Source organism: Pseudomonas pichavaramensis (genome assembly GCF_050473265.1).
Classification (GTDB): Bacteria; Pseudomonadota; Gammaproteobacteria; order Pseudomonadales; family Pseudomonadaceae; genus Aquipseudomonas.
In genome coordinates, this window is sequence record NZ_JBJKFJ010000009.1 from 114,242 (window position 1) to 224,318 (window position 110,077).

Genomic DNA, 110,077 nt, shown 5'->3' on the forward strand with positions numbered 1-110,077 from the left:
CGGTGGTGTAACTGCCCGTGCCCTCGGTGGTGGCGCCCAGCTGGCCGCCGGTGACCGTCGTCGCGCTCAGCTCCAGCGCCGCGTCGGCTTGCCCACGCACCAGCACATAGCGCTTGTCGCCGGCCCTCTGCACGCTCAGGCCGCTGCCCTGCAGCAGCCGGGCAAAGCCTTCTTCCACCTCGTATTCGCCGTGCAGGCCGGCGCTTTCCAGGTTGGCGGTTTCGCCGCTGCCGAAGCTCAGGGTGACGCCACTGGCGGCGGCGAACTGGCTCAGCGCGGCGGCCAGGCTGCCAGCGGGAATGCTGTAACTGAGCGGCGCGGCCCAGGCACTGGCAGTCACCAGCAGCGAGCCGGAAAGGCTCAGCGTCAGTGCGGCCTGGCGGATGCTGCGGGCGAGCGGGGAAGGGCAAGCGGACATCGGGTGGCTCCTGAACAATTGGCAATGGCGGCGTCTGCGCGCGCGTGCAGAGGGAGCCGAACAGGCAATGAGAATCTGTTACCGATGGATAAAAAAACTTTCTGCGCCGACAGGCAGGTAGCCCGGATGAAATCCGGGACGGATGGGGCGGCATAACAGACCGCCCCGGATTTCATCCGGGCTACAGAGCGGGTGAGCCCTGCTGAAGCGAACCGCCGCGACTACGCGCCGCGCTGTTCGATACGCACCCAGTAGCGCGTCAGGCGCTGCACCCTGACCGGCAGGGCGTCCTCCAGGCTGGCCAGAATGGCCTCCTCGTCATCCAGCTGGAAGGCGCCGGACAGGCGCATGGCGGCCACCTGCGGGGCGCAGCCGAGGTAGCCGTGGCGATAGCGCGACAGCTCTCCGAGCAGGCGATCCAGCCGCCAGTCGACTGCCACCAGCATGCCCTGGGTCCAGGCCGAAGCATTGCCGGCCGCCGCCTGCACGACGCCGGCGCGCTGCGCACTAAATTCCACCCCCTGCCCGGCCTCCACCCGCGTCGGCGCGGCCGTGGCCAGGCGCGGCTGCACCTCCACGGCATGCTCCTCGACCACGACCTCGCTGCGGCCATCGCGCTGGCGCACCACGAAGCGCGTGCCCAGCGCACGGATGCTGCCCTCGGCGCTCTGCACCCGCAGCGGGCGCACATCCGCCGCGCTCTGCACGAGGATTTCCCCCTGCTGCAGACGGATCAGGCGCTGCGCCGCATCGAAGCGGATATCCACCCGGGTGTCGGTATTCAGCTCAAGGCGGCTGCCATCGGCCAGCATCACGCGGCGACGCTCACCGATCCGGGTGGCGTAATCGGCACTCAGCGGCGAGACGCGATAGCCCTGCCAGCCGACCACGCCGGCGCCGAGCAGCACAGCCAGCGTCTTCAGCGCCGTGCGCCGGCCCTGACGCGCGCCCTGCAGGGCGGCAGCGGCCAGCTGCGGCGCGGCCACGGCCAGGCGCTGCTGCAACTGCTGCAGGCGCTGCCAGGCCTCGGCATGCCGTGGGTCGGCGTGCAGCCAGCGCTGCCAGGCCTGCTCGGTGGCGGCATCGGCCTGGCTGTCGTTGAGCCGCACATACCAGTCCACCGCCTCGGCGAGAATCGCCTTCATCCCTCCTCCAGCAGCAGGCAGTGCAGCAGCGCCTTGGCCAGGTGCTTGCGTACCGTGGTCACGGAAACGCCCATGCGCAGCGCGGCCTTCTCGTAGCTCAGGCCGTCGAGCTGCACGGCCAGGAAGATGCCCCGCGTGCGCTCGCCCATGCCGTCGAGCATGCGGTCGATGGCCTCCAGGCTGTCGAGAATCAGCACCCGCTCCTCGGCCGCCGGCGCGTACTGCTCCGGGCGCAGCGCCAGCGCCTCCAGATAGGCCTGCTCCAGCGAACGGCGACGATACAGATCGATCACCAGCCCCCGGGCCACCGTCACCAGATAATGCCGCGGCTCACGCAGCGTGCCGGCACTGCGCGCCTGCAACACCCGGACAAAGGTGTCCTGCGCCAGATCGGCGGCATCGGCCGAATTGTTCAGGCGCTGGCGCAGCCAGCCATTCAGCCAGCCGTGGTGGTCGCGGTAGAGCGCATCCAGCTGAGCGTGCGTGGACATCCCGTCTCCTGCCGAAAGTTGCGAATAAGAATTTGTCGCAATTCTAGCGAGGAGAGCAGGGGTTGGGAATGGGGGATCGATTCTGCCGGCCGATGGTGCCCACACTCGGCGTGGACAGCGCCGCCATGATGCTCCGCATCATGCTCTGGTAGCTGAGTCACAGAGACGGGCGCGGAGCGCCCTGAGAGGCGTTCCCACGCAGAGCGTGGGAACGATCATCCATCATCGGCGACGGAGCGGTCCGTGCGCCAAGCGCTCGGCCGAGTGGCTGCGGCAACTAGAACTGATACTTGGTAGTGAGCATCACGTTGCGCGGTTCGCCGTAGTAGCCACTGTAGAAGGTGGTGTCCAGCGCGCTGATGTACTTCTTGTCGAAGACGTTGTTGACGTTGAGGGTGGTCGAAAGCTGGTCGGTCAGCTGGTAGCGCGCCATCAGGTTGACCACGGTGAACTGCTCCTGCTTGGCCTTGACGGTGCCCATGGCCGTGCTCGGGGTGACGGTGATGTGGGTACCGCTCTGCCAATTGGCGCCGCCACCGACCGTCAGGCGATTGAAGTCGCCCGGCAGGCGGTAGGTGGTCCACAGCTTGACCATGTTGGCCGGGGCTTCGGTGTTGATGCGTTCGTCGTCGGAGTCCTTGGTGATGCTGTGGTTGTAGCTGGCGGCGACGTTCCAGCCGGGTATCAGCTCACCGTTCGCTTCCACTTCGAAACCACGCGTGGTGGCGCCACTGACGGCCTTGTAGGCGGACGTGGTGGTACCTGGAACGACTTGGCCGGGGTCGACCACGGCCAGGTTGTCCTGCTTGACTTCGTAGGCCGCGATGCTGGTGTTCAGGCGCCCACCGAAGAACTCGCTCTTCAGGCCGATCTCGTAGTTGTCGCCTTCGCGTGGGTCCAAGGTCGCGCCGCTGGCGTCGCGTACGCTTTGCGGCTTGAAGATGCTGGTGTAGCTGGCGTAGACCGAGTGGATGTCGTTGAGGTCGTAGACCACACCCGCGTAAGGCGTGACCACGCCGCTTTCGCGGTACTGGGTGTTACGGTTACTGGCCGGGGTCAGCACGTACTCCACGTCGTAGTTGTACTTGTAGTTGCTGGCGCGTGCGCCAAGGATGATCGACAGGTCATCGGTCGGGCGCAGGCGCGTGGCAATGTAGGTGCCGCTCTGGTAGATGGTGGTGTCGCCGTCATAGAGCTTGCCGTTGCTGGTGTTCGGCTCGTTGGTGTAGTTGTCCCAGTCGTAGAAGTTGACGTAGGTACCCTCGATGGCCGTGCCGCGAAGGGGCGAGTGACGGTTTTCGTAGCGCGAGAAGTTGTAGCCGACGATCAGCTCATGCTGGCGACCGAACAACTGGAACGGGCCCTGGGCCTGGACGTCCAGGCCGCTCTGCTTCTGCCAAGTGCTGCCCGCGCCGCCGTACAGGCGCACGCCGGCGCCGGTGTTGATGTCGGGAAAGCCCCAGCTGGCGGTGGCCAGCTTGTAGTTGTCGCGCTTGATGTACATCTGGTTGACGGCAACCTTCAGGCTCCAGTCGTAGGCCAGCTTCTGCTCGATGCTGGCAAAGGTGTTCAGCGCGTCCTGCGGGTTGTGGCTCCAGCGTGCGGCGCTGTTGGTAGAGCGCGAGAAGTTGGTTTGCTTGCCGTTGCTGTAGAACAGTGGAAAAGCCACCGAAGACGAACCCTGCGGGTCGTTCTTCTGGTAGTCGGCGCCTACCGTGAACAGGGTGGTGTCGGTGAGGTCGGCTTCCAGAATTCCGTAGAAAATCTGTTTTTCCTGGGAGTAATGATCGACGTAGCTGTTGTTCTGCTGGTAAGCCGCTACCATGCGGCCGCGTACGTTCCCGGTCGGGGTCAGTGGGCCGGACAGGTCGACTTCGGTGCGGTACTTGTCCCACGAGCCGACGCCCGCGCTGACATGCCCCTTGAACTCGGCGGTGGGGCGCTTGCGCACCATGTTGATGGTGGCCGAAGGGTCACCTGCGCCAGTCATCAGGCCAGTGGCGCCGCGCAGTACTTCGACACGGTCGAAGATGGCCATATCGGCCAGGCTCTGTGCCGACACCTGGCTGACGATGTCCAGGGTGGTGGGAATGCCGTCGAACTGATAGCTGTCGACTGAGTAGCCGCGCGAGTAGATGTTGAAACGTTCGCTGCCCAGGCTCTGTACCGACAGGCCAGGGGTTTGCTGGAGCACTTCGGTGAGGTCGTTCAGGCCCTGGTCGTCCATGCGCTGGCGCGTGACCACGCTGATCGACTGCGGCGTCTCGCGCAGACTCATGGGCAGCTTGGTCGCGGTGCTGGTCACGCCCGTGGTGTAGCTGCCGCTGCCTTCGGTGGTGGCGCCCAGCCGCGCGCCCGTCACCGTGGTCGGCCCCAGCTCCAGTGCATCGCCATCCTGCTGCGCCACGGCCAGCGCATAGTTGCCGCCCTGGTTGAGGGCGCGCAGCCCGGTACCGGCCAGCAGCAGAGAGAAGCCCTCTTCCACCGAATAACTGCCATTGAGCCCCGGGCTTTGCTTGCCGGCCGTGAGCTGGGCGTCGACCGACAGCAGGATGCCGGCTTCGCTGGCGAAGCGGTTCAGCGCCTGGTCGAGATTGCCGGCGGGGATGGCGTAGCTGCGCGACTGCTCGCTGGCGAAAGCCTGGGTCACTGGTATGGCCAGCAGCAGCGGGCCACCTGTGAGCAGGCCGGCAAACAGGGCATGGCGAACCGCGAGGCTCAGCCGGGAACGGGTGGAAGCGGGCAGATGCGGCATTCTGGACAATCCTCTTGAGAATGCTTCTTGGTTGAATTCAAGAGGTATCCCGAACGAGTCGGCAAAACCGACAAGGGCTGCAGAAAAAATTTAACGAGACATTCCTGGCCGGCATAGCGCCTGCCTGAGCGCTATTCGTAGGGCGCGCCATGCGCACCGCCCGGACGCCTCAATACAAGGCCGGTGCGCATGGCGCACCCTACGCCGGGCCGACCGTCACCCAGTAACGCGTCAGGCTGTGCACCTTGACCGGCAGTGACTGCTGCAACGCTGCCAGCACACGGTCGGTGTCGGCCAGCGGGAACACGCCGGTCAGCTCCAGCCCGGCAACGGCCGGGTCGCAGCGCAGCACGCCGCGGCGATGGCGCGACAGTTCGGCGAGGAACCGGCCCAGCGGCATACGCTCGGCGATCAATCGGCCCTGCTGCCAGGCAATGCTGTCGGCATTGGCCGGAGCCACCGCGCCCAGACGGTTGGCCGAGAACCAGCGCCCCTGGCCGGCCTGCAGGCGCACCGGCGGCATCGCCCGCGGGCGCAGTTCCAGCTCACCCTCGAACAGTTCGACCTGGCTGCCCTCAGCCATCTGATGCACCGAGAAGCGCGTGCCCAGCGCCTGGATTTCTCCGGCAGCCGTCTCGACGATCAGCGGGCGCCCGGCCGGGTCCTGGCCACTGTCGAGCAGCAGTTCGCCGTCGAGCAGGCGGATGCGCCGCTCGCTGGCACTGAACAGGATGTCCACCGCGCTGCCGCTGTTCAGGCTCAGCCGGCTGCCGTCGGCCAGGGTGCGCTGCAGGCGCTCGCCGGTGCCGCTGCGCAGGTCGGCCATGGCCTCGCGCCAGGACAGTTGCGACTGGGCGAGGTAGCCGCTGCCTCCTGCCAGCAACAGCACGCCGAGCAGCTTGAGGGTCTGTCGCCGGCGCGCGTCGGGCAGCTCGCGCAGCACCGCACAGGCGGTGTCGGCGGGCACCCCGGCCAGGGTGCCCTGCAGTCGCTGCAGACGCGCCCAGGCCCGCCCGTGTTCCGGGTCGGCGCTGCGCCATTCGGTGAAGCGACGCTGCTGCTCGGCATCCAGTTCGCCGCCCCAGTGCAGCATCAGCCAATGGCTGGCCTGCTCGACGATGGCCGGGGCGATGGGCGCGTCGCTGCCGGTCTTCATTCGGCGTAGAGCACCTGATAGCAGGCGGCAATGGCGCGCTGCATGTACTTCTGCACCGAGCTGACACTGACCTGCAGGCGCTCGGCGATCTGTGGATAAGTCTGCCCCTCGAACTGCGACAGCAGGAAAGCCTCGCGCACCCGGGCCGGCATGGCATCGAGCATGTTGTCGATCTGCAGCAGGGTTTCGATCACCATGGCGCGCGTCTCCAGCGAAGGGGTTTGCGGCTCCGGCAAGGCCGCGAGGCTGTCGAGATAGGCCTGCTCGATGCGCTGCCGGCGCCACTGGTCGATCACCAGATTGCGCGCGATCTGCGCCAGAAAACGCCGCCCCTCGCCCTGCTCCGGCAGACGCCGGCTGACCAGCAGACGCAAGAAGGTGTCCTGGGCAATATCGGCAGCGCGCTCACGGTCGCCCAGGCGCCGGCGCAACCAGCCCTGCAGCCAGCCATGATGGCTGTGGTAGAGCCGGTGCACGTCATCGTGCAGCGATGAGGGCGGCAAAACGCTGGACACCTGAGACTCCCTGGCAGGTCAATGCGGATAAGAATTGATCGCGATTGTAGGAGAGTGGTGGCTATTTGGGAACCGCTGCCGCGGTGATCAGCGCTCGGGCCGCGCAGGCCGTTGCCTGGGCTGAGCGCAGCGATACCCGGAGCAGATGCGCCTGCGCAGACGGACTAGGGAGAAGTCCGACCGCAGGCGCTCTGCGCTCCCGGAGAGGGTATGCGGGAGATGGCCCCGAGCCGGCTCAATAGGTGTAGCTGAGGGAGGTCATCACGTTGCGCGGTGCGCCGAAGGCGACGTTGTCTCCGGCGATAGCGAGGTAGTACTCCTTGTTGAACAGGTTGTTGATGTTGACCGAGGCAGACAGATTTTCGCTGATGTCATAGCGCCCCAGCAGGTTGACCAGCATGTAGCTGCCCTGCTCGGCCCGGGCATTGTCATGGGTGCGGCTTTCCCAGTTGAAACCGCCACCGATGGTGAATTTGTCCAGTGCGCCCGGCAGTCGGTAGGTGGTGAAGGTCTTCACGCTATGCAGCGGCGCGCGGGTGAGAATGCGCTCATCGTCGTCGTTGCGGCTTTCGCTGTAGGCGTAACCGCTGCTGAACTGCCAGCCCTCGGCCAGCTCTCCGGCCAGCTCCAGTTCGACCCCTTCGGTGGTCGCGGAAGTGCCGATGTAGCTGAACGGAATGGCCTCCCAGACCGCCAGGTTCTCCTGTTCGGTTCTGAACAGGGAAAAGCTGGCGTTGAGGGCTCCGTCATTGAAGCTGGCCTTGATACCGGCCTCGTAGCTGGTGCCCTCGGTCGGATCGATGGGCGAATTCGAGTACAGGTTGGTCAGGTAGTCATGCGGCTGGAAGATCTTGGTGTAACTGGCATAGACCGCCCAGGTCTCGTCGAGATCGTGAACGATACCTGCGTAGGGGATGAAGATCCCACTGCGTTTGTCTGTGGTCTTGGTGCGAGCGCCGCTGCTGTAGGTGACCGCCTCGCGGCTGTTCTTCCAGTCGACTACCCGACTGCCAAGTAGCAGCTTGGTGTCGTCGCTCAGGTGCAGGCGTGTGCTGATAAAAGCGCTGCGCTGGTTTTCCCGGGTATCGGATTTTCCCGTCTTGGTGAAGGACGGCTTGGGTACGTCGTCGGTCCAGGCACTCAGGTTGGGGTTGTTGAACGCAGGCGAGAGCCGGGTAGTGCTGGGCGCATAGGTATCGAGTTGCGAAAGGGTGAAGCCACCGATCAACTCATGCTCGCGACCGAACAGCGAGAATGGCCCGGTGACGTAGGTGTCCAGGCTGTCCTGCTCGCTGTGCCCGATATAGCGCTGGAAAATCAAGCCCGGCGTGGTGTTGGTCGCCTGATTGGCTGCTCCGCTCAGGCCAGCACCGGTTGCATCATGCTTGTAGTCTGCGTAGCTGAGTTCGCTTTTGATGCTCCAGCCGGAGTCGAACTGGTGCTCGATGGAGGCGAAGACATTCTGCAACTCGTGGTCGTAGTAAGCCCAACCCGGGGTGTCGTTATCACCGGCGTCGGCACCGGTGCCCTGACCGTTGCTGTAGAACAGCGGGAAGGTGTTGGTCTGTGAAGTGGTATTGCGCTTTATCTGGCTGGCACCGAGCGTAAGGATGGTCGACTCGCTCAGGTCTGCTTCAAGGATGCCGTAGTACGTCTGGTACTCCTGCTCGAAGTTGTCGGTCCAGCCGTGCTGATGTTTGTAGTCGGCGACAAACCGACCGCGCAAACCACCGTTCTCGGTCAGTGGGCCGGACACATCGGCAGTGCTGCCGTAGCGATCCCAGGTGCCTGCTTCCGCATTCAGCTTGAGCTGTGGCTGGAAGGTCGGACGCTTGCGAATCATGTTGACGGTGGCGGACGGGTTGCCCAGACCGCTCATCATGCCCGTGGCACCTTTGACGAGCTCGATCCGGTCATACAGCGCAGTGCTCTGCACGTAGTTGGACATGGACGCCGAACTGGGCACGCCATCCACCTGGTAGTTACGGATAGCCGAACCTCGTGCCCAGATCTGCGGACCGTCGCCGCCACCGGAAAATGGTTTGACGATCACGCCAGTGGCCGCATTGAGTGCGTCGGGCAGATTGTCCAGGCCCTGATCTTCCATGCGCTGCTGGGTCAGTACCGTGATCGACTGCGGCGTCTCCTTCGGCGACAGATTGAGCCGCGTGGAGCTGCTGGTGGAGCCGGTGGTATAGCTGCCGGTACCTTCGGTAATCGACCCCGGCGCCTTGCCGGAGATGCTCATTGTCGACAGCTCCAGTACATCGCCGGCGACGCTCCCCGGCTTGATACCGAAGCTGTCTGCCCCCGTGCTGACCGCCTGTAGCCCGCTGCCTGCGAGCAACTGCGCGAAGCCCTGCTCGACGCTGTAGCGGCCTTGCAGGCCCGGGCTGTGCTTGCCGTTGGTCAATGCCGCATCGAACGACAGCAGCACGCCGGCCTCGTTGGCGAAACGGCCGAGCACTGCGCCCAGCGGGCCGGCGTCGATGGCGTAGGTGTTCACCTGTTCCTCGGCCCGGGCCTTGCCGGCATCGCTCAGCAACGGCTGCACGAAGCCGGTGTGCAGGGCCAGGGTGGCGGCGAAGATGGCGATGGCCAGGGGCTTTCTGGCGTGCGGCTGGGTATGCGACATGACGGCTCCTTCAAATGCCGGTGATTCGGTTTGCAGGAGAGGTCGAGCGAGATTGGAAAACCGACAATCGCGAATGAAAAATATTTTCAACTGTTGGCGGTGACCCTGACCCAGTAGCGCGTACGGCTATCGATCCGCACCGGTAGCGCCTGGGCGATGGCCGCCAGGGCACGGTCGGTGTCATCCAGCGGGAAGGCACCGGACAGACGCAGGCCGGCGACGTCCTGCGCGCAGGTGATGACACCGGGGCGATAGCGCTGCAACTCGGCCAGGGTACGGTCCAGGCGCCAGTCGTCGATCACCAGGCGGCCCTGGCTCCAGGTCGACAGATTCGGGTCGGCGGGCTGCGGGACGCCCAGCTTGCGCTCGTCGAAGCTCAGGCGCAGGCCAGCGTCGACGCGCACTTCTGCGGCATTCGGCGCGTTACGCACGGCCACCGCATGCTGCAGAACCTCGAGCTCGGTGTGGTCATCGAACTGACGCACGTTGAAGCGGGTGCCCAAGGCGCGCATTTCACCGTGGGCGCTGCGCACGATGAACGGGCGCGAATCCCTGGCCGTTTCGATCAGGATTTCCCCCGCCCGCAGGATGATCAGCCGTTGCTGGGCATCGAAGCGGATATCCACCGCACTGGCGGTATTGAGGGTCAGGCGGCTGCCGTCCGCCAGGGTCAGCTGGCGGCGCTCGCCTGTGGCGGTGCGCTGGTCGGCGAGCCAGATCGGGGTTTGCCGGTAGCCGCTCCAGGCCAGGCCGGAAACGCCAAGGCCTAGTACCAGCCCCTTGAGCAACGTGCGGCGGCTGGCCTGCACGTCACTGCCCAGAGCCCGCCGCGCCAGTGGCCCGGGCAGCCCGGCCAGCCCGCTCTGCAGGTTTTCCAGACGCCGCCAGGCCCATTGATGCAGGCTGTGCTGCCGATGCCAGGCCTGCCATTGCTGGCGGGTCTCGGCACAATCCGGCGCGGCGCCGAGACGGGCGTGCCATTGAGCGGCATCGCGCAGGGCCAGGCGCTGCTCGGCGGCGTTCATCCCTCGGCATCCAGGGCGAACAGCAGGCACTGCTCGGTGGCCCTGCCCACGTACTTGGTCACCGAGCTGACCGACACGCCGAGGCGCTGGGCGATCTCCGCATAACTCAGGCCCTCCAGCTGCGCATAGAGGAACGCCTGGCGCACACGAGGCGGCAGGCCGTCGAGCATGGCATCGATCTGCAGCAGGGTTTCCAGCATCAGCAGGCGCTGTTCCGGGGAAGCGGCCTGCAGCTCGGGCTCCAGGCTCAGGGCTTCCAGGTAACTCTGCTCCAGGCTGCGTCGGCGCAGATGGTCGACCATCACCCGCTTGGCCACCGTGGCCAGAAAGCTGCGCGGCTGGCGCAGCGGATGGGCGACGGTGGATGCGATCAGGCGCACGAAGGTGTCGTGAGAAATATCCTCGGCCCGCTCGCGATCACCCAGACGCCTGCGCAACCAGCCTTGCAGCCAGCCGGCGTGATCGCGGTAGAGACAGTGCATTTCATCGTGCAGCGACGCGCGGGACACTCTGATCTTCCTTGCCCAGAACAATGCAGATAAGAATCGATTGCGATTGTATGTGGCAGGTCGGAGGATGGCAATTGCATAAGCGGCGCTATGGACGCGGAGCGTCCGAGGCAGTGTTCCACGCGCAGAGCGCAGGAATGATAGGGCAGGGACGAATCGGCAGAACACTGTGGGAGGCGCTTCAGCGGCGAGTCTTTGTCGCGGCTAAAGCCCCTCCCACCGACATCGGGCTTACCAGTTGTAGGTAACGTCAGCTGTCACGGTTCGCTCCGCACCGACAAGGCACGCCGAGCTCAGGAAGCAGCCAGCCACGTAGTACTTGTCGGTGAGGTTCTTCACGTTGGCTGCAGCGGACAGCCCTTCGAGCGAGGCATCTGCCTTGCCGAAGTCATAGCGGATCATGGCATCGACCACGGTGTAGCTCGGTACCTTGAAGGTGTTCTGCGCATCACCGAAGGTGTCGCCGGTATAGCGCGCCCCTACCCCGAAACCAAGGCCTGCCAGTGGGCCGGATTGCAGGGTGTAATCAGTCCACAGCGAGGCCAGATGTTCCGGTACGCGCACTGGGGTCTTGCCTTTGTTGCTGACACCAGCTGTATTCGGGTTGTCCTTGGTTACCTCAACGTCGTTGACCGTGTAGGAGGCAATCACGTTGAGCCCTGCCATGGGTTTGAGCACGCTTTCTATCTCTATCCCGCGCGAGGTGACCTCGCCCTCCTGCACGCTAAAGCCAGGGTTGGCGGTATCGGTCGTCAGCACGTTCTGCCGACGCAAGTCGAAGGCCGCCAGGGTGACGTAGCTCTCCGAGCCGGTGGGCTGATACTTCACACCAACTTCATGCTGCTTGGCGGTTTCAGGCTTGAACTGTGAGCCGCTGACGTCATTACCACTGGTCGGGGTGAAGGATTCGGCGTAGCTGATATAGGGGAACAGACCGATATCGAAGAGGTAGCCGAGCCCTACACGGCCGGTGAAGTCTTCGGCATCGGTACTCTGATGGGTATCGAGCAAGCGATTCTTGGTGTCAAGGCTGGCCCAGTCATAACGTCCGCCGAACGAGGCCACCCAGTTATCCAGTTTGATCTGATCCTGCAGGTAAACTCCCAGTTGGCGATTCTTTTGCGAGGTGCTTAGCCTGCTTGTGTACTGCGATGTATCGATGACTACGTTGTGGTCGGGGTTGTAGATATTGATCGACGGTGCATCACCCGTCTGGGTAAAGGCGTTCCGTATGCCCCGTTGGTAGTCGACGCCCATCAGCAGGGTGTGGTCGAGTGGGCCGGTTTCGAACTTACCGAGCAACTTGTTATCCAGCGCATAGTTGTCGCTGTCGTAATCGCGCATCTGGTAGTAGCGGGCAATGGTATTGCCGTTGATCACTCCACTGTTGCGGTGAAGTGCGTCCTGATCGCCGACATAGTGGCTGTAGCGGAAGCTCTGTTGGAACGTCCAGTGCTCGCTCAGATTGTGGTTCAGCTCGTAACCGGCATTGGTTCGCTCTGCTGTCTCGACATCGAAACCTGACTCGTTTAATGAGCGGCTGCGAGATAGGCGTCCATTAGGGTTGGAGCCGTCATAGACTGAGTACGGCAAGTTGCTGGTGAACAGGTTCTCGTTGCGCTGGTAGGACGTCAGCAAGGTGAGCGAGGTATCGTCGCCGATGTTCCAGGTCAGGCTGGGCGCGATGTAGGCACGATCGTCCTTGATGTTGTCGATACTGCTGTTGGCATCGCGGCCCAACGCTACCAGTCGATAGCTCAGGGTGCCCTGCTCATCAAGGGTGTCGCCGATGTCGAGGCTGATCTGTTGGCGATCATTGCTGCCGGTGGAATAGCCGATTTCACGATGTGCTATGAAGGTCGGCCGCTTGGAGACGAAGTTGACCGTGCCGCCTGGCGAGCCCTGCCCGTAGAGTACGGAGGATGGGCCCTTGAGCACCTCAATACGCTCCATGCCGAAGGGTTCGGGCGCGTAGTAACCAACCTCGCCGTTACGCAACCCATCGGTGTACGCATTGGTATTGATCTGCTGAAAGCCTCGTACGGTAATGGTGTTGTCGGTTGGGTTGTTGCCAGCCACGTCAGAGCGTACGCCACCGGTATAGGCCAGACCGTCGCTGACCGTCTGCACGCCCTGGGCTTTCATGCGGTCACGGGTGATGACCGATACCGACTGGGTGGTTTCCATCAACGGCGTATCGGTCTTGGTCGCCGTGATGGCGCGGGTGGCCAGATAACCACTGACTGGTCCCTGCGGGTTTTCCTGGGCAATACCGGTGATATTGCTGGGACTCAGCTCCAGCGCATCCGCACTATCACCCGCCGCAACCACGCTGAAACTCCCGCCTTCGGTCACCACCAGGCGCAAGCCGCTGCCCGTCAGCGCCTGGCGCATCGCCTCGGGCGCCGACATCGTGCCGCGAATCGCCGCTGCCTGTTTGCCGCTGACCAGCGCCGGGTCGAGCGAGACTACCTGGCCGCTCTGCCGGGCGATGGCGTTGAGGGTGGCGCCCAGGCTGGCGGCCGGGAGGTCGAAGGTCAGTGCCTGCTGCTGTTCGCTGCTGTCCGCCAGAGCGGTGGTGAGTGGCAGGCCGGCAGCGAGCGCGACGGCCAGGGCGAGGGGCCAGGGTTTGAGCACGGGGTTCTCCTGAATGTGTGTGTCGTCAGGAGAGAGGTGCGACGAAAGATGAAAACCGGACACGCCTGCGAAGAATTTTCATTAAATATTTCTCTGGCGTCTTCTGCGGCTGAAGGCGCTACTGCTTTTCACGGCCACGCCGGACTGTGCGAGGCGGCAGTGCTAAACGGCCACCCGTTGACTGCGTTAACCCCGCGGCCCGATCAGGGTCAGCCAGGGGCCGTAGCTCTCGACCTTGAGCGGCAGCGTCTCGGCCAGCGCCTTGAGCGTGCGTTCGCTATCATCCAGCGGGAACACGCCCTGCACGCGCAGGCCGCGCACTTCCGGGGCCAGGCGCAGCAGGCCGCGGTGGTAGGGGCGCAGGGCGTCGATCACGCTCTGCAGCGGTTCGTCGAGCACGCTGAGCTGGCCCTGCTGCCAGTCGGCGCGATAGCGCTGGTCGCCATCGAGGCGCTGGATACGCACCTGACGCAGCTCGGCGGCCTGGCCGGCCTGCAGATCCAGTTGTTCACCGCTGGGCAGAGACACGCGCACGGCATGCTCCAGTACCACCACACGGGTCGAATCGGCCTGCTGCTCGACCAGAAAGCGCGTGCCCAGCGCCCGTGCGTCGCCCTGTGCGGTACGCACGACAAAGGGCCGCGTGGCATCGGCCGCCACCTGTACCACCAGCGAACCCTGGCGCAGATGCAGCAGGCGTTGGCCGGGCGAGAAGTCGAGGTCCACGGCGCTGCCGGCGTTCAGGCTCAGGCGGCTGCCGTCGGCGAGGGTCAGCTCGCGGCGCTGGCCGGTGCCGGTACGCAGGTCGGCGAGCAGGGCCTGGCCGTGATCGCTGCGCGCCGCCAGCCACGAACCGCCGCCGAACAGGCCAAGGCCGAGCAGCCCGCGCAGCACATCGCGGCGGCCGTGGCTGGGCTGCAGCAGCGGTTCACGCAGGCTGGCTGGCGCGCTGCGCACCCGCTCATAGGGCTCGCCCAGGCGGCGCTGCAGTTCCTGCCAGGTGTGCGCATGCGCGGGGGCCGCAGCCAGCCAGTCGTGGAAGGCCGCCTCGGTTGCCGCATCGCTGCGCCCGGAGCGCAGGCGCACCATCCACTCGATAGCCTGCTCGACCACCGGCTGCAGCGCTTCGTCCGTCATGGCTGCAGCTCGCTCAGCCAGCACTGGCGCAGGGCCTGGGTCATGTAGCGGCTCACGGTGCGCTCGGAAACGCCCAGGCGGCGGGCAATCTCGACATAGCTGAGGCCGTCGAGCTGGCTGTAGAGAAAGGCCTGCCTCACCACCTGCGGCAGGTCGCAGAGCATGCGGTCGATGCGGGTGAGTGCTTCGAGCAGCAGCAGTTTGTCTTCCGGCGACGGCGCGACCGCTTCCGGCAACAGCGCCAGGCGTTCGAGATAGGCCTGTTCCAGGCGCTGGCGACGGTAGCGGTCGTAGATCAGGCGGCGCGCCACGGTGGAGAGAAACGCGCGCGGGCGCTCGAGATTGGTCGGGTCGATGCGTGCCGTGAGCAACTGGCAGAAGGTCTCCGCCGCGGTGTCTTCGGCATCGGCACGGTTACGCAGCTGGCGCTGGATATGCTGCAGCAGCCAGCGGTGATGGTCGCTGAAGAAGAAACCGAGCTTGGAGGGGGTCGACACGGTGGCGTCTCATGGTGAATGAGAATTCGTCGCATCTTAGCGATGTGCCACCTTGCCTGTAAATGAAACCTCTGCACGGGGGGCTAGTCTTGAAGATGAACCCCTCAATTTCAGGAGCTGAACATGTCCAACCATCACACTTACAAGAAGATCGAAATCGTCGGTTCATCGCCGACCAGCATCGAGGAGGCCATTGAGAACGCGTTGGCCGAATGCGCCAAGAGCGTGCGCAACATGGATTGGTTCGAGGTGGTGGACACCCGCGGCCATATCGAGAATGGCAAGGTGGCCCATTATCAGGTCACGCTCAAGGTTGGCTTTCGCCTGAGCGGTAGCTGATGCCTTGAGCGTTGAGGAAGGCGATCAAGGCTTCGCGGCTGTTGTAACGCGGCTGATAGCCGAATTCTTCTTTCAGGCGCTGGTTGGCCAGCACGGGCCGGTAACGCAGGAAGTCCAGCTGTTCCGGGCCGTACTGGCTCAGCCCCAGTGGTTTGAGCAGATGCAGGGCGCCGGCGAGTAACGTCGCCGGTAGCGGGCGGTAGGGTTTGCCGAGAATGGCGGCGATTTCCGCCAGGCTCAGGGCGCCATCGCCGGCCAGGTTGTAGATGCCTTCCCGAGCGTCCTCCAGGCCCTGGCGGATGATGCCGACGACGTCCTGTTCCCAGATGAACACGAAGCGGCTGGCGTGGCCGCGTACGCCCAGCACCGCGCGTTTCCTGAACAGATCGCTGATCGGGTTGTTCAGTCGTTTGCCAAGAATGGTGCCGGGGCGCAGGACCAGCTGGCGAAGTTGCGGGTGGTCGTTGCGAGCGCGGGCCAGCAGTTGTTCGATTTCGAGTTTGTGCCGGGCGTAGGCGAAGCGCGGATGCCCGCGCAACGGGTGGCTTTCGTCGATCCACTCGGCGTTATCGGGGGTATAGCCGTAGGCTGCGCCGGAGCTGGTCACGATGAGCTGGCGCACGCCATTGGCGACGGCACTGTCCACCAGGCATTGGGTACCACCAACCTCGATGGCATGCAGATGCGCTTCGCTCATGTCGCGTGGCGGGCGAATCACGGTGGCCAGATGGACGATGGCATCCGGTTGCCAGCCGCTGATGCAGGCGCGCACTTGCGCCGGGCGCCCCATATCCAGCAACACGGGCTCGATATTGGCTTTCAGCCCGCGGCTGTCGAGGGGACGGATGTCGGCGGCGATCAGCGACCACTCGGGATGCTGGATGGCCAGTTCCTCGAGTAGTTGGTGGCCGATGAAACCGGCGGCGCCGGTGATCAGAACGCGCATGGGGGGCTCCTGGCGGTGCGGAGGCGAGGCCTTGGCGGGGAAAGTTGTTTCCTGATTGGCAACGATGCTCAGCCAAGCGGGTCGCCCGGATGAAATCCGGGAACGATCGGCGGCATAGCAAACCGCCCCGGATTTCATCCGGGCTACAGGACAGCGCCAGCGGCGCTCGATTAGTCCGGCTGAAGCTCATAACTAATCAGGAGTTGTTTTACCCTCTGTGCAGACTAGTCCCGTGGGCTGCAACGGTCAGTGGCACAGGCGGTCAGCGGTCATGGCGATTCACGTCAGGCCGACCAACGGTGTGTCGCTGCTCACAGCGGCGGCGGGCCTGGGTAGCGAGGTGTGGCTGGATCGGGCAAGCTGCCCGCGAGAATTCAGGGAGGAATGTCATGTTCAGACTCATCTTGCTGCTGAGCCTGTTGTCACTCGCAGGTTGTGTCGACAACGAACCGCCGCTCGCCGAGGAACGGCAGTTGCTGCTCAGCGGCGAAGACTTTGCCGCGTATGAGGCGCCGGTCGATGGCCGGTACCAGAAGCTGGTGAGCTATGCCTCGCGGACCATCGATCTCAGCTTCGAGAGCGATGACAGCGACTGGTTCTATCTCTACAGCGGAGTCTCGCTCTACCCGAACGCAGGCGATGCGTTTATGACCAGTTACGCCGAGACCTTTGGCGCCTCCCTGGGCCTGCGTAACAGTGGGTTGGAGCAGCAGGAAATAGCCTTCGAGACCGAACTGGCCAGCCGCGCCAGTCTGCAGTTGCTGACTCAGGATGGAGAGCCGGTGGGCAACCTGTTCTATGCCACGGTGGGCAAGAAATCCATATTCACCATCTTCACCGGCATCTACTTCGACCAGAGCGAAGACTTCGCGGCGTTCATCGCGCCCAAGCTACTGACCTTGAGTGAATATCAGCATGCCGATCCGCTGCTGACCTGGGCGGGCCGGACGCTCGGCGTCAATGACTAGCAGTCCTCAGCCGAAGAACCAATAGCACACGGCGATAGCGGCGATGATGCCGGCGGCATCAGCGACCAGGGCACAGCCGACCGCATGGCGGGCGCGCTGCAGGCCGACGGCACCGAAGTACACGGCAAGCACGTAGAAGGTGGTTTCCGTACTGCCCTGTACCGTGGCGGCGAGCAGAGCCGGGAAGCTGTCGACACCGAAGTTCTCCATGGTCTCGATCAGCATGGCGCGTGCGGCGCCGCCGGAGAACGGTTTGATCAGCGCGGTAGGCAGGGCATCGACGAAACGGGTGTCCCAGCCCAGCGTTTCGATCAACCAGCGAATGCCATCCAGGCCATAGTCCAGGGCGCCGGAAGCCCGCAGTACCCCGATGGCGCAGAGCATGGCGACCAGATAGGGCAGCAGGTTCTTGGCAACGTCGAAGCCTTCCTTGGCGCCCTCGATGAAGCTCTCGTAAACGGCGACGCGGCGTAGCGCGCCGACGATCAGAAACAACAGAATCAGACCAAACAGGGTGAGGTTGCCGAGCAGCGATGACAGCGCGGCCAGTGCCGTTGCGCTCATGCCGGCGAGCAGTGTCATGAAGCCACCGAGCAACAGTGCGCTGGGAATCAGGTAGGCCAGCACCACCGGGTCCCACAGACGCAGGCGCTGCATCAGCGCCACGGCCAGCAGGCCAGCCAGGGTCGAGGCGCTGGTAGCCAGCAGGATGGGCAGGAACACCAGCGTTGGGTCTTCGGCACCTTGCTGCACGCGGTACATGAAGATCGACACCGGCAGCAGGGTCAGCGACGAGGTGTTGAGGACCAGGAACAGGATCTGCGCGTTGCTCGCCGTGGTGGCGCTCGGGTTGAGATCCTGCAGGGCACGCATGGCCTTGAGACCGATGGGCGTGGCGGCGTTGTCCAGGCCCAGGCCGTTGGCGGCGAAGTTCATGCTGATCAGGCCCAGGGCCGGATGGCCGCGCGGCACCTCGGGCATCAGGCGGGCGAATAGTGGCCCCAGCAGTCGTGCGAGCAAGTCGACCAGACCGGCCTTCTCGGCGATGCGCAGCAGGCCGAGCCAAAGGGTCAGGGTGCCGAACAGCACCACCATCAGCTCGACCGAGAGCTTGGCCATGGCGAACAGACTTTCGACCATGGCGCCGAACACACTGGCGTCTCCGCCAACCAGCCAGCGCACCAGGGCCGCGATAGCGCCCAGTACGAAGAAGCTCAGCCACAGGCCGTTGAGCATTGCGATCCCCCTTAGCTCGAAGTCGCGAGCGACGCCTTCCTTGGTGCTCTTCTCCCTGGGGGAGAAGGTGGCGCGAAGCGCCGGATGAGGGAGGGCATGCCGTTATGGCAGGGGATGATAACGCGCTGGCCGCTTTCGTGGTGCGGCCGGCGGCGCTGCTTACTCAATACCAGTTCGGGTCGCTGCGCAGTTGCTCTTCCAGCAGTGCGCGGACTTCGTCGTCCGGTTCGCCCAACCAGCGCAGGCTGGCGTGCTCACTAGGGGCACGGTCTTCCGGCAGGCCCTCAGGGACCTGTACGTAGAGTGCATAGGCGTCGTCGTCTTCCCACTCGAAGGCAACATAGACGCGCTGGTTGAAGCAGTTCTGTGCTTCGCACACCTGGCCTACGAGGAAGCGGTCGCTGTCGGCCTCTACCGCCTGCATCGGCGTGGAGAGACCAGTGAGGTTCATCAACCAGTCCGGCAGACGTTGTTCGTCTTCGACCAGATCCTGCCAGGCTTCGCGGTACTCGGCATTGCTGGTCAAAAGCTCGCCGGGGTGAAAGCTGGCATCGCGATCGGCGGCCTGAGCCGCCAGGGCGCCGCCCATCAGCAGGGCGGCGGCAATGGCGTGAATCGTTTGCATCCAAACCTCCTTACAAGCGCGGACGACGGCCCATGAAGAACGAGATGATGAACAGCACCAGGAACACCACGAATAGAATCTTGGCGATACCTGCAGCGGTGCCGGCGATACCACCGAAACCCAGTACGGCGGCGATGATGGCGATGATCAGGAAAGTAATTGCCCAGCTCAGCATGGCGTTTCTCCTCGGTGACTCAGTGGGTAATGGCCCAGGTAGGCCAGGGGTCTTGCGCGTCGCTCTGGACCACCGGCTGAGGTGTGTTGCCCGTAGGCAGTTCCAGCTCGGCGGTGTTGCGGCTCGCACACAGGGTCTGGCCGATCAGCAGGACGCTGGCGAGCGTCAGGCTGAGCAGAAGCAGCAAGCTGGCAAGTACCAGAGCGACTATCCACATGGCGGTTCTCCTGTTGCGTGAGAGGCGGATGGCTCGAGTTCGTGTCATCTGCGTCTCTTCCTTTCAGCATTGCGACTGGCGCCTGACCGGTCGCTCACTGGGGATATTGCAGCGCCCGTGCCAGGCCTGGCGGTCATGGAAAATTCTTTAAAATCATTGGCTTGGAGAAGTGGTGTTTTCACGGCAGCGGGCATCCTGCCCGAAACGCATTGTCGCGGTCGTGCGTTTTGCCCGACGGCCCTGGCGTGCGCATGCCTGCTTGCGTGCCAGAGTGGTCGCCCGCCGACTACACAGTCGGTATACTCGCAGCGCCCGCTTGCCATGCGGGTTCCGCGCCCCAGAACAACAACCGCGCCGCGAGTCCGAGCCGATGAACGACTACGAACAGGAAGATCCGATTCCCCAGGGCGACCTCGCTCTGCAGATCACTGCGTTGCCGCGTGAGACCAATGGTTTCGGGGATATTTATGGTGGCTGGCTGGTGTCCCAGATGGATCTCGCCGGCACCGCCATGGCCAGCAAGGTTGCCGGTGGCCGCGTGGCGACCGTGGCCATCGACCGCATGGCGTTTCTGGTGCCGGTGGCGGTCGGCGCGCAATTGTCTTTCTACACCCAGGCGCTGGAAATTGGCCGTAGCTCGATCCAGATGATGGTCGAGGTGTGGAGCGACGATCCGTTGTCCAACGAGTGGCGCAAGGTCACCGAAGCGGTGTTCGTCTTCGTCGCTATCGACGGCAGTGGCCGTACCCGTCCGGTGCCGCCCCGTCGCGGTTGAGGCTGCCAATGGCAGTAACGAAAACGCCGGCTGATAGCCGGCGTTTTGTTAGGTGCTGAGCGATCAGCCGCGGATGTTGTAGATGTCCTTGTCGGCCACTTCCGCGTAGTCGTACAGGCGCTTGAGGTAGGCCTTCTGGTGTTCCCAGACCTTGGCGGCTGCCGGATCGGCTGCTGCGCTGGCCTCGACCACTTCACCGGCCACGTCCTTCAGGCGGGCCAGCACTTCGTCAGGCAGGCGGCGGACTTCGACGCCGTCGGCCTTGAGTTGCTCCAGGGCTTCCATGTTCTTGGCGTTGTAGTCGTCGAGCATGTCGCCGTTGACGTCACGGGCAGCGGCGCGAACGATGGCCTTGAGATCAGCCGGCAGGGTTTCCCAGGCCTTGATGTTGATGTCCAGCTCGAACAGTACGCTCGGCTCTTGCCAGCCCGGGGTGTAGTAGTACTTGGCTGCCTTGTGCAGACCCAGGGCCAGGTCGTTGTATGGGCCGATCCACTCGGTGGCGTCGATGGCGCCGGTCTGCATGGCGGTGAAGATCTCACCGGCCGGCATGTTGACCACGGTACCGCCCATCTTGGTCAGCACTTCGCCGCCCAGGCCAGGAGTACGCATCTTCAGACCTTTGAAGTCGTCGACCGAGTTCATTTCCTTGTTGAACCAGCCGGCGGTCTGTACGCCGGTGTTGCCGCAGGCCATCGGCAGTACGCCGAACGGCTTGTAGACTTCTTCCCACAGCGCTTGGCCGCCACCGTAGTGCAGCCAGGCGTTCATTTCCTGGGCATTCGGGCCGAACGGCAGGGCGCAGAAGAACTGTGCGGCCGGCACCTTGCCCTTCCAGTAGTACGGTGCGCCATGACCCATTTCGGCGGTACCGCGAGAGACTGCATCGAATACTTCCAGTGCCGGCACCAGTTCGCCGGCTGCGTAGACCTTGACCTTCAGGCGGCCGTTACTCATCTCATCGACCAGCTTGGCGAAGCGCTCGGCCCCCACGCCGACGCCTGGGAAGTTCTTTGGCCAGGAGGTGACCATCTTCCAGTTGAAGGTCTGGGCACTCGAACCCTCTTGGGGTGCTGCGCTGCTCTTGGCCTCTTCTTTACAGCCAGCCAGTGCGGTTGCTGCAAGGCCTACGCCCGCTGCGGCGAGTATGTCGCGACGTTTCATGCAATGCTCCTTCTTGTTGTATTGGTCTGACCACGGGATCGCCGAAGGTAGACCGGGCGTGAATAACATAGGGTGTCGTGACCCACAAGCCTAGTTGCTACGACTAAAGTTGTACGGGCATTGCTGCATCACCGGTAGCCTGCCTAGAATCGCCGGCCTGCGACCCACAAGGATGCGGGCGGCGCGACATGCGACCAACCGGTTTGCTGTCCTGTCTCCTACTCATAACGATAAAGGACTCACTATGTCCGACAAGCCTTCACTTCCCCTCGCGCTTGCGTCCCTGATCGATGCTCTCAATGCCTGGCTGGGCAAAGCCTGCGCCTGGCTAACCGTGTTTCTGGTGATTGGCACCGCCATCGTCGTGGTGCTGCGTTACGGTTTCGGTATCGGCGCCACTGCTTTGCAGGAGGCCGTGCTCTACGCTCACGCGCTGGTGTTCATGGGCGCCGCAGCCTGGGTGCTGCAACGCAACGGCCACGTGCGCGTGGATATCTTCTATCAAAAATTCAGCGGCCGCCGTCAGGCGCTGGTCGAGGTCCTTGGCACCCTGCTGTTTCTCTTGCCGGTTGCGTTGTTCCTCGGCTGGGCCAGCTGGGACTACGTCAGCAACTCCTGGTCGACGCTCGAAGCGTCCAGCGAGTCGGGCGGGCTGAAATTCGTCTATCTGCAGAAGAGCATCATCCTGGTGCTGGTCGCCAGCCTGGTGCTGCAGGGTATTTCCAACCTGATCAAGGCGCTCTACGTCATCAGCGGTCGCCTGCCGGCTCCGGAGGTGAAACATGGCTGAGTTGATGGCGATTCTGCTGTTCGTCAGTATTTGCGTGGCCTTGATGGCCGGCTTTCCGGTGGCCTTCACCCTGGCCGGCGTTTCCCTGCTGTTCGCCGGTATCGGTGTGCTTACCGGGACCTTCGACCCGGGCTATCTGAGCGCCCTGCCGAACCGTCTGTTCGGCATCATGAACAACCAGACCATGCTGGCTGTGCCGTTGTTCGTGTTCATGGGCGTGATGCTGGAACGTTCACGCGTGGCCGAGGACCTGCTCGAGTCCATGTCGCGTCTGTTCGGTACCCTGCGTGGCGGCCTGGCGATCTCCGTATGCGTGGTTGGCGCCCTGCTCGCAGCCAGTACCGGCATCGTCGGCGCTACCGTGGTGACCATGGGCCTGCTGGCGCTGCCGACCATGCTGCGGCGTGGCTATGACCCGGCGATCGCCACCGGCACCCTGGCCGCTACCGGTACCCTGGGGCAGATCATTCCGCCGTCCATCGTGCTGGTGCTGCTGGGTGACGTGATGTCCAGCGCCTATCAGCAGGCGCAGCTGAAGATGGGCATCTTCTCGCCGAAGACCGTGTCGGTCGGCGACCTGTTCGTCGGCGCCCTGCTGCCCGGTCTGCTGCTGGTTGGCCTGTACATCGCCTACATCATCTTCGTCGCGGTGTTCCAGCCGAAGAAGCTGCCGGCGCTGCCGCAGGAAGAGCTCGGCCCGATCGAATGGGGCAAGCTGGCCAAGGCGCTGATTCCGCCGCTGATCCTTATCGGCGCGGTGCTCGGCTCCATTCTCGCCGGCTACGCGACGCCTACCGAGGCGGCTGCACTGGGCGCTGTCGGTGCGATGTTGCTGGCCCTGAGCAAGAACAAGCTGAATTTTGGCCAGCTCAAGGAAGTGGCCTACGGCACCACCGAAATCAGTGCCATGGTCTTCATGATCCTGATCGGCGCGTCGCTGTTCTCCCTGGTGTTCCGCGGCTTCGGCGGCGAAGTACTGATTGAGGATGTGTTCGCGCAACTGCCTGGCGGCGTGCTCGGCGCGTTCTTCCTGGTGATGGTGGTGATCTTCCTGCTCGGCTTCATCCTCGACTTCATCGAGATCACCTTCGTGGTAGTGCCGATTGTCGGGCCGGTGCTGCTGGCCATGGGGCTGGACCCGATCTGGCTGGGCGTAATGATCGCGCTGAACCTGCAGACCTCCTTCCTCACCCCGCCGTTCGGCTTCGCGCTGTTCTACCTGCGTGGCGTGACGCCGGCCAGTGTGGCGACCAGCACCATCTACAAAGGCGTGCTGCCGTTCATCCTGATCCAGATCCTGCTGTTGGTGATCGCCTATATCTTCCCGGGCCTGATCACCTGGCTGCCGGAACAGGTCTATGGTCCATAGGTCATAGTTTGCAGTGCGCAGACGCCCGTCCCTGTGACGGGCGTTTTGCTTGATGTGCACGACATGCTTCAAATAGATGTTACTTCGCGGAGCGAGAGGCCCTCATGAGCAAGACCCAAGTCGAACGCGTGGAGCTGGACCAGCTCACCTGCTGGCGCATACGGGCGCAACGCAGCGAACTGCTGATTGCCCAGCAGGGCGCGCAGATTCTCAGCTACCAGCAGGATGACCAGCCGCCGTTGATCTGGTTGAGCCCCGATGCGGCCTATCGCCAGGGTCAGAGCGTGCGTGGCGGTGTACCGATCTGCTGGCCCTGGTTCGGCGACCTGCGGCGCAACCCGCAGGCGGTGCAGGCGCACTATCAGCATAACGAAGCCCCTGCCCATGGCCTGGTGCGCAACCTGGACTGGCAATTAATGGGTATTGCCGAGGAGGGTGACAGGGTCAGCCTGCGCTTTGCCTTCGACGCTCGCGAGCGACCGCTACCGGGCTGGCCGCGCGATGCCAGCGTGCAATTGGAAGTCAGCCTGGGCGATGACCTGCAGCTGCGTCTGGAGACGGAGAACCGCAGTGATCATCCGCTGGCGCTGAGCCAGGCGCTGCACACCTACTTCGCCGTCAGCGATGTTCGCCAGGTTCAGGTTCAGGGCCTGCAGAGCTGCCGCTACATCGACACCCTGCAGGACTGGCGTGAGCTGCGCCAGGAGGGGCTGCTCGAATTCAGCGGCGAGACCGATCGCATCTACTGCGACCCAGCAGCGCGCCTGAGCATCATCGACCCTGCCTGGCAGCGGCGTATTCATCTGGATACCCGCGGCTCACGCTCGGCGGTGCTGTGGAATCCCTGGATCGACAAGGCCAGGCGCCTGTCGCAGTTCCCCGACGATGCCTGGCAGAACATGCTGTGCATCGAAACCGCCAACCTGCTGGAGGACGTGGTGCAGCTGCAGGGCAAGCAACGGCACAGTCTGGACCTGCGCCTGTCCAGCGAGGCGATGGGCTAGCGGTCATGTGCCGATACACCGAACCTGTAGGTGCGGCGCCCCGCCGCGTATAGGGGGGGACCTGAAAAGGTTCGCCCCGTGGCGTAATGCTGTTCACATAAGAATTGGTCGGACGCGATTAGTCCCCTCGCCCCTTTGGGGAGAGGGTTGGGCGGGCCGCGTTCGGCGAGGGGAAACTGGCAATTTTGCGGCCTTTTCAGCCCTCTCCCCCAGCCCCTCTCCCATAAATGGGAGAGGGGAGCCAGCGTCTGTAACCTTAAATGAACAGCATTACGCCCCGTGGCGGGGCTCCTACAAGAGGCGGTTAGCGGCCTGCCAGTCGTTCATGGACTGGCAGTGCTTGCTTGTGCCTCCAGGGCTTGCCGCAGGTCGTCGGCGCGGCTGAAGGCCTGCTGCGAGACGAGCCGCAGGCCATCGAGCTGCAACCACAGCACCTCGCCTTCACCTGCCGGGTAGCGTGGAGCGATACGCGCGTCGCGGTCGAGGAGAATGCGGTAGTTGTAGTCACGCATCTTCGGTACGGCGAACAGCGTGGCGATCACGCCCGGCATGCGGCTGATATCGGCGAGGAAGACCGCCTGGCGCTGTTGCAGATAACCCTTGGATTGGCCTTCCAGTGCGCTGTTGACCAGTTTGGCGCCATCCATGTCGCGTGCCACGAGGAGGATGCGGGTCTCGTCGTTGAGCGTGTAGGGGGCGTCATGCTGGTCCAGCAGCGTCCAGGGTACCAGGCGCTCGCCAGGTTCCATGGCCAGCGCGGCACTGGATAACAGGCACAGCAGCAACAGGGTGACGGCTTTCATGCAGAGACTCCGGGCAGAAGGTTAGAGGTCTTCGTCAGTGACCAGGCGCACGTCACTGGCATCCATCGCGTAGGCCGCATCGGCCAGATCATTGCTGATCTTCTCTACCTTGAGCGGGCCACTTATCCACAAGGGCGCGTAGATGTCCTCGAGTGCAATGCCTTTGGGGTAGCGCACCAGCACCAGCTGGTTGGGCGGCGGTGGTGGAACGTGGATGCAGGCGCCCGGGTAGGGCACCAGGAAGAACAGCGTGCTGTTGCCCTTCTCGTCGGTTTCCAGCGGTACCGGGTAGCCGCCCAGGCGAATGGCCTTGCCGTCCAGTGCGGCAACGGTTTTCGCCGAGTACATCACCGCAGGCAGGTCCTTGTCCTGCTGGCGCAGGCCATCGGTGCTGTAGAAGGCGCTGTCGCCCTCCGGGCTGTTGTGGCTGATCTCGGGCATTTCTTCCAGGGCCTGGCGATCTTCGGCAGGCATCAGGTCGAGCCAGTCGGTTTCCGGCAGTTCAGCGTGAGCCAGGCTGGAAAGAAGCAGCAGGGAGAGCAGCAGGTGGCGCATGGTGGGCAGAGTCTCGTGGCGGCGGTTGCGGCGGAGCAGGTAGCGACTGGGCACCCCGGCTCCGCGAGGACCGTACTCAGTCCTTCTTGATGGCGCCGTAGATTACCAGCAGAACGATGGCGCCGATCACCGCGCCGATAAAACCAGCCGCCTGGCCGGCCTGGTAGATGCCCAGCGCCTGGCCACCATAGGTGGCGGCGATGGAGCCACCGATACCGAGCAGAATGGTCATGATCCAGCCCATGCTGTCATCACCAGGTTTGAGAAAGCGTGCGACCAGACCGACGATCAGGCCGATGAAAATGGTGCCGATGATGCCCATTGGCATGTCTCCTTGAGTCAGTGTTTGCATCGGACAGCCGGGCGGGGCGATCAGTTCGCCTCATCCGGTGGCGCAACGCCATAGCGGCGGTAGATCAAGGCAATTTCGCCGTCCTTGCGCATGCGCTCCAGCTCTGCGGCCAGGCGATCGTAGAGTGCACGTCGGTCGCCCTGATAGCGCGTCAGCGATGCGCCGAAGTGATTGTCCAGGGTCTGCTGGTGGGCGTAGTGCGCGTAGCTGTAGTCGCGAAAATTCATCGCTTCGAGCTGCGTTTCCATCGGTATCGCGTCGAGAACGGCGATAGCGTCAAGGCGCCCGGCACGGAACATGGCGACCAGTTGCGCATCGTCGCTGGCGTAGACGCGATCGAGCTGGCCATCGCTGTCGAAGGGTTCAAAATAGGCTGTGCCTCGCTTGACCCCGACCGCCAGTCGATACAAATCCTTGTACTGGCTCAGCTCGCTCTCCCGGCCGGGATGAACGACGAAGCGCACGTTCAGCTGCTGGCTGCCGATGCTGGGAAGGAAGTGGATGTACTCGCGACGCGGCTCGGTCATCAGCACGCGCGGTACCAGGTCGATGCGGCCCGAGCGCAGATCATCGAGGCTGCGCAGGAAGGGCGCCAGGCGCCAGTGCAGGTCCACGCCGACGCGATCGGCCGCCATCTCCAGCACGCTGATCAGTGGGCCGCTGGGCAGGCCATCAACGGCGCGCATCTCCGGTGGGCGCTCACGGAAGTCGACACGCAATGCGTCTTCAGCACCGCTACAGGTCAGTGCGAACAACAGAGGCAGCAGAGAAAAGAGGTACTTCATGGGAGGCTCTTGAACGACCACCGTCGTTCAAGAGCTTAGCTGCGAAATGCTTGCTCAGCGCTTGGCGATCAGCGCTTCGACTTCAGCAATGCGCGCGTCGAGAGTAGCGCGGTCGCTGCAGCGCAGGGTGGCGTGGCCAACCTTGCGCCCAGCCTTGAAGGCCTTGCCGTAGTGGTGCAGGTGGCAGTCGGCAATCGCCACCACTTTATCCACAGCCGGCACTTCGCCGAGGAAGTTGAGCATGGCGCTTTCGCCGACCTTGGCGGTCGAGCCCAGCGGCAGGCCGGCAACGGCGCGCAGGTGGTTCTCGAACTGGCTACATTCGCTGCCTTCGATGGTCCAGTGCCCGGAGTTGTGCACGCGCGGGGCGATCTCGTTGGCCTTCAGACCACCGTCGACTTCGAAGAACTCGAAGGCCAGCACGCCGACGTAGTCGAGCTTGTCCAGCACGCGGCTGACGTAGTCTTCGGCCAGTGCCTGCAGCGGGTGGTTGCTGCTGGCGACGGACAGGTTGAGCACGCCGCCAACGTGGGTGTTGTGCACCAGCGGGTAGAAGCGCGTTTCGCCGTCGCGGCCACGCACGGCCACCAGCGACACCTCACCGGTGAACGGCACGAAGCCTTCGAGGATGCACGGTACGCTGCCCAGCTCGGCGAACGCACCAACCACGTCGGCCGCCTCGCGCAGGACCTTCTGGCCCTTGCCGTCGTAGCCCAGGGTGCGGGTCTTCATCACCGCCGGCAGGCCGATGGCGGCCACGGCAGCATCGAGATCAGCCTGCGACTGGATGTCAGCGAATTCCGGTGTGGGGATGCCGAGGTCCTTGAACATCGACTTCTCGAACCAGCGGTCGCGGGCAATGCGCAGGGCTTCGGCGCTCGGGTAGACCGGGACGAACTGCGAGAGGAAGGCCACGGTCTCGGCTGGCACGCTCTCGAACTCGAAAGTCACCAGGTCGACTTCGTCAGCCAGCTGGCGCAGGTGGTCCTGGTCGCCATAGTCCGCGCGGATGTGCTCACCGAGCGCCTGGGCGCAGGCATCCGGCGCCGGGTCGAGGAAGGCGAAGTTCATGCCCAGCGGAGTTCCCGCCAGCGCCATCATGCGGCCCAGCTGGCCGCCGCCGATTACACCGATTTTCATAACAAAGCCCCTTTTCAGCAGGTGGCGAGACCAAGCAGTTGAACGCTGCCCGCAGCGCAGGAAGCGGAGTTTACGCCGGTAAATGAGCATTCCGAGCAGCGCACAGCGTGCAAATGCGCCGTGTCGCAGCCCCTGATGGAATGGGCTTCAGGCCTCGCGCGGGTCCGGGTTGCTCAGCACGGTATCGGTCTGCTCCTGACGGAACTGTTTGAGTGCCGCATGGAACTGCGGGTGCTGATGACCGAGGATGCTGGCCGCCAGCAGCGCCGCGTTGACTGCACCGGCCTTGCCGATGGCCAGAGTGGCGACCGGAACGCCGGCTGGCATCTGCACGATCGACAGCAGCGAGTCGACGCCCGAGAGCATCGACGACTGCACCGGCACGCCGAGTACCGGCAGGTGGGTCTTGGCCGCGCACATGCCCGGCAGGTGGGCGGCGCCGCCGGCTCCGGCGATGATCACCTGGATGCCACGTGCTTCGGCTTCTTCGGCGTACTGGAACAGCAGGTCCGGGGTGCGGTGGGCGGAGACCACCTTGACCTCGTGGGGAATGCCCAGCTTGTCCAGCATCTCGGCGGTGTGGCTAAGGGTGGACCAATCGGACTTGGAGCCCATGATCACGCCAACCAGTGCGCTCATCGTCGTGCCTCTTATCTCTGGCGCCTCGCGGCGCGTCAAAAATTTGCCCTGCAGGGCGCGTCAAAAACCAACAAGCCACGCAGGCGAGCCAGCGTGGCTTGTGAATGTTCGGTTGGCCGGGCGCTGCCGGCCGAAGGCCGCGAAGTATAACGCAAAGCCGCGGCGGGCGGGCACTGGCCATGACCGTTTGTCATGCCAGCCGCCGTTGCTGGGGAAAACCGTCCAAACCTTGCTCTGGAGCAATGCCTGCATGCGTCACGCGCGCAGACTGGGCGAACACTCGCATGGAAGAGGAACAGCGTATGAACCAGACCATGAAAGCCGCAGTCGTCCACGCCTTCGGCGAACCATTGCGCATCGAGGAGGTGAAAACACCACTGCCCGGACCGGGGCAGATCCTGGTGAAAATCGAGGCGTCGGGTGTGTGCCACACCGACTTGCACGCAGCTGAAGGCGACTGGCCGGTGAAACCGAGCCTGCCGTTCATCCCCGGCCACGAAGGCGTCGGCTATGTAGCGGCGGTTGGCAGTGGGGTGACCCGCGTCAAGGAAGGCGACCGCGTCGGGGTGCCCTGGCTGTATACCGCCTGCGGTTGCTGCGAACACTGCATGACCGGGTGGGAAACCCTTTGCGAGAGTCAGCAGAACACCGGGTACTCGATCAATGGCGGTTACGCCGAGTATGTGCTGGCCGACCCCAATTACGTCGGCATCCTGCCCAAGAATGTCAATTTCCTGGAGATCGCGCCGATCCTCTGCGCCGGCGTGACGGTGTACAAGGGCCTCAAGGAAACCGGAGCACGCCCCGGTCAGTGGGTGGCGATCTCGGGGATCGGTGGTCTTGGCCACGTTGCCGTGCAGTACGCCCGCGCCATGGGCCTGCACGTGATTGCCGTGGACGTCGATGACGCCAAGCTGGAGCTGGCGCGCAAGCTCGGCGCCAGCCTGACCATCAACGCGCGCAAGGAGAACCCGGCCGAGGTGGTGCAGCGTGATATCGGCGGTGCCCACGGCGTACTGGTCACGGCCGTATCCAATGCTGCCTTCGGCCAGGCCATCGGCATGGCACGTCGGCGCGGCACGGTGGCCCTGGTCGGTTTGCCGCCGGGTGATTTTCCGACGCCGATCTTCGATGTGGTGCTCAAGGCCATCCACATCACCGGCTCCATCGTCGGCACCCGTGCGGACCTGCAAGAGGCGTTGGACTTTGCTGATGAGGGCCTGGTCAAGGCTACGGTGCACAGTGACAAGCTGGACAACATCAACGGCATCTTCGATCAGATGCGTGGTGGCCAGATCGAAGGGCGGATAGTGCTGGAGTTCTGAGTCGGTAGGGAGGGTCGCCAGTCGCGGGCTGGCGATTTTCCTACAGCGCGTGCGAGGACAAGCGCACAGATTGCCAGCCTGTCGCTGGCTATACTGCACAGCCTTCATTCCCGTACAAGGACGTGCCGCATGAATCGCTATCTGTCGTGCTTTGCCCTTTCCCTTCTCTCCCTGCAGGTGTCCGCCCTCGAACTGGCCAAGCATCCGCAGGTGTTCGACGCTGGCCAGGGCGTCAGCCTGGCACTCGCTCCTTCGGCTGACGGCAAGCAGGCCCTGGTGCAGGTGCGCGGTATCAACCATCCGCTCGACGAAGTGGTTTTTCTCACCGAGGTGCGCGAGCTGGGCAACGAGCAGCGCGACTTCACCGTTCGCCTGGATGGCCGAGATTACAACCTGCTGAACAAGCGCCGTGCCTGGAGTGGTGAGAGCTTCCAGCTCAACCTGCCAGATACTCAGGGCTTCGAGCTCGGCTACGACGAAGACAGGAGCAAGGCATTGCAGCCAGGCGAGTTGCTCGCGCTCTATCAGCAGCAGGAGAAGGATGGCGTGCAGGCCAAGCTGGCCGCCTTCGACCGCGAGAAACGCGTGGCCGACTACAGTGCGCGCCTGCAGGCAGCGGACGCGGAGGCCTCGCAGGCCTGTGGTACGCAGTTGAGCACCCGCGTCGACTGGAAAGACATGGCAGACGAGCAACTGATGAGCCTCAGCGTGCCGAGTTTCTGCGCAGAGGTGGTCAGCCAGATGGCCTATCTGTGTGGCAAGGATGACCATTACAAAGCCGAGGCCAAAACCCTCAAGGGGGTCGACTGCCAATTCGGCGAGCGTATGAAACTGCGCGAGAGCGACGGCCGGTTGCAGTTCATCACCCATCCGCAAGAGCCCAATCAGGGCGACTTCATCAACGCCATTCTGCGTAATCGCTAAGCACTGTTTGCGGGCTTTGGCCCGCAAACCGCGGCATGTTTCTTGCGTTCCCTAGGGCATCAGCGCATACGGAACGCATCATGCTGCACGCCCCGCTCACAACCTTGCACGTGGTTTCCCTGATCCTGCAACGCTTCGCCGAGGCGCCCGAGTTGCGCCCGCAGCTGCTGGCCGGGAGCGGTATCGGTGCGGCGGATCTGGACTGTCCGGACGCACGCATCACCCGGGTGCAGGAGCTCCAGGTGTGTGCCAATGCCCTCACCCTGCGCGCTGACATGGGGCTCGAGCTGGGGCGCAGTCTGCATGTGTCTTCCTATGGGCTGCTTGGTTACGCCGCGCTCTCGGCTGCCACCTTTGGTGACGCCTGGCGGCTGTTGCTGCAGTACCCGGCGCTGCTTGGCACCTATTTTCGCCTCGACATGCAGGTGGAAGGTGAACTGGCCTGGATCTGCGCCAGTGGCTATCGCGACGTCGAAGCGCTGGAGCTGTTCAATGTCGAGATGTGCCTGGCGTCGCTGAAGCTGATCGGCGACGAGCTGTTGCAACAACCGCTGCCACTGGAGGCGGCGGAGTTCACCTACGCCCGGCCCCGGTACGTGAAACGCTATGCGAGCAGCTTCCCCTGCGCCCTGCGTTTCGGTGCGCAGCGCAATGCCTTCGCCTTCCCCGCCGCGTTGCTGGAACGGCGCCTGCCGCTGGCGGACAGCGTTACCCACGGCGACATGGTCGAGCGCTGCCGTCGTCTGAACGCCGAATTCAGCAGCCGTCAGGCCTGGCTGGAACGGGTGCGCCAGCTGCTCGCTGCGCAACTGGCAGAACCACCGGGCCTGGAGAACCTGGCGCAGCAGATGTACTGCTCGCCGCGCACCCTGCGCCGCCATTTGCAGGAGCTGGGCACCAGTTACCAGGGGCTGCTCGACGAGCTGCGCTTCGAGCGCGCCAAGGCGCTGCTAGGCGAGCAGCAGTGGCCTGTGTATCGCATCGCCGAGGAACTTGGCTTCAGTGAAACCGCCAGCTTCCGCCATGCCTTTCAGCGCTGGAGCGGCGTGCCGCCGAGTCGTTTCCGCGCGTAGCCAGCCTCCGTGGGAACGGCTTTAGCCGCAATTCACCGTGCCCTGTGTGTGTAAGAGCCTCGCCGCTGAAGCGCCTCCCACTGGATTGCGTCGCTCATGAACTTGGCCATTTCGATCCCCTTTTGGCCGTTGTCAGCGTTCTCGAACCGTCGTGAGCGAGCGAACAATGCAGGCACAACAACGAGGCCTGGAGCGCTTGGCATGCTCACTTACTACAGCGACGACCATCACCTGCACCACGGCAAGTGCGAGTTGATCGACGGGCAACTGATGCCCTGTTTCGAAAAACCGCAGCGCGCCGATCACATTCTTGCCCGCGTCAAACAGCGCCAACTCGGTGAAGTGAGGGCGCCGAAGGACTTCGGCCTGGCGCCCATCGAGCGTATTCACAGCAAGGCCTATCTCGATTTCTTCCAGGGGGCCTGGGCGCGCTGGCAGGATCAGGGCGGCAAGGGCGATCTGCTGCCGTTCACCTGGCCGGCCCGTACTCTGCGCGCGATGATTCCCACTGACTTGCATGGCCAGCTCGGCTACTACAGTTTCGACGGCGGTGCGCCAATCACTGCCGGTACCTGGCAGGCCGCCTACAGTGCTGCGCAGGTGGCGCTCAGCGCTCAGGCCGAGATCGCCGCTGGTGCGCAAAGTGCCTTCGCCCTGTGTCGTCCTCCAGGCCACCATGCCGCCGGCGACCTGATGGGCGGCTACTGCTACCTGAACAATGCCGCCATCGCTTCCCAGGCTTTCCTCGACCAGGGCCGCAAGAAGGTGGCCATCCTCGATGTCGATTACCACCACGGCAACGGCACGCAGGACATCTTCTACCGCCGCAGCGACGTGCTGTTCACCTCGATCCATGGCGACCCCGCCGAGGAGTTTCCCTTCTTCCTCGGTTACGCCGACGAGCTGGGTGAGGGCGACGGCGCAGGCTGCAACTTCAACTATCCGCTGGCCATGGGCAGCTCCTGGGATGCCTGGAGTGCGGCGCTGGAACAGGCCTGTCTGCGCATCGCCGAATACGGCCCCGAGGTGCTGGTGATATCGCTCGGCGTGGACACCTACATGGAAGACCCGATCTCGCAGTTCAAGCTCGACAGCCCGGACTACCTGGCCATGGGCCGGCGCATCGCTGCACTTGGCCTGCCGACGCTGTTCATCATGGAGGGCGGCTACGCGGTAGAGGCCATCGGCGTCAACGCGGTCAACGTGCTGGAAGGCTTCGAAGGCGCGTAATCCGCTCTCCTTTCATCTGCCAAACAAGACCAACGACACTTCAGGGGTGAGAAACGATGAAAGCCATCAAACAGATGCTCGGCGCCGCCCTGTGCGGCGCCACCTTGCTCAGCGGCGCGGTGCAGGCCAAGGAGCTGCGCGTATACAACTGGGCGGACTACATCCTGCCGTCCGTACCCAAGGACTTTCAGGAACAGTCCGGTATTCAGCTGACCTGGGACACCTTCGAGACCAACGAGGCGCTGGAAGCCAAGCTGCTCACCGGCAACTCCGGCTATGACCTGGTGATCCCGTCCAACCAGTTCCTCGAGACCCAGATCAAGGCTGGCGTATTCGCCCCGCTGGACAAGTCCAAGTTGCCCAACTGGAAGAACCTCGACCCGGTGCTACTCAAGCTGCTGGAGAAGAACGATCCGGGGAATCAGTACGGCGTGCCCTACATGTATGGCACCGTGTTGATCGGCTACAACCCGGACAAGGTCAAGGCCGCCCTCGGTGACGACGCACCGGTCAACAGCTGGGACCTGGTGTTCAAGCCCGAGAACATGGAAAAGCTCAAGTCCTGCGGCGTCGCCATGCTCGACTCGCCCAGCGAGATCATCCCCATCGCCCTGCACTACCTGGGCCTGGACCCGAACAGCGCCAATCCCGCCGACTACGACAAGGTCACCGAGCTGCTGCTCAAGGTGCGCCCGTACGTGGCCTATTTCCATTCGGCCAAGTACATGACCGACATCGCCAACGGCGACATCTGCGTGGCCATCGGCTACTCCGGCAGCTTCTACCAGTTCGCCAACCGCGCCAAGGAGGCCGGCAACGGCGTGAAGATCAACTGGCGTCTGCCCAAGGAAGGCGCGCCGATCTGGTTCGATACCTGGGCCATTCCCAAGAGCGCACAGAACGTCGACGAGGCGCATGCCTTCATCAATCACCTGCTCGACCCGAAGGTGATTGCGCCGATCAGCGACTTCCTCGGCTACCCCAACCCCAACGTGCCGGGCATGAAACTGGTGAGCGAGGAAATCGCTGCCGACCAGGACCTGACACCGACCGCCGAGATGCAGAAATCGCTGTACGTGGTGCAGCCACTGCCGCAGAAGGTCGAGCGCGTGCGCACCCGCGCCTGGACGTCGATAAAGTCGGGTAAGTGATAGAAAGCTCGCGGCTGAAGCGCAGTGCGCCCAGCCGCGACTGGCGCCGGGTGGCTCTGCTCAGGATGCGAAACGCCTAGTGCGTTGCCTGCCCCTTCTGCATCAACAGCACGCGCGCCATATAGCCAACCACGATGACATTGAGCACGAATACGGCAGCGCTCAGCAGGCTGGTGTGGACGACCATCTCATAGACCTCGAATGGCAGGTAGATCGCCCCGCTGGCCAGGGCGAACCACTCCGTCCAGACCAGCCCTTTCCACAGCCCATAGGCTTCGACCAGGCGAATCGCCGCGTAAGCGAGCGCGCCGACCGTCAATAGCGAGAGATCGATATCGGGCAGCGAATTCACCGCATGCAGGAAGATGCCGGGCAGGTGGCTGGCCGGGTTCAGATGCGCATGGCTGACCAGCGTTTCCGCCATTTGCTGCAGGTTGCGCCCGGCCAGTTCATGCAGGCCCAGCGCGACCACAAGTGAGATGAGGCCTTTGAGGGCTTCTATTACCGCTATAAGCCGGAGGCCGGGTTTTGCAGGTGCCATCATCGTCTCTCGCGTATCGGGCATGTGGATATCGGTTGGAATGGCTCGAGCAGGAAATTCATCTGGCTGATATGGCCGATGCAGCAGTCTGCCACCTTCTGCTTCAGCTATCTTTCCTTGCGCGCCAGGCCGATGCAGCCGAGGCGTTACGCAGGCACTCAGGAGAGATAGATGATCAAGGTCAGTGTGATGTATCCCAGCAAGCCAGGCGCGCGTTTCGACCACGCCTACTACCGCGACACGCACATGCCGCTGGTGAAAGCGAGAATGGGCGATGCCTGCTTGTTCTACACCGTCGACAAGGGGCTGGCCGGTGGCTCGCCCGATGAGCCGCCCGCCTACGTCGGCATGTGTCATGTCTATGCCGACTCCGTGGAAGCCTTTCAGGCCGCATTCGCGCCTCATGCGCAGGAGATTCTCGCGGATATCGCCAACTACACCGACCTGACGCCCATCATGCAGATCAGTGAGGTCGTGGTCGGTCAGTCCTAGCATCAGGTTGCGGCGCGTTGCCGGTGGCGTGGCGCTCACGCCAGCCTCAGCCTCCCACTTCCCCCGTCTCCAGCTTGCGCCACAGCAAGCGTACCGCTGCCTTGCGCACCAGCGCGCAGCGGTACAGGCGAATTTCCAGGGGAATCTGCCAGTGTTCGCCGCCGCAGATGGCCAGCTCGCCGCGCGCCAGTTCGGCCGTGACCGACAGGCGCGGCACCCAGGCCACGCCCATGCCCTGCAGGGCCATGCTTTTTAGGCTGTCGGCCATGGCGGTTTCGTACACCGTGGTCGAGCGCAGGGCGCGCTGGCGCAGCAGCAGGTTGACCGAGCGGCCGAGGAAGGCGCCGGCGCTGTAGGCCAGCAGTGGCACGCTCTGCCCGGCGTCGAGGTCGAACAGCGGCGCGCCTGCCTCGTTCACCGCGCACACCGGCAGCATCGAGGTGGCGCCGAGGTGCAGTGAGGGGAAGATCGCCGGGTCCATCTGCAGGGCGGCGTCGGGGTCGTAATAGGCGAGGATCAAATCGCAGGCGCCTTCGCGCAGCGAGTGCACGGCCTCGCCGACATTGGTCGCCACTAGCCGGGTGCTCAGCGGCAGGCCCTCGCGGCGCAGTCGGGCGATCCATTCGGGGAAGAAGCCCAGAGTCAGCGAATGGGCTGCCGCGATCGACAGCACCTCACCACGCTGTCCTTCCAGGTTGTGCAGATGGCGCACCACCTCGCCGAGCTGTTCCACCAGGCTGCGCGCAGTGACCAGAAACAGGCGACCCGACTCGGTCAGCTCGATGGGGGTGCAGGAACGATCGACCAGGGTCAGGCCGAGCATGGCTTCCAGGCTGCGGATGCGTCGGCTGAAAGCGGGCTGGGTGACAAAGCGCTTCTCGGCAGCCTGGGAGAAGCTGCGGGTGGCGGCGAGGGTGATGAAGTCGTCCAGCCATTTGGTTTCCAGGTTCATTGCAGGCTCCGCGTCGTGATCCGGTTTGCGCCCGTGTAGGAGCCCCGCCCCGGGGCGAAGCTTTTCAGTTGTCTGGTCGTAGGTATTCGCCGCGGGGCGCGGCTCCCACAGAAAACGTCGGAACGACGACGTTACGCCGAGGGTGGGTTATGCCGCGTTTCGTGCGAGGTGATTTTCGGCAATGGCGGCATGCGGCTAACCCACCCTACGTTTGTCGCTATCTCGCAGTCACATCCACATTATGCCGATTGTGCATGGGGCAGCAAGCAACGGCATTGGTCGCGAGTCGGCATGAGGCCATATTCTATGGGCATCGCGGCGCTCGCCGTACTTCCCCGAGAGTTATCTCTATCATGTCTTCTGCTGCATCTGTTCGCGTCGAAAAAGACCTGCTTGGCACCCTCGAAGTTTCCGCTGATGCCTATTACGGCATCCAGACCCTGCGCGCCGTGCAGAACTTCCGCCTGTCCGGTGTGCCGCTGTCGCACTACCCGAAGCTGGTGATCGGCCTGGCCATGGTCAAGCAGGCCTCGGCTGACGCCAACCGCGAACTGGGCCACCTGAGTGCCGCCAAACACACGGCGATCAGCACCGCCTGTGCGCGCATCATCCAGGGCGAGTTCCACGAGCAGTTCGTGGTCGACATGATTCAGGGCGGTGCCGGCACCTCGACCAACATGAATGCCAACGAGGTGATCGCCAACATCGCCCTGGAAGCCATGGGCCATGAGAAGGGCGAGTACCAGTACCTGCACCCGAACAACGACGTGAACATGGCGCAGTCGACCAACGACGCCTACCCGACCGCCATTCGCCTCGGCCTGCTGCTCGGCCATGACAGCCTGCTCGGCGCGCTGGACAAGCTGATCCAGTCGTTCGCGGCCAAGGGCCTGGAGTTCGGCCACGTGCTGAAGATGGGCCGCACCCAGCTGCAGGACGCGGTGCCGATGACCCTCGGCCAGGAATTCCATGCCTTCGCCACCACCCTCGGTGAAGACCTGCAGCACCTGAAACTGCTGGCGCCGACCCTGCTCACCGAGGTCAACCTGGGTGGTACGGCGATTGGTACCGGCATCAATGCCGACCCGAAATACCAGGCCCTGGCGGTCAAGCGTCTGGGTGTGATCAGCGGTCACCCGGTCAAGCCGGCGGCCGACCTGATCGAGGCCACCAGCGACATGGGCGCCTTCGTGCTGTTCTCCGGCATGCTCAAGCGCACCGCGGTGAAGCTGTCGAAGATCTGCAACGACCTGCGCCTGCTCTCCAGCGGCCCGCGTACCGGCATCAACGAGATCAACCTGCCGCCGCGTCAGCCGGGTAGCTCGATCATGCCGGGCAAGGTCAACCCGGTCATCCCGGAGGCGGTCAACCAGGTGGCCTTCGAAGTGATCGGCAACGATCTGGCGCTGACCATGGCGGCCGAAGGCGGCCAACTGCAGCTGAACGTCATGGAGCCGCTGATCGCCTACAAGATCTTCGACTCGATCCGCCTGCTGACCCGCGCCATGGATATGCTGCGTGAGCTGTGCATCGACGGCATCACCGCCAACGAGGCACATTGCCGCGCACTGATGGAGAACTCCATCGGCCTGATCACCGCGCTCAACCCCTACATCGGCTACGAGAATGCCACCCGTATCGCCAAGGTCGCGCTGGAAAGCGGCCGCGGTGTGCTGGAACTGGTGCGCGAGGAGCAACTGCTGGACGAGGCCACCCTGGCCGACATCCTGCGTCCCGAGAACATGATCGCTCCGCGCCTGGTACCGCTCGCCAGTGCCTGATCGACCTGTTTCATAGGAGGCCTTCACCAGCCTCACCACTCGGGATGGCCTAGGCCATCCCTTTTTTTGCCTGCGCATTTTGTGGCAGGGGCTGCAGCCGCGATACGCACGAATAGCGCTGCAACTCCTGATCGTGAATAAATCCTGCGGAACAGTGGTCGTTGGCCGCGTTCTCTACAGCCGCCAGGCCTGTCTGAGACGTGCCACGGCCTCGACGATCTGCGCCTCGGGCACGGCAGCGAAGCCCAGCACCAGCCCGGCGCGGGCATCTTCGGGCTCCTGGCTGTTTTCCAGCCAGTAGCTGCTCAGGCCATTCATCTCCACCCCGGCCCCGTGCGCCGCGTGAAGCAACTCGCGCTCGCGCGCCAGGCTGTCGACTCGTACGCACAGGTGCAGCCCGGCGTTCACCGGCGGCAGCGCTGCGCAGCCGGCAACCTTCTGCGGCCAGGCCTGCAGCAGCGCATCGCGCCGCGACCGTGCGGCCTGGCGCATGCGCCGGACATGGCGCTGAAAGTGCCCGGCGGCGATGAACTCGGCCATCACCGCCTGGCTGCCGACCTCGGAGTGGCGCATCTCCAGCGCGCGACAGCGGGCGAATGGTTCGGCCAAGGCCGTGGGCAGCACCATGTAGCCCAGGCGCAGGGCGGGGAAGGCCAGCTTGCCGAAGGTGCCGACGTAGATCACCCGCTGCTGCCGGTCCAGCGCCGCCAGCGGTGCCAGCGGCGTGCCGCTGTAGCGGTACTCGCCGTCGTAGTCGTCCTCGATGATCCAGCTGTCCTCGCGCTTGGCCCACTCCAGCAACTGCAGGCGCCGCCCGAGCGACAGCGTGACCCCTGTGGGGTACTGGTGCGAAGGGGTCAGGTAGACCAGCCGGCAGTCGTCGATACGTTGCAGCGCGTCGATCTGCAGGCCGTCATCATCCACCGGCACGCCCTGCAGCTGTGCGCCGGCCAGGGCGAAGGCGTGGCCAGCTGCGCGGTAGCCGGGATTTTCCACTGCGACCCGGTCACCCGGCTGCACCAGCAACTGGGCACAGAGGCTGATGGCCTGCTGTGAACCACAGGTGATGACGATCTGCTGAGGGTCGCAGTCCAGGCCGCGGCCGTTGCGCAGGTAGGCGGCGATCAGCTGGCGCAGCTCCAGGTCGCCGGCCGGGTCGCCGTAACCCAGACGCGCCAGCGAGGGCTTGCGCCAGAAGCGCGCGTGCAGGCGCGCCCAGATGTCGAAGGGAAACAGATCGAACGCCGGCACGCCAATACGAAAGGCGCGCGGCGCGCCGCCCGGCGGCAACGCCAGATGATGCGTGTGCAGACGCTGCAGCGCCGGGCTGGAGGGCATCTCGTGGGGTGCTTGCGTGGGCACCGTGCGCTGCGTCTTGAGTTCGGCCACGTAGGTGCCATCGCCGACTCGTCCGGCCACGTAGCCTTCGGCATACAGTTGGTCCAGCGCGCGCGTCACGGTGTTGCGTGAGATACCCAGTAACGCGGCCAGCTCACGGCTAGCCGGTAGGCGCGTGCCGCTGGCCAGGCGCCCATCGAGGATGCGCTCGCGCAATGCCTGGTAGAGCTGGCGCGCCAGGCCCTTACCGGCCTGCAGCTGGATGCCCGAGAGGTCGAACGATAGCGGCACGGATGTCTTCATATTGGCTGATTGGCTCTATGAAACTGACACTTAATGGATCTTACAGGGGGCCAATATCCTGCCTAGTATGGCCTCATCACACCAGAGGCGATTGCCCCATGTACTGCCCCAGCGTTTTCCGCCAGGACGACCTTGCGACCCTGCATGCGCAGATTCACGCCAGCGGCCTGGCCCTGCTCAGCAGTGCCGGCGAGCAGGGCCTGCAGGCCAGCCACCTGCCCTTGTTGCTGGCGGCAGACGAAGGCGAGTTCGGCACGCTCTACGGCCACTTCGCCCGCGCCAATCTGCACTGGCGCGACCTCGCCGCAGGCAGCGAGGCGTTGGTGGTGTTCAGTGGCGCGGATGGCTACGTGCATCCCGGCTGGTACCCGGCCAAGGCCGAGCACGGCAAGGTGGTGCCGACCTGGAACTACATCGCCGTGCATGCCTGGGGCCAGGCCGAGGTGTTCGACGAGCCCGCGCGTCTGCTGCAGCTGGTCAGCCGACTCAGCGAGCGACACGAGCAGGGCCGCGCGCAGCCCTGGGCGGTCAGCGATGCGCCGCGTGAATATATCGACGCCATGCTGCGCGCCATCGTCGGCTTCGCCCTGCCGATCCGCCGCATCGAGGGCAAGTGGAAGCTCAGCCAGAATCGTTCGGCTGCCGACCAGGCCGGCGTGCGCGCAGGCCTGGCAGAGTCGGGCCGTGCGAGTGACCGCGAGCTGGCCCAGCAGATGAACCCAACCGACTGAGACACAAGGAGTGCCCAATGCTCGATATTCGCCCTGTAACCGCCGACGACCATGCGGCCTGGCTGCCGCTGTGGCAGGCCTATCTGCGCTTCTACCAGAGTGAGGTCGACGCCGAGACCTGCGCCCTGACCTGGCAGCGTTTTCTCGATGCAGCCGAGCCGATGCACGCCGCGCTGGCCTGGCAGGATGGCGAGGCGGTCGGCCTGGTGCACTTCATCTACCACCGCAGTTGCTGGACCCGCGGCGACTACTGTTACCTGCAGGATCTCTATGTTGCCGAACAGATTCGCGGCGCCGGCATTGGCCGGGCGCTGATCGAGCATGTCTATGCCGAGGCGCGTGCAGCCGGTGCCAGTCGTGTGCACTGGCTGACCCAGGAAACCAACTACCGTGGGCGCATGCTCTACGACCGTATCGGCGACCGCTCCGGCTTCATCCAGTACAGGAAGCTTTTCTGATGACCACCGACCTCACTCACTGGCAACCCTGTCCTGAGCCAGACCAGCGCATGTTGTCTGGCCGTTTCGTACGCCTCGAGGCGCTCGATGTGGCGCGTCACGGCGATGATCTGTGGCGCGCCCTGCAGGGGCCTGACCCGGCGCTCTGGGACTACCTGCCCTACGGTCCGTTCACCGAGCGCGCCAGCTTCGATGCCTGGCTCGGCGCTAACGCCGCCAGTCGCGACCCGCTGTTCTATGCCGTGATCGACCTGACCAGCGAGCAGGCTCTGGGGCTGTTCAGCTACCTGCGCATCACCGCTGCCGATGGCTGCATCGAGATCGGCCACATTGCCTTTGGCGCGCCGATACAGCGCACGGCGGGAGCGAGCGAAGCGGTCTATCTGCTGGCCCGCCACGCCTTCGACGACCTCGGCTATCGGCGCCTGGAGTGGAAGTGCGATGCCGCCAATGCCCGCTCACAGCGCGCTGCCGAACGCTTCGGTTTCACCCGCGAGGGGCTGTTTCGCCAGCATATGGTGCGCAAGGGGCGCAATCGCGACACGGCCTGGTTCGCCATCATCGACAGCGAGTGGCCAGGTTGCCGCGAGGCGTTCCAGCGCTGGCTGGCGGCGGATAACTTCGATGATCAGGGCCAGCAGCGGCAGCGCCTGCAGGCGCTGCGCGAATAGGCCGGCGCTTCACTCCATCTCGAACAGACCATCACGCAAACGCCCGCTGTTGAGGCGCTGGCGGATATCGTCGTCGATGCGCGGGTCGTCCGGCGCGTAGAGCATCAACTGGCGATAGGCGTTGACCCGGTTGATCTCGTGCCCCAGGTACTGCCAGACCACGCGGGTGCAGGCCGGGGTGCGCCGGTCACCACTGGAAACACCGGTCTTGATGCCGTTGAGGCGGATGATGCGGCTCTTGAAACTGGGGATGAGAATGGTCTGGCTCATCTCGTTGCCGGTGAGCGACTCGTAGTCCACCAGGAACAGGCGGTCCTGCAGGAACAGCGCTGTACCCAGATAGCGGCAGCGCACCCAGTCTTCGCTGCCGCCACGTGTCTGTTCCTGCCGCTCCTGGCGTTCCTGTCGTTCGAACAGGTAGTTGCCGCGCTCCTCGCGCAGGTGCACCAGCGACAGCAGCACATGGCCGGGCACCGACATGCAGTTGGAATACTCGAAGTAATAGCCGCAGTAGCGGTCCATCGGGCTGGCCTGGCGGCGCAGCGGCGCGAACAACTCCAGCAGCGGGTCACTGGCAGCGTTCGTGGGTGTATCGCCGCTGCGCGCGCCGATCAGACGGGCGAACTGCTCGCTCGGCATGGCCAGCTCGAAGGGTTCGACGCCGAAGAAGTCGCAGATGCGCTTGAGGTTGTGGGCGGTGGGCCGGCTCTGTCCGGCCAGGTAGCGATTGAACTGGGCGCGGTTGATCGACAGCTGGCGGCATACCTCGGCGATCGAGCGGTAATGGCTGCAGAGTAGTTTCAGGTTGTTACCGAGGAATTCGGACATATGGCCGCTCCAGCTGACGCGAATGATGCGATTTTAGCATCAACTCGCGTCAGTTTGCCGCGACCTGCGAAATTGTTCCGTACGGCGCCTTGACCAACCATTGCGCCATTCGCCCGGCGGGCGCATTCCCCATCAGAACAACAAGAGAGAAAGCCTTCCATGCTCGATCTTCTCAATGACCTCATCTGGAGCAAGCTGCTGATCGTGATGCTGATCGGTCTCGGCCTGTACTTCACCATCGCCTCACGCTTCGTTCAGTTCCGCTACTTCGGCGGCATGTTCCGCATTTTCAGCGAAGCGCTGCAGCGTCAGCCGGGTCAGCTCAGTTCGTTCCAGGCCCTGATGCTGTCGGTAGCCGGGCGCGTGGGCGCCGGCAACATCGCCGGTGTGTCGGTGGCGATCATGCTCGGTGGCCCGGGCGCCATCTTCTGGATGTGGGTCGTGGCCCTCGTGGGTATGGCCACCAGCTTCTTCGAGTGCTCGCTGGCGCAGCTGTACAAGCGTCGTGAGGCCGATGGCGGTTATCGTGGTGGTCCGGCGTTCTATATTCAGCACGGTCTCGGCCAGCGTTGGCTGGGCATCGTCGTATCGATCCTGCTGCTGGTGACCTTCGGTTTCGGCTTCAATGCCGTGCAGTCGTTCACCGTGGCCAGCTCGCTGCATGACACCTTCGGCGTGCCGACGCTGGTCAGTGGTCTGGTACTGACCGTGGTGATCGGTCTGATCATTTTCGGCGGCATCAAGCGCATCGCCCAGTTCGCCGACGTGCTGGTGCCGGTCATGGCGTTTTCCTACATCGCCATGGCGCTGCTGGTGATCGGCATGAACATCTCCGAGGTGCCGGCCACCTTCGCCCTGATCTTCAACAGCGCGTTCGGTCTGGAGCCGGCCTTCGCCGGTGGTATCGGCGCCGCCATCATCATGGGCGTCAAGCGCGGCCTGTTCTCCAACGAAGCGGGCCTGGGCAGTGCGCCGAACGTGGCTGCTGTCGCCGAGGTCAAGCATCCGGCCGCACAGGGCATCGTGCAGTCGCTGAGCGTATTCATCGACACCCTGATCCTGTGCAGCTGCACCGCACTGATCATCCTGCTGTCCGGTGTCTATCAGCCGGGCATGGAAGAGGCCGGCGTGGTGCTGACCCAGGGCGCCGTGGCGGCCGTGGTCGGTGAGTGGGGCCGCGTGTTCATCAGCATCGCCCTGCTGCTGTTCGTCTTCACCACGCTGATCTACAACTACTACCTCGGTGAGAACGCTCTGGGCTTCTTCAGCCAGAAGCGCGCTCCGGTGATGGTCTACCGTGCGCTGGTAGTAGTGCTGGTGCTGTGGGGTTCGGTGCAGGACCTGGGCACCGTGTTCGCCTTCGCCGACGTGACCATGGGGCTGCTGGCGATCTGCAACCTGATCGCCCTGGCGCTGCTGTTCAAGGTCGGCCTGCGCCTGATGCGCGACTACGACAGCCAGATCAAGGCGGGTGTAGAGTCTCCGGTGTTCGATGCCAAGCAGTTCGCCGACCTGGACCTCGACCCGGCTGTATGGAGCAGCCAGCCAAGCGCGGCCGCAAGCCCGGCGCAAGATGCTGAGCACGCCCATCAGCGCTGATTCGAGCTGAAATGAAAGGGGGCTTGGCCCCCTTTTTTGGGTCTGCCATCTTTGCTGACCCCATCGAACGTCGGATACGTCTTCCGGGCAGTTGCTGCCCGTGATTTGTAAGGAGAGCCCATGGCTACCCCGGAAAAACTGCTGGTGCTGTACACAGGCGGCACCATCGGCATGCAGATGAGCAAGGATGGCCTGGCCCCGGCCTCCGGTTTCGAGGCGCGTATGCGCGAGCAGCAGGCGCTCGAGGATGGTCGCGAGCTGCCGCACTGGCAGTTTCGCGAGCTGCTGCCGCTGATCGACAGCGCCAACATGAATCCCGCCCAGTGGCTGGCGTTGCGCGAGCTGATCGTCGAGAGCGTCAAGGCGGACGGCCACGATGCGGTGCTGGTGCTGCATGGCACCGATACCCTGGCCTATAGCGCCGCAGCCCTGAGCTTCCTGTTGCTGGGGCTCAGTGTGCCGGTGGTGTTGACTGGCGCCATGCAGCCGGCCGGCGTCGAGGGGGGTGATGCCTGGCCCAACCTGTTCGGCGCCATGCGTGCGTTGCATCGCGGGGTGAAGCCAGGGGTGCACCTGTACTTCAATGGCCAGCTGCTGCATGGCGCGCGTTGCTCGAAGCTGCGCAGCGATGCTTTCGATGCCTTCCAGGTGCTGCCGCGCCAGCGTCAGGCGGAGCCTGCAGGTGTCAGTGCGCGGATCGACTACCGGCAGGTACGGCGCGCGGTCGATGTCGCGGTACTGCCGCTGCATCCGGCGATAAAGGCCAGTCACTTGCGCGCCCTGCTGGCGAGTGGCGTGCAGGGCCTGTTGCTGGAGTGCTACGGCAGCGGTACTGGCCCTGCCGGCGATGCCGAGCTGATGAGCGTGCTGCGTGAGGCGCATGAGCGTGGTGTGGTGCTGGCAGCGATCAGCCAGTGCGTGCAGGGCCATGTGCAGTTCGGCGTATACGCCGCAGGCAGTCGCCTGGCCGAAGTCGGCCTGGTGTCCTGCGGCGGTATGACCCGTGAAGCCGCGTTGGGCAAGCTGTTCGCGCTGCTCGGTGCCGGTCTGCCGCAGAGTGAGGTCGAGCACTGGCTGGCACGCGATCTCTGTGGTGAGATGAACGACTGATCCACCTACCCAGCAGAGGAAGGAAGATGAGCGTCGAAATTCGCCCTGTAATTGCTGCCGACCATGAAGCCTGGCTGCCCTTGTGGCAGGGCTACCAACGCTTCTACATGACCGAGATCCCGGCTGAAGCCAGTGCTGCCACCTGGCAGCGTTTTCTCGACCCCGCCGAGCCCATGGGTGCGGCGCTGGCCTGGCAGGGTGAACAGGCCATCGGCCTGGTGCATTGGGTCATCCACCGCTCGACCTGGACGCTGGGTGACTATTGCTACCTGCAGGATCTGTTCGTCGCCCGTGGTCAGCGTAGTGCCGGGGTCGGGCGCAAGCTCATCCAGCACGTCTACGAGCAGGCGCGTGCGGCTGGCTGCTCACGGGTGCACTGGCTGACGCACGAGAGCAACAGCCAGGCCAAGCTGCTCTACGAGCGCATTGGTGAGCGCTCGGGCTTCGTGCAGTACCGCAAGTTGCTGTGAGGCGTACCTGCCCCGATGCGTCGGGGCAGGTTGGCATGCATCGCGCATCCCGCAGGCTTTCCTTTGCATAGGCCTGCCGCCATGAACAAGCTCGACAATGCCCTGCTCAACATCCTGATCAAGGATTCGCGGACCTCCTTCGCCGATATCGCGCGCCAGTTGAATATCTCGCGGGCCCATGCCCGTACCCGCGTGCAGGCGTTGGTCGATAGCGGCGTGATCGAGAAGTTCACCGCCGTGGTCAACCCCGAGAAGCTGGGCAAGGGCATTTCCACCTTCGTCGACCTGACTGTTGCGCCTCACGCCATCGAGGATGTCGCCGAGCGGCTTTCGGCGACCGTCGAGGTGGTCAGCCTGTACATCATGAGCGATCTGAAAAGCCTGCACATTCACACCCTGACCGACAGCTACGAGACCTTCGACGCTTTCGTTCGGCAGCACATCTTCAATCATCCGGAAATCCTCACGGTCGACTGCAAGGCCCTGATGACGCGGGTCAAGCACCGTCGAGGCGGCGCTCGTCTTTAAAGGTTCGCTGCAGGGGCGCTTCGCCTCATTGCAAGGCATGTGTGCGCCTTAAAAAAGCGCCCGCGCACTCTCGCAGTGCAAAGCAGACATTCGACAGTGGGGGAGAAGTCGAGCCGACCGATTGGATGCATATGTCAACGCAGGGATGACAAATGTATCGAATCGGCCTGCCGTTTTGACGTTTCGTCGACCCGCTCAGCCGTGCAGTGCTTGTTTTTTGTGCGGTTCGAGTGCCTGCAAAAAATCGTAATTCATAAATAAATCTATAAAAATCATGTGGTTATGTTTTTCTTCTGGCTGGCATGTCAGTTGCTCTAGGGGTTCTCCAAGACTTTACATCCGATAGGCCACGTTGCCGATTGGAGCCATTGCGTACAGGAGAACGTCCCATGAGCCTCAACCGCCGTAAATTCCTCGGTACTGGTGCTGTCGCCGCTGGTGCAGGTCTGGCGCTCGGTGCCTCGAGCATCGTCAAAGCCGACAGCAGCAAGACCTTCAACTGGAAGATGACCAATGCCTACGCGCCCGGTTCGCCTTTCTATGTACAGGGGCCGGGTAGCCCGACCGATTTCTGCAAGCGCGTCGAGGAGATGTCCGGCGGGCGCCTGAAGATTCAGCACTTCGCTGCCGGTGAACTGATTCCGGCGCTGGAAGGCTTCGATGCGGTGTCCAGCGGCATGGTGGAAATGAACGCCGCCAACGCCTTCTTCTGGGCCGGCAAGATTCCCGCCGCGCAGTTCTTCACCGCCGTACCGTTCGGTATGAACACCCAGGGCATGAACGCCTGGATCTATAACGGTGGTGGCCTCAAGCTCTGGGAAGAACTCTACGAGCCGCACGGCCTGGTGCCGATGCCGATGGGCAACACCGGCACGCAGATGACCGGCTGGTTCCGTCAGCCGCTGGAGAATGTCGACAGCCTCAAGGGCCTGAAGATGCGCATCGCCGGTCTGGCCGGCAAGGTCTACAGCGAGCTGGGCGTGGCCGTACGCCTGCTGCCGGGCGGCGAGATCTTCCCGGCGCTGGAGCGTGGCGTGATCGATGCCGCCGAATTCGTCGGCCCTTATCAGGACCGCCGCATGGGCCTGCACAAGGCAGCCAAGAACTACTACACCACCGGCTGGCACGAGCCGACCAACGTCACCGAGCTGATCATCAACAAGAAGGCCTGGGACAGTCTGCCGGCCGACCTGCAGGCCATCGTGCGCATCTGTGCCCAGGCCTGCAACAACGAGAGCCTGTCCTGGTCCGATGCGGTCAACGCCGATGCGCTGGACGATCTGGTCAGCAACGAGGGAGTAATCGCCCGTCCGCTGCCGACGGAAATCGTCACCCGTCTGCGTGAAGTGACCAACGACACCCTGTCGAGCATGGCGGCCAGTGATCCGGCGACCCGCAAGGTGTACGACCACTTCATGGCCTTCCGCAAGAAGTACACGTCCTGGTCCTCGACTGGCGAGAAAGGCTTCCTGGATCTGGGAGTCTGAAACGATGCACGTCGTGATCAACCGCATCGAGCAGTTGGTTGAAATGCTGGGCAGCCTGGCACGCGCATGCGTGCTGGTGCTGGTCCTGCTGGTTTCGGCCAACGTGCTGATCCGCTATGGCTTTTCCATAAGCCCGGTGGCCTTGCAGGAGCTGGAATGGTTCCTCATCTCGCCCATCGCCATGCTGGGGATTTCCTACGTGCTCAAGCATCGCGCCGATGTTCGCGTGGATTTTCTCTACGAGCGCTTTCAGCCTCGCCTGCGCGCGGCGGTCGATCTGTTCAGCGCGCTGGCTACCTGCCTGCTGGGCTGTTTTCTGGCCTGGGTTTGCTGGCGCTACATGTTGCAGTCCTACCACATGGGTGAGGGTTCACCGGACCCGGGCGGGCTGCCGCATCGCTTTCTGGTGAAGGCCTTCCTGCCGCTGGGCTTCGCGATGTTCGGTCTGCAGGGCGTCGCCGACAGCCTGCGGGCCTTGCAGGCCCTGTTCGCTCCCCATCCCCGCGTCGAGGAAGTCCTGTAGTGAGTCCCAATGAGTGGCTGGCGATCCTGATGGTGTTCGCCTTCTTTTCGATGATGATGATCGGTGTGCCGGTTGCCATCTCCCTGGCCGTTTCCGGCTTCGCCGCCGGTTTGATCGGTTTCGGCCCTATGCTGTTCAGCCTGTTGCCTGCACGCATGTTCGGTGTGGTCAGCAACTACACCCTGCTGGCGATTCCCTTGTTCACCTTCATGGGCGTGATGCTGGAGAAGTCCAGAGTCGCCGAGGACATGCTCGAGACCATCGGCCAGGCCATGGGCGGCCTGAACGGCGGCATGGGCCTGGCCATTGTGTTGGTCGGCGTGTTGCTCGGCGCCTCCACCGGCATTGTCGGCGCTACAGTGGTGACCATCGGCCTGCTGACCCTGCCGGTGCTGCTGCGGCGAGGTTACAAGCCCAGCGTGGCCTGCGGCACGATCTGCGCCTCCGGCACGCTGGGGCAGATCATTCCACCGAGCCTGGTGCTGATTTTGCTGGCTGACATCCTCGGTCTGTCGGTCGGTTCGATCTTCGCCGCGGCTTTCGTACCCAGCCTGATGCTGGCCGGCGTGTACATCGCCTACATGCTGTTGCTGGGCTGGCTGCGGCCGCACTGGGTGCCGGCGATTCCGGCCGAAGAGCGCGCGCTGATCAGCCGCAAGGAACTGCTCGGCAAGATCGCCCGCTCGGTGGTGCCACCGCTGCTGCTGGTGATATGTGTGCTGGGTTCGATCATCGGCGGTCTGGCCGCGCCGACCGAGGCAGCGTCCGTGGGTGCCCTGGGAGCGCTAATCATCGCCGCCTGCGCGCGGCGCCTGAACCGGGAAACCCTGAAGCAGACCCTGCACGGCACGCTGAGCATCAGCGCGATGATCTTCCTCATCCTGCTCTGTTCGCAGCCGTTCTCCCTGGCCTTCCGCGGTCTGGGCGGCGAGAACCTGGTGCATGACCTGTTCGGCCTGCTGCCGGGCGGCGAGTTGGGGGCGATCCTGTTCCTCATGGTGCTGCTGCTGGTTCTGGGTTTCTTCCTCGAGTGGATCGAGATCTCCTACATCGCTTTGCCGATGTTCCTGCCGGTGTTCATGGGCTATGGCACCGACATGGTGTGGCTGGCGATTCTGGTGGCGCTGAACCTGCAGATGTCGTTCCTGACACCGCCGTTCGGCTGGGCGCTGTTCTTTCTCAAGGGCGTCGCGCCACCTGGGGTCACCACGCGGGACATCTACGTCGGTGCCCTGCCATTCGTGGGCCTGCAGATTCTGGCGGTAGCGCTGGTGTTCTTCTTCCCGACCCTGGCCACCTGGCTGCCCAAGGTCATTGGTTGGTGACGCCTGGACGCGTCATTTGAAAAGCGGATTTTTCGAGGATTCAACATGCTGAAAAGTACCCATGCGACGCGCGGCCTGTTCGTTGCGCCCCATCACCTGGCTGCACAGGCCGGGCGCGACGTGCTCAAGGCCGGCGGCAATGCGGTCGAGGCGATGGTCGCCGCTGCCGCCAGCATCGCCGTGGTCTACCCGCACATGAATGCCATCGGCGGTGATGGCTTCTGGCTGATTCACGAGCCTGGCAAGGCGCCGGTCGCCATCGATGCCTGTGGCAGCAGCGCGGCGTTGGCCAGCCGTGACTTCTATGCAGGTTGCGAGCAGATTCCCAGCCGTGGTCCGAAGGCGGCGCTGACCGTCGCCGGTACCATTGGTGGCTGGGCGCGGGCGCTGCAGGTCGCTGCCGCCTGGGGCCCAGCCCAGCCCCTGTCGAGCCTGCTCGGCGAGGCTATTGGCCAGGCGCGCGATGGCATTGTGGTCAGCCGCAGTCAGGCGCATTTGACGCAGGCCAAGCTGGCTGAGCTGCAGGACGTACCGGGCTTCGCCGAAGTGTTCCTGCCGGGCGGCGAAGTGCCGGCCGAGGGCAGCCTGATGAAACAGCCGGCCCTGGCCGCAACCCTGCAGCATCTGGCGGACAAAGGTCTGGATGATTTCTACCGTGGCGAGCTGGCCGCCAGCATGGCCGCCGAGCTGGAGCAGCTGGGCAGCCCGCTGCGGCTGAGCGATCTACAGGCCTATCAGGCCAAGGTGGTCACGCCGCTCGAGGTGCGTCTGGGCGATGCGACGCTGTACAACATGCCGCCGCCGACTCAGGGGCTGGCGTCGTTGCTGATCCTCGGTATCTTCGAGCGTCTCGGCATCCGCGAGGCCGAAGGCTTCGCTCATGTGCACGGGCTGGTCGAGTCGACCAAGCAGGCGTTCATGATCCGCGACCGCGTGGTGACCGACCCGCAGCGTTTGCCGGCCGATCCGCAGGGCTTTCTTGCCCCCGACAGCCTGGATGCGCTGGCCGCTGCCGTCGACCCGCAGCAGGCGTTGGAGTGGCCGCGCCCCTGTGCACCGGGCGACACCATCTGGATGGGCTGCATCGATGCCGAAGGACGCGCGGTCAGCTTCATCCAGAGCGTGTACTGGGAGTTCGGTTCCGGTGTGGTGCTGCCGTCCAGCGGCGTGGCCTGGCAGAACCGTGGCATCAGTTTCTCCCTCGATCCGCAGGCCTTGCAGGCGCTGGAGCCGGGACGCAAGCCGTTCCACACGCTCAACCCGGCGCTGGCGCTGTTCGACGATGGTCGGGTGATGAGCTACGGCACCATGGGCGGCGAAGGCCAGCCGCAGACCCAGGCGGCAGTGTTCAGCCGCTATCGTCTGGGTAGCGACCTGCAGGCGGCTGTCACCGCGCCGCGCTGGCTGCTGGGGCGGACCTGGGGCGATGTCAGCACCAGCCTCAAGCTGGAGAGTCGCTTCCCGCAGGCGTTGGTCGAGCAGCTGCGCGACGCCGGGCATGTGGTCGAGGTGCTGGATGAAGCCTTCAGCGACACCATGGGCCATGCCGGGGCGCTGGTGCGCTACCCGAGCGGTGTGCTCGAAGGGGCGGCCGACCCGCGCAGCGATGGCAGCGTCTGCGGCCTCTAGCGTCGCCTGATACGCGCTGCCCGGCCTGGGCAGCGCGTTTGCGTTTCAGGGCCGTCTGGCGATGAAATCGATCTCTACCAGCGCGTGGCGGGCCAGACCGGTGGTTCCGATGCAGGTCCGCGCCGGGCGTTTGCCCTCGGGAAAATAGCTGGCATACACCGCATTGAAGCGCTCGTAATCGCCGTAGAAATCGGTGAGGAAGGCGCGCGCCGATACGACGTTCTCCAGACCCAGGCCGAGGCCCTTGAGCACCACCAGCAGGTTGTCGAAGGTCTTGTGGGTCTGCGCCTCGATGCCTTCTGGCAGCGGCTTGGTTTCATCGCCTGGTTCGATCGGCAGCTGGCCGGTGACGAACACCCAACCATCGACTTCGCAGGCATGGGAGAAGGGGGCGACCGGCGCGGGCGCACCGGCGAACATGTGGTATTCAGGCATCGACATGAGCACTCCTGGTCGGTGTGGTGGGCGCACGATGGTGCGACCTGTAGCGACCATACCCTATCGGCTCAGAATACCGACCAGCCAATGCGCTGGCTGAGCAATTCCAGTGCTTTCATGCCCGCCAGCGAGTTGCCGGCGCTATTGAGTTCCGGTGACCAGACGCAGACGCTGAACTGGCCCGGTACCACCGCAACGATGCCACCGCCGACGCCGCTCTTGCCCGGCAGGCCGACGCGATAGGCGAAGTTGCCCGCTTCGTCGTACAGCCCGCTGGTGGCCATGATGGCGTTGATCTGTTTGCTTTGGCGCGTCGACAGCACCTGCTCGCCGCTGTGCTGGCAAAAGCCCTGGTTGGCGAGAAAACCGAAGGCGCGCGCCAGATCGACACAACTCATGCGCAGCGCACAGCAGCTGAAATAGCTGCGCAGCACCGCTTCCACTTCGTTGTGGAAATTGCCGAACGACTGCATCAGGTAGGCCGCCGCCGCGTTGCGCGCGCGGTGCTGGTATTCCGATTCGGCGACATGGTTGTCCACCGTCACCTCGGGGTTGTTCGACAGACGCCGGACGAAGTCGCGCATCGACAGCGCCGGTGCGGCGTAGCGCGACTGATTGATGTCGCAGATCACCAGCGCCCCGGCATTGATGAACGGGTTGCGCGGCTTGCCGCGCTCGAACTCGAGCTGCACCAGCGAGTTGAATGGTTGCCCCGAAGGTTCATGGCCCAGACGTTGCCAGATGCTTTCGCCGCTGTGGCCGATGGCCTGTACCAGGCTGAAGACCTTGGAGATGCTCTGGATGGAAAACGGCGTACGTGCGTCGCCCGCGACATGCAGCTGGCCGTCATTGCCATACACGGCGATACCCAGTTGCTCGGGCACCACCTTGGCCAGCGCGGGAATGTAGTCGGCCACCTTGCCCTGGCCAATCAGCGGACGGACTTCATCGAGAATTTCGTTCAACAGCGCTTGCATGTGTAGAGCCTGTTCAAAGTCTCGCGAGCTAGAGCCATGCAAGGCGCAACGACCAGCGGGAGTAACAGCCAAAGGCTGGCCCGAAGAGTGAGCGCCAGCGAATCAAGCAGGCGAGGATCGGTCGGAGTCGCGCTCGACTTGACGAGCTGTAATGAGCATTTTTGACGGGGCGCCTAGCCCAGGTTGGCGCTCCAGTCTGTTTTTAACGCAGCATGGCCGACGCGCAGCAGACTTTGGGCTGGCTCTTCGGCTCGTGGCGACGCCGAGGTCTCCCGGCATGTCAGTGCTAGACGCCGGCGAGCGAGACGGAATCACAGGCAATGGCTTGCCCTGACCGGCGCAGGCCCCTAGTCTCGGTCCTCCCCTTTCGTTGGCGTAGTTCGATGTCCACCGTTCTCAATGTGCTGTTGCCGATCTTCGGTTTGATCCTGATCGGCTACATCTGCAGACGCACCAACCGCCTGGGTCCAACCGCCGCTTCGGAGATGAACCGCTTCGTGGTCTGGCTTGGCCTGCCGGCATTGCTGTTCAGCCTCACGGCCAAGGCCGACTGGGCGCATATCTGGCAACCGGGTTTTCTCCTCGCCTTCACTGGCGGCATGTTGGGGGTGTTCCTGGTCACGCTGGCGTATCGCTGGAAAACGACCGGCAGCCTGGTCGATGCCAGTATCGATGGCCTCAGTGCCGGATACGCCAACACCGGTTACATCGGCATTCCGCTGTGCGTATTGGTGCTCGGTGACGATGGCATGGCGCCGGCGCTGATCGCGTCGCTGATGGTGGTCTGCGTGTTGTTCGGCCTGGCGGTGGTGTTCATCGAGGTGGGGCTGCAAAGCAACAAAGGGCTGGGAGGGGCGATCATCCAGGTGCTCGGCGCATTGCTGAAGAACCCATTGGTCGTTTCGCCGTTGCTGGGCGCAGCATGGGCCCTGGGTGGCGCTCAGTTGCCCGAGGCGCTGGACGAGTTCCTGCGCCTGCTCGGGGCCGCGACGGTGCCCTGTGCCCTGGTTTCGCTGGGGCTGTTTCTGGCGCAGCGACAGAGTGGCCCGAGCGAGGGTGCGTGGCCACTGGTGGCGCTGAAGCTGGTGCTGCAGCCATTGGTGACCTGGTTCATCGCCTTTGTCCTGCTCGACCTGCCACCCTTCTGGGCGCATGCCGCGCTGCTGCTCAGTGCGCTGCCAACCGGCACCGGCCCGTTCATGCTCGCCGAGTATTATGATCGTCAGGCTGGCCTGGTTTCACGGGCGATCCTGTTTTCCACCCTCGGTTCGCTGCTGACCCTGTCGTTGATCCTGTTGCTGATCACGCAGTGAGCATCAGCTCCACGCCCAGCTGTTGCGACAGGCAGGGCCAGCGCCGCCAGGCGGAAGCGATATCCGCTGCGGCCAGGCGCTCGCGATACGCCTGCACCGAGGGCTGATCGAAGCTGCTGTCGTCGAGCATGCCGGCCAGGGCATGGTGCACGGCTTCGTCCAGCTGGTTGGCGAACGGCTCGCCGATCAATTGGTGAGCGATCAGGTTGGCGCGCGTGGTATCCAGCGGGATCAATGGCCGACCGAGATGGGCGATATAGCGGTCGTTGACCTCCTCCACCAGGCGATGCGCCAGGTAGGCTTCGTCGAGCAGGCCTTCGAGCCCATCGTGGCCTTCCATCAAGGCGGGCGGCTGCAGGAAGAAGTGTTCGGCGATCTTCAGTACCGGTTTCACCGCTGCTTCGATGCCGGCTTCGCGGGCGACTTCGGCGGCCGCGTCGAGTACATCCGGTACCTCTTCGATATAGGCGATGACGAACGCGCTCAGCGCACCCGATGCATTGTCTTCGGGCAGACGAATGGCCGGATGAAGCCGTTTCGGTTGGGCTGACAGATGACGAGCGAGTGCCTGGGTGTCGGCCTCGTGCTGGCGAGCCTGGGTGATGAGTTGGCGAAGGGCGGCGGTGTTCATGACTGCTCCTACTAATTCAGGACATGGACGTGAACCTTAGCCGGCCGTTTGGCCTGGCTAAGACGCGATTGTCATAACTTTTTAATACTTATGCGAGTCCGCTATATCTACCTGTATCAGAAAAGCTACAACCCGCATTTGCCGTGGCCTCAGGCGCTGGGCATGTGATGTCGCCTGCGGCTTCTCTCGTACGTTGCGGGCTGAAAGTCGCCGTCTATACTCGATTTCGTAAGGCATTACCTGATGGAACCGGACGAGCTCAGGCACGGAAAGGTTTTGACAGCAGTTGCCAGCAGTCAGGAGTGGTCGCTTAAGCAGTGTGTGCTGGCGTCCGGCTCCGTACGGCAGTCGATCCCTTAGCCGCAGGCTCCAGCCGGCGGGATAACAAGAACAATCAAGGGGAACCCGCAATGATGCGACATCCACGAGTCTGGATGGGCCTCCTGCTGTGGCTGGCATTGGGCTCGGCGCACGCCCAGTGGACGGTCAACATGGCGCCCGGTGTCACCGAGGTCAGCCGCTCCGTTTTCGACCTGCACATGACCATTTTCTGGATCTGTGTGGTGATCGGCATCCTGGTATTCGGTGCCATGTTCTGGTCGATGATCATGCACCGCCGCTCCACCGGTCAGGAGCCTGCACACTTTCACGAAAGCACTACCGTCGAGATTCTCTGGACCGTAGTGCCGCTGGCCATTCTCGTGGTCATGGCGATCCCCGCGACCAAGACCCTGATCGATATCTACGACTCTTCCGAATCCGAGCTGGACATTCAGGTCACCGGCTACCAGTGGAAGTGGCATTACAAATACCTGGGCCAGGATGTCGAGTTCTTCAGCAACCTGACTACGCCGCGTGCGCAGATCAACAACCGCGAAGACAAGGGCGAGCACTACCTGCTGGAGGTCGATGAACCTCTGGTGGTGCCGGTGGGCACCAAGGTGCGCTTCCTCATCACCGCTGCCGACGTGATCCATTCCTGGTGGGTGCCGGCGCTGGCGGTGAAGAAGGATGCCATTCCCGGTTTCATCAACGAGTCCTGGACCCGTATCGACGAGCCAGGCATCTATCGCGGCCAGTGCACCGAGCTGTGCGGCAAGGACCACGGCTTCATGCCCGTAGTGGTCGAGGCCAAGTCCAAGGAAGACTTCGCCGTCTGGCTGGCCGAGCGCAAGCAGGCCGCCGCTGCCGAGCGCGAGCTGACCAGCAAGGAGTGGACCATGGAAGAGCTGATGGCGCGCGGCGAGAAGGCCTACAACACCACCTGCGCCGCCTGTCACCAGCCCACCGGTGAAGGTCTGCCGCCGATGTTCCCGGCGCTCAAGGGTTCGGCCATCGCCACCGGGCCTGCCGAAGGTCATATCGACATCGTCTACAACGGCAAACCAGGTACCTCCATGGCTGCCTTCGGCAAGCAGCTGTCGCCAGTCGACCTGGCCGCCATCATCACCTACGAGCGCAATGCCTGGGGCAACAATGTCGGTGACATGGTCACGCCCAAGGACATTCTCGATTTCTCCAAGGCGCAGGAGTAAGGACATGAGTGCAGTGATCGACCACGGTCATACTGACCACCACCATGGCCCGGCCAAGGGTCTGATGCGCTGGGTGCTGACCACCAACCACAAGGACATCGGCACGATGTACCTGTGGTTCAGCTTCTGTGCCTTCCTGCTCGGCGGCTCGATGGCCATGGTCATCCGCGCCGAGCTGTTCCAGCCGGGCCTGCAGATCGTGCAGCCGGAGCTCTTCAACCAGATGACCACCATGCATGGCCTGATCATGGTCTTCGGCGCGGTGATGCCGGCCTTCGTCGGCCTGGCCAACTGGATGATCCCGCTGATGATCGGCGCGCCGGACATGGCCCTGCCGCGGATGAACAACTTCAGCTTCTGGCTGCTGCCGGCGGCCTTCGGCCTGCTGGTCAGTACGCTGTTCATGGAGGGTGGCGGGCCCAACTTCGGCTGGACCTTCTACGCGCCCCTGTCGACCACCTACGCGCCGGAGAGCACCACCTTCTTCATCTTCGCCGTGCACCTGATGGGCATCAGCTCGATCATGGGGGCGATCAACGTCATCGCCACCATCCTCAACCTGCGTGCCCCCGGCATGACCCTGATGAAGATGCCGCTGTTCGTCTGGACCTGGCTGATCACCGCCTTCCTGCTGATCGCGGTGATGCCGGTGCTGGCCGGCGTGGTGACCATGATGCTGATGGACATCCATTTCGGCACCAGCTTCTTCAATGCCGCCGGCGGTGGTGATCCGGTCTTGTTCCAGCATGTGTTCTGGTTCTTCGGCCATCCCGAGGTGTACATCATGATCCTGCCCGCCTTCGGTGCGGTCAGCTCGATCATCCCGGCGTTCGCGCGCAAGCCACTGTTCGGTTACACCTCGATGGTTTACGCCACGGCGGCCATCGCCTTCCTCTCGTTCATCGTCTGGGCGCACCACATGTTCACTGTCGGCATTCCGCTGACTGGCGAGCTGTTCTTCATGTACGCCACGATGCTCATTGCCGTGCCCACCGGGGTGAAGGTGTTCAACTGGGCCAGCACCATGTGGCAGGGCTCGATGACCTTCGAGACGCCGATGCTGTTCTCGGTGGCCTTCGTCATCCTCTTCACCATCGGTGGTTTCTCCGGGCTGATGCTGGCCATCGCCCCGTCGGACTTCCAGTACCACGACACCTACTTCGTGGTCGCTCACTTCCATTACGTGCTGGTGCCGGGGGCGATCTTCGGCATCTTCGCCTCGGCTTACTACTGGCTGCCGAAGTGGACCGGGCACATGTACGACGAAACCCTGGCCAAGCTGCATTTCTGGATGAGTTTCATCGGCATGAACCTGGCGTTCTTCCCGATGCACTTCGTCGGCCTGGCCGGCATGCCGCGGCGCATCCCCGACTACAACCTGATGTTCGCCAACTTCAACATGGTCTCCAGCATCGGCGCCTTCCTGTTCGGGGCCACCCAGTTGCTGTTCCTGTTCATCGTCATCAAGTGCATCCGTGGCGGCAAGCCGGCTCCGGCCAAGCCCTGGGATGGCGCCGAAGGTCTGGAGTGGACGGTGCCCTCGCCGGCGCCTTACCACACCTTCAGTACGCCACCGGAAGTGAAGTAGGAGAGCCGCCGTGAGCGAGGTCATCGCGACGCGTCGTCTGGTTGCCCGTCTGCTGATCGTGGTGGTGGTGATGTTCTGCTTCGGCATCTTCGTCCTGCCGCCCTTCTACGACGCCATGTGCCGTGTGTTCGGTATCAACGGCAAGACCGCCGGGCCTTACCAGGGCGAGCAGGTGATCGATGAGGTGCGCCAGGTGCGTGTGCAGTTCCTCGCCACCAACTCCGCCGAGATGGTCTGGGAGTTCGGGCCCAAGGCGGATGAACTCATGGTTCATCCGGGGGAGACCCGCGACATGCTGTTCGTCGCCTACAACCCCAGCGATCACCCGATGACCGCGCAGGCGATCCCCAGTATCTCGCCTTCGAAGGCGGCGGCCTTCTTCCACAAGACCGAATGTTTCTGCTTCAGCCAGCAGGTGCTGCAGCCCGGCGAGCGCATCGAGATGCCGGTGCGTTTCATCGTTGACCGCGACCTGCCATCAGACGTGAAACACCTGACCCTGAGCTACACCCTGTTCGATATCACCGCGAGCAAACCGCCAGTGGCACAGGCGACTCCATAAGGAGAACAACAATGTCGAGTCACGAAAACTATTACGTACCGGCGCAAAGCAAGTGGCCGATCGTCGCCAGCATCGGTCTGCTGGTGAGCTTCTTCGGCGTGGGTACCTGGTTCAATGATCTGTCGGCGGAGCGCGAGAGTTCCAACGGGCCGCTGATCTTCTTCGTCGGCGGCTTGATTCTGGCCTGGATGCTGTTCGGCTGGTTCGGCAACGTCATCAGGGAGAGCCGCAGCGGCCTGTACAGCGCGCAGATGGACCGCTCGTTCCGCTGGGGCATGAGCTGGTTCATCTTCTCCGAGGTGATGTTCTTCGCTGCCTTCTTCGGCGCGTTGTTCTACATCCGCGCCTGGACAGGCCCGTGGCTCGGCGGGGAGGGCGACAAGGGCATCAGCAACATGCTCTGGGAAGGTTTCGAATACAGCTGGCCCTTGCTACAGAATCCTGACTCCAAGCTGTTTCCGCCACCCAGCGGGGTCATCGATCCCTGGCATCTGCCACTGGTCAATACCCTTCTGCTGGTTTCCTCCAGCGTTACCGTGACGCTCGCCCACCACGCACTGAAGAAGAACCATCGGGGGCCGCTCAAGGCGTGGTTGGCTGCGACCATCGTGCTGGGCCTGGCCTTTCTGTTCTTTCAGGTCGAGGAGTACATCGAAGCCTATACCGAGCTGGGCCTGACCTTGGGTTCCGGTATCTACGGCGCGACCTTCTTCATGCTCACGGGCTTTCACGGAGCGCACGTCACGCTCGGCACCATCATTCTGATCGTCATGCTGGTGCGCATTGTGCGTGGGCATTTCAACGCGGATCAGCACTTCGGTTTCGAGGCAGCATCCTGGTACTGGCACTTCGTCGATGTGGTCTGGCTCGGCCTGTTCATCTTCGTTTACGTGCTTTAGCAGCGCCTCACCAGGTGACGTGAGAGACCAGTTGCCCTGAGTAGAAGCCCCAGGCGATCAGGGCGACGGTAATGGCGGTCAGGCCGACGCGTACAGTCAGCGCGCCGAGCACACGGGAACCATGGCCCTCGTCCTTGACCAGGAAGAACAGGCCGCTGAACAGGCTGGTGAGCGTGGCCAGCAGCATGAGGATGATCGCGGCCTTGAGCATGCGAGACTCCGGGGGATTCGAGTGATGCAATGCAGTATAGCCAGCAACCCCAATCGCAACGGCTGGACGCAATGAGCGCCTTCCGCCCCGGTTGGCTGCCTAGCGTGCTGGTCGTCCTGCTGCTGCCGGGCCTGGTCTGGCTGGGCTTCTGGCAGTTACAGCGCGGCGATGAGAAGCGCCAACTGCTGGCCAGCTTCGAGGCGCGGCGCCAGGCCGAGCCGGTCAGCCTCGAGCAGCTCGAACCCATGGGTGATCTGGCTTACCGCCGCGTCCAGCTGCGCGGGCACTTCGACGATGAACACAGTCTTCTACTCGATAGCCGCGTCCGCGATGGCCACGCTGGTGTCGAGTTGCTGCAACCCTTCTATGACCAGCCCAGCGGCCTCTGGGTATTGCTCAATCGTGGCTGGCTACCCTGGCCGGATCGGCGTACTCCCCCACGCTTCGACACCCCCGACGGTGTACTGCAGCTCAGCGCCTGGATCTATGTGGCGCCCTCCGCTGGCCTGATGCTGCGATCCGGTGCGCAGTCCGCAGGTTGGCCCCGGCTGATCACTCAGGTCGAGGCCGAGCGTCTTTGGCGAGAGTTGGGCCGTGGCGGGTTGCCCTTCGAGACGCGCCTGGAACCGGGCGTCGCCAGCTACCGCGTCGACTGGCCGATCGTGTCCATGAGCCCAAGCAAGCACCTGGGCTACGCGGTGCAATGGTTTGCACTCGCCGCAGCTTTGCTCGGCCTGTTCATCTACCTCGGAATCCACAATGCACGGGAGGGACGTCATGAACCCAGCCATCGCCATGCCTGAGGCTCCGCGCAAGGGCCGCGGCCGTCTTCAGCTGTTGTTGATATTGGCCATCGTCATCGGCCCGATGCTGCTAGCCAGCGCCATGTACAAGTGGCGCTTCTGGGTGCCGGAGACGCGCAGCTATCACGGCGTGCTGATCGGTGATGGCGCTTCCCTGACCGATCTCGGCGTGCAGGGCGATGTGGAGCCACTGTGGCAGATCCTGGTGACGGCTCCAGGGCCCTGTGAGGCCGACTGCCAGCAATTGGTCTATCTGGCGCGACAGATCCAGATCGGCCTCAACCGTGAAACGGCCAGAGCCAGTCATGGACTGGCAGTGGCCGAGCCGCTGGCGGCGGAGTACGACGCCAGACTCCGGCGCGAGTATCCGCGCCTCGGGCATTACCAGCTGGATCTTCAGGCCTACGGCAAAACGGCCGGGGCTGCCGACGGTGCACAGCTCTGGTTGGTCGATCCGCACGGCAATCTGGTGTTGCGATACCCCGCAGGCAGTGATGGCAAGGCCATCCTCGATGATTTGCGCTACCTGCTGAAAATTTCCCTGATCGGTTGATGCTCCGCCCTGTCCATAACGACAGGGCACCTTGCCCGCGCTCAAGGAGTCGATATGCACAAGCCCGGTTATCGTCTTGCATTGTTCGCCACCCTGCTGACCGTCGTGGTGGTACTGCTAGGCGCCTACACCCGCCTCACCCATGCCGGCCTGGGTTGTCCGGACTGGCCCGGTTGCTATGGGTTTCTCGGTGTGCCGATGAGCGAGCATAAGCAGGCCATCGCCGAGGCTCGCTTCCCCGCAGCGCCGCTTGAGGTCGCCAAGGGCTGGTACGAGATGATTCATCGCTATTTCGCCGGTTCTCTGGGGCTGGTGGTGCTGGCCATTGCGGCGCAGGCCGTACGCCGCCGTGCAGATCCGGCGCAACCGCTCAGGCTGCCATTGGCCATTCTGGCGTTGGTGATCCTGCAGGGCGCGTTCGGCATGTGGACGGTGACCTTGCAGCTCTGGCCGCAGGTGGTCACCGCCCATCTGCTCGGCGGCTTCGCTACCCTGAGCCTGCTGACGCTCCTGACGTTGCGTTTGTCCGGGCGCTTCGCGCCTCTGCAGCTTCCGACAAACTTGCGCGTGCTGGCGGCGGCCTGTCTGTTGCTGGTGATCGGGCAGATCACCCTCGGCGGCTGGGTCAGTTCCAATTACGCGGCCGTTGCCTGCGTCGACCTGCCGACCTGTCACGGCGAGTGGTGGCCGGCGATGGATTTCGGCAAGGGCTTTCATCTCACCCAGCACATCGGCCCCAACTATCTGGGCGGCCAGCTCGACAGCGATGCACGCACCGCCATCCATATGAGCCATCGCCTTGGCGCGTTACTGGTCACCCTGGCGTTGCTGGTCCTGGCGTGGCGCCTGCATCGGGCTGGCCTGTCGCGTCTGGCCAAGCTGATGCTGGCAGCCCTGGCGCTGCAGGTCGGCCTGGGCATCAGCAACGTGATCTTCCATCTGCCGCTGCTGGTGGCGGTGGCACATAACGCCGGCGGCGCTGCGCTGCTGCTGAGCATGGTGCTGATCAACTATCGCCTGCGCAGTCCGGCCCATCTTCATGGGCGGGTTGGCAGCTCCGTCACCCGCCGGCAGACGCTCAGCAAGCTGGCGCCTGCCCTCGGCAAATAGCAATTAAAGGAGAAGACCATGCCTGGTGTGCTAAGCGCTCGATCGGCTCCCGCAAGCTGGCGCGACTATCTCGAATTGACCAAACCACGCGTGGTGATGCTGATGCTCATCACCTCGCTGGTCGGCATGTTTCTCGCCACCCGCGCTGGTGTGCCGTGGACGGTGCTGCTGTTCGGCAACCTCGGTATCGGTTTGTGCGCCGGTGCGGCGGCGGCAGTCAACCACGTGGTGGATCGGCGCATCGATTCGATCATGGCGCGCACGCACAAGCGCCCGGTCACGGCCGGACGCGTTTCGCCGGTCGCCGCGTTGAGCTTCGCCTTGCTGCTCGCGATTGCCGGCATGAGTCTGTTGCTGGTCTTTACCAACCAGCTGGCGGCCTGGCTGACGCTGGCCTCGCTGCTGGGGTATGCGGTGATCTATACCGGCTTCCTCAAGCGCGCCACGCCACAGAACATCGTCATTGGTGGCCTGGCCGGTGCTGCGCCGCCGCTGTTGGGCTGGGTCGCCGTCACTGGCCACCTGAGCGCCGAACCGTTACTGCTGGTGCTGATCATCTTCGCCTGGACGCCGCCGCACTTCTGGGCACTGGCCATTCATCGCAAGGCCGAGTACGCCAAGGCCGATGTGCCGATGTTGCCGGTGACCCATGGCGAGCATTACACCAAGGTGCATATCCTTCTTTACACCCTGGCGATGTTTGCCGTGACCCTGCTGCCCTATGCCATCCACATGAGCGGGCCGCTCTATCTGGTCTGCGCGCTGCTTCTCGGTGGGCGCTTCCTGCACTGGGCCTGGGTGCTGTACCGTGACAGCAAGCCACATGCCGCGATAAACACCTTCAAGTACAGTATCTGGTACCTGTTTCTGCTGTTCATCGCTTTGTTGGCGGATCACTACCTGCTGTTGAATATCTGAGGCCCCATGACCCGTACCCAGACCACCGTTTTCGTTCTTGTTGCCATCGTCGCCCTGGTATTGGGGCTCACCGTGAACAAGGTGCTCAGCAACAAGGGACAGGGTGATCCAGCGGCGTTGCTCGATGCCGGTATCGTGCTGTTGCCCCAGCACCGTAGCCTGCCGGCACTGACCCTGACCAACCAGGACGGCGAGTCGGTTGCGGTCGACCAGCTCAAGAGGGATTGGTCCCTGTTGTTCTTCGGCTACACCTTCTGCCCGGATATCTGCCCAGCCACCCTGGCCCAGTTGCGTCAACTGCAGGAGCAATTGCCCGAGGAAACCCGTGCGCGATTGCAGGTGGTGATGGTCAGCGTCGACCCGCACCGCGATACGCCGGAGCAGTTGAGTAAATACCTGGGCTACTTCGATGCGGGCTTCAAGGGCCTGACCGGAAAAGAGGAGACGCTGCAGAAGTTCGCCAATTCGGTAAGCATTCCCTACATTCCTGCCGATACCAGCAAGGAAAACTACACCGTCGATCACAGCGGCAATCTGGTGATCATCGGTCCTGACGGGACCCAGCGTGGCTTCATCCGCGCCCCGATCAACAACGCCAAGCTGGCGGCGCAACTGCCTGGACTGGTTTCGGGTAGCTGATCGGCTGGGGTGCGTCTGCGAACCACCACCTTCAGGGCTGCATGGCACAGAGTTTCCCGGATTTCATCCGGGCTACGGCCCTGAGTTTGGGCTTGTAGGGTGCGCCGCGCGCACCGGCGTGTGCTCAAAGGCATTGGTGCGCATGGCGCACCCTACGGGGCTGGACCTGACTACAGTGCGAACGGCAGCGGCAGATCGACCCGCTGACGCTGCGCCAGTCGGCGCTGGAACTCGCCCGGGTCATGGATCAGCACTTCCTGCCCGGCAAAGGACTCGGCGGCAATCAGCCGTGACAGCCAGAAACGCACGCATGCCACGCGCAGCATGGCCGGCCACAGCTCGGCCTCGGCAGCCGTGAACGGCCGCAGCGCCGCGTAGGCACCCAACAGCGCGCGGGCACGGGCGCCGTCGAGGCTGCCATCCTCGTGCGAGCACCAGTCGTTCAGGGTAATGGCCAGATCGTAGAGCATCGGCCCAGAGCAGGCGTTGTAGAAGTCGATCACCCCGGCCAGATGATTGCCGTCGAACAATACGTTGTCGCGGAACAGGTCGGCATGCAGATTGGCCCGCGGCAAGGCAAGAATGCGCGCCTTCAGTTCGGCGATCTCCTGCAACGCATCGCGCAGCAGAGGCGTTGCCGCGTCGTCGAGCTTCAATGCCTGGCTTGGACCCTCGGTGAGCATCCAGTCCAGACCGCGGTCGCTACGGCGCTCGATAGGAGCCTCGCGGGTGGCCAGATGAATGCGCGCCAGCAGGCTGCCGACTTCCTGGCAGTGATGGGCGTTGGTTTCGCGTACATGCTTGCCGGAAAGCCTCGGCTGTAGCAGCGCCGGCTTCTGGGCCAGGCTACGCAGCGCCTGATCATCCTGCGTACGCAGGGCGTAGGGCACAGGCAGGCCGGCATCGTGGAGCACGTCGAGCAGCTCGATGAAGAACGGCATTTCGTCCACCGGGCCACGCTCGACCAGGGTCAGGACGAACTCGCCCTGCTCCAGGCTGATGAAGTAGTTGGTGTTTTCGCTACCGGCGGCGATGCCTTCGAAGGCCTTCAGCCGGCCCAGCCCGTAGGGCGCCAGGAAAACTTCGAGCTCTTGACGCTCCAGAGGGGTGAATACCGACATATCTGACCTTAATTGCCTTACCAGCTAAAAATTTCCCAGGAGGGAATCAACATGTCCGGATCGTCCGAACGGATGAAGTTGCCGTCGCTGCCGTCGGCACGTACGAGAAAGTAGGGTTTGCCATTCTTCGGAATGACCTTGATGGCATAGAGAAAGCCATTGACCCGGTATTCCTGGATGGTGCGGTCGCCGTCCTGGCGGATGGTTACGTCGGGATCACCGGAAACCGGATCCTCAGCGTGAGCAGCAGCGAACGGAAGGCAAGCCAGCAGACCGACCAGTACCAGGCGATTCAATGTACCCATGATAACCTTGCTCCTTATTATTCACCGATGCAGCCATTCTAACAGGCCGCTGAAAAACTACCTGCGTTGCCATTGCTGCGTTAAAAACAGGCTCGGAATGCTCATTTACAGCTCGTAAACTCCGCTTCCTCGCCTATTTGATTCGCTGGCGCTCACCCTTCGGGCCAGCCTTTGGCTGTTACTCCCGTTGGTCGTTGCGCATTGCACTGGCTGCCTCGCCCACGTTTTTCAACTGTCTGTTACTGCACCTGCCGAAAAGGTTGATCTCACGCATGAGCCAAGCTCCCCTCGTTCTGGTCGACGGTTCCTCGTACCTGTACCGCGCCTTTCACGCCCTGCCGCCGCTGACCACTTCCAAAGGCATGCCTACTGGAGCGGTCAAGGGCGTGTTGAACATGCTCAAGAGCTTGCGCAAGCAATACCCGAACAGCCCGTTCGCAGTAGTCTTCGACGCCAAAGGCGGCACATTCCGTGATGAGTTGTTCGCCGAGTACAAGGCCAACCGCCCTTCCATGCCGGACGAACTGCGGGTGCAGGTCGAGCCGCTGCATGCCAGTGTGCGTGCCCTCGGTCTGCCGCTGCTGTGCGTCGAAGGCGTCGAAGCCGACGACGTGATCGGCACCCTGGCCCGCCAGGCGGCCGGGGAAAAGCGCGATGTGGTGATTTCTACCGGCGACAAGGACATGGCACAGCTGGTCTGTCCTCACGTTACGCTGGTCAACACCATGACCGGAAGCGTCTACGACGCTGATGGCGTAAAGGAGAAATTCGGTGTCGGCCCTGAGCTGATCATCGACTACCTTGCGCTGATGGGGGACAAGGTGGACAACATCCCCGGCGTGCCGGGCGTCGGCGAGAAAACCGCCCTCGGCCTGCTGGTAGGCATCGGTGGTGGCCTGGATGTGCTCTACGCCAACCTCGACAAGGTTCCCGAACTGCCGATTCGCGGCGCCAAGAGCCTGCCGGCCAAGCTCGAGGAACACCGCGAGATGGCCTACCTGTCCTATCAGCTGGCTACCATCAAGACCGACGTACCGCTGAATATCGCCATCGATGATCTGCACCCGGGCGAGCCGGATCAGGCTGCGTTGGTCGAGCTGTATGGCCTGCTGGAGTTCAAGAACTGGCTGGATGAGCTGTTGCGCCAGAACAAGAGCCTGGCGGCCAAGGCAGCAGCGCCAGCCGGCGACCTGTTCGCCGAGCCTGCTGGCGAAACCACTGAGGAAGCTGCCGAGCCAGCGCCAGCTAGCGTCGGCGACTACCAGTTGGTGCTTGAGCAGGCGCAATTCGATGCCTGGCTGAAGAAACTGGAGCAGGCCGAGCTGATCGCCTTCGACAGCGAAACCACCAGCGTCGATGCCCAGCAGGCGCAGCTGGTTGGCCTGTCCTTCGCGGTCAAGGCTGGTGAGGCGGCCTACGTGCCGCTGGCGCACAGCTATATGGGTGTGCCGCAACAGCTCGACCGTGATGCAGTGCTCAAGGCGCTCAAGCCGCTGCTGGAAGACCCAACCAAGGCCAAGGTCGGCCAGCACGCCAAGTACGACATCAATGTCCTGGCCAATGCCAGCACGCCGATCGCCGTGCAGGGTGTGGCCTTCGACACCATGCTCGAATCCTATGTGCTGGATTCCACCGCCACTCGCCACGATATGGACAGCCTGGCGCTGAAGTACCTGAATCACAGCACCATTCGCTTCGAGGACATCGCCGGCAAGGGCGCCAAGCAGCTGACCTTCGACCAGATCCCGCTGGAGCAGGCCGGGCCCTATGCCGCCGAGGACGCCGACGTGACCCTGCGCCTGCATCAGGAACTGTGGGGCCGGCTCGAAGCCGTGCCATCACTGGCCAAGGTGCTGCGCGAGATCGAGATTCCGCTGGTGCCGGTGCTGGCGCGTATCGAGCGCAACGGCGCGTTGGTCGATGCCAAGCTGCTCGGCCAGCAAAGCGTCGAGCTGGGCGACAAGCTGGTGGAACTGGAGCGCAAGGCCTTCGAGATCGCCGGTGAGGCGTTCAATCTGGCGTCGCCCAAGCAGCTCGGCGTGATCCTCTACGAGAAACTCGGTTACCCGGTGATCAGCAAGACCGCCAAGGGCCAGCCTTCCACCGCCGAAGCGGTGCTGGCCGAACTGGCCGAGCAGAACTTCGAGCTGCCCAAGGTGCTGATGCAGTACCGCAGCCTGAGCAAGCTCAAGAGCACCTACACCGACCGGCTGCCGGAGCAGATCAACCCGCGTACCGGGCGCATCCACACCAGCTATCACCAAGCAGTGGCGGCGACCGGTCGTCTGTCGTCGAGTGATCCGAACCTGCAGAACATCCCGATTCGCACCACCGAAGGCCGGCGTATCCGCCAGGCCTTCGTGGCACCCAAGGGCTACCGGACGATGGCTGCGGACTACTCGCAGATCGAGCTGCGCATCATGGCCCACCTGGCCAAGGATGAAGGCCTGCTGGATGCCTTCCGTCATGATCTGGATGTACACAAGGCCACCGCTGCTGAGGTGTTCGGCGTGGCGCTGGAAGAGGTCACCAGCGATCAGCGGCGCAAGGCCAAGGCCATCAACTTCGGCCTGATCTATGGCATGAGCGCCTTCGGCCTGGCCAAGCAGATCGACGTCGAACGCAAGGAGGCCCAGGCCTATATCGACCGCTACTTCGCCCGCTATCCCGGCGTCCTGAGTTATATGGAACGTACGCGCGCACAGGCTGCCGAGCAGGGTTATGTGGAAACCGTGTTTGGCCGACGCCTGTACCTGCCGGAAATCCACGCGCAGAACCAGGCCATGCGCAAGGGCGCCGAGCGCGCGGCGATCAACGCGCCCATGCAGGGCACCGCCGCGGACATCATCAAGCGCGCGATGATCAAAGTGGACAGCTGGCTGCAGCAGAGCGGCGTGGATGCACGGATCATCATGCAGGTACATGACGAACTGGTGCTGGAGGTACGCGAGGACCTGGTGGACGAGGTCAGTGCCAAGCTCAAGGAGCTGATGGGCGGCGCAGCCGATCTGGATGTACCGCTACTGGTCGAAGTGGGCGTCGGCGCCAACTGGGATGAGGCGCACTGATACTCGATGCCGCGGTGCAAAGCCGCGGCTGCTCTGGCTTTGGGGTTTCAGGGAATCAAAAAGCGTTTTCTTATGGCAAATGGTTTTTAACAAGGCGATGAACTTTCCTTGAGGCCGCCCAGTCAGAGATCGTGAATGGCCGTTAAGCCTTTCAATGCTCCTTTGTTGTGTTAAGTGTTGGCAGACATCTGAACCCCGCCCTAGCGGTTCAGACCTTGAACCCCGAACTTCTCCCTCCCCATATGAAGCTCGGGGTTTTTTTTGCCTGTAGAAAAGTGCCGCGTGCGGCATTCTGATGACCCTCTCCCGCTTACGTGAGGTGACTGTATGGATGCAGGAGGTAGGGCGACGCAGGATGCCAAAGCCGAGGGTGCCCGAAGGGCGGGAGAGGGCTTCGTTGATGTGCCTTCAAGTTAAAAATGGCGGCCTCAGTTCCGTAGGGTGTCGCGGGACCACCTTGGCCGCGCGCACCGAATACGCTCTACGATCGCGGTGCCCGCAGCACACTCTAGGCTTCAGGCCTCAGCGCCTTCTTCATCCTCTTCCGGCAGCAGATCCAGCCAACCCGCCAGCACCATCTGTGCTTCCTCCACACCCATACGCTTGGGCGCCGAGAACAGTTGGATGCTGATGCCTTCGCCCCATTGTTTGCGAATTTCCTGACGCACCTTCAGCAGTGCGTTCTTCGCCGCGCCGAAGGCCAGTTTGTCGGCCTTGGTCAGGAGGATGTGCAGCGGCATTTCACTGGCCACCGACCAGTCCAGCATCATGCGGTCGAACTCGGTCAGGGGGTGGCGGATGTCCATCATCAGCACTAGGCCGCACAGGCTTTCGCGGCTGCCCAGGTAGGCCTCCAGGTGCTTCTGCCAGTGTTGCTTGAGCGGGATCGGTACCTTGGCGTAGCCATATCCCGGCAGGTCGACCAGGCGGCGCTCTTCGTCGAGCTGGAAGAAGTTGAGCAGCTGGGTGCGCCCCGGCGTCTTCGACGTGCGCGCCAGGCTGGCATGGGTGAGGGTATTGAGTGCGCTCGACTTGCCCGCATTGGAGCGGCCGGCGAAGGCGACTTCCAGGCCACTGTCCTCGGGGCACTGATCGACCTTGGCGGCACTGATGAGGAAGCTGGCCTGCTGGCACAGACCGGTGATGGGGTTCTTCGGGAGCATGGGGGTATCCGGTGGTTGCCTCGAAGCCATTCAAGCATTCGAGGACTTGCGACATTTCCGCGCACCTGCTGCACGCCAGGTGGCGCGGCAAGCGGCGTCGTTTCCGTTTCAGCGTTGCCAGTATATAATGCCGCAGATTTTGTGTGCGCTTTGTCCCACCCGCAGGAACCCGATTGCTGGGAGTGATTACACCTCTGCTCGATAGAAAGCAGAACGCTCTCCACCCTGATGAGGTTGATCTGATGAAGAAAATGCTGCTTGCAGCTGCCGTCATGATGCTGTCCGTCAACGGCTATGCTGCTCAGGATCCGCAAGCTGTGTATGACCGTGCCTGTGGTGTGTGCCACAACGGCCAGATTCCCACGGCGCCCAAGAAGGGCGACAAGGCCGCATGGGAACCGCGCCTGGCCAAAGGCATGGATACACTGGTGCAGAGCGTCACCAATGGTTTGAATGCCATGCCGCCGCGCGGCCTGTGCATGGACTGCACGGCCGAGGATTACCAGGCGGTCATCAAATTGATGAGCGAATGAGTAAACCCGACCGATAACCCTTTTCTCTCTTAGCCGTAGTTGGATTAGCTGATGAACAAAGTACTCGTGAGTCTGCTGTTGACCCTGGGCCTCACCGGCGTGGCGCAGGCTGCCGGCGATGCCGAAGCCGGTCAGGGCAAAGTCGCTGTCTGTGGCGCCTGCCATGGCGCTGATGGCAATAGCCCCGCCCCAAACTTCCCCAAGCTGGCTGGTCAGGGCGAGCGTTATTTGCTCAAGCAGCTCCACGACATCAAGTCCGGCAACCGTCAGGTCGTTGAAATGACCGGCATGCTGGACAATCTCAGCGATCAGGATCTGGAAGACATCGCCGCTTATTTCTCCAGCCAGAAAATGAGCGTCGGCGCTGCCGATCCCAAGTTGGTCGAGCGCGGTGAAGCGCTGTTCCGCGGCGGCAAACTGGAAGAGGGTATGCCGGCCTGCACCGGTTGCCACTCGCCCAATGGCGCTGGTCTGGCTGCTGCCAGCTTCCCGAAACTGGGCGGCCAGCACGCCCAGTACGTGGCCAAGCAACTGACCGATTTCCGCGAAGGCAACCGCACCAACGACGGCGACGCAATGATCATGCGCGCCATCGCCGCCAAGCTGAGCAACAAGGATATCGAAGCGGTATCCAGCTTCATCCAGGGCCTGCACTGACAGGCTCTTGTTGCACTTGGCAAGATAAAGGGTGGCTTCGGCCACCCTTTTTCGTATGTGTCATGGCTACAATGGGCGGAACCGGCCCAGCGGTAGCGAGTCATAGTCTCGAATCGCCACTAGGGCGACGCTTATCCAGTCGAGGAGTTCCCCCATGCGTAACCTGATTTTCGGCGCCGCTCTGGCGATCAGCAGCCTGTTCGGCCTCAGTGCCCATGCTGACCCCGTTGCCGGTCAGCAATATGTCGAGCTGAAGAGCCCGGTGCCGGTGTCCAAGCCAGGTCAGGTCGAGGTCGTCGAGCTGTTCTGGTACGGCTGCCCACACTGCTACCAGTTCGAGGCGACCCTCAATCCCTGGATCGAGAAGCTGCCGGGAGATGTCAACTTCGTCCGTGTCCCGGCGCTGTTCGGCGGTATCTGGAACGTGCACGGTCAGGCCTTCCTTACCCTGGAAAGCATGAAGGTCGAGCATCAGGTGCATGACGCCGTGTTCAACGCCATTCACCAGGAGAAGAAGAAACTGGCCTCCGCAGAAGAGTTCGCCGATTTCGTTGCCACTCAGGGCGTGGATCGCGAAGCCTTCCTCAAGACCTTCAACTCCTTCGCGGTCAAAGGCCAGATGGAAAAAGCCAAGAAGCTGGCCATGGCTTATCAGGTCACTGGCGTACCGGTGATGATCGTCGGTGGTAAGTATCGCTTCGACATCGGCTCGGCCGGCGGTCCGCAACAAACCCTCGGCGTCGCCGATTACCTGATCGCCAAAGAGCGCGCCGCGCTCTAAGCGGCCGTAGGCGCAAGACATGCTGCGCCGCTGGCGACAGACACGTGCGGTTGGCCTGTGCGATCCACAGGTCAACCCGCATTGTTCGCCGCAAGACGACTGGCCAGCCGACGGCCTGTTGCGCCTGCTCAGTTTCAACGTCCAGGTCGGCATCAATACTCAGCGTTACCATCATTACCTCACCCGGGGCTGGCAGCACCTGTTGCCTCACGCCGGGCGCGCCGGCAATCTGCAGCGCATAGGCGATCTGCTCGCCGATTTCGATCTGGTGGCCTTGCAGGAAGTCGATGGCGGTAGCATGCGTTCCGGCTACATCAACCAGGTCGAGTACCTGGCCCAGCAGGGCGCCTTCCCGTACTGGTACCAACAGCTCAACCGCAATCTTGGTCGCCTCGCGCAGCACAGCAATGGCGTGCTCAGTCGCTTGCGGCCTACGCTGCTGGAGGATCATCCGCTGCCGGGGCCACCTGGTCGCGGGGCGATTTTCCTGCGTCTGGGCGAGGGTGAGCATGCGCTCGGTGTGGTGATGATGCATCTGGCGCTTGGGCCGCGCACCCGCACTCGGCAGTTGGCCTACATTCGCGAGCGCGTCAGTGAGTTCCGTCATCTGGTGCTGATGGGCGACATGAATACCCATGCGGTGGACCTGCTGGAAAACTCGCCTCTACGTGACCTTGGACTGCTGGCGCCACAGGTCGAGGCGACGTTTCCGAGTTGGCGGCCGCAGCGTTGTCTCGACCATATCCTGCTCAGTTCCGGGTTGGAGCTGGGGCGGGTCGATGTGCTTGCCCAACCGATATCCGATCATCTGCCTGTGGCCGTGGAAATCCGATTGCCGCAAGCCCAGAATACGTCGCAAATGCCTATGCTGAAGAGGCCAACTTCCGAGTAAGCCGCATGAGCGACGACGCACAACGCTGGAAAGACAAGTACCTGGGGAGCCTGGAGCAGCAGGAAAAGCTCGAGCGCCGCTGGGAGCTCCGCCTGGATCTGCTGCGCCGAGGCCTGGTGCGCAGCAGCCTGGCCGCCGAAGGGGCAGACAAGGCGGTCGACCAGTGCATGCAGGAAATGCGCGATATCCTGCGCCGTGACGACATGGATGGCGCCCTGGGGGGCCTGATCCCACGCCTGGAAAAAGCCGTATTGGAGTCCGAGCAGCGCCGCCAACAGCGCGCCGCAGAAGCCGCGACTGCCCTGGCCAGCCTGGTGGAGCAACTGCAGGGCCTGGAACCGCCGCGTGAGGTACGCAAGGCTTTGAAGTCTCTGGGCAAGCAGCTACAGGAGGCGGCCAGTCACCAGTATCAGTTGCCGGCTCTGCTCAGCCAATTGAGCAATCTGCAGGAGCAGGCGCTGGCGGTTCGGCAGGCTCCGGTGCAGGAGCAGCCGGGCCTGCTGCAACGCCTGTTTGGTTCGCGCGGTGACAGTTCGGACGAGGTAACGAACAGTACTCCTGTTCCTCCTGTGCCAGCCGCTGCGCCCCCAACTGCCGCTGTAGTTGAGGCTACCCCCCAATCGCCAGTTGAGCATCCGAGCGAGCCGCAGCCTGTTGTCCTGGGTGCCAGTTACGCCCCGCCGAGTCGCGAGATTGTCGAGGCCCCGGCGGCGCTTGACAGTCTGCCTCTGCCACCGGGCTTGGTTCCTGACAACAGTACCGGCGACAGTGCTTTCGCGTTGCCAAGCAGCGAGCCGGGCTACAGCGCGGTGGCGCCGCACATCGCCAGCAGCCTGCGCAGCCTGCTGGACGAGCTCGAGTTGCCGGCCAGTCACCTGCCGCAAGGTGATGCGCTGCGCCAGCGTCTGCAGGGCAACCTCAACTGGTATGAGCTGGTTCCGGTCCTGGATGATCTGGCCGTGCTGGTGCTTGCGGTCAACAATGGTGGCCAGCGTGAGTTCGCCGGTTACCTGAAGCAGCTCAATGAGCGCCTCGCGGCCTTCATCGCAACGCTGAGCGAGGCGCATGAAGGTTATGGTGCCTCGGTGGAGAGTGCGCGCAGTTTCAATCAGCAGTTGCACGAGCAGGTCGCCGATTTGCAGAACAGCGTGCAGGAAGCGGTTGACCTGGAAAGCCTCAAGCAAGCCCTGGAGCAGCGCCTGGATGGGCTGTTGCAAAGTGTCAGTAACCATCAGCGCCAGCGCGATGGTGTCGAGGACGATGTGGCGGCAAGGTTGCAGGGGCTGATGCAGCGTGTCGCCGAGATGGAGGTCGAGGCGCAGCAGTTTCGCGAGCATATCGAGGAACAGCGGCAGAAGTCCTTGCTCGACCCGCTCACCGGCCTGCCCAATCGTGCGGCCTGGAGCGAGCGTCTGGATCTGGAAGTGGCCCGGCGTCAGCGTTACGGCGGCCAGTTGCTGTTGGCAGTGCTGGATATCGACCACTTCAAGCGGATCAACGACGGCTATGGCCACCTGGCGGGTGACCGGGTCCTCAAGATCATTGCTGGCGAACTGCACAAGCGTCTGCGCAAGACCGACTTCATTGCCCGCTTTGGCGGCGAGGAGTTCGTGTTGCTGATTCCTGCGACGCCGCTTGAGGGTGGCGTGCAGTTGCTCGAAACCCTGCGCACTGCGATAGAAGCCTGCCCATTCCACTTCAAGGGGGAGCCGGTCACCATCACCTGCTCCGCCGGTATAGCGGAGTTCCGTGACGGCGAGGCGACCGAGGTCACGTTCGAGCGCGCCGATCAGGCCCTGTATCGGGCCAAGGGTGCGGGGCGCAATAGAGTGGCACAGGCCTAGCCAGCTAGCTCTGGGACGTCACTGATTCCCTGCTCCTGCTGTTTGCCGCTGTCGAGCGGGCGGGAGCTGACCGTGGCTCATCGTCCTGTAGCGGTACCTCATTGCCCTGCGCGTCGTACAGCTTGCCACCGATGAAATGGTCGCCCTCGTGCAGGGCGGCGATGTCCCGGTAGCGCAGGCTGCGCTCGGTGCCGGCGACGAACACCGACTGTTGATCGGAGTTGCCGGCCGTGAAGTGGTTGAACAGCAGATTGAGCAGGATGGCCATGACCGCAGCCGAGCTGATGCCCGAGTGAAAGATGGTTTCGAACCAGGCGGGGAAATGATGGTAGAAGCTGGGCATGGCGATAGGGATCATGCCGAAGCCGACGGACGTGGCGACGATCACCAGATTCATGTTGTTGCGATAGTCGACCTTGGCCAGGGTGCGGATGCCACTGGCGGCGACGGTGCCGAACAGCACGATGCCGGCACCACCCAGCACCGAGGTCGGCACTGCGGCGATCACTCGGCCCATGATCGGCAGCAAGCCGAGCGTGACCAGAATCAGCCCGCCGGTGGCGACCACATAGCGGCTCTTCACGCCGGTTACGGCGACCAGCCCGACGTTCTGGGCGAAGGCGCTCTGGGTGAACGAGCCGAACAGCGGCGCGACGATGCTGGCGATCATGTCTGCGCGCAGGCCATTGCCGAGGCGCTGGGAGTCGACCTTGGTGTCGATGATGTCGCCGACCGCGAGGATATCTGCCGAGGTCTCGACCAGGATCACCATCACCACGATCAGCATCGAGATGATCGCGGCCAGCTGGAATTCCGGCATGCCGAAATGCAGCGGCGCCGGAAAAGCCATTAGCGGGCCTTCGCCGACTCTGGAGAAGTCCGCCATACCGAATGCCAGAGCCACCAGGGTACCGATCACCATGGCCAGCAGGATCGACAGGCGTGAGATGGTGGCGCTGCCAACTTTGCTTAGCAACAGCACGGTCGCCAGGGTGAAAGCAGCCAGGCCGATATTGGCCATGCTGCCGAAGTCCGCAGCCTGACTGTTGCCACCCATGGCCCAGCGAGCGGCCACCGGCATCAGGGTGAGGCCGATGGTGGTGATCACGATGCCGGTCACCAGAGGTGGAAAGAATTTGGTGATCTTGGAAAAGATCGGCGTGATCAGCAGACCAATCAGCGCTGCGCCGATAACGGCGCCAAACACTACCGGTAAACCGCCCTCGCCTCCGTTAGCGCCGACGATGGCAACGATGGTGGCGACACTGGCGAAGGAAACGCCTTGTACCAGGGGCAACTGGCAGCCGAAGAATGGCAGACCAAGCGTTTGCAAAAGCGTGGCAGCGCCGCCGACGAACAGCGAAGCAGCGATCAGTAGGCCGATGTCGGCAGGAGACAGGCCTGCTGCCTGACCGACGATCAGTGGCACCGCGACGATGCCGCCATACATGGTCAGTACGTGTTGCAGGCCATACAGCAGATTGGAGCCAATACCGAGGTTCTCGTCCTCGGGGCGCGGGGCGTTGGAGGTCATGGAAGCTGCTCGCTGTTGTTCTTGTTGGCTAACTGTATACAGTTAGTGGCTTTTAAATCCATTTATTTGTATACATTTGTGCGTGCGTTTTCAATCAGCAGCACCAGAGAGGCTCCGTTCGTGTATTTGAGTCTCTTGCCTTCACTCCGAGTGCGACGGCATCTCGCGCCAATATGGCCGCGGCCCTAGACTATGCGTACCAGCCACCGGAGACGCCTATGGACATCTTCAGCATTGCCGTGCTGATCTTTTTGGTCACCGACCCTTTCGGCAACATCGCCATCTACATCGCTGCGCTGAAGAATGTCGAGCCGCGTCGGCGCTTGTGGATCGCCGCGCGCGAACTGCTGTTCGCCCTTGGCCTGTTGCTGTTGTTCCTCACCTTTGGTGACAAATTCCTCACCAGTCTCGGCCTGTCGCGCGAGGCAACGGCAATCGCTGGCGGTATCATCTTGTTCGTCATCGCCATGCGTCTGATCTTCCCCAATCCGCAGGGCCTGCTCGGTGACGTGCCGGACGGCGAGCCGATGCTGGTGCCATTGGCGACGCCAGCGGTGGCCGGGCCTTCGGCTCTGGCAGTGTTGATGACCCTGCGCAACACCCATACCGGGCCACTCTGGGAGTTGTATCTCGCCTTGATCCTGGCTTGGGCGGCGACGGCATTCATTCTCCTGCAGGCTTCGTTCCTGCAGCGTTTTCTTGGTAATCGCGGGTTGATGGCCGTGGAGCGATTAATGGGTATGTTGTTGATCATGCTCAGCGTCGACATGCTGCTGGACAACCTGCAGAGCGTATTCGGTCACGCATGAAGTCTTTCTGCCTCGTTTTCCTTGTTGTTCTGCTCGCTGGTTGCAGCACTGGCTTGCGCTTCGATGACAGCTACACCGCAACCGGCCAGAACAGCCGCGTGCAGTACGTCGTGCTGCACTACACCTCCGCGGATTTGCAACGCTCGCTCGAGCTGCTGACGCAGACAGAGGTGAGCAGCCACTATCTGATCGGCGACGCGCCGCCGACCCTGTACCGTCTGGTGGATGAGAACCGCAGGGCCTGGCATGTCGGTGTCAGCGAGTGGAAGGGGCGCACCTGGCTGAACAGCACGACTATCGGTATCGAGCTGGTCAACCAGGGCTACTACGAAACTGCGGCGGGCCGCTATTGGCAGCCCTTTGCGCCGCAGCAGATCGACACGCTGGTGCTGTTGCTCAAGGACATCGTCCGGCGCCACCAGCTGCCGCTGGGGTCGATCATTGCGCACAGTGACGTGGCCCCTCAGCGCAAGGTCGATCCGGGCCCGCTGTTCCCCTGGAAGCGCCTGGCCGACGAGGGCTTGGTGCCCTGGCCGGATGAGGCGCAGGTGGCGCGGCAGCAAGCGCTGTTCGCCGCCAGTCTGCCCAGCGTGCAATGGTTCCAGGAGCAGTTGGCGCGCAATGGCTACACAGTGCCTCAGCATGGTGAACTGGACGACGCGACACGCAACGTCATTGCCGCGTTCCAGATGAAGTACCGCCCGGCCAATTACGATGGCCAGCCGGACGCCGAGACCGCTGCGCGCCTGCTGGTGCTCAACCAGCAGAGCGCCGCGCGGCAACAATGATCAGGCCGGCGTCGTAGCGATCAGGCGCGAGTCCGCCAAGGCCGCCGTGCGGTGAACGGTCGCGGCCTGGTATTGCGGGTCGGCAAGCATGGCCAGGAATGCCGCAGGTGAGGGATAGCGCACCAGCAGCACCTGGTCCCAGTGCTCGTCATCCGGTGCGATCAGCGCAACATGGGCGTTGGCCAGCCGTTCCACCTCTCCACCGACACCCCGTACCTTGGTCAGCGCCGTCCGGCTGTAACGGGCGTAGGCCTCACGGCCACTGCAGGGCGTTTCGTCGCTGTCGGCAGGGTAGTTTGCCAGGGCATTGAAGCGCAGCAGGTTGAGCATCAGGATCGGTGTATCGGCCGGCATCCGCTCGGCGAACGCTGCCAGTTGGGCGCGGCTGGGGTTCAGACTGGGCATGGGGGCGTGCTCGGTTGTTTTCGTCCTAGCCTGGAACCGGGCCGAGCGGACCGCAACTGCTATCGATCAGCCTGATGACCGGCAATGCACGACAGTGCCTGCGGCATTACAGAATCGCCTGCGGCGCGATGCGCTCGGTTATTGCGGCGGGCTGCCAAGCAGTTCGTTCAGGCGGCTGAGCAGCAATTTGAAGTCGTAAGGTTTGACGATGCTGGCGGTGGCAGCGCCGCTGTCGCGTGCGCGCACCTGCTCGAGCAGCTCGCGCTCGTCGTAGCCGCTGGCAAAGAGTACCGGCAGGTTGGGCCGCAATTGGCGTGCGGCCTCGACCAATTGGCGTCCGTCCATGTCGGGCAGGCCGATGTCGCTCATCAGCAGATCGAATGGCTGATCGCTGTTCAGCACGTCCAGCGCACTGGGGCCGTCGCGCAGGGCATGCACACGATAACCGAACTCTTCGAGCACTTCCGCGGTAAGGTGGCGAACGACATCATCGTCCTCGACCAGCAGAATGGTCTGTACGGCGGCGGGGGTGTCGGTCATAAGGCTCTCGGTTCGGCGCGCAGAATACGCAAATGTTTGGCAAACTTCCGAGTCTGCGTACGGTCAGTGTGCCACAGGCCACCCCTTCATATAAGAAGCAGCGAGACAATCATCGAATGGACGTCCCAGTGTCGAATGAGTCTGCAATGGACGAGGCAGGTTTTCGTCGAATTCTCAATCGTAACGTCGGGCTGCCGCTTGGCCTGGGGTTGGTAGGAGCCCTTTTCTTTGCGGTACTGATCGGCTACCTGCTCAACGTGATCCGTTGGGTCGAGCATTCCGACCAGGTGCTCAACCGGGCCAGCGAGGTTTACAAGCTGACGCTCGACATGGAAACCGGCATGCGCGGTTTTCTGCTCAGTGGCGACGAGAACTACCTTGCGCCCTATGAGCTCGCGCGCAGCAAGTTCGGTCCGTTGACCGAGCAACTCGCCGATGTCGTGGTCGACAATCAGGCACAGGCGCAACGCGTCGATCGCCTGCGCGCCCTGCAGCAGCAATGGGACGAATATGCCGAACAGGTGATCGCCAGTCGTCGCGATGGCGGCGACTTTCTGGACGATGTAGGCAGCGGTCGCGGCAAGAACCTCATGGATGGCATGCGCCGCGAGCTGGACACCTTCATCAACAGCGAGCGCGAGCTGCGCCAGCGACGCAATGCCGATGTCAGCAGCACCAGTACCTGGGGCGCCGGGACCTATCTGGCGATCAGCGTTCTGTTCAGCGCCTTGCTCGCGCTGTTCGGTCGCCGCGAACTGCTCAACCTGTCGCAGACTTATGCGCATGCCATGGCCAGGCAGGCGGATTACGCCGCCGAGCAGAATCACCGTGCCTGGCTGGGAAGCGGGCAGACTCAGTTGGCCGAGCGCATGCTGGGCCAGCCACGGGTACAGGAACTGGCTGACCGCTCGCTGGAATTTCTTGCCGAGTACTTAGGTTGCGTGGTGGCGGCGCTGTACCTGCGTGACGCCAAGAGCGGCAATCTGCAGCGCGTTGCCGGCTATGGTTTCAGTGCTGATGCCGGGCTCAAGGAACAGTTCTACCGTGGCGAAGGCCTGGTTGGTCAGGCGGCGCAGGGGCGTCGTCTGGTCTATCTGGACACGCTGCCGGCCGATTACATCAAGGTCGCATCGAGCCTCGGTGAGGGCCAGCCGGTCAGTGTCGCCCTGCTGCCGCTGCAGTCTGAGGATCGCATCAACGGCGTAGTCGAACTGGCCTTCATGCGTCCACTGGCGCCCCGCGATCTTGAGTTTCTCGAAGCCATCGCCAGCAATGTCGGCACTGCCCTCGAAGCAGCGCGCTACCGCCAGCGTCTGCAGGAAGTGCTTGGCGAGACCCAGCAGCTCAACGAAGAGCTGCAGACCCAGCAGGAAGAGCTGCGTGCGGCCAACGAGGAGCTCGAGCAGCAGGCACGTGTGCTCAAGGAGTCGCAGGCTCATCTGGAGACGCAGCAGGCCGAGCTGGAGCAGACCAACGAGAAGCTTGCCGAGCAGACTCAGGTGCTGGCTGATCAGCGCGACGAACTGGATCAGCGCAACACCACGCTGGGGCGCATCCAGGCGCAGCTGGAGGAGCGTGCCGAGGAGCTGCAGCGGGCCAGCCGCTACAAGTCAGAGTTTCTCGCCAACATGAGCCATGAGCTGCGCACGCCATTGAACAGTTCGCTGATCCTGGCCAAGCTGCTGGCAGAGAACACGGCCGGCAACCTCAGCGACGAGCAGGTCAAGTTCGCCGAGTCGATCTACTCGGCAGGCAATGATCTGCTCAACCTGATCAACGATATTCTCGACATCGCCAAGGTCGAGGCCGGCAAACTCGAGGTCCGTCCCGAGCGTACGCCGCTGAGCAGCATGCTCGAAGGCCTGCGCGATGTATTCGGGCCCATGGCGGGCCAGCGTGGCCTGAGCTTCGAGATCGAACAGCAGGGCGAGTTGCCGCAGGTGCTGTTCACCGATCGGCAGCGTGCCGAACAGATTCTGCGCAACTTGCTGTCCAATGCCTTCAAGTTCACCGAGCGCGGTGGCGTCACCTTGCGCGTTTCACGGCACGACTCGCAGACGCTGGCATTTGCCGTGCGGGACAGCGGCATCGGCATCGCGCTGGATCAACAACAGGTGATTTTCGATGCCTTCCGCCAGGCCGACGGCACCACCAACCGGCGCTATGGCGGCACTGGCCTGGGCTTGTCCATTTCACGTGATCTCGCCGGGCTGCTGGGCGGCTCGATCAGTATCGAGAGTGCTCCTGGCGAGGGCAGCACTTTCACGCTGCTGCTGCCTGAGCAGATGGTCGAGACCGGCGTGCAGGCCAAGCCGCTTGAACTCGCCCCGCTGCCTGCCCCAGTGCCGGTGGTGAGCGATGCGCCGGCTGCTCTACCCAAGGCGCCGCGAGCGCCAGCATCCTTTGCCGATGATCGCGAGCACCTGGCCGAGCGGGGTGGGCGTCGGGTGCTGGTGGTCGAAGACGAGGTGCGCTTCGCGCGCATCCTCTTCGACCTGGCCCACGAACTGGGATATGCCTGTCTGGTTGCAAACTGCGCCGACGAAGGCCTGGAATTGGCGCGGCAATTCCGTCCGGACGCCATCCTGCTCGACATGCGCCTGCCCGACGGTTCCGGTCTCGGCGTACTGCAACGCCTGAAGGACGACGCGCAGACCCGGCATATTCCCGTGCACGTGGTGTCGGTGGACGACCACAGTGAAGCGGCCCTGCATCTGGGCGCGGTCGGCTACGCGTTGAAACCGACCAGCCGTGATCAGCTCAAGGACGTGTTCGGCAAGCTCGAGGCCAAGCTCAATCAGCAGGTCAAACGTGTGCTGCTGGTCGAGGACGACCCGCTGCAGCGCGACAGCATGGCCCGTCTGATCGGTGACGACGATATTGAAATCACCGCTGTGGCCCTGGCCGGCGAGGCGCTGGACAAGCTGCGCGAAACCGTCTTCGACTGCATGATCATCGACCTCAAATTGCCTGATATGCAGGGCAACGAGTTGCTGCGGCGCATGGCTGAGGAGGACATCTGCTCCTTCCCGCCGGTGATCGTCTACACCGGGCGCAACCTGACCCGCGACGAGGAAGCCGAACTGCTCAAGTATTCGCGTTCGATCATCATCAAGGGCGCGCGCTCGCCGGAGCGTTTGCTCGACGAAGTCACCCTGTTCCTGCACAAGGTCGAGGCTGAGCTGTCCAGCGAGCACCAGAAAATGCTCAAGACCGCGCGCAGCCGCGACAAGCTGTTCGAGGGCCGGCGTCTGTTGCTGGTGGACGATGACGTGCGCAATATTTTCGCCCTGTCCAGCGCACTCGAGCAGAAGGGCGCTGCGGTGGAAGTCGCGCGCAACGGCATCGAGGCGCTGGCCAAGCTGCGTGAGCACGAGGATATCGACCTGGTGCTGATGGACGTGATGATGCCGGAGATGGACGGCTACGAGGCCACCCGGCAGATCCGTATGGAGCCGCGCTGGAAGAACCTGCCGATCATCGCGGTGACGGCCAAGGCGATGAAGGATGATCAGGAGCGCTGCCGTGAGGCTGGCGCCAACGATTACCTGGCCAAGCCCATCGATCTGGATCGTCTGTTCTCCCTGATCCGGGTGTGGATGCCCAAGCTGGAGCGTCTGTGATGCCAGACGAAATCGAGCTGCGCCTGCTGATCGAGGCGATCTACCTGCGCTACAGCTACGACTTTCGCGACTATTCCAAGGCCTCGCTGAAGCGCCGCGTGCGCCAGGCGCAGGTGCAGCTGGAATGTCCGACCATCTCGGCGCTGCAGGAGCGCATCCTGCACGAGCCGCAGGCCTTCATGCAGCTGCTGCAGTACCTCACCATCCCGGTCAGCGAGATGTTCCGCGACCCCGACTATTTTCTCGCCCTGCGTCAGCAGGTGGTGCCGCTGCTGCACACCTACCCGTCGCTGAAGATCTGGGTAGCCGGCTGCAGCACCGGAGAAGAGGTGTATTCCCTGGCCATCCTGCTACATGAGGAAGGCCTGTTGGAACGCACCATGATCTATGCCACCGACATCAACCCGCATTCGCTGGAAAAGGCCGAGCAGGGCATTTTCGCCCTCGACAACCTGCGTACTTATACCCAGAACTACCAGCTCTCGGGCGGTAAGCAGTCCTTCTCCGACTACTACTCGGCGGCCTATGACCGGGTGCTGTTCGACAAATTTCTGCGTAACAACGTGACCTTCGCCGATCACAGCCTGGCCACCGACAGCGTGTTTGCCGAAACGCACTTGGTGTCGTGCCGCAACGTGCTGATCTACTTCAACCGCGAACTGCAGGATCGTGCCCTGGGTTTGTTCCACGAGTCTCTCTGTCACCGCGGCTTCCTCGGACTGGGCAGCAAGGAAAGCCTGGATTTCTCCGCCTACGCTCAGCAGTTCGAGGCGGTTTCGCGCCCCGAGCGGATCTTCCGCAAGCGATGAGCGCGCCGCGGATCAACCTGCGAGGGCAGGTGCGTGCGCCGTTGCAGGCGCTGCTGATCGGCGCTTCGGCCGGCGGCGTGGAGGCCTTGCTGCTGTTGCTGGAGCGGCTTGCGCCGGGCTACCGCCTGCCGGTGGTGTGTCTGCTGCATGTGCCGGACAGCAATGACAGCCTGTTGGCCGACCTGCTGGCGCGGCGACTGCAATTGCCGGTCAAGGAGGCCGAGGACAAGGAGTACCTGCGCGCTGGCGTGGTCTATGTGGCGCCAGCCGGTTATCACCTGTCGATCGAGAATGACCGCAGCTTCTCCCTGAGTCGCGAAGAACCGCGGCATTTCTCGCGGCCTTCGATCGACATCCTCTTCGAATCCGCTGCCGACGCCTACGGCGAGCACCTGGCTGCGGCGCTGCTGACCGGCGCCAACGAGGACGGCGCCGCCGGCCTGCTGGCGGTGCACGATGCCGGTGGCCTGAGCCTGGTGCAGGACCCCGCTGACGCTCAGGTGCCGACTATGCCCAATGCAGCCCTGGCGCTGTTACAGCCGGATTTCTTACTGACTCTCGATGCCATGCGTGTGCTGCTGGCTGAACTGGATGCCCCGCCATGCTGAAGAAGATTGAAGCCAAGGTATTGATCGTCGACGATCTGCCGGAGAACCTGCTGGCGCTGCGCTCGTTGATCCAGAGCGAGGACCGTACGGTGTTCGAGGCCAACAGCGCCGATGAAGCCTTGTCGCTGTTGCTCGAGCACGAGTTCGCGCTGGCTATCCTCGACGTAAAGATGCCCGGCATGAACGGCTTCGAACTGGCCGAGCTGATGCGTGGTACGGAGAAGACCAAACACATTCCGATCATCTTCGTCAGCGCTGTTGGCCGCGACATGGACTATGCCTTCCGCGGTTACGAGAGCGGCGCGGTGGACTTCCTGCACAAGCCGTTGTCGCCGTTCGAGGTACGCAGCAAGGTGTCGATGTTCGTGGAACTGTATCGCCACCGTAAGGCGCTGAGCATGCAGCTGGAAGTGGTCGAGGCGGCGCGGCGTGAGCAGGAGGCGTTGCTCGCCGCGCTACGCGAGACTCAGGGCGAGCTGCAGAAAGCCGTGCAGATGCGCGACGTTTTCATGTCCATCGCCTCTCACGAGCTGCGCACGCCGCTCAACGGTCTGATTCTCGATGTGCAGCTGCGCAAGCTGCGCCTCGAGCAGGGCCGTGAGGATGCTTTCACGCCGGACAAATTGCGCGAAATGGTCACTCGCGACGAGCGCCAGATCCGCAGCCTCAGTCGCTTGATCGACGACATGCTCGACGTCTCGCGGATTCGTACCGGCAAGCTCTCGGTGCGCCCGCAGCCGGGTGACCTTGGCGTGTTGGCCGGCAATGTGGTGGAGAGCATGGCCGCCCAGTTTGCCAACTCCGGTAGCCAGATCGAGTTGCATGTGCAAGGTCCCGCGCCGGTGATGATGGATGAGTTCCGCATCGAGCAGGTGCTGGCCAACCTGCTGACCAACGCGCTGCGCTACGGCGGCGGCAAGCCGGTATCTGTGCAGGTGACGGTAGAGGCCGATGTCGTTCGCGCCGAGGTGCGTGATCAGGGGCTGGGTATTTCCGAGGAGGATCAGCGACGCGTGTTCGAGCAATTCGAGCGGGTCAGTGACAGTGGCGTTGCCCAGGGACTGGGGCTTGGCCTGTTCATCAGCGAGCAGATCGTCCAGGCCCATGGCGGGCGTATCGAGCTGAACAGCCGCCCTGGCGAGGGGTCATGTTTCAGCGTCGTGCTGCCGCGCAACGCTTGATCGTGCAATTTGCACGTGTCGCAATTCATGCATCTTGCAAAGTGCATTGAGCCGGCCTTTTGATGTTTATATAAGCCATTGATTTATAAAGATATTTTTAGAGGTAAGAGCTGGCATGCACGCTGCAATATCGGTCTTGTAAGCCCCCGACTGATCTGCTGATGGAGAAGCGTCATGAACCTCGTCCGACTGAGTCTGTTTTGCGTCGCTGCATTGCTGGTCAACGGGGCTTACGCCAATGATTTCACTGGTTCGGCGGGCGCCGTTGCCCGCACCGCCGAGCTGACGCTTTCCAACTCCCAGGCCTGGGAGTCTCGCGTTGGTGCGCACTTGCAAGGTGCCGGCAGCGTGCGCCAGCCAGCCACTCGCCGCGCTGAGGATGACGGTCAGTGGTTGCGCATCGCCGACGAGGGCCAGACGGCCACCGCCAACCGTGAGCCGCGCCCCGCCACTGGCACCCCGCGCTGGGTGTTCTGACCGACGAGGAGATCTGCCGTGTCCAAAAGTGCCATCGTCCTGCTGATCATGACTGTCCTGAGCCTGGCCATGCTGTGGCTGAGCCCGGGGCTGGAAACGACCTTCACCTTGCTGCTCAAGGCTGCCGGTGCGCTGTTTGGCCTTGCCTTTCTGATCGCCCTGTTGCTGGGGCGACGCATCAAATTCGACCCCGTGCTGCGCTGAACGGGGCGATACCAGGCAACAGGGGGCGCGCAAGGATGCGAGTTTCTCCAGCCATGCCAGGCAGCGTAATGATCGCGTAACGCTGCCTATACAAAACGGCCAGTTCCGAAGCAGGGACTGGCCGTTTTGCATTGTCTTCAGCCCGCAACGGGCGTCGGCATGTGGCAGGCCTCAGACGGTGAGGGCAGCGTTTTGCGTCATAGCGGCAGGCTGAAATAGAAGTTGGCGCCTTCGCCGGGTCGCGAATGGACGCTGAGCTGACCACCATGCAGCTGGACGATCTCCCGCGCCAGTGCCAGACCCAAGCCGACCCCGCCCTTGCGCCGGCCAACCTGAACGAATGGCTCGAAGATGCGCGACTGCTGTTCGAAGGGAATGCCTTCTCCCTCGTCCTGTACGCTGATGATCACCTGCTCGCCATGGCGGCGTGCCTGCAGGAGCACTTTGTCGCCGGGGTTGCTGTAGCGCAGCGCGTTGCTGATCAGGTTGTCGAGCAGGCGCTCCAGCTGCGCTGCGTCGACATTGAGATGCGCTAGAGGCTCGTGCACATCGCAATCCAGACTCACCTCGCGCTCTGTGGCCTCGTCTGAGAAGCGTTGCAGGGTCTGCTGGAGCAGCGCAGCCAGGTCGTGCGGCTGGCGTTGCAGCGTCTGCACGCCATTCTGGTAGCGTGAGAAATTCAGCAGGTCGTCGATCAGGCGCACCAGTCGCTGCATCTCTTCATCGACGGTGCGCATCAGGTCCTGCTCGCGTCCGCCGGGTTTCAGGGTAAGACGCTCGCGTAGAAGGCTGAACGCCATGTGCATGCCGGTAATGGGCGTGCGCAACTCGTGTGAGGCACGCAGGATGAATTCACTGCGTACCCGCTCGAATGCGCGCTGCTTGGTGACATCGCGCAGGACCATTACGCCACCTACGCTGCCGCCCTCGCGCACCTGCACCGGTGTGAGCGCCCAGGCCAGCAAGCGCGTTTCGCCATCACGTTCGATCTGCAGGTCGGCCGGGGGCTCGCTCAATGTCTCACCAGCGAGCACCTGACGTAGTGCTTCGTCGACGGCATGGCCGGGTAACAAGGGGCCGATAGCCTGTCCCTGGATCTCGGTGTGCCAGGACAGCTGGCGTAGCGCAACCGGATTGGCGTGCTCAATGCGGCCTTGTTCGTCAAGAATGATCAGGCCGTCGTCGATGCTGTCGAGCACGGCCTTCAGGCGCCCCTCGCTGCTGAGCAACTGGTTGAGGTTGCTGGAGTGATACTGGCGCAGAGCTTCGGTCATCATGCCGAAGCGGCGGCTGAGCACGGCCAGCTCCACCACAGGCGATACCGGCAGCACCACATCGTACTGGCCGCGACCGATCTGATCGGCGGCACGTGCCAGCAGGTCGATGGGCGCACCGAAGCGACGGGCGATGCCGTGCGCGGTGAGTACGCCGATGGCCAGTACCGCCAGGCCCATCAACACCAGCAACCCGGCGATCAGTTGCGAGCGTTCACCGGCTTTGTTCTCCGCCTCGATGACCCAGCTGACGACATGGTCCTGCTCGTCCAGCAGGTGGTTGCGCAGGCGCTGGAACGCCTCGGTGAAGGGAGGATAAGCCACCAGGTTGTATGGCGCCTGACCTGCGCGCATACCGCTGTCGGCTGCCTGCTCCATCTGGTCATAGAGCATCATTGCCTTTTCCAGGCCCTGTTCGTAACGCTCGCCCAGATTGGCTTCCAGGCCCTCGGCCAGGGAGGCACGGAAGGCCTGGCGAATTGTATCGAGCTCATTCGGGTCCGGGTTCTGCCCGATCAGCACGATCAGTTCGTCACCGAGGTGCTGGCGCAGTTTCTGTCCCATCTGCACCGCATTGAAGCCACGTTGGATCAACTCGCTCTGGCTGCGCGCCATCTGCGTGACACTGAACAACCCCAGCAGCAGGCCAAGCAGGGCCACAGTGATTAGCGCGGAAATGCTCAGGAACAAGCGGGTTCGAAGCTTCATCGGCAGCTTCATGGTCATCCCATGGTTAGAGGTTGTATTGCTTGCGTTTGCGGTAGAGGGTCGAGCTGTCGATGCCCAGGGTCTTGGCCGCCATATCGAGGGTGTTGCTGCTGGCCAGCACGGCGGCAATGTGCGCCTTCTCCAGCTCCTCGAGGCTCATTGGCGCGCCCACTCGGATGGTGCTGCTCGGGGCTTCGGCATTGCCGCCGAGGCCGAGGTGGGCAACCTCAACGGTCTCCTGCTGACAGATGATGCTGGCGCGCTCGATGACGTTGCGCAGCTCGCGAATGTTGCCCGGCCAGTGATAGGCCTGCAGCGCGGCCTGTGCTTCCTCGCTGAAGGCGCAGGCGGGGCGGGCATATTCGCTGACGAAGCGGGCGAGAAAACGCTCGGCCAGGGTCATCACATCCTCGTGGCGTTCGCGCAGGGCCGGTAGTTTGAGGGTGATGACATTGAGGCGGTAGAGCAGATCTTCGCGGAACTTGCCTTCGCGCACCATCTCGTCTAGGTCCAGGTTGGTGGCAGCGACGATGCGCACATCGGCGCGCCGGGTCACCGGGTCGCCCACGCGTTCGTATTCCTTGTCCTGGATGAAGCGCAGCAGCTTGGGTTGCAGGGTCAACGGGAAATCGCCGATCTCGTCGAGGAACAGGGTGCCGCCATCGGCCTGGCTGACCCGCCCCTGGGTGCTTTCGCTGGCGCCGGTGAAGGAGCCTTTGGCGTGGCCGAACAGCTCGCTTTCCATGAGTTCGGCGGTCAGCGACGGGCAGTTGATGGTCACGCTGGTGCGCTTGGCGCGGCGGCTCCAGCCATGAATGGCGCGAGCCAGCTCGCCCTTGCCGGTACCGGACTCGCCGAGAATGAGGATGTTGGCGTCGGTGCCGGCGACCTGGCGTGCAGTTTCCAGGATCGCCATCATCGCCGGGCTGTGCGAGTCGAGACCATCCTTGGCCTTCTTGACCTCGCCTTCCAGCGCCTCCAGGCGCGCGGCCAGGGTACGCACTTCCAGCTGCTTGGTAGCCGCCAGGCGCAATTGGTCCGGGGTGCAGGGTTTGACCAAGTAGTCGGCGGCGCCGGCCTGAATGGCGTCGACGGCGGTGTCCACGGCCGAGTGGGCGGTGACGATCACCACGCGCATCCAGGGGGCCTGGATACGCATTTGCGCCAGCAGGTCCAGGCCGTTGTCCTCGCCCAGGCGCAGGTCGAGGAAACACAGGTCGAATACCTGTCGTTGCAGCAGTGCTTCGGCCTGCGCCGTGCTGCTCGCGGCGGCAACGTCGTAACCCTCGTCCTCCAGGCAGTAGCGGAAGGTGCGCAGGATTGCCGCCTCGTCGTCTACCAGCAAAATGCGCCCGCTGGGTTGCTCTGAAACTGCCATGTAGTGGCTCCGTGTCGCTGGTCGATGCAGCTTAGTCAGGTAAAAACCGTGCAAGTTGCACGGCCTGAACAAGTCGATACTGCACCCTGCATGCCAGCAGAATGCCGTGATTTCAATTAAGTATTTGAATTTTAACGAATTTATATTGTTTTAACGGCTGGCACGCAGCTTGCGATGTTCCTTGTATCGATCCACGAACAGGAGTGAATTCATGCCCCCGTTCAAACCTTTGTTGTTAGCGACGAGTACGGCGCTGATGTTGAGCCTGACGCCCCTGGTCAGTCAGGCCGAGGACGGTCAGCTGGTGTCGCAATTGGACGCTGCCCGCCAGGAAGGCTCGATCTGGACTGCTTTCGCGCTCAATCGCCACCTCAACCCGTTCAAGCTCGACATCGACGTGGAGGAAGGTGAGGCCACGCTCACCGGCCAGGTCGAAAACGATGTGCAGAAGGACCTGGCCGAGCAGGTGGCGATGAGCATAGATGGCATCGACTCGGTGGACAATCGCATCGAGGTCGTTGGCGAAACTGCTGAGGGCAACCCGCCGGGTCTGGTGCAGCGACTGGAGGATGCCAGCCTGGCAGCGACGGTGAAGTCCAAGCTGCTGTGGAACAGCAACACCCGTGGCCTGGATATCCAGGTCAAGAGCGAAGCCGGCAAGATTACCCTCAGTGGTCATGCGCAAACGCCGGCGGCCAAGGAGTTGGCCGGGCAGCTGGCGGCCAATACCGATGGTGTGGCTGAAGTCTTCAATCACCTCAGCGTCAGCACTGCCGACAGCGACAGCAGCGAGGTGCAGACCGCCGTCGACGAGGCTCGCGAGAACATCAGCGACAGCTGGATCACCAGCAAGGTGAAGGCCAGCTTCCTCTACAGCCGTAATCTGGACGCGATGAATATTGCGGTGAACACCGATGACGGTCTGGTCAGCCTACGCGGCAGCGTGCTGAGCAGCGCCGAGAAGCGCCTGGCGGTCGAGATCGCCCGCAACATCCGCGGTGTACGCGGCGTGGATGCCGATGCACTGCTTATCAGCAGCTGAATTTCCCATCTGGCCGCAATGGGCGGCCAGTAACCCGCAAGTCCCATAGCCAAGGAGTCATTCCATGAGCAGCAAGACCGCACAACTTAACGAACTGATCGAGATCACCCGTGACGGCAAGCGCTTCTACGAGCATGCCCACGAAGAGGTCAAGGACATCCGCCTGCAGGCGCTGTTCCGTGACATGGTCCGCGCCAAGACCGAAGTGATCGACGCGCTGAGCGTCAAGGTCGCGGCCAATCAGAGCGAGCCGGCTTCCGGTGGCACCATGCTGGGTAAGCTGCGTCAGGTATACGCCGACACCCGCGCGACTTTGGCCAAGGATGAAGAGGCCACCTACGTGGCCCAGCTGGAAGAGGCCGAAGACCGCATCCTGCATGCCTTCGAAGACGCTCTGGAGAGCTCGGACAATGATGTGCGTGCACTGTTGGCAGTGGAAATGCCCAAGGTTCGTGCTTGTCACAATCGCATGCGTGCGTTGAAGCAGGACATGCAGTAAGGGCGCAGCGCACCGAACCAAGCCCCTGTACGCCATGCGTACGGGGGCTTTTTCATGGGGTAGGGAGAAAGTCGCAGGCGTTCATTTAACTGTCACATTCGTTTCATAGAGTGTTCACGTGGCCTGCAGATACTTGGGCCCGTTCCATCCAACACTATCCTGCTAGGAGCAAGGCATGAAACTGAAGCGTTTGATGGCGGCCCTGACTTTCGCCGCCGCTGGCGTAAGCGCCGTATCTGCTGTAGCCGCCGTCGACCCGGCTCTGCCGACCTATGAAAAGACTTCCGGTGTATCGGGTAACCTGTCCAGCGTCGGTTCCGACTCGCTGGCCAACCTGATGACCCTGTGGGCCGAAGAGTTCAAAAAGAACTACCCCAACGTCAACATCCAGATCCAGGCCGCTGGTTCCTCCACCGCGCCACCCGCGCTGACCGAAGGCACCGCCAACATGGGCCCGATGAGCCGTCCGATGAAGGACAGCGAAATCCAGGCTTTCGAAGAAAAGTACGGCTATAAGCCGACCGCCGTTCCGGTTGCCATCGATGCCCTGGCCGTATTCGTGCACAAGGACAACCCGGTCAAGTCGCTGACCATGCATCAGGTTGACGCGATCTTCTCCAGCACTCGTCTGTGCGGCGAAGACAAAGACCTGAAAACCTGGGGCGACGTGGGTCTGACCGGCGAGTGGGCGAGCAAGCCGATTCAGCTGTTCGGTCGTAACTCGGTATCCGGTACCTACGGCTACTTCAAAGAAGAAGCCCTGTGCAAAGGCGACTTCCGCTCCAACGTCAACGAGCAGCCGGGTTCGGCTTCCGTGGTGCAGTCGATCTCCAGCACCCTGAACGCCATCGGTTACTCGGGCATCGGCTACAAGACCTCCAGCGTCCGCGCTGTGCCGCTGGTCGACAAGAACGGCCAGGTTGAAGAAGCCAACGAAACCAACGCGCTGTCCGGCAAGTACCCGCTGGCTCGCTTCTTCTACGTCTACCTGAACAAGGCGCCGAACCAGCCGCTGAGCCCGCTGGACGCCGAGTTCGTCAAGCTGGTGCTGTCCAAGCAGGGTCAGGAAGTGGTGGTCAAGGATGGTTACATCCCGCTGCCGTCCAAAGTGGTCGAGAAGACCATGAAGGAACTGGGCCTGTAATCGCAGCGCCTGACGATGCCGGCCAACTGATTTTCATCTGACGGTCGGCAGAGCCCGCCACTCCCTTCGAGTGGTGGGCTTCGTCATGTCAGGCGACTGTAACCTTTCTGTCATACAAGCTCGCTAGATTGACAAGCCTGGACAGCCCTATGCGCTGCACTTGAGCCCGCGCAGAGACTTCTCGCATGAATGACTTGGCAAACGAATCCGTGAATCGCTCACAGAACCCACTGGGGATCGACTTCAACACCCCCGCCCTGCAACGCAAGCGTCGCCTGCGTGCCCTCAAGGATCGCATGGCGCGCTGGTACGTCTCCGTCGGTGGTCTGGCTGTACTGGGTGCGATCACCCTGATCTTCTTCTACCTGGCGCATGTCGTGCTGCCGATGTTCCAGGGCGCCGAACTGGATGCGCGCAAGGCGCAGCAGCCAGCCTGGCTGGCTGACGCTCCGGCTGCCCTGATGCTGGCCGTCGAGGAGCAGAATCAGGTGGCCATGCGCCTGGATGCCACCGGTGCGGTGCAGTTCTTCGAGGTCAAGAGCGGTGAAGCGCTGCAGCGTGTACAGCTGCCGCTGCCCGAAGGTGTCAGCGTCGCTTCGGTCGCGCAGGACCAGCCAGGTAGCCGCCGTGTGGCGCTGGGCCTGAGCAACGGTCAGGCGCTGGTGATCCAGCACAACTACAAGATCAGCTACCCAAACAACGTGCGCACCATCGCGCCGCAGATCGAATACCCCTACGGCGAGACGCCGATCGAGATCGACCCGCAAGGTCGTCCGCTGGAGCATGTGGCGCTGAATCTCAACAGCGGCACCCTGATGCTGGCCGGCTCCACCGGCAGCGAGCTGCATCTGATCAGCCTCGGCCGTGAAGAAAACCTGTTCACCGGCGAGGTCAGCGTCAGCGAAGAGCGCATCAACCTGCCGCAGATCGGCGAGCCGATCAATCAGCTGATTCTCGATCCACGCCAGCTATGGCTTTACGTCCTCAATGGCGACGCCAACGCCGACGTCTTCGACCTGCGCAAACGTGCCCTCAACGGCCGCTACGACCTGCTCAAGGACGCCTCCAACCGCGTTACCAGCGCCACCAGCCTGCTCGGCGGCATCTCCATCATGATCGGCGATGCCAAGGGCGGCATTCAGCAGTGGTTCATGGTGCGTGACAAGGACGGCAAGTCCACCTTCCAGTCGATCCGCAGCTTCCAGCTGGGCAGCAGCGCGGTCACTCAGATCCTGCCTGAGGAGCGCCGCAAGGGCTTCATGGCGCTCGATGACAGTGGCTTGCTGGGCATTTTCCACAGCACCGCACACCGCACCCTGCTCAAGCAGCAAGTGGCCGAAGGCTCTTCTATCGCTGCGCTGTCGCCGCGCGCCACCCGCGTGCTGGTCGAGGATGACGGCAAGCTGCAGCGCTTCGTGGTCGACAACCCGCACCCGGAGATTTCCTGGAGCTCGCTGTGGGGCAAGGTCTGGTACGAAAGCTATCCGGAACCGGACTACGTCTGGCAGTCGACCTCGGCCAACACCGACTTCGAAGCCAAGCTGAGCCTGTCGCCGCTGGCCTTCGGTACGCTCAAGGCAGCCTTCTACGCCATGCTTCTGGCGGCGCCGCTGGCAGTGGCCGCCGCGATCTACACCGCCTACTTCATGGCGCCGCGCATGCGCACCAAGGTCAAGCCGGTGATCGAGCTGATGGAGGCGCTGCCGACGGTGATCCTCGGCTTCTTCGCCGGTCTGTTCCTCGCGCCGTTCCTGGAAAATCACCTACCCGGGATATTCAGCCTGTTGTTGCTGACGCCAGTGGGCATCCTGCTGTTCGGTTTCCTCTGGACCAAGCTGCCTGAGTCGGTGCGTCACCGTGTGCCCGATGGTTGGGAAGCGGCGCTGCTGATTCCGGTGGTGATCGCCGTGGGCTGGTTCTCCATCGCCATCAGCGGTCACCTGGAAAACTGGCTGTTCGGCGGCAACATGCGTCTGTGGCTGTCCAACGATCTGGGCATTCCATTCGATCAGCGCAACGCCCTGGTGGTCGGCCTGGCGATGGGCTTCGCGGTGATCCCGAACATCTATTCGATCGCCGAAGACGCCGTGTTCAGCGTGCCCAAGAGCCTGACCTTCGGCTCGCTGGCGCTGGGCGCCACGCCCTGGCAGACCCTGACCCGCGTGGTCATCCTGACGGCTAGCCCGGGCATCTTCTCGGCGCTGATGATCGGCATGGGCCGCGCCGTGGGTGAAACCATGATCGTGCTGATGGCCACCGGCAACACGCCGATCATGGACGTGAACATCTTCGAAGGCATGCGCACCCTGGCGGCCAACGTCGCGGTGGAAATGCCCGAGTCGGAAGTCGGCGGTACCCACTACCGCGTACTGTTCCTCGCTGCCCTGGTACTGCTGTTGTTCACCTTCGTGATGAACACCCTGGCCGAACTGATTCGCCAGCGTCTGCGTACCAAGTATTCGAGCCTGTAAAAAAGTGCCTGCGTAGCAGGCCAACTGATGACCCTCGCCCATTCATGGGAGAGGGTGCCCCGAAGGGGCGGGAGAGGGTGGTGCAGGCGCGTGCCTAAGCCCTCTCCCCCAGCCCCTCTCCCGCAAGCGGGAGAGGGGAGCAAGATACTCCTCTCCCATTCATGGGAGAGGGTGCCCGCAGGGCGGGAGAGGGTTGTGTGAAATCACGAGCCCTCTCCCCCGGCCCCTCTCCCGCAAGCGGGAGAGGGGAGGTAAAGAATGATTTCATTCAAGGTGTGATGCCGTGAAACAGAACAACCTGAAATCCTGGTACAAGAGCGGCGCCCCGGGCGTGTGGATGAGCGGTGGCGCGGTCGCCATTGCCATCATCATGACCCTTGGCCTGCTGGCGGTAATCGCCACGCGCGGCCTGGGTCACTTCTGGCCGGCGGATATCATCGAGGCCGATTATCAGATTCCGGGCCAGGAAGCTCGGGTGATGCTCGGCGAGGTGGTACAGGTCGAGGAAGTGCCGCGCGCACGCCTGGCCGCTGCCGGCCTGCCGGTGACCGCAGAGGGCGGCGAGTTCATGACCCGCGAGCTGCTCAAGGTGGGTAACCGCGAGCTGTTCGGCGCGGACTTCACCTGGGTGGTCGGCGAATGGCTGAGCAACCAGCGCATGCCGGCGGAAATTACCGTGCTGGAGCGCCGCGAGTGGGGCAACTTCTACGGCAACCTGATCAACGTCAAGGAAAGCGGCCAGGTGGTCGCCGAGGGCGATGCCGCCTGGGCGCAACTGCTCGAGCGTCTGGAGCGCGTCGACGAGCTGCACACGCAGCTGGTGCGTCTGGAGAAGAGCGACATCGGCCGCATCAACCATGGCCTGGAGCGCATTCGTCTGGAAGGGCGCAAGCTGCAGCTGCAGGACAAGCTCGACGCCGCCGCCCAGGCCGACATGGATGCCCGTCGCGATGCGCTGAATGCCGAATACAAGGTGCTCGAAGAGCGCATGGTGGCGCTGCACCAGCAGATCAACCGCGACAGCGTGACCCTGACTGCCAGCGATGGTCGGCAGACCGAGATCGCTCTGGGCAAGATCGTTCGCGCCTTCCGCCCGAATGCCATGGGCACCTTCGACAAGCTCGGCTTCTACGCCATGAAGGTGTGGGAGTTCGTCAGCGCCGAGCCGCGTGAGGCCAACACCGAGGGCGGCATCTTCCCGGCCATCTTCGGCACCGTGCTGATGGTCATGCTGATGGCGGTGATCGTCACCCCGTTCGGTGTGATCGCCGCGGTCTACCTGCGCGAATATGCACACCAGGGCGCCCTGACCCGGGTGATCCGCATCGCCGTGAACAACCTGGCTGGCGTGCCCTCGATCGTCTACGGCGTGTTCGGTCTCGGTTTCTTCGTCTACGTGCTGGGCGGCTCCATCGACCAACTGTTCTTCCCCGAGTCCGCACCGGCGCCGACCTTCGGTACGCCGGGCCTGATGTGGGCCTCGCTGACCCTGGCGATCCTCACCCTGCCGGTGGTCATCGTCGCCACCGAGGAAGGCCTGGCGCGTATTCCGCGTGCCGTGCGTGAAGGTTCGCTGGCGCTTGGTGCGACCAAGGCCGAAACGCTGTGGAAGGTGGTCATCCCGATGGCCAGCCCGGCGATGATGACCGGCCTGATTCTCGCCGTGGCACGCGCCGCCGGTGAGGTGGCACCGCTGATGCTGGTGGGCGTGGTCAAGCTGGCGCCGAGCCTGCCGCTGAACGGCAACTACCCTTATCTGCACCTGGATCAGAAGATCATGCACCTGGGCTTCCACATCTACGACGTCGGCTTCCAGAGCCCCAACGTAGAAGCGGCCCGCCCGCTGGTCTATGCAACCGCGTTGCTGCTGGTGATCGTCATCGCCCTGCTCAACCTGACCGCGGTCTATATCCGTAACCACCTGCGCGAGAAGTACAAGGCGCTGGATCACTAACGCAGCTACGAGTGGCGCACCGCCGGTGCGCAGCTTGCAGCTTGTAGCTACGAACGGAGTGAGTTTATGCAACACGAAGCCCATACCCACGGTATCGATCTGGCCGCCCTTGGCCGCGACAAGCAGAGCCTGAGCCTGGCCGACGAAACCACGGCCATCGAAGTACCGGGCCTGAACCTGTTCTACGGTCAGAAGCAGGCGCTGTTCGACGTCAAGATGGACATCCCCAAGCAGCGCGTGACCGCCTTCATCGGCCCGTCGGGCTGCGGCAAGTCGACCCTGCTGCGTACCTTCAACCGCATGAACGACCTGGTCGACGGTTGCCGTGTCGATGGCGAGATCAACATCGACGGCCGCAACATCTACCGCAAGGGTGAGGACGTCGCCGAGCTGCGTCGTCGTGTCGGCATGGTGTTCCAGAAGCCCAACCCTTTCCCCAAGAGCATCTACGAGAACGTGGTGTATGGCCTGCGCATCCAGGGCATCAACAGCAAGCGCGTGCTCGACGAAGCGGTGGAGTGGGCGCTGAAGAGCGCGGCGCTGTGGGACGAGGTCAAGGACCGTCTGCATGACTCGGCACTGGGCCTCTCCGGTGGTCAGCAGCAGCGTCTGGTGATTGCCCGTACCGTGGCGGTGCAGCCGGAAGTGCTGTTGCTCGACGAACCTTGCTCGGCACTCGACCCGATCTCCACGCTGAAGGTCGAAGAGCTGATCTACGAACTGAAGAGCAAGTACACCATCGTCATCGTGACCCACAACATGCAGCAGGCGGCGCGCGTCTCCGACTACACCGCGTTCATGTACATGGGCAAGCTGATCGAGTTCGGTGATACCGACACGCTGTTCACCAACCCGGCCAAGAAGCAGACAGAAGACTACATCACCGGTCGCTACGGTTGATTTGACCCCGTAGGGTGCGCTGTGCGCACCGCTTGCAGCTGCCCTGTGGTGCGCACGGCGCACCCTACCCGGACTTTCGCGGAGCGAAACATGATCAACAAAGACAATCTTACGCAGCATATCTCCCAGCAGTTCAACGCCGAGTTGGAAGAGGTGCGCAGCCACCTGCTGGCCATGGGCGGCCTGGTGGAAAAACAGGTCAACGACGCCGTCACCGCGCTGATCGAGGCCGACTCCGGCCTGGCCCAGCAGGTGCGTGAGATCGATGACCAGATCAATCAGATGGAGCGCAACATCGACGAGGAGTGCGTACGCATTCTTGCCCGTCGCCAGCCGGCGGCGTCCGACCTGCGTCTGATCATCAGCATCTCCAAATCGGTGATCGATCTGGAGCGCATCGGTGACGAGTCGACCAAGATCGCCAAGCGCGCCATCCAGCTGTGCGAAGAGGGCGAGTCGCCGCGTGGCTATGTCGAGGTACGTCATATCGGCGACCAGGTGCGCCGTATGGTGCAGGAGGCGCTGGACGCCTTCGCCCGTTTCGATGCCGACCTGGCCCTGTCCGTGGCGCAGTACGACAAGACCGTCGATCGCGAGTACAAGACCGCGCTGCGTGAGCTGGTCACCTACATGATGGAAGACCCGCGCTCGATCTCCCGTGTGCTCAGCGTGATCTGGGTGCTGCGTTCGCTGGAGCGCATCGGCGACCATGCGCGCAACATCGCCGAACTGGTGATTTACCTGGTGCGCGGTACCGATGTACGCCACATAGGCCTGACCCGTATGCGTGAAGAGGTCGAGGGCAAAACCGAGGGCTGATCTCGGTTCTGCTCATGCGGCCCGGGACTTCCCGGGCCGTTTCGTTTGCGCGAATTGTTCGCTGCCGGGCGTTTTCCGTTGGCCTTAGGCCATTGGCCATGACTATGCTTACTGCCATTCGTACAGGAGAGGCCGATGAGCAAAGTCAGTGTGCTGGTGGTGGATGACGCGACCTTTATCCGTGATCTGGTCAAGAAAGGGTTGCGTGATCACTTCCCGGGCGTGCAGATCGAGGAAGCGGTCAACGGCCGCAAGGCTCAGCAACTGCTGGGACGACAGACAGTCGACCTGATTCTCTGTGACTGGGAAATGCCGGAGATGTCCGGCCTCGAGCTGCTGACCTGGTGCCGCGAGCAGGATAATCTGAAAACCACGCCTTTCATCATGGTCACCAGCCGTGGCGACAAGGAGAACGTGGTACAGGCGATTCAGGCCGGTGTTTCCGATTACATCGGCAAGCCGTTCTCCAACGAGCAACTGGTCACCAAGGTGAAGAAGGCGTTGAGCCGTGCCGGCAAGTTACAAGCCCTTGCCGCCAGTGCGCCGCCGAAGATGCTGAGCAGCGGTGGCTTTGCCAACGATTCCTTGGCCGCCCTGACTGGCGGTAAGGCCGAGGTGGTCAAACCCAGTACTCCGACGCCGGCCGCATCGGAACCGGCTGCAGCCTTCGCCAAACCGGCCCCCGCGCCCGTGAGCAAGGCGCCGGCCGGGCGCGGTCAGGGCCAGTTGCGTTTGCCGAGCGGCAGCATGGCCTGCGTGATCAAGGCGCTGAGCCTCAAGGAGGCGCTGCTGGTGGTCAAACGCAGCGATGCGTTGCCCCAGGTGCTGGAAAGTGCAGTGCTGGATCTGGAGCAGGGCGAGGCGGCGGAAACGGCCCGTCTCAATGGCTACCTGCACGCCGTTGCGGCGTTCGAGCCCAAGCCCGATAGCGAGTGGCTGCAACTGACCTTCAGGTTCGTCGATCGCGACCCGCAGAAGCTCGACTACCTGTCGCGGCTGATCGCACGCGGCACGGCGCAAAAGCATTTTGTCCCCGGCGCATAGTCGATACCCGTATCAGCCTGTACGGATACCGTAAGTAGCGCCCCGTCCTGCGGCATTCACCAGGCTGTCCGAGCTGGATCCAGGCCACAGGGCGTGCGGTTCTTGTGAGGGCTGTAGCCCGGATGCAATCCGGGGGATCTGGCGAGCCATGCCGACCAATGGCGGTGAGCCGGTTCACAGCCTGACGGTCGGTAGCTCGCACGTACGATCCTGCGCTGCTAGTCTTTTCAATCCGGATAGCAAAAAGCCATAAGATCCGAGTCGTTATGCTAGGGCGTTTGATCATTCTCTGCAGTCTGCTGGTCCTTTGTGGCCAGGCAGCCGCGCTGACCGTTTATAAATACGTCGACTCGAACGGCGTAGTGACCTATAGCGACCAGGCGGCGCCTGGCGCGCAGGTATTCGTGTTCAACGACCGCATGGTCGAGCGCCTGGACAACCAGGTGAAGCTGGAAACCAAGAAGCACGAAGCGGGCGAAACCCTGCTGATTCGCAACGATCTTTACGCGCCCGTGGAGATCGAACTGAAGCTGGAGCAGGTACAGAACGCCATCGGTGCGCCGGACAAGCCGATTCGCTGGGTGCTGCCGCCGCGCAGCAATATTCGCCTGGCCACGCTGACCCCGCAGGACGCCTCCAAGCCCCTGCGCTACAAGCCGAAACTTCACTATGCCCTCGGCGATCCGCGCTTGCAGCCGAGCATCCATCGCTATCCTCTGCCCTGGCGGGGCGGTCCTTTCCGTCAGACTCAGGGCGCCAACGGTACCTACAGCCACTTCACGGCCAAGGGCCGCTACGCCGTGGATATCGCCATGCCCGAAGGCACGCCAATCGTGGCTGCGCGCGCGGGCATGGTGGTGAAGACCGAAAATCAGCAGAGCGGGCGCGGCAACAATCCTGCCGGCAATTTCGTGCGTATCCTGCATGACGACGGCACCATGGGTGTCTATCTGCACCTGATGAAGGGCTCGGTCAGTGTGCGCGAGGGCCAGCGCGTGGAAACCGGCAGCCTGCTGGCGCGTTCCGGCAACACCGGCAACAGCACGGGCCCACATTTGCATTTCGTGGTTCAGCGCAATATCGGCCTGGCCGTCGAGTCCATTCCCTTCAAGTTCCGCCAGCCGGTCAACAGCCTGCCCAACTTCGCCGTCGGTGGCGAGTAAGCGGCAGGTGTCGCAAGGCTTTAGCTGCGCTTGCTCAGGTCGCGGCTAAAGCTTCTCCCACGATCCAGCGCAGTCTTCCCTGCCCCCCCGATTCTGTAGGAGCGGATTTATCCGCGATCAGGGGTTACGGCGTTATCCGCCATATCACCGCTGAAGCGGAATGCCGCCCAGCCGCTCCCGCAGTGCCACTCCGCGCCTCGCAGCATCTAGGCCATTACTGCACTGCTTTCCCCATTCCCTTAAGCCAGGGCCCTGCTGCGTCGCCTGTGTAAGAAGCACGTCCGCCTTCTGCGCGACGCAGGCGGAAGCAGGCCTTCCGCTCGTCGTTCGTCGCCCTGTGAGCGGAAAGGATCTTTCACCTGGCGGTTAGCTTAAAGCCTTAAATATCAATGGCTTAGTTTGTTGGCACCGCTATTGCTATCACTCAGGAAAACGGGTGTCCGACTATGGCTATCGATTCAGATTACGTACAAAGCATGGCGACCCAACTGGCCCAGTATGAGATTCAGGGGCAGTTGGCCAAGGCCAATCGCAACCAGGATGCATACAAGGCTCAACTCAATGCCCTGACGTCCCTGGACACTGCGCTGAAGGCATTCAAGAGCGCGGCCAGTGGCCTCAAGCTCGCCGGCAGCAGCATGCTGGTCAACAGCGCAAGCTACAGCCAGGAGGGCTATGCCACGGCTACCGTGGAGAGCAAGGCAGTGGCGGGCAGTTACGACTTCTTCGTCCAGCAGTTGGCCAGCAAGAGCCAGCTCGCCCTGCAAGGGCTGCAGGATGGTGACCTGGGCAGTGGCAGTCTGACCCTGGGTCAGGGCAGCGAGTCGTTCAATATCGATCTGAGTTCGGTCACGACCCTCGACGAGCTGGCGGCTTCCATCAACAGCGCGCCCGACAACAGCGGTGTGAAGGCCACACTGGTGCGCAGCAATGGCCAGGTCAACCTGGTGCTGACCAGCGAGAATACCGGCGCCGACCAGGCCATCAGCCTCAGCAGCAGCGGCAACACGGCGTTCGATAGCGCCGTGGCGGGGCGCCAGGAACTGTCCGTGGCCAAGGATGCGATCGTGCGTCTGGGCGGCGAAACCGGCATCGAGCTGACCAGTAGCAGCAACACCTTCGACAACATCATCGATGGTGTCAGCCTGACGTTCAGCAAGGCTCACCAGAGCGGCGATACCCCGCTGACCATCGAAATCGGTCAGGACCAGAAGGCGACCAAGGAGAAGGCGCAGTCCTTCGTCAGCGCGTTCAATACCCTGATGAGCAGCTTCGACTCGCTGACCGCCAGTGGCGGCGAAAGCGGTAGCCGTGGGCCTCTGGCTGGCGATGCCAGCGTGCGCGCCATCGAGACCATGCTCAACCAGTTGGTGCGCACCTCGTTCGGCGGCGCCAGCCTCACCGAGTTCGGCATCGTCGCCGACCGCTCCGGCAAGCTGACCATCGACAACGCCCGTTTCGAAAAGGCGGTGGCGGCCAACCCGGACGGCTTCGAGAAACTGTTCACCGACAAGGGCAACCTGCTCGAGACCCTGGACAAGAACCTGGCGGTTTACACCAGCAGCGCCGGTGGCGTGCTGACCAATCGCAAGGACACGCTCAACACCCAGCTGCGCCGCGTCGATCAGCAGTTCGACAACATCCAGAAGCAGTACGACTCCTATTACGCCCGCTATCTCCGTCAGTACACCGGTCTCATGCAGACCATGGCGGCGATGGAACAGACCTACGGAATGTTCTGATGAGTGCCTACAACCTCAACGAAAGTTACGACAGCTATCGCACCGTCGACCTCGAGGCGCGCGCCGCCGCTGCTTCGCCCTACGAACTGGTGCTGGTGCTGTTCGACGGCCTGCTCGACGAGCTGGCGCGCGCCCGTGGCCATATCGAAGCCAAGCGTTATCAGCAGAAGGGCCAGTCGCTGGAGAAGTGCCTGAACATTCTCAATGGCCTCAATGGTGCACTCGACTACGAGAACGGCGGCGAGCTGGTGCAGGGGTTGGCACGCCTCTACGACTACTGCATCTACCGGCTCTCCGACGTCAGCGTCAGCCTGTCCCTGGAGGGGCTGGACGAGGTGGTCGGTTTGCTCGGCGTGCTGCGTGAAGGCTGGGAAGGCGTGAATGCCGCACGCAAGTGAAGTGCGCGCGCTGCAGCAGCTACACGGCCAGTTGGCCGAGGCGCTGGAGCAGGGCGACTGGACGCGGATCGGCGAGATCGACGAGCGCATTCGTGCCTGTCTGCAGCTGCTTGCCGGCCTGCCGTCGCTCAGCGACGAGGCGGGCGAGGCCAAGCGTCGTTTGCAACGGCTGCACGGACAGGCCCGGATCGCCTGCGCCGAGGAGTGCGAACGCCTGCGTCGCCTGTTGCTGACGCATCTGGAATATGCCGAAGGGCGTAGCGCGTATATGCGCGTCGACTTGTTTCAAGGTGGGAGATGAACGTGCTGCAGCTGATCAATCCGAACGTCCAGGCCAGCCCTGCCGGTCAGGGCGCCGATGCCCTGCCGGCAGGTTTCGCTCAGGCACCGAGCGGGACGGACACCTCTGCGGTCTTCGACCTGCAGATGGCCGTGCAGGGTTTCGTGGCTGCGCAGCCTGCGCTTCCCGACAGTGACAGTGCTGCAGCGCCGCAGATCCGTCTGACCGAGGCGGACGCCGAGCAGTGGCTGGCGGGTGTTCTTGGTCAGCAGGCCGTGCGTATCGAGGCGCGCGAGGCGCAGCCGCAAGAGCCTGATCGTGATGCCGAGGAGCTGGAGCATGACGAGCAAGGCGATGCCCTGCCGGACGAGCTCCTGGTGCAGGCTCAGCCCCCCGTGCGCGAGCCGTTGCCAAAACAGCCGCACAGCACGACGGGCACTTCCGCTGTCGCGCCAGTACTGAGCGCGCAAGCCCAGGTAGCGCCCCCGGTATCGCAGGTGGCCACTGAGGTTGCCGTACAGATGGCATCTCAACCGAACGTAGCGGACACCGTCGAGATACCCACCCTTGAGCGTCTGCCGGGCGCTGCCAGTGACGGCGACAAGGTCGGGGTTGCCAGCCCTGCCGCAACTCAGGCAACGGCCGCCGCGCCAGCCGCAGAGCGCCACCTCAAGCTGCATGCACCGCAGGCGCAATGGGGCGAGCAGATGCTCAACAGCCTGCGTGAGCATGTGGATCTGCAGATCAACCAGCGTATCCAGAACGCCACCATCCGCCTCGATCCGCCGGAGCTGGGCAGTCTGGAGATCTTCCTCAGCCACGAGTCCGGACGCCTCAGCGTGCAGCTTTCGGCCGCCAATGCCGATGTCGCCCGTCTGTTGCAGCAAACCAGTGATCGTCTGCGGCAGGAACTGGTCGGGCAGAACTTCGTGCAGGTCAACGTGCAGGTTTCCGCCGATGCCCAGGGCGGCCGTCAGCAGGGGCAGCCGCGTCAGGCCTGGCTGGCCGAGGAGACGGTACAGGCAGCTAGCATCACCACCGGCGCCAGTGCAACTGGCAAACCGGACTCGACCAGCGACGTGCTGGTCACCGTTTAACTCTCTGCAAGTGAATCGAGAATCCATCATGACAATGCCGCGCGTCATCCTCCTGCTGCTCATCTTCAACACGCTGGTGGTGGTCGGTAGCGCCGTCTTCAACTACGCCACACTGCGTTCGCTGCAATCGGGGCAGCCGGTACTCGGCCTCCCCGCTGGCAGCACTGTCGAAGAAGAGGCGACTGGCGAATACCGTTTCTTCCCCATCGAAAAAATCATCGTCAGCTTGCAGGGCGAAAGCCGTGAGCACTATTTCGTGCTCGATCTGGTGCTGCAGGCTGATCTCGAAACCGATCCGAAGAAGCTCGAGCAGATCGACCCCATGGTGCGCAATTCGGTGGTGGCGCATCTGTCGGCGATGACCTTCGAGAAGCTGCGTGCCATGCCCATCCCCGAGCTGCAGGGCAAGCTGGAAACTGCGCTGTTCGATGACTTTGCCAGCAAGAAACTGGCGATGCCGTTCGCCAACGTGCTGGTCAGCAAGCTGATCGTCCAGTAGAGAGCAGGACCTGCCCATGAACGCCAACTGCGCCATCGACTACCGCTACGCCGCCGACCAGGGCGGAGCCGCGCTGTTCGCCCCTGGGGCCGAGCAGAAGTGGCTGTTGCAGTACCTGCCGCTGGTCAAGCGCATCGTCAGCCAGCTGGCGCTGCAGGCCAATCAGGTCATGGACCGTGAGGACATGGAGCAGATCGGCTTGATGGGGCTGCTCGACTGCCTGCGTCGCTACGGTACGCCGGATGAGCAGTTCGGCCGTTTCGCTGCCTTGCGGGTGCGCGGTGCGATCCTCGATGAGCTACGCCGTCAGGACTGGAGGCCGCGTCAGGTGCGTCAGCAGACGCACAAGCTGCGCGATGCCATTCGCCAGCTGGCGCGCCAACTCGGTCGCGCGCCACTGGAGGAGGAAATCCTCCGCGCGACCGGCATCAGTGCCAAGGATTATCAGGAATTCCTCCAGGCGGATGCCTGCGAGGCCATCGAGAGTCTCGATGAACTGCTGCAGAACGGCCATGAGGGATTTGCCTGTGGCGGCAGCGCAGTCGAAGAGCGCGTGCTCAAGGAGCGCCTGCTGACCCAGGCGCTGAGCCAGCTCAGCGAGCGTGAGCGGCTGGTGCTGACCCTCTACTACCAACATGAGCTGAGCCTCAAGGAAATCGCCCTGGTGCTGGAGCTGAGCGACGCGCGCGTCTGCCAGCTGAGCAAGCAGGCGATAGCCAAGGCCAGCCGCTACCTGAACGAGAGAGGCTAGGGTGCAGAAGTTATTAGGTGCATTGATCATCGTCGGCTGTGTGCTGGGCGGTTACGTCATGGCCCACGGTGAGCTGGCCATGCTCTGGCAGCCGGCCGAAGTGGTGATCATCGTCGGCGCCGGTCTCGGCGCACTGGTGGTGGGCAACCCCAAGGAAGTGCTGGTGGAGATGTGCCATCAGATCAAGGGCGTGTTCGTCTACAAGCGCCGTGGCGAGGAGTTTCAGCGTCAGTTGCTGATGCTGCTGTACGAGCTGCTGGAAATGGTCGAGGTCGGTGGTCTCAAGGTGCTCGATGCGCATATCGAAGAACCTGAGCAGAGCGAGCTGTTCGCCAAGTACCCACTGATCCGTCAGGAGAAGAACCTGATGGCCTTCATCGCCGACAACTTCCGCCTGATGGCCATGGGCAAGATCAGCGCGCACGAACTGGAGGGCTTTCTCGAGCAGGAACTGGAGGCGATGGAGCACATCCTGCTGCAGCCTTCGCGCTCGCTGCACAAGCTTGGCGAAGCGATGCCCGGTTTCGGCATCCTCGCGGCGATCATGGGCATCATCATCACCATGGGCAACATCGGCGGTTCGGTGGCCGAAATCGGTGCCCACGTCGCCGCTGCGCTGGTGGGTACCTTCCTCGGTATCTTCATGTGCTACTGCGTGATGGAGCCGCTGTCCAACGCCATGAGCCAACGCATCAAGACCGAGCTGTCGGCACTCGAGTGCGTGCGCACCACGCTGGTCGCACACGTCGCCGGCAAGCCCACGCTGCTGGCGGTGGATGCCGGGCGCAAACTGATCGAGCAGGACGTCAAACCGGCGTTCAAGCAACTGGAGGTCTGGGTCAACCGTTACGAAGATGAAAGGGATGCCGCATGAAACAACGCGGCGCTGAAGGCCACGAGATCATCATCAAACGGCGTGGCAAGAAAGGTGGCCACGACGAGCACGGTGGCGCCTGGAAGGTCGCTTTTGCCGATTTCACCATGGCGATGATGGCGCTGTTCATGGTGCTGTGGATCATCCAGCCGCAGACCCAGGACCAAAGCCGGGCCAACGCGGACATGCTGAACAACCCGCTGGTGGACGGCGGCGCTGGCATCTTCGATGGCACCAGCACCACGCCGCTGGAGCTCGACGGTGTACCGGTGCAGGTCAGCCCGCGCCAGGACCGCGACAACCAGGCGCGTACACCGCAGGAGGACCCGGGTGCCGAGCTGGGTGATGCTCAGCCCGGCGAGGCGCGCCGGCCACACTACGCCGACTCCGTGCAGATGCAGGAGCTGGCGCAACTGATGGAGGCGCTGGCGTTGCAGCTGGATGCCGAGGCCAATATCGAAGTGCAGGTGGTGCCGCAGGGGTTGCGCATTCTGATCAAGGACGATGCGCAGCGCTTCATGTTCGCCCGGGGCAGCGCGCGTCTCGATGCGCACTTCGAGACCCTGCTCAAGCGCCTGGCCGCTGTGCTGGCCAAGGTCGACAATCACCTGATCATCAGTGGTCATACCGATGCCACGCCCTACCGCGGCATCGTCGGCGGCTATAACAACTGGAACCTGTCCGGCGACCGTGCCTTGCGGGCGCGTAACGTGCTGGTCGATGCCGGGCTGCCGACCAGTGCCGTGCTGCAGGTGACCGCACAGGCCGACGGTATGCCGCTGCTGCCCGATGACCCGGAGAACGGCGCCAACCGGCGTATCGAGCTGTTACTGCTGACCAGTCAGGCCGAGGGCTTGTATCGCGAGCTATTCGGTGACGCCCAGGTGCGTGTGGAGTATCGCGCCGAGGGCGCGCAGTTGAGTGCGCCAGGTGGCTAGCGCGGGCTCAGAGGTCGGCCGCACCACGCGCCGGACAGTAGATCTGGCGTGTTTCCAGGGCGTACAGGCAGCCATTGAAGCGGGTCAGGCGAATGGTCGAGCCCTTGTGGCGACCATAGAGCAGGTTGAACACCAGCTCATCGTCGGTCTCGCTGGCCAGCCCCGTGACCTGACCATCTTCGACGCGCAGACGGTAGTTGCCGAGAAAACCGTATTCCACCTTCCCGGAGGTTTCCAGAATGCTGCTGCCCTGTCGGGTCATCGCATAGAAGCGGCCATCGTTGACCTGCAGGCTGTGGCTGATTTCCAGCACCTGGCCGTTGCTCAATTGCACCTGGCCGCTGGAGCGATAACGGCCGTCGAGTTCGGCACTGGACGTGAAGTTGAGCCACAGGGCCAGCATGCCCAGCAGCATGGCCAGGACGGTGACCAGCAGCACCATCAGCCAGCCGCGACTGAGGCCGAGCGACTTGCACTGGCTCATGGCAGGCACCTGCGCAGTTGAGCATCCGCCACCTGATTCAACTGGCTTTCATGCAGCATCAGCGAGCGTGCGCCACCGCTTGGTTGTAGACAGATCAACTCATAGAAACCACCGCGCAGGCGCAACACAAGATGCGCCGGCGCGCTTGCCAGAACCGTCAGCCGGCCGGTCAGGCCATGGGTCTGCAGGATCAGCTGCTGCAGGTGCTGTGGGTCCTGATCGATGTAGCGGACGTTGAGCGGCCCCAGGTTCATCTCGCTGCTGTGCAGATCCTCAGGTTGGCTGATGGCGTACAGCGTGGTGAACAGGCCGATGCCCAGCAGGCCGAAACAGGAAAGCAGGATGACCCAGAAGGCACGTTGACGCCCGTGCCGGTGGAGGAATCGGGGCTCTGTCGCCGGCGCCTCGGTTGGCTCGCTGACCTCGCCGATGTCCTCGATGCTCGGCGGGTAGACGAGGTAGTTGGGGTTGAGCAGGTAGCCGCGACGCGGCAGGGTCTGGATGATCTCGCGACTCTTCTCGTCACCGAGCACCTGACGCAGGGTGTAGATCTGCTGATTGAGACTGCCCTGGCCCACCACCCGGTCGGCCCAGGCATGGCTCATCAGCTCCTCGCGCGAGACGACTTCGCCGGGCTCCTGGAGCAGGCGTTCGAGCAGGCGGCTGCCGGAATAGCCCAGGTCGATCTTCTCTTCGATGCCGCTCTTTACCAGCGTCAGTTGATATAGCGCCGGATAGAAATGCGCATAGCAGTCATCGCGCCCGGTCTTGATGATCAGACAGGCAATGGTGCTTCCCGGCTCGGCGAGCGGCGTATCGGAGCTGGAGGTCATGCGGTCCTTCAGGCGAGGGGCGGGTGCCCTTGGAAATATCCGGGCGATGGGTGGTCGGCATTCTGGCGTCAGGAAAATGCTGTGGCAAGTCTTGTGCCAGTTGTCAGCCCTTGCACGGACGTACCAGCAAGCCGGGCTTCATCTAATACTAGCCACTCTATAGATGAAGTCGAAGCCGCCTCAGTATGCCGTTATTGGGTGACGGTTGAGCGACGATGGTGCGTGCGAGGCATGGTCTGCAAACCATGAAAAACGCCCCGCGATGGCGGGGCGTTGGAGGGGGTGGCGCAATCCGTTGCGCCTGGATGAGGCGCTATCAGCCCAGCAGGGACATGACCATGCCCGGCATCTGGCCGGCCTGGCGGAGCATGGAAATTCCGGACTGCAGCAGCATGGAGTTCTTGCTCATGTTGGCGCTTTCCTTGGCGAAGTCGGCATCCATGATGCGACCCTTGGCCATGTCGGTGTTGTCCTTCATGTTGCTGAGGTTGTTGGCGGTGTGGTTCAGGCGGTTGATGTTGGCGCCGAAAGCCGCGCGCATTGCGCCAACCGCGTCCAGAGCGGTTTCCAGCTCGTCCATGGCGGTGCCGGCGTTGGCGGCGGTGTCGAGGGTGCCGGTGCCGATGGCCGTCTGGGCAGTGGTGACGTCGCCCAGTTGGGTGGACAGGTCGAGCGACAGTGTTTCCGCGCTGCTGGAGCCAATCTGGAAGGTCATGGCCGCAGCGAACTTGCCACCGGTGAACAGTGCTTCGCCGGCGTACTTGGTGTTGCTCATGATGTTGCCGATCTCGGCGCTCAGCTCGTCATACTCGGCTTGCAGAGCGGTGCGGTCGTCAGCGGAGTTGGTGTCATTCGCGGCCTGAGTGGCCAGGTCCTTCATGCGCTGCATGATGTCGGTCATTTCGCTGAAGGCGCCCTCGCCGGTCTGCAGCAGCGAAACCGCGTCGCTGGTGTTGCGGATGGCCACGTCCATGCCGCGCGATTGCGCGTTCAGGCGAGTGGCGATCTGCAGGCCGGCAGCGTCGTCGGCAGCGGAGTTTATGCGGAAACCGGTGCCCAGGCGCTGCTGGTTGGTGCCCAGGGCGTTGTTGGTCTTGCCCAGGTTGGTCTGGGTGATCAGTGAGGAGTAGTTGGTATGAATCGACAGAGCCATGGTCGTGATCCTTTGTATGAGAGAGGCTGACGGTGCTGTGCCCGCTAATGATCAAAGGCGACCGTAATGGCGGCAGGCTTAAGTGGTTTTGCTGCTTTTTCGCCGATTTTTCTCTGCGCTAACGCAAACGCCCCGCGATCGCGGGGCGTTTGAGGGTGGCGCAATCCGTTGCGCCTGGATGACGCGTTATCAGCCCAGCAGGGACATGACCATGCCCGGCATCTGGCCGGCCTGACGGAGCATGGAGATACCGGACTGCAGCAACATGGAGTTTTTGCTCATGCTTGCGCTTTCCTTGGCGAAGTCGGCATCCATGATGCGACCCTTGGCCATGTCGGTGTTGTCCTTCATGTTGCTGAGGTTGTTGGCGGTGTGGTTCAGGCGGTTGATGTTGGCGCCGAACTGGGCGCGCAGCGCGCCGATATCGTCCAGCGCGCCGCTCAGGGTGTCGACCATGGCGTTGGCGTTGGTGTTCACTGCGGTGTCCGGGTCCTGCGTGGTGGCCAGTTCCACACCGGGAGTGCCTGGAGTGGTGTACGTGTCGGAGATGTTGCCCAGTGCGGTGGTCAGTGCGGTCAGGTCCGCGCTGACATTCAGCTCCAGGGTTTCGGCGGAGCTGGAGCCGATCTGGAAGTTCATGGCTGCGGAGAACTTGCCGCCGCTGCCGTCGGTGGTGGTGCCGCTACTGAACAGGTTCTCGCCTGCGTACTTGGTATTTTTGACGATGTTGGCCATTTCCTTGCCGAGTTCGTCGTACTCGCTCTGCAGGGCGATCAGGTCGGAGCCGCTGTTGGTGGCGTTGGAGGCCTGAGTGGCCAGGTCCTTCATGCGCTGAACGATGTCGGTCATTTCGCTGAAGGCGCCTTCGGCGGTCTGCAGCAGGGAGACGGAATCGCTGGTGTTGCGGATGGCCACGTCCATGCCGCGCGACTGCGCGTTCAGGCGAGTGGCGATCTGCAGGCCGGCAGCGTCGTCAGCCGCGGAGTTGATGCGAAAACCGGTGCCCAGGCGCTGCTGGTTGGTGCCCAGGGCGTTGTTGGTTTTGCCCAGGTTGGTCTGGGTGATCAGCGAGGAGTAGTTGGTATGAATCGACAAGGCCATGATCGTAATCCTTCGGGCGGTGAGCGCGGAATGAAGCTGGCTGTGATTGCCTGCTGTAAGTGAAGGGCGACCTGCTTTTGGCGCTGCTTAAATGGCGTTGGCAGAATTTTTTCTGCACGTGCGGCAATGGCACGAACTGCCGTGCGTAGGGTGCGCTGTGCGCACCGGCTGTTGTAGTGGCGCCTCGTGGTGCGCGCGGCGCACCCTACGTGGCGCTGTTGTGGGGCGTGCAATAAAAACGGCGACCCTAGGGTCGCCGTTCGTTGAAATGCAGCGTGATCAGCCGATCTCGATCATCTCGAAGTCCATCTTGCCGACGCCACAATCGGGGCACAGCCAGTCTTCCGGCACGTCTTCCCAGCGGGTGCCGGGGACGATGCCGTCATCCGGCCAGCCCTGGCTCTCGTCGTAAATCAGTCCACAGACCACGCATTGCCACTTCTTCATATCGACCTCGGGTGAATCTCACGGTGTCGGCACGCTACCGCAAATGCAGGGACGCGCCAAGCTGGCAGGCGGCATTCGCCACCTGCCAGGGGCCAACCAAAGTCGGGACGTGCATGGCACGGCCCGCAGGGCTTAGCCGCTCGCCAGCAGCGGATCGCTGATTCCCATGATGTACATGCTGACCAGCGCGATACCGCCCGCCGCAGCGAGGTAGTAGAGCGTCGGCAGGATGGTCTTGCGCAGGGTGATGCCTTCACGCCCGAGCAGGCCTACGGTCGCCGAGGCCGCCACCAC

At 63.1% G+C, this 110,077-nt stretch carries 111 protein-coding genes (2 of these 111 cut by a window edge); 65 read left to right on the forward strand and 46 right to left on the reverse strand.

Going from position 1 to position 110,077, the window contains the following annotated elements; translation table 11 throughout:
* The 12 genes from ACJRW5_RS15955 to ACJRW5_RS16010 all read right to left on the reverse strand — a co-directional run.
* A protein-coding gene (locus tag ACJRW5_RS15955; protein ID WP_484571484.1) for a TonB-dependent siderophore receptor crosses the window boundary here: on the reverse strand, positions 1-418 show its beginning. It extends 1,979 nt beyond the left edge of the window; only the first 418 of its 2,397 coding nucleotides appear in the window; the start codon lies at positions 416-418; the stop codon falls past the left edge of the window.
* A 221-nt stretch (positions 419-639) separates the two neighbouring features.
* Positions 640-1,563 carry a FecR domain-containing protein gene (locus tag ACJRW5_RS15960; protein ID WP_484571485.1) on the reverse strand — a complete coding sequence of 308 codons (924 nt, stop codon included), beginning with the start codon at positions 1,561-1,563 and terminating at the stop codon, positions 640-642.
* Positions 1,560-2,054, reverse strand: a complete 495-nt coding sequence (locus ACJRW5_RS15965) for a sigma-70 family RNA polymerase sigma factor (protein ID WP_484571486.1) — start codon at positions 2,052-2,054, stop codon at positions 1,560-1,562. The genes ACJRW5_RS15960 and ACJRW5_RS15965 overlap by 4 nt, the downstream gene beginning before the upstream one ends.
* Positions 2,055-2,331: 277 nt before the next feature.
* Positions 2,332-4,809: a TonB-dependent siderophore receptor gene (locus ACJRW5_RS15970; RefSeq protein ID WP_484571487.1), complete on the reverse strand. Its 2,478-nt coding sequence runs from the start codon at positions 4,807-4,809 to the stop codon at positions 2,332-2,334.
* A 199-nt stretch (positions 4,810-5,008) separates the two neighbouring features.
* The gene (locus tag ACJRW5_RS15975) at positions 5,009-5,965 is read right to left on the reverse strand and encodes a FecR domain-containing protein (RefSeq protein ID WP_484571488.1); all 957 of its coding nucleotides are present in this window, start codon (positions 5,963-5,965) and stop codon (positions 5,009-5,011) included.
* A complete protein-coding gene (locus ACJRW5_RS15980; RefSeq protein WP_484571489.1) occupies positions 5,962-6,480 on the reverse strand; it encodes a sigma-70 family RNA polymerase sigma factor in 519 nt (172 codons plus the stop codon). The genes ACJRW5_RS15975 and ACJRW5_RS15980 overlap by 4 nt, the downstream gene beginning before the upstream one ends.
* Before the next feature lie 235 nt (positions 6,481-6,715).
* A complete protein-coding gene (locus tag ACJRW5_RS15985) occupies positions 6,716-9,115 on the reverse strand; it encodes a TonB-dependent siderophore receptor (RefSeq protein WP_484571490.1) in 2,400 nt (799 codons plus the stop codon).
* A gap of 86 nt (positions 9,116-9,201) precedes the next feature.
* On the reverse strand, positions 9,202-10,140 hold the full coding sequence (locus tag ACJRW5_RS15990; protein ID WP_484571491.1) for a FecR domain-containing protein: 939 nt from the start codon (positions 10,138-10,140) through the stop codon (positions 9,202-9,204).
* Positions 10,137-10,622, reverse strand: a complete 486-nt coding sequence (locus ACJRW5_RS15995) for a sigma-70 family RNA polymerase sigma factor (RefSeq protein ID WP_484571620.1) — start codon at positions 10,620-10,622, stop codon at positions 10,137-10,139. The genes ACJRW5_RS15990 and ACJRW5_RS15995 overlap by 4 nt, the downstream gene beginning before the upstream one ends.
* A 258-nt stretch (positions 10,623-10,880) precedes the next feature.
* On the reverse strand, positions 10,881-13,286 hold the full coding sequence (locus ACJRW5_RS16000; RefSeq protein WP_484571492.1) for a TonB-dependent siderophore receptor: 2,406 nt from the start codon (positions 13,284-13,286) through the stop codon (positions 10,881-10,883).
* A 186-nt stretch (positions 13,287-13,472) separates the two neighbouring features.
* Positions 13,473-14,423 carry a FecR family protein gene (locus ACJRW5_RS16005; RefSeq protein ID WP_484571493.1) on the reverse strand — a complete coding sequence of 317 codons (951 nt, stop codon included), beginning with the start codon at positions 14,421-14,423 and terminating at the stop codon, positions 13,473-13,475.
* A complete protein-coding gene (locus tag ACJRW5_RS16010) occupies positions 14,420-14,920 on the reverse strand; it encodes a sigma-70 family RNA polymerase sigma factor (protein WP_484571494.1) in 501 nt (166 codons plus the stop codon). The genes ACJRW5_RS16005 and ACJRW5_RS16010 overlap by 4 nt, the downstream gene beginning before the upstream one ends.
* Before the next feature lie 123 nt (positions 14,921-15,043).
* On the opposite strand from ACJRW5_RS16010, the gene ACJRW5_RS16015 reads away from it, so the two are divergent.
* Positions 15,044-15,259 (forward strand): dodecin, encoded by a 216-nt coding sequence (locus ACJRW5_RS16015; protein WP_484571495.1) that lies wholly within the window; start codon positions 15,044-15,046, stop codon positions 15,257-15,259.
* Here the strand turns inward: ACJRW5_RS16015 and ACJRW5_RS16020 are convergent.
* Positions 15,228-16,205 carry an SDR family oxidoreductase gene (locus tag ACJRW5_RS16020; protein WP_484571496.1) on the reverse strand — a complete coding sequence of 326 codons (978 nt, stop codon included), beginning with the start codon at positions 16,203-16,205 and terminating at the stop codon, positions 15,228-15,230. The two genes, ACJRW5_RS16015 and ACJRW5_RS16020, sit on opposite strands and share 32 nt — an antisense overlap.
* Before the next feature lie 389 nt (positions 16,206-16,594).
* Between ACJRW5_RS16020 and ACJRW5_RS16025 the strand changes: the two genes are divergently transcribed.
* Positions 16,595-17,173, forward strand: a complete 579-nt coding sequence (locus ACJRW5_RS16025) for a hypothetical protein (RefSeq protein ID WP_484571497.1) — start codon at positions 16,595-16,597, stop codon at positions 17,171-17,173.
* Between the two features lie 6 nt (positions 17,174-17,179).
* On the opposite strand, the gene ACJRW5_RS16030 is transcribed toward ACJRW5_RS16025, so the two are convergent.
* The 4 genes from ACJRW5_RS16030 to ACJRW5_RS16045 form a co-directional block, all read right to left on the reverse strand.
* Positions 17,180-18,409 carry a nucleoside recognition domain-containing protein gene (locus tag ACJRW5_RS16030; RefSeq protein WP_484571498.1) on the reverse strand — a complete coding sequence of 410 codons (1,230 nt, stop codon included), beginning with the start codon at positions 18,407-18,409 and terminating at the stop codon, positions 17,180-17,182.
* A 163-nt stretch (positions 18,410-18,572) separates the two neighbouring features.
* The gene (locus ACJRW5_RS16035) at positions 18,573-19,034 is read right to left on the reverse strand and encodes an inhibitor of vertebrate lysozyme family protein (protein WP_484571499.1); all 462 of its coding nucleotides are present in this window, start codon (positions 19,032-19,034) and stop codon (positions 18,573-18,575) included.
* A gap of 10 nt (positions 19,035-19,044) precedes the next feature.
* Entirely contained in the window at positions 19,045-19,209 is a 165-nt protein-coding gene (locus ACJRW5_RS16040; protein WP_484571500.1) for a DUF1328 domain-containing protein, read from the reverse strand.
* 19 nt (positions 19,210-19,228) lie between these two features.
* Positions 19,229-19,426, reverse strand: coding sequence for a hypothetical protein (locus tag ACJRW5_RS16045; protein WP_484571501.1), 198 nt, complete (start codon positions 19,424-19,426; stop codon positions 19,229-19,231).
* 370 nt (positions 19,427-19,796) lie between these two features.
* On the opposite strand from ACJRW5_RS16045, the gene ACJRW5_RS16050 reads away from it, so the two are divergent.
* Complete coding sequence (locus tag ACJRW5_RS16050; RefSeq protein ID WP_013713264.1) at positions 19,797-20,201, forward strand: acyl-CoA thioesterase; 405 nt, start codon at positions 19,797-19,799, stop codon at positions 20,199-20,201.
* Between the two features lie 63 nt (positions 20,202-20,264).
* Here the strand turns inward: ACJRW5_RS16050 and ACJRW5_RS16055 are convergent, their stop codons facing one another.
* Positions 20,265-21,365: a TRAP transporter substrate-binding protein gene (locus tag ACJRW5_RS16055; RefSeq protein WP_484571502.1), complete on the reverse strand. Its 1,101-nt coding sequence runs from the start codon at positions 21,363-21,365 to the stop codon at positions 20,265-20,267.
* A 244-nt stretch (positions 21,366-21,609) separates the two neighbouring features.
* Here ACJRW5_RS16055 and ACJRW5_RS16060 point away from each other — a divergent pair, with 244 nt between their 5' ends.
* From ACJRW5_RS16060 to ACJRW5_RS16070, 3 genes are all read left to right on the forward strand, one after another.
* Complete coding sequence (locus tag ACJRW5_RS16060; RefSeq protein ID WP_484571503.1) at positions 21,610-22,155, forward strand: TRAP transporter small permease subunit; 546 nt, start codon at positions 21,610-21,612, stop codon at positions 22,153-22,155.
* On the forward strand, positions 22,148-23,524 hold the full coding sequence (locus ACJRW5_RS16065; protein ID WP_484571504.1) for a TRAP transporter large permease: 1,377 nt from the start codon (positions 22,148-22,150) through the stop codon (positions 23,522-23,524). The genes ACJRW5_RS16060 and ACJRW5_RS16065 overlap by 8 nt, the downstream gene beginning before the upstream one ends.
* Before the next feature lie 104 nt (positions 23,525-23,628).
* Complete coding sequence (locus ACJRW5_RS16070) at positions 23,629-24,528, forward strand: D-hexose-6-phosphate mutarotase (protein WP_484571505.1); 900 nt, start codon at positions 23,629-23,631, stop codon at positions 24,526-24,528.
* 323 nt (positions 24,529-24,851) lie between these two features.
* Here ACJRW5_RS16070 and ACJRW5_RS16075 read toward each other — a convergent pair whose 3' ends face one another.
* The 6 genes from ACJRW5_RS16075 to purE form a co-directional block, all read right to left on the reverse strand.
* Positions 24,852-25,331, reverse strand: coding sequence for an FAD/FMN-containing dehydrogenase (locus ACJRW5_RS16075; RefSeq protein WP_484571506.1), 480 nt, complete (start codon positions 25,329-25,331; stop codon positions 24,852-24,854).
* A 21-nt stretch (positions 25,332-25,352) separates the two neighbouring features.
* On the reverse strand, positions 25,353-25,886 hold the full coding sequence (locus ACJRW5_RS16080) for a DUF3299 domain-containing protein (RefSeq protein WP_484571621.1): 534 nt from the start codon (positions 25,884-25,886) through the stop codon (positions 25,353-25,355).
* A gap of 76 nt (positions 25,887-25,962) precedes the next feature.
* Entirely contained in the window at positions 25,963-26,208 is a 246-nt protein-coding gene (locus ACJRW5_RS16085; protein WP_484571622.1) for a GlsB/YeaQ/YmgE family stress response membrane protein, read from the reverse strand.
* 50 nt (positions 26,209-26,258) lie between these two features.
* Complete coding sequence (locus tag ACJRW5_RS16090; protein WP_484571507.1) at positions 26,259-27,023, reverse strand: substrate-binding periplasmic protein; 765 nt, start codon at positions 27,021-27,023, stop codon at positions 26,259-26,261.
* 54 nt (positions 27,024-27,077) lie between these two features.
* Positions 27,078-28,163: a 5-(carboxyamino)imidazole ribonucleotide synthase gene (locus ACJRW5_RS16095; protein ID WP_484571508.1), complete on the reverse strand. Its 1,086-nt coding sequence runs from the start codon at positions 28,161-28,163 to the stop codon at positions 27,078-27,080.
* Positions 28,164-28,310: 147 nt separating this feature from the next.
* Complete coding sequence (gene purE / locus ACJRW5_RS16100; RefSeq protein ID WP_061238918.1) at positions 28,311-28,802, reverse strand: 5-(carboxyamino)imidazole ribonucleotide mutase; 492 nt, start codon at positions 28,800-28,802, stop codon at positions 28,311-28,313.
* 302 nt (positions 28,803-29,104) lie between these two features.
* Between purE and adhP the strand changes: the two genes are divergently transcribed.
* From adhP to ACJRW5_RS16125, 5 genes are all read left to right on the forward strand, one after another.
* A complete protein-coding gene (gene adhP, locus ACJRW5_RS16105; protein WP_484571509.1) occupies positions 29,105-30,127 on the forward strand; it encodes an alcohol dehydrogenase AdhP in 1,023 nt (340 codons plus the stop codon).
* Positions 30,128-30,256: 129 nt separating this feature from the next.
* Positions 30,257-31,051 carry a hypothetical protein gene (locus ACJRW5_RS16110; RefSeq protein WP_484571510.1) on the forward strand — a complete coding sequence of 265 codons (795 nt, stop codon included), beginning with the start codon at positions 30,257-30,259 and terminating at the stop codon, positions 31,049-31,051.
* Between the two features lie 80 nt (positions 31,052-31,131).
* Entirely contained in the window at positions 31,132-32,124 is a 993-nt protein-coding gene (locus tag ACJRW5_RS16115; RefSeq protein ID WP_484571511.1) for an AraC family transcriptional regulator, read from the forward strand.
* 201 nt (positions 32,125-32,325) lie between these two features.
* A complete protein-coding gene (locus tag ACJRW5_RS16120) occupies positions 32,326-33,354 on the forward strand; it encodes a histone deacetylase family protein (RefSeq protein WP_484571512.1) in 1,029 nt (342 codons plus the stop codon).
* Between the two features lie 56 nt (positions 33,355-33,410).
* Positions 33,411-34,505, forward strand: coding sequence for a polyamine ABC transporter substrate-binding protein (locus ACJRW5_RS16125; RefSeq protein ID WP_484571513.1), 1,095 nt, complete (start codon positions 33,411-33,413; stop codon positions 34,503-34,505).
* A 76-nt stretch (positions 34,506-34,581) separates the two neighbouring features.
* Here the strand turns inward: ACJRW5_RS16125 and ACJRW5_RS16130 are convergent, their stop codons facing one another.
* Complete coding sequence (locus ACJRW5_RS16130) at positions 34,582-35,049, reverse strand: DUF2127 domain-containing protein (RefSeq protein ID WP_484571514.1); 468 nt, start codon at positions 35,047-35,049, stop codon at positions 34,582-34,584.
* 168 nt (positions 35,050-35,217) lie between these two features.
* Here ACJRW5_RS16130 and ACJRW5_RS16135 point away from each other — a divergent pair, with 168 nt between their 5' ends.
* On the forward strand, positions 35,218-35,538 hold the full coding sequence (locus ACJRW5_RS16135; protein ID WP_484571515.1) for an EthD family reductase: 321 nt from the start codon (positions 35,218-35,220) through the stop codon (positions 35,536-35,538).
* Positions 35,539-35,584: 46 nt separating this feature from the next.
* On the opposite strand, the gene ACJRW5_RS16140 is transcribed toward ACJRW5_RS16135, so the two are convergent.
* On the reverse strand, positions 35,585-36,490 hold the full coding sequence (locus ACJRW5_RS16140; RefSeq protein WP_484571516.1) for a LysR substrate-binding domain-containing protein: 906 nt from the start codon (positions 36,488-36,490) through the stop codon (positions 35,585-35,587).
* 353 nt (positions 36,491-36,843) lie between these two features.
* On the opposite strand from ACJRW5_RS16140, the gene ACJRW5_RS16145 reads away from it, so the two are divergent.
* Positions 36,844-38,271: an aspartate ammonia-lyase gene (locus ACJRW5_RS16145; protein WP_484571517.1), complete on the forward strand. Its 1,428-nt coding sequence runs from the start codon at positions 36,844-36,846 to the stop codon at positions 38,269-38,271.
* A 174-nt stretch (positions 38,272-38,445) separates the two neighbouring features.
* Here the strand turns inward: ACJRW5_RS16145 and pdxR are convergent, their stop codons facing one another.
* Complete coding sequence (gene pdxR / locus ACJRW5_RS16150; protein WP_484571518.1) at positions 38,446-39,912, reverse strand: MocR-like pyridoxine biosynthesis transcription factor PdxR; 1,467 nt, start codon at positions 39,910-39,912, stop codon at positions 38,446-38,448.
* A 98-nt stretch (positions 39,913-40,010) separates the two neighbouring features.
* Here pdxR and ACJRW5_RS16155 point away from each other — a divergent pair, with 98 nt between their 5' ends.
* Genes ACJRW5_RS16155 through ACJRW5_RS16165 form a run of 3 tightly spaced genes read left to right on the forward strand, consistent with a single transcriptional unit; the run spans position 40,011 to position 41,772 of the window.
* Positions 40,011-40,643 carry an FMN-binding negative transcriptional regulator gene (locus tag ACJRW5_RS16155; RefSeq protein WP_484571519.1) on the forward strand — a complete coding sequence of 211 codons (633 nt, stop codon included), beginning with the start codon at positions 40,011-40,013 and terminating at the stop codon, positions 40,641-40,643.
* A gap of 17 nt (positions 40,644-40,660) precedes the next feature.
* Complete coding sequence (locus tag ACJRW5_RS16160; RefSeq protein ID WP_484571520.1) at positions 40,661-41,101, forward strand: N-acetyltransferase family protein; 441 nt, start codon at positions 40,661-40,663, stop codon at positions 41,099-41,101.
* Entirely contained in the window at positions 41,101-41,772 is a 672-nt protein-coding gene (locus ACJRW5_RS16165) for a GNAT family N-acetyltransferase (protein ID WP_484571521.1), read from the forward strand. The genes ACJRW5_RS16160 and ACJRW5_RS16165 overlap by 1 nt, the downstream gene beginning before the upstream one ends.
* 9 nt (positions 41,773-41,781) lie before the next feature.
* On the opposite strand, the gene ACJRW5_RS16170 is transcribed toward ACJRW5_RS16165, so the two are convergent.
* Positions 41,782-42,600 (reverse strand): helix-turn-helix domain-containing protein, encoded by an 819-nt coding sequence (locus ACJRW5_RS16170; protein ID WP_484571522.1) that lies wholly within the window; start codon positions 42,598-42,600, stop codon positions 41,782-41,784.
* 159 nt (positions 42,601-42,759) lie between these two features.
* Between ACJRW5_RS16170 and ACJRW5_RS16175 the strand changes: the two genes are divergently transcribed.
* From ACJRW5_RS16175 to ACJRW5_RS16210, 8 genes are all read left to right on the forward strand, one after another.
* A complete protein-coding gene (locus ACJRW5_RS16175; RefSeq protein WP_484571523.1) occupies positions 42,760-44,199 on the forward strand; it encodes an alanine/glycine:cation symporter family protein in 1,440 nt (479 codons plus the stop codon).
* Between the two features lie 120 nt (positions 44,200-44,319).
* Positions 44,320-45,309, forward strand: a complete 990-nt coding sequence (locus ACJRW5_RS16180) for an asparaginase (protein WP_484571524.1) — start codon at positions 44,320-44,322, stop codon at positions 45,307-45,309.
* A 26-nt stretch (positions 45,310-45,335) separates the two neighbouring features.
* Positions 45,336-45,779, forward strand: a complete 444-nt coding sequence (locus tag ACJRW5_RS16185) for an N-acetyltransferase family protein (protein WP_484571525.1) — start codon at positions 45,336-45,338, stop codon at positions 45,777-45,779.
* 81 nt (positions 45,780-45,860) lie between these two features.
* Positions 45,861-46,307, forward strand: a complete 447-nt coding sequence (locus tag ACJRW5_RS16190; protein WP_484571526.1) for an Lrp/AsnC family transcriptional regulator — start codon at positions 45,861-45,863, stop codon at positions 46,305-46,307.
* Between the two features lie 389 nt (positions 46,308-46,696).
* Entirely contained in the window at positions 46,697-47,794 is a 1,098-nt protein-coding gene (locus ACJRW5_RS16195) for a TRAP transporter substrate-binding protein (RefSeq protein ID WP_484571527.1), read from the forward strand.
* A gap of 4 nt (positions 47,795-47,798) precedes the next feature.
* On the forward strand, positions 47,799-48,317 hold the full coding sequence (locus ACJRW5_RS16200) for a TRAP transporter small permease subunit (protein ID WP_484571528.1): 519 nt from the start codon (positions 47,799-47,801) through the stop codon (positions 48,315-48,317).
* Positions 48,317-49,642, forward strand: coding sequence for a TRAP transporter large permease (locus ACJRW5_RS16205; protein ID WP_484571529.1), 1,326 nt, complete (start codon positions 48,317-48,319; stop codon positions 49,640-49,642). Before ACJRW5_RS16200 ends, ACJRW5_RS16205 begins: the two co-directional genes overlap by 1 nt.
* 45 nt (positions 49,643-49,687) lie before the next feature.
* The gene (locus ACJRW5_RS16210) at positions 49,688-51,271 is read left to right on the forward strand and encodes a gamma-glutamyltransferase family protein (RefSeq protein ID WP_484571530.1); all 1,584 of its coding nucleotides are present in this window, start codon (positions 49,688-49,690) and stop codon (positions 51,269-51,271) included.
* Between the two features lie 45 nt (positions 51,272-51,316).
* Here ACJRW5_RS16210 and ACJRW5_RS16215 read toward each other — a convergent pair whose 3' ends face one another.
* Positions 51,317-51,712: a RidA family protein gene (locus ACJRW5_RS16215; protein ID WP_484571531.1), complete on the reverse strand. Its 396-nt coding sequence runs from the start codon at positions 51,710-51,712 to the stop codon at positions 51,317-51,319.
* Between the two features lie 65 nt (positions 51,713-51,777).
* The gene (glsB, locus tag ACJRW5_RS16220; protein ID WP_484571532.1) at positions 51,778-52,686 is read right to left on the reverse strand and encodes a glutaminase B; all 909 of its coding nucleotides are present in this window, start codon (positions 52,684-52,686) and stop codon (positions 51,778-51,780) included.
* A gap of 383 nt (positions 52,687-53,069) precedes the next feature.
* Between glsB and ACJRW5_RS16225 the strand changes: the two genes are divergently transcribed.
* Positions 53,070-53,999, forward strand: coding sequence for an AEC family transporter (locus ACJRW5_RS16225; protein ID WP_484571533.1), 930 nt, complete (start codon positions 53,070-53,072; stop codon positions 53,997-53,999).
* Here ACJRW5_RS16225 and ACJRW5_RS16230 read toward each other — a convergent pair.
* Complete coding sequence (locus ACJRW5_RS16230; protein WP_484571534.1) at positions 53,989-54,630, reverse strand: hypothetical protein; 642 nt, start codon at positions 54,628-54,630, stop codon at positions 53,989-53,991. The two genes, ACJRW5_RS16225 and ACJRW5_RS16230, sit on opposite strands and share 11 nt — an antisense overlap.
* Positions 54,631-55,040: 410 nt before the next feature.
* Between ACJRW5_RS16230 and coxB the strand changes: the two genes are divergently transcribed.
* From coxB to ACJRW5_RS16250, 4 genes are read left to right on the forward strand one after another with little or no spacing between them, the layout of a single operon-like run.
* A complete protein-coding gene (coxB, locus tag ACJRW5_RS16235) occupies positions 55,041-56,165 on the forward strand; it encodes a cytochrome c oxidase subunit II (protein WP_484571535.1) in 1,125 nt (374 codons plus the stop codon).
* Positions 56,166-56,169: 4 nt separating this feature from the next.
* A complete protein-coding gene (gene ctaD, locus ACJRW5_RS16240; protein ID WP_484571536.1) occupies positions 56,170-57,753 on the forward strand; it encodes a cytochrome c oxidase subunit I in 1,584 nt (527 codons plus the stop codon).
* Between the two features lie 10 nt (positions 57,754-57,763).
* Positions 57,764-58,315 carry a cytochrome c oxidase assembly protein gene (locus tag ACJRW5_RS16245; protein WP_484571537.1) on the forward strand — a complete coding sequence of 184 codons (552 nt, stop codon included), beginning with the start codon at positions 57,764-57,766 and terminating at the stop codon, positions 58,313-58,315.
* A gap of 11 nt (positions 58,316-58,326) precedes the next feature.
* Complete coding sequence (locus tag ACJRW5_RS16250; RefSeq protein ID WP_484571538.1) at positions 58,327-59,214, forward strand: cytochrome c oxidase subunit 3; 888 nt, start codon at positions 58,327-58,329, stop codon at positions 59,212-59,214.
* Positions 59,215-59,221: 7 nt separating this feature from the next.
* Here ACJRW5_RS16250 and ACJRW5_RS16255 read toward each other — a convergent pair whose 3' ends face one another.
* Positions 59,222-59,425, reverse strand: a complete 204-nt coding sequence (locus ACJRW5_RS16255; protein ID WP_484571539.1) for a twin transmembrane helix small protein — start codon at positions 59,423-59,425, stop codon at positions 59,222-59,224.
* 71 nt (positions 59,426-59,496) lie between these two features.
* Here ACJRW5_RS16255 and ACJRW5_RS16260 point away from each other — a divergent pair, with 71 nt between their 5' ends.
* Genes ACJRW5_RS16260 through ACJRW5_RS16280 form a run of 5 tightly spaced genes read left to right on the forward strand, consistent with a single transcriptional unit; the run spans position 59,497 to position 63,448 of the window.
* The gene (locus ACJRW5_RS16260) at positions 59,497-60,228 is read left to right on the forward strand and encodes an SURF1 family protein (protein ID WP_484571540.1); all 732 of its coding nucleotides are present in this window, start codon (positions 59,497-59,499) and stop codon (positions 60,226-60,228) included.
* Entirely contained in the window at positions 60,203-60,781 is a 579-nt protein-coding gene (locus tag ACJRW5_RS16265) for a hypothetical protein (RefSeq protein WP_484571541.1), read from the forward strand. The genes ACJRW5_RS16260 and ACJRW5_RS16265 overlap by 26 nt, the downstream gene beginning before the upstream one ends.
* Positions 60,782-60,835: 54 nt before the next feature.
* Positions 60,836-61,891, forward strand: coding sequence for a COX15/CtaA family protein (locus tag ACJRW5_RS16270; protein WP_484571542.1), 1,056 nt, complete (start codon positions 60,836-60,838; stop codon positions 61,889-61,891).
* A gap of 18 nt (positions 61,892-61,909) precedes the next feature.
* Positions 61,910-62,809 carry a heme o synthase gene (cyoE, locus tag ACJRW5_RS16275; protein WP_484571543.1) on the forward strand — a complete coding sequence of 300 codons (900 nt, stop codon included), beginning with the start codon at positions 61,910-61,912 and terminating at the stop codon, positions 62,807-62,809.
* Between the two features lie 6 nt (positions 62,810-62,815).
* Positions 62,816-63,448 carry an SCO family protein gene (locus ACJRW5_RS16280; RefSeq protein ID WP_484571544.1) on the forward strand — a complete coding sequence of 211 codons (633 nt, stop codon included), beginning with the start codon at positions 62,816-62,818 and terminating at the stop codon, positions 63,446-63,448.
* A gap of 170 nt (positions 63,449-63,618) precedes the next feature.
* Here ACJRW5_RS16280 and ACJRW5_RS16285 read toward each other — a convergent pair whose 3' ends face one another.
* Together ACJRW5_RS16285 and ACJRW5_RS16290 are read right to left on the reverse strand one after the other, a co-directional pair.
* Positions 63,619-64,569: a homoserine kinase gene (locus tag ACJRW5_RS16285; RefSeq protein ID WP_484571545.1), complete on the reverse strand. Its 951-nt coding sequence runs from the start codon at positions 64,567-64,569 to the stop codon at positions 63,619-63,621.
* 17 nt (positions 64,570-64,586) lie between these two features.
* Positions 64,587-64,874 (reverse strand): DUF2782 domain-containing protein, encoded by a 288-nt coding sequence (locus tag ACJRW5_RS16290; RefSeq protein WP_484571546.1) that lies wholly within the window; start codon positions 64,872-64,874, stop codon positions 64,587-64,589.
* A 272-nt stretch (positions 64,875-65,146) separates the two neighbouring features.
* Between ACJRW5_RS16290 and polA the strand changes: the two genes are divergently transcribed.
* Positions 65,147-67,942, forward strand: coding sequence for a DNA polymerase I (polA, locus tag ACJRW5_RS16295; RefSeq protein ID WP_484571547.1), 2,796 nt, complete (start codon positions 65,147-65,149; stop codon positions 67,940-67,942).
* Positions 67,943-68,457: 515 nt separating this feature from the next.
* Here polA and yihA read toward each other — a convergent pair.
* Positions 68,458-69,105, reverse strand: a complete 648-nt coding sequence (gene yihA / locus ACJRW5_RS16300) for a ribosome biogenesis GTP-binding protein YihA/YsxC (RefSeq protein ID WP_484571548.1) — start codon at positions 69,103-69,105, stop codon at positions 68,458-68,460.
* A gap of 242 nt (positions 69,106-69,347) precedes the next feature.
* Between yihA and ACJRW5_RS16305 the strand changes: the two genes are divergently transcribed.
* The 5 genes from ACJRW5_RS16305 (at position 69,348) to ACJRW5_RS16325 (ending at position 73,812) form a co-directional block, all read left to right on the forward strand.
* Positions 69,348-69,638, forward strand: a complete 291-nt coding sequence (locus ACJRW5_RS16305; protein ID WP_484571549.1) for a c-type cytochrome — start codon at positions 69,348-69,350, stop codon at positions 69,636-69,638.
* Between the two features lie 51 nt (positions 69,639-69,689).
* The gene (locus tag ACJRW5_RS16310; RefSeq protein WP_484571550.1) at positions 69,690-70,295 is read left to right on the forward strand and encodes a c-type cytochrome; all 606 of its coding nucleotides are present in this window, start codon (positions 69,690-69,692) and stop codon (positions 70,293-70,295) included.
* Between the two features lie 154 nt (positions 70,296-70,449).
* The gene (locus ACJRW5_RS16315) at positions 70,450-71,076 is read left to right on the forward strand and encodes a thiol:disulfide interchange protein DsbA/DsbL (protein WP_484571551.1); all 627 of its coding nucleotides are present in this window, start codon (positions 70,450-70,452) and stop codon (positions 71,074-71,076) included.
* A gap of 19 nt (positions 71,077-71,095) precedes the next feature.
* Entirely contained in the window at positions 71,096-71,968 is an 873-nt protein-coding gene (locus ACJRW5_RS16320) for an endonuclease/exonuclease/phosphatase family protein (protein WP_484571552.1), read from the forward strand.
* A gap of 5 nt (positions 71,969-71,973) precedes the next feature.
* Positions 71,974-73,812, forward strand: coding sequence for a GGDEF domain-containing protein (locus ACJRW5_RS16325; RefSeq protein ID WP_484571553.1), 1,839 nt, complete (start codon positions 71,974-71,976; stop codon positions 73,810-73,812).
* Between the two features lie 4 nt (positions 73,813-73,816).
* Here the strand turns inward: ACJRW5_RS16325 and ACJRW5_RS16330 are convergent, their stop codons facing one another.
* Complete coding sequence (locus tag ACJRW5_RS16330; protein ID WP_484571554.1) at positions 73,817-75,346, reverse strand: nucleobase:cation symporter-2 family protein; 1,530 nt, start codon at positions 75,344-75,346, stop codon at positions 73,817-73,819.
* A gap of 218 nt (positions 75,347-75,564) precedes the next feature.
* On the opposite strand from ACJRW5_RS16330, the gene ACJRW5_RS16335 reads away from it, so the two are divergent.
* Together ACJRW5_RS16335 and ACJRW5_RS16340 are read left to right on the forward strand one after the other, a co-directional pair.
* On the forward strand, positions 75,565-76,155 hold the full coding sequence (locus ACJRW5_RS16335; RefSeq protein WP_484571555.1) for a MarC family protein: 591 nt from the start codon (positions 75,565-75,567) through the stop codon (positions 76,153-76,155).
* Positions 76,152-76,943 carry an N-acetylmuramoyl-L-alanine amidase gene (locus ACJRW5_RS16340; RefSeq protein ID WP_484571556.1) on the forward strand — a complete coding sequence of 264 codons (792 nt, stop codon included), beginning with the start codon at positions 76,152-76,154 and terminating at the stop codon, positions 76,941-76,943. The genes ACJRW5_RS16335 and ACJRW5_RS16340 overlap by 4 nt, the downstream gene beginning before the upstream one ends.
* Here the strand turns inward: ACJRW5_RS16340 and ACJRW5_RS16345 are convergent, their stop codons facing one another.
* Entirely contained in the window at positions 76,944-77,348 is a 405-nt protein-coding gene (locus ACJRW5_RS16345) for a DUF1330 domain-containing protein (RefSeq protein WP_484571557.1), read from the reverse strand.
* A gap of 138 nt (positions 77,349-77,486) precedes the next feature.
* Positions 77,487-77,888: a response regulator gene (locus ACJRW5_RS16350; RefSeq protein WP_484571558.1), complete on the reverse strand. Its 402-nt coding sequence runs from the start codon at positions 77,886-77,888 to the stop codon at positions 77,487-77,489.
* Positions 77,889-78,034: 146 nt separating this feature from the next.
* On the opposite strand from ACJRW5_RS16350, the gene ACJRW5_RS16355 reads away from it, so the two are divergent.
* From ACJRW5_RS16355 to ACJRW5_RS16380, 6 genes are all read left to right on the forward strand, one after another.
* Positions 78,035-81,511 (forward strand): response regulator, encoded by a 3,477-nt coding sequence (locus ACJRW5_RS16355; RefSeq protein WP_484571559.1) that lies wholly within the window; start codon positions 78,035-78,037, stop codon positions 81,509-81,511.
* The gene (locus ACJRW5_RS16360; RefSeq protein WP_484571560.1) at positions 81,511-82,320 is read left to right on the forward strand and encodes a CheR family methyltransferase; all 810 of its coding nucleotides are present in this window, start codon (positions 81,511-81,513) and stop codon (positions 82,318-82,320) included. The genes ACJRW5_RS16355 and ACJRW5_RS16360 overlap by 1 nt, the downstream gene beginning before the upstream one ends.
* Complete coding sequence (locus tag ACJRW5_RS16365; protein ID WP_484571561.1) at positions 82,317-82,928, forward strand: chemotaxis protein CheB; 612 nt, start codon at positions 82,317-82,319, stop codon at positions 82,926-82,928. The genes ACJRW5_RS16360 and ACJRW5_RS16365 overlap by 4 nt, the downstream gene beginning before the upstream one ends.
* On the forward strand, positions 82,922-84,109 hold the full coding sequence (locus ACJRW5_RS16370) for a hybrid sensor histidine kinase/response regulator (protein ID WP_484571562.1): 1,188 nt from the start codon (positions 82,922-82,924) through the stop codon (positions 84,107-84,109). Before ACJRW5_RS16365 ends, ACJRW5_RS16370 begins: the two co-directional genes overlap by 7 nt.
* A gap of 174 nt (positions 84,110-84,283) precedes the next feature.
* Entirely contained in the window at positions 84,284-84,586 is a 303-nt protein-coding gene (locus ACJRW5_RS16375) for a hypothetical protein (RefSeq protein ID WP_484571563.1), read from the forward strand.
* 18 nt (positions 84,587-84,604) lie between these two features.
* On the forward strand, positions 84,605-84,790 hold the full coding sequence (locus ACJRW5_RS16380; RefSeq protein ID WP_484571564.1) for a PA3371 family protein: 186 nt from the start codon (positions 84,605-84,607) through the stop codon (positions 84,788-84,790).
* Between the two features lie 197 nt (positions 84,791-84,987).
* On the opposite strand, the gene ACJRW5_RS16385 is transcribed toward ACJRW5_RS16380, so the two are convergent.
* Together ACJRW5_RS16385 and algB are read right to left on the reverse strand one after the other, a co-directional pair.
* Positions 84,988-86,784, reverse strand: a complete 1,797-nt coding sequence (locus ACJRW5_RS16385; protein ID WP_484571565.1) for an ATP-binding protein — start codon at positions 86,782-86,784, stop codon at positions 84,988-84,990.
* A 13-nt stretch (positions 86,785-86,797) separates the two neighbouring features.
* Positions 86,798-88,150: a sigma-54-dependent response regulator transcription factor AlgB gene (algB, locus tag ACJRW5_RS16390; protein WP_484571566.1), complete on the reverse strand. Its 1,353-nt coding sequence runs from the start codon at positions 88,148-88,150 to the stop codon at positions 86,798-86,800.
* 211 nt (positions 88,151-88,361) lie between these two features.
* Here algB and ACJRW5_RS16395 point away from each other — a divergent pair, with 211 nt between their 5' ends.
* The 17 genes from ACJRW5_RS16395 to ACJRW5_RS16475 all read left to right on the forward strand — a co-directional run bounded on the left by ACJRW5_RS16395 (position 88,362) and on the right by ACJRW5_RS16475 (position 105,765).
* Complete coding sequence (locus ACJRW5_RS16395; protein WP_484571567.1) at positions 88,362-89,192, forward strand: BON domain-containing protein; 831 nt, start codon at positions 88,362-88,364, stop codon at positions 89,190-89,192.
* Between the two features lie 64 nt (positions 89,193-89,256).
* Entirely contained in the window at positions 89,257-89,691 is a 435-nt protein-coding gene (locus tag ACJRW5_RS16400; RefSeq protein WP_484571568.1) for a ferritin-like domain-containing protein, read from the forward strand.
* 175 nt (positions 89,692-89,866) lie between these two features.
* Positions 89,867-90,835, forward strand: coding sequence for a PstS family phosphate ABC transporter substrate-binding protein (locus tag ACJRW5_RS16405; protein ID WP_484571569.1), 969 nt, complete (start codon positions 89,867-89,869; stop codon positions 90,833-90,835).
* Positions 90,836-91,020: 185 nt separating this feature from the next.
* The gene (locus tag ACJRW5_RS16410; protein WP_484571570.1) at positions 91,021-93,306 is read left to right on the forward strand and encodes an ABC transporter permease subunit; all 2,286 of its coding nucleotides are present in this window, start codon (positions 91,021-91,023) and stop codon (positions 93,304-93,306) included.
* 337 nt (positions 93,307-93,643) lie between these two features.
* Entirely contained in the window at positions 93,644-95,260 is a 1,617-nt protein-coding gene (pstA, locus tag ACJRW5_RS16415; RefSeq protein WP_484571623.1) for a phosphate ABC transporter permease PstA, read from the forward strand.
* Positions 95,261-95,326: 66 nt separating this feature from the next.
* Complete coding sequence (gene pstB, locus ACJRW5_RS16420; protein WP_047589620.1) at positions 95,327-96,160, forward strand: phosphate ABC transporter ATP-binding protein PstB; 834 nt, start codon at positions 95,327-95,329, stop codon at positions 96,158-96,160.
* Between the two features lie 90 nt (positions 96,161-96,250).
* Positions 96,251-96,979, forward strand: coding sequence for a phosphate signaling complex protein PhoU (phoU, locus tag ACJRW5_RS16425; RefSeq protein ID WP_484571571.1), 729 nt, complete (start codon positions 96,251-96,253; stop codon positions 96,977-96,979).
* A 135-nt stretch (positions 96,980-97,114) separates the two neighbouring features.
* Positions 97,115-98,023, forward strand: a complete 909-nt coding sequence (locus ACJRW5_RS16430; RefSeq protein ID WP_484571572.1) for a response regulator — start codon at positions 97,115-97,117, stop codon at positions 98,021-98,023.
* Positions 98,024-98,289: 266 nt separating this feature from the next.
* The gene (locus tag ACJRW5_RS16435) at positions 98,290-99,186 is read left to right on the forward strand and encodes a peptidoglycan DD-metalloendopeptidase family protein (RefSeq protein ID WP_484571573.1); all 897 of its coding nucleotides are present in this window, start codon (positions 98,290-98,292) and stop codon (positions 99,184-99,186) included.
* A 446-nt stretch (positions 99,187-99,632) separates the two neighbouring features.
* Complete coding sequence (fliD, locus tag ACJRW5_RS16440) at positions 99,633-100,928, forward strand: flagellar filament capping protein FliD (protein WP_484571574.1); 1,296 nt, start codon at positions 99,633-99,635, stop codon at positions 100,926-100,928.
* The gene (gene fliS, locus ACJRW5_RS16445; RefSeq protein WP_484571575.1) at positions 100,928-101,326 is read left to right on the forward strand and encodes a flagellar export chaperone FliS; all 399 of its coding nucleotides are present in this window, start codon (positions 100,928-100,930) and stop codon (positions 101,324-101,326) included. The genes fliD and fliS overlap by 1 nt, the downstream gene beginning before the upstream one ends.
* Positions 101,310-101,627: a hypothetical protein gene (locus tag ACJRW5_RS16450; RefSeq protein ID WP_484571576.1), complete on the forward strand. Its 318-nt coding sequence runs from the start codon at positions 101,310-101,312 to the stop codon at positions 101,625-101,627. Before fliS ends, ACJRW5_RS16450 begins: the two co-directional genes overlap by 17 nt.
* Positions 101,624-102,703 (forward strand): flagellar hook-length control protein FliK, encoded by a 1,080-nt coding sequence (locus ACJRW5_RS16455; RefSeq protein WP_484571577.1) that lies wholly within the window; start codon positions 101,624-101,626, stop codon positions 102,701-102,703. Before ACJRW5_RS16450 ends, ACJRW5_RS16455 begins: the two co-directional genes overlap by 4 nt.
* A gap of 28 nt (positions 102,704-102,731) precedes the next feature.
* Positions 102,732-103,202 (forward strand): flagellar basal body-associated FliL family protein, encoded by a 471-nt coding sequence (locus ACJRW5_RS16460; RefSeq protein WP_484571578.1) that lies wholly within the window; start codon positions 102,732-102,734, stop codon positions 103,200-103,202.
* Positions 103,203-103,218: 16 nt separating this feature from the next.
* On the forward strand, positions 103,219-103,953 hold the full coding sequence (locus tag ACJRW5_RS16465) for a FliA/WhiG family RNA polymerase sigma factor (RefSeq protein ID WP_484571579.1): 735 nt from the start codon (positions 103,219-103,221) through the stop codon (positions 103,951-103,953).
* A 1-nt stretch (position 103,954) separates the two neighbouring features.
* Positions 103,955-104,827, forward strand: coding sequence for a flagellar motor stator protein MotA (gene motA, locus ACJRW5_RS16470; protein ID WP_484571580.1), 873 nt, complete (start codon positions 103,955-103,957; stop codon positions 104,825-104,827).
* Positions 104,824-105,765 (forward strand): flagellar motor protein MotB, encoded by a 942-nt coding sequence (locus ACJRW5_RS16475; RefSeq protein WP_484571581.1) that lies wholly within the window; start codon positions 104,824-104,826, stop codon positions 105,763-105,765. The genes motA and ACJRW5_RS16475 overlap by 4 nt, the downstream gene beginning before the upstream one ends.
* Positions 105,766-105,772: 7 nt before the next feature.
* Here the strand turns inward: ACJRW5_RS16475 and ACJRW5_RS16480 are convergent, their stop codons facing one another.
* The 6 genes from ACJRW5_RS16480 to ACJRW5_RS16505 form a co-directional block, all read right to left on the reverse strand.
* On the reverse strand, positions 105,773-106,249 hold the full coding sequence (locus ACJRW5_RS16480) for a hypothetical protein (protein WP_484571582.1): 477 nt from the start codon (positions 106,247-106,249) through the stop codon (positions 105,773-105,775).
* Positions 106,246-107,082 carry a winged helix-turn-helix domain-containing protein gene (locus tag ACJRW5_RS16485; RefSeq protein ID WP_484571583.1) on the reverse strand — a complete coding sequence of 279 codons (837 nt, stop codon included), beginning with the start codon at positions 107,080-107,082 and terminating at the stop codon, positions 106,246-106,248. The genes ACJRW5_RS16480 and ACJRW5_RS16485 overlap by 4 nt, the downstream gene beginning before the upstream one ends.
* Before the next feature lie 316 nt (positions 107,083-107,398).
* On the reverse strand, positions 107,399-108,235 hold the full coding sequence (gene lafA, locus ACJRW5_RS16490) for a lateral flagellin LafA (protein WP_484571584.1): 837 nt from the start codon (positions 108,233-108,235) through the stop codon (positions 107,399-107,401).
* Positions 108,236-108,424: 189 nt separating this feature from the next.
* Positions 108,425-109,336: a lateral flagellin LafA gene (lafA, locus tag ACJRW5_RS16495; RefSeq protein WP_484571585.1), complete on the reverse strand. Its 912-nt coding sequence runs from the start codon at positions 109,334-109,336 to the stop codon at positions 108,425-108,427.
* A gap of 279 nt (positions 109,337-109,615) precedes the next feature.
* Positions 109,616-109,783, reverse strand: a complete 168-nt coding sequence (locus ACJRW5_RS16500; RefSeq protein WP_037004256.1) for a rubredoxin — start codon at positions 109,781-109,783, stop codon at positions 109,616-109,618.
* Positions 109,784-109,915: 132 nt separating this feature from the next.
* Positions 109,916-110,077 carry the final stretch of an L-lactate permease gene (locus ACJRW5_RS16505; RefSeq protein WP_484571586.1) on the reverse strand. It continues 1,539 nt past the right edge of the window, so the window shows 162 of its 1,701 coding nt (coding positions 1,540-1,701); its start codon lies beyond the right edge, outside the window; it ends in the stop codon at positions 109,916-109,918.

Bases quoted from the DNA above. Each gene is read 5' to 3' on its own strand.
- ACJRW5_RS16040 (WP_484571500.1), bottom strand. From the start codon at position 19,209: ATGCTGAGCTGGGCAATTACTTTCCTGATCATCGCCATCATCGCCGCC.
- ACJRW5_RS16155 (WP_484571519.1), top strand. From the start codon at position 40,011: ATGTACTGCCCCAGCGTTTTCCGCCAGGACGACCTTGCGACCCTGCAT.
- ACJRW5_RS16500 (WP_037004256.1), bottom strand. From the start codon at position 109,783: ATGAAGAAGTGGCAATGCGTGGTCTGTGGACTGATTTACGACGAGAGC.
- ACJRW5_RS16075 (WP_484571506.1), bottom strand. From the start codon at position 25,331: ATGAAAGCCGTCACCCTGTTGCTGCTGTGCCTGTTATCCAGTGCCGCG.
- ACJRW5_RS16450 (WP_484571576.1), top strand. From the start codon at position 101,310: ATGCCGCACGCAAGTGAAGTGCGCGCGCTGCAGCAGCTACACGGCCAG.
- ACJRW5_RS16125 (WP_484571513.1), top strand. From the start codon at position 33,411: ATGAAAGCCATCAAACAGATGCTCGGCGCCGCCCTGTGCGGCGCCACC.
- ACJRW5_RS16070 (WP_484571505.1), top strand. From the start codon at position 23,629: ATGAGCAAGACCCAAGTCGAACGCGTGGAGCTGGACCAGCTCACCTGC.
- yihA (WP_484571548.1), bottom strand. From the start codon at position 69,105: ATGCTCCCGAAGAACCCCATCACCGGTCTGTGCCAGCAGGCCAGCTTC.
- ACJRW5_RS16265 (WP_484571541.1), top strand. From the start codon at position 60,203: ATGAACCCAGCCATCGCCATGCCTGAGGCTCCGCGCAAGGGCCGCGGC.
- ACJRW5_RS16045 (WP_484571501.1), bottom strand. From the start codon at position 19,426: ATGTGGATAGTCGCTCTGGTACTTGCCAGCTTGCTGCTTCTGCTCAGC.
- ACJRW5_RS15960 (WP_484571485.1), bottom strand. From the start codon at position 1,563: ATGAAGGCGATTCTCGCCGAGGCGGTGGACTGGTATGTGCGGCTCAAC.
- ACJRW5_RS16110 (WP_484571510.1), top strand. From the start codon at position 30,257: ATGAATCGCTATCTGTCGTGCTTTGCCCTTTCCCTTCTCTCCCTGCAG.
- ACJRW5_RS16230 (WP_484571534.1), bottom strand. From the start codon at position 54,630: ATGAACACCGCCGCCCTTCGCCAACTCATCACCCAGGCTCGCCAGCAC.
- ACJRW5_RS15970 (WP_484571487.1), bottom strand. From the start codon at position 4,809: ATGCCGCATCTGCCCGCTTCCACCCGTTCCCGGCTGAGCCTCGCGGTT.
- ACJRW5_RS16260 (WP_484571540.1), top strand. From the start codon at position 59,497: ATGAGCGCCTTCCGCCCCGGTTGGCTGCCTAGCGTGCTGGTCGTCCTG.
- ACJRW5_RS16345 (WP_484571557.1), bottom strand. From the start codon at position 77,348: ATGCCCAGTCTGAACCCCAGCCGCGCCCAACTGGCAGCGTTCGCCGAG.
- ACJRW5_RS16140 (WP_484571516.1), bottom strand. From the start codon at position 36,490: ATGAACCTGGAAACCAAATGGCTGGACGACTTCATCACCCTCGCCGCC.
- ACJRW5_RS16025 (WP_484571497.1), top strand. From the start codon at position 16,595: ATGTTCAGACTCATCTTGCTGCTGAGCCTGTTGTCACTCGCAGGTTGT.
- ACJRW5_RS16210 (WP_484571530.1), top strand. From the start codon at position 49,688: ATGCTGAAAAGTACCCATGCGACGCGCGGCCTGTTCGTTGCGCCCCAT.
- ACJRW5_RS16215 (WP_484571531.1), bottom strand. From the start codon at position 51,712: ATGTCGATGCCTGAATACCACATGTTCGCCGGTGCGCCCGCGCCGGTC.
- ACJRW5_RS16305 (WP_484571549.1), top strand. From the start codon at position 69,348: ATGAAGAAAATGCTGCTTGCAGCTGCCGTCATGATGCTGTCCGTCAAC.
- ACJRW5_RS16455 (WP_484571577.1), top strand. From the start codon at position 101,624: ATGAACGTGCTGCAGCTGATCAATCCGAACGTCCAGGCCAGCCCTGCC.
- ACJRW5_RS16350 (WP_484571558.1), bottom strand. From the start codon at position 77,888: ATGACCGACACCCCCGCCGCCGTACAGACCATTCTGCTGGTCGAGGAC.
- ACJRW5_RS16395 (WP_484571567.1), top strand. From the start codon at position 88,362: ATGCCCCCGTTCAAACCTTTGTTGTTAGCGACGAGTACGGCGCTGATG.
- ACJRW5_RS16020 (WP_484571496.1), bottom strand. From the start codon at position 16,205: ATGCGCGTTCTGATCACCGGCGCCGCCGGTTTCATCGGCCACCAACTA.
- ctaD (WP_484571536.1), top strand. From the start codon at position 56,170: ATGAGTGCAGTGATCGACCACGGTCATACTGACCACCACCATGGCCCG.
- ACJRW5_RS16060 (WP_484571503.1), top strand. From the start codon at position 21,610: ATGTCCGACAAGCCTTCACTTCCCCTCGCGCTTGCGTCCCTGATCGAT.
- ACJRW5_RS16315 (WP_484571551.1), top strand. From the start codon at position 70,450: ATGCGTAACCTGATTTTCGGCGCCGCTCTGGCGATCAGCAGCCTGTTC.
- ACJRW5_RS16180 (WP_484571524.1), top strand. From the start codon at position 44,320: ATGGCTACCCCGGAAAAACTGCTGGTGCTGTACACAGGCGGCACCATC.
- ACJRW5_RS16120 (WP_484571512.1), top strand. From the start codon at position 32,326: ATGCTCACTTACTACAGCGACGACCATCACCTGCACCACGGCAAGTGC.
- ACJRW5_RS16055 (WP_484571502.1), bottom strand. From the start codon at position 21,365: ATGAAACGTCGCGACATACTCGCCGCAGCGGGCGTAGGCCTTGCAGCA.
- ACJRW5_RS16330 (WP_484571554.1), bottom strand. From the start codon at position 75,346: ATGACCTCCAACGCCCCGCGCCCCGAGGACGAGAACCTCGGTATTGGC.
- ACJRW5_RS16460 (WP_484571578.1), top strand. From the start codon at position 102,732: ATGACAATGCCGCGCGTCATCCTCCTGCTGCTCATCTTCAACACGCTG.
- ACJRW5_RS16430 (WP_484571572.1), top strand. From the start codon at position 97,115: ATGAGCAAAGTCAGTGTGCTGGTGGTGGATGACGCGACCTTTATCCGT.
- ACJRW5_RS16335 (WP_484571555.1), top strand. From the start codon at position 75,565: ATGGACATCTTCAGCATTGCCGTGCTGATCTTTTTGGTCACCGACCCT.
- fliS (WP_484571575.1), top strand. From the start codon at position 100,928: ATGAGTGCCTACAACCTCAACGAAAGTTACGACAGCTATCGCACCGTC.
- ACJRW5_RS16130 (WP_484571514.1), bottom strand. From the start codon at position 35,049: ATGATGGCACCTGCAAAACCCGGCCTCCGGCTTATAGCGGTAATAGAA.
- ACJRW5_RS16370 (WP_484571562.1), top strand. From the start codon at position 82,922: ATGCTGAAGAAGATTGAAGCCAAGGTATTGATCGTCGACGATCTGCCG.
- ACJRW5_RS16085 (WP_484571622.1), bottom strand. From the start codon at position 26,208: ATGGGCATCATCGGCACCATTTTCATCGGCCTGATCGTCGGTCTGGTC.
- ACJRW5_RS16165 (WP_484571521.1), top strand. From the start codon at position 41,101: ATGACCACCGACCTCACTCACTGGCAACCCTGTCCTGAGCCAGACCAG.
- lafA (WP_484571584.1), bottom strand. From the start codon at position 108,235: ATGGCTCTGTCGATTCATACCAACTACTCCTCACTGATCACCCAGACC.
- purE (WP_061238918.1), bottom strand. From the start codon at position 28,802: ATGAGCGCACTGGTTGGCGTGATCATGGGCTCCAAGTCCGATTGGTCC.
- ACJRW5_RS16475 (WP_484571581.1), top strand. From the start codon at position 104,824: ATGAAACAACGCGGCGCTGAAGGCCACGAGATCATCATCAAACGGCGT.
- ACJRW5_RS16365 (WP_484571561.1), top strand. From the start codon at position 82,317: ATGAGCGCGCCGCGGATCAACCTGCGAGGGCAGGTGCGTGCGCCGTTG.
- ACJRW5_RS16115 (WP_484571511.1), top strand. From the start codon at position 31,132: ATGCTGCACGCCCCGCTCACAACCTTGCACGTGGTTTCCCTGATCCTG.
- ACJRW5_RS16175 (WP_484571523.1), top strand. From the start codon at position 42,760: ATGCTCGATCTTCTCAATGACCTCATCTGGAGCAAGCTGCTGATCGTG.
- ACJRW5_RS16360 (WP_484571560.1), top strand. From the start codon at position 81,511: ATGCCAGACGAAATCGAGCTGCGCCTGCTGATCGAGGCGATCTACCTG.
- ACJRW5_RS16080 (WP_484571621.1), bottom strand. From the start codon at position 25,886: ATGCGCCACCTGCTGCTCTCCCTGCTGCTTCTTTCCAGCCTGGCTCAC.
- ACJRW5_RS15985 (WP_484571490.1), bottom strand. From the start codon at position 9,115: ATGTCGCATACCCAGCCGCACGCCAGAAAGCCCCTGGCCATCGCCATC.
- phoU (WP_484571571.1), top strand. From the start codon at position 96,251: ATGATCAACAAAGACAATCTTACGCAGCATATCTCCCAGCAGTTCAAC.
- ACJRW5_RS16290 (WP_484571546.1), bottom strand. From the start codon at position 64,874: ATGGGTACATTGAATCGCCTGGTACTGGTCGGTCTGCTGGCTTGCCTT.
- ACJRW5_RS16325 (WP_484571553.1), top strand. From the start codon at position 71,974: ATGAGCGACGACGCACAACGCTGGAAAGACAAGTACCTGGGGAGCCTG.
- ACJRW5_RS16480 (WP_484571582.1), bottom strand. From the start codon at position 106,249: ATGAGCCAGTGCAAGTCGCTCGGCCTCAGTCGCGGCTGGCTGATGGTG.
- ACJRW5_RS16005 (WP_484571493.1), bottom strand. From the start codon at position 14,423: ATGACGGACGAAGCGCTGCAGCCGGTGGTCGAGCAGGCTATCGAGTGG.
- ACJRW5_RS16170 (WP_484571522.1), bottom strand. From the start codon at position 42,600: ATGTCCGAATTCCTCGGTAACAACCTGAAACTACTCTGCAGCCATTAC.
- ACJRW5_RS16195 (WP_484571527.1), top strand. From the start codon at position 46,697: ATGAGCCTCAACCGCCGTAAATTCCTCGGTACTGGTGCTGTCGCCGCT.
- ACJRW5_RS16035 (WP_484571499.1), bottom strand. From the start codon at position 19,034: ATGCAAACGATTCACGCCATTGCCGCCGCCCTGCTGATGGGCGGCGCC.
- pstA (WP_484571623.1), top strand. From the start codon at position 93,644: ATGAGCGGTGGCGCGGTCGCCATTGCCATCATCATGACCCTTGGCCTG.
- ACJRW5_RS16355 (WP_484571559.1), top strand. From the start codon at position 78,035: ATGGACGAGGCAGGTTTTCGTCGAATTCTCAATCGTAACGTCGGGCTG.
- ACJRW5_RS15990 (WP_484571491.1), bottom strand. From the start codon at position 10,140: ATGAACGCCGCCGAGCAGCGCCTGGCCCTGCGCGATGCCGCTCAATGG.
- fliD (WP_484571574.1), top strand. From the start codon at position 99,633: ATGGCTATCGATTCAGATTACGTACAAAGCATGGCGACCCAACTGGCC.
- ACJRW5_RS16225 (WP_484571533.1), top strand. From the start codon at position 53,070: ATGTCCACCGTTCTCAATGTGCTGTTGCCGATCTTCGGTTTGATCCTG.
- ACJRW5_RS16280 (WP_484571544.1), top strand. From the start codon at position 62,816: ATGACCCGTACCCAGACCACCGTTTTCGTTCTTGTTGCCATCGTCGCC.
- polA (WP_484571547.1), top strand. From the start codon at position 65,147: ATGAGCCAAGCTCCCCTCGTTCTGGTCGACGGTTCCTCGTACCTGTAC.
- pdxR (WP_484571518.1), bottom strand. From the start codon at position 39,912: ATGAAGACATCCGTGCCGCTATCGTTCGACCTCTCGGGCATCCAGCTG.
- ACJRW5_RS16190 (WP_484571526.1), top strand. From the start codon at position 45,861: ATGAACAAGCTCGACAATGCCCTGCTCAACATCCTGATCAAGGATTCG.
- ACJRW5_RS16405 (WP_484571569.1), top strand. From the start codon at position 89,867: ATGAAACTGAAGCGTTTGATGGCGGCCCTGACTTTCGCCGCCGCTGGC.
- ACJRW5_RS16160 (WP_484571520.1), top strand. From the start codon at position 40,661: ATGCTCGATATTCGCCCTGTAACCGCCGACGACCATGCGGCCTGGCTG.
- ACJRW5_RS16030 (WP_484571498.1), bottom strand. From the start codon at position 18,409: ATGCTCAACGGCCTGTGGCTGAGCTTCTTCGTACTGGGCGCTATCGCG.
- ACJRW5_RS16435 (WP_484571573.1), top strand. From the start codon at position 98,290: ATGCTAGGGCGTTTGATCATTCTCTGCAGTCTGCTGGTCCTTTGTGGC.
- glsB (WP_484571532.1), bottom strand. From the start codon at position 52,686: ATGCAAGCGCTGTTGAACGAAATTCTCGATGAAGTCCGTCCGCTGATT.
- lafA (WP_484571585.1), bottom strand. From the start codon at position 109,336: ATGGCCTTGTCGATTCATACCAACTACTCCTCGCTGATCACCCAGACC.
- adhP (WP_484571509.1), top strand. From the start codon at position 29,105: ATGAACCAGACCATGAAAGCCGCAGTCGTCCACGCCTTCGGCGAACCA.
- cyoE (WP_484571543.1), top strand. From the start codon at position 61,910: ATGCCTGGTGTGCTAAGCGCTCGATCGGCTCCCGCAAGCTGGCGCGAC.
- ACJRW5_RS16485 (WP_484571583.1), bottom strand. From the start codon at position 107,082: ATGACCTCCAGCTCCGATACGCCGCTCGCCGAGCCGGGAAGCACCATT.
- ACJRW5_RS16050 (WP_013713264.1), top strand. From the start codon at position 19,797: ATGAACGACTACGAACAGGAAGATCCGATTCCCCAGGGCGACCTCGCT.
- pstB (WP_047589620.1), top strand. From the start codon at position 95,327: ATGCAACACGAAGCCCATACCCACGGTATCGATCTGGCCGCCCTTGGC.
- coxB (WP_484571535.1), top strand. From the start codon at position 55,041: ATGATGCGACATCCACGAGTCTGGATGGGCCTCCTGCTGTGGCTGGCA.
- ACJRW5_RS16410 (WP_484571570.1), top strand. From the start codon at position 91,021: ATGAATGACTTGGCAAACGAATCCGTGAATCGCTCACAGAACCCACTG.
- ACJRW5_RS16465 (WP_484571579.1), top strand. From the start codon at position 103,219: ATGAACGCCAACTGCGCCATCGACTACCGCTACGCCGCCGACCAGGGC.
- ACJRW5_RS15975 (WP_484571488.1), bottom strand. From the start codon at position 5,965: ATGAAGACCGGCAGCGACGCGCCCATCGCCCCGGCCATCGTCGAGCAG.
- ACJRW5_RS16250 (WP_484571538.1), top strand. From the start codon at position 58,327: ATGTCGAGTCACGAAAACTATTACGTACCGGCGCAAAGCAAGTGGCCG.
- ACJRW5_RS15965 (WP_484571486.1), bottom strand. From the start codon at position 2,054: ATGTCCACGCACGCTCAGCTGGATGCGCTCTACCGCGACCACCACGGC.
- ACJRW5_RS16340 (WP_484571556.1), top strand. From the start codon at position 76,152: ATGAAGTCTTTCTGCCTCGTTTTCCTTGTTGTTCTGCTCGCTGGTTGC.
- ACJRW5_RS16320 (WP_484571552.1), top strand. From the start codon at position 71,096: ATGCTGCGCCGCTGGCGACAGACACGTGCGGTTGGCCTGTGCGATCCA.
- ACJRW5_RS16200 (WP_484571528.1), top strand. From the start codon at position 47,799: ATGCACGTCGTGATCAACCGCATCGAGCAGTTGGTTGAAATGCTGGGC.
- ACJRW5_RS16255 (WP_484571539.1), bottom strand. From the start codon at position 59,425: ATGCTCAAGGCCGCGATCATCCTCATGCTGCTGGCCACGCTCACCAGC.
- ACJRW5_RS16400 (WP_484571568.1), top strand. From the start codon at position 89,257: ATGAGCAGCAAGACCGCACAACTTAACGAACTGATCGAGATCACCCGT.
- ACJRW5_RS16090 (WP_484571507.1), bottom strand. From the start codon at position 27,023: ATGAAGTACCTCTTTTCTCTGCTGCCTCTGTTGTTCGCACTGACCTGT.
- ACJRW5_RS16285 (WP_484571545.1), bottom strand. From the start codon at position 64,569: ATGTCGGTATTCACCCCTCTGGAGCGTCAAGAGCTCGAAGTTTTCCTG.
- ACJRW5_RS16135 (WP_484571515.1), top strand. From the start codon at position 35,218: ATGATCAAGGTCAGTGTGATGTATCCCAGCAAGCCAGGCGCGCGTTTC.
- ACJRW5_RS16145 (WP_484571517.1), top strand. From the start codon at position 36,844: ATGTCTTCTGCTGCATCTGTTCGCGTCGAAAAAGACCTGCTTGGCACC.
- ACJRW5_RS16310 (WP_484571550.1), top strand. From the start codon at position 69,690: ATGAACAAAGTACTCGTGAGTCTGCTGTTGACCCTGGGCCTCACCGGC.
- ACJRW5_RS16185 (WP_484571525.1), top strand. From the start codon at position 45,336: ATGAGCGTCGAAATTCGCCCTGTAATTGCTGCCGACCATGAAGCCTGG.
- ACJRW5_RS16385 (WP_484571565.1), bottom strand. From the start codon at position 86,784: ATGAAGCTGCCGATGAAGCTTCGAACCCGCTTGTTCCTGAGCATTTCC.
- algB (WP_484571566.1), bottom strand. From the start codon at position 88,150: ATGGCAGTTTCAGAGCAACCCAGCGGGCGCATTTTGCTGGTAGACGAC.
- ACJRW5_RS16015 (WP_484571495.1), top strand. From the start codon at position 15,044: ATGTCCAACCATCACACTTACAAGAAGATCGAAATCGTCGGTTCATCG.
- ACJRW5_RS16270 (WP_484571542.1), top strand. From the start codon at position 60,836: ATGCACAAGCCCGGTTATCGTCTTGCATTGTTCGCCACCCTGCTGACC.
- ACJRW5_RS15995 (WP_484571620.1), bottom strand. From the start codon at position 10,622: ATGCACTGTCTCTACCGCGATCACGCCGGCTGGCTGCAAGGCTGGTTG.
- ACJRW5_RS16065 (WP_484571504.1), top strand. From the start codon at position 22,148: ATGGCTGAGTTGATGGCGATTCTGCTGTTCGTCAGTATTTGCGTGGCC.
- ACJRW5_RS16095 (WP_484571508.1), bottom strand. From the start codon at position 28,163: ATGAAAATCGGTGTAATCGGCGGCGGCCAGCTGGGCCGCATGATGGCG.
- ACJRW5_RS16375 (WP_484571563.1), top strand. From the start codon at position 84,284: ATGAACCTCGTCCGACTGAGTCTGTTTTGCGTCGCTGCATTGCTGGTC.